The 110261-nt window shown below is 64.3% G+C and carries 110 protein-coding genes, 3 tRNA genes and 1 riboswitch (2 of these 114 cut by a window edge); of the genes, 58 read left to right on the top strand and 55 right to left on the bottom strand.

The annotated features are described in order from the left end of the window. Positions 1 to 548: the 5' portion of an alpha/beta hydrolase family protein gene (locus AC0L27_RS15170; RefSeq protein WP_473319566.1), read on the bottom strand. It extends 340 nt beyond the left edge of the window; the window shows 548 of its 888 coding nt (coding positions 1–548); the start codon lies at positions 546 to 548; its stop codon lies off the left edge, out of view. A gap of 262 nt (positions 549 to 810) precedes the next feature. Here AC0L27_RS15170 and AC0L27_RS15165 point away from each other — a divergent pair, with 262 nt between their 5' ends. Beyond that, positions 811 to 1320 (top strand): GNAT family N-acetyltransferase, encoded by a 510-nt coding sequence (locus AC0L27_RS15165; protein WP_007598725.1) that lies wholly within the window; start codon positions 811 to 813, stop codon positions 1318 to 1320. A gap of 177 nt (positions 1321 to 1497) precedes the next feature. Next, positions 1498 to 2040, top strand: coding sequence for an inorganic diphosphatase (ppa, locus tag AC0L27_RS15160; protein WP_354209719.1), 543 nt, complete (start codon positions 1498 to 1500; stop codon positions 2038 to 2040). Between the two features lie 37 nt (positions 2041 to 2077). Here the strand turns inward: ppa and folD are convergent, their stop codons facing one another. Genes folD through AC0L27_RS15145 form a run of 3 tightly spaced genes read right to left on the bottom strand, consistent with a single transcriptional unit; the run spans position 2078 to position 3628 of the window. Then, positions 2078 to 2962: a bifunctional methylenetetrahydrofolate dehydrogenase/methenyltetrahydrofolate cyclohydrolase FolD gene (gene folD, locus AC0L27_RS15155; RefSeq protein WP_354209720.1), complete on the bottom strand. Its 885-nt coding sequence runs from the start codon at positions 2960 to 2962 to the stop codon at positions 2078 to 2080. 10 nt (positions 2963 to 2972) lie between these two features. Next, positions 2973 to 3317: a DUF167 domain-containing protein gene (locus AC0L27_RS15150; protein WP_027566322.1), complete on the bottom strand. Its 345-nt coding sequence runs from the start codon at positions 3315 to 3317 to the stop codon at positions 2973 to 2975. Between the two features lie 20 nt (positions 3318 to 3337). Beyond that, positions 3338 to 3628, bottom strand: coding sequence for a YggT family protein (locus AC0L27_RS15145; RefSeq protein ID WP_007598721.1), 291 nt, complete (start codon positions 3626 to 3628; stop codon positions 3338 to 3340). 188 nt (positions 3629 to 3816) lie between these two features. Here AC0L27_RS15145 and AC0L27_RS15140 point away from each other — a divergent pair. Next, a tRNA-Ala gene (locus tag AC0L27_RS15140) sits at positions 3817 to 3892 on the top strand. A gap of 122 nt (positions 3893 to 4014) precedes the next feature. On the opposite strand, the gene AC0L27_RS15135 is transcribed toward AC0L27_RS15140, so the two are convergent. The 7 genes from AC0L27_RS15135 to AC0L27_RS15105 form a co-directional block, all read right to left on the bottom strand. Then, positions 4015 to 4827, bottom strand: coding sequence for an enoyl-CoA hydratase (locus tag AC0L27_RS15135; RefSeq protein WP_354209722.1), 813 nt, complete (start codon positions 4825 to 4827; stop codon positions 4015 to 4017). 123 nt (positions 4828 to 4950) lie between these two features. After that, complete coding sequence (locus AC0L27_RS15130; RefSeq protein WP_354209724.1) at positions 4951 to 5745, bottom strand: glutamine amidotransferase; 795 nt, start codon at positions 5743 to 5745, stop codon at positions 4951 to 4953. A 127-nt stretch (positions 5746 to 5872) separates the two neighbouring features. Next, positions 5873 to 6652, bottom strand: a complete 780-nt coding sequence (locus tag AC0L27_RS15125) for an SDR family NAD(P)-dependent oxidoreductase (protein ID WP_354209725.1) — start codon at positions 6650 to 6652, stop codon at positions 5873 to 5875. 228 nt (positions 6653 to 6880) lie between these two features. Then, positions 6881 to 7369: a tellurite resistance TerB family protein gene (locus AC0L27_RS15120; protein ID WP_275169090.1), complete on the bottom strand. Its 489-nt coding sequence runs from the start codon at positions 7367 to 7369 to the stop codon at positions 6881 to 6883. Positions 7370 to 7563: 194 nt separating this feature from the next. After that, complete coding sequence (locus tag AC0L27_RS15115; RefSeq protein ID WP_354209727.1) at positions 7564 to 8973, bottom strand: adenylate/guanylate cyclase domain-containing protein; 1410 nt, start codon at positions 8971 to 8973, stop codon at positions 7564 to 7566. A 50-nt stretch (positions 8974 to 9023) separates the two neighbouring features. Next, positions 9024 to 10391, bottom strand: a complete 1368-nt coding sequence (locus AC0L27_RS15110) for a cytochrome P450 (protein ID WP_354209728.1) — start codon at positions 10389 to 10391, stop codon at positions 9024 to 9026. A gap of 34 nt (positions 10392 to 10425) precedes the next feature. Continuing rightward, positions 10426 to 11793, bottom strand: coding sequence for a hydrolase (locus AC0L27_RS15105; RefSeq protein WP_275169085.1), 1368 nt, complete (start codon positions 11791 to 11793; stop codon positions 10426 to 10428). 162 nt (positions 11794 to 11955) lie between these two features. Between AC0L27_RS15105 and AC0L27_RS15100 the strand changes: the two genes are divergently transcribed. After that, positions 11956 to 13644 (top strand): MFS transporter, encoded by a 1689-nt coding sequence (locus AC0L27_RS15100; RefSeq protein WP_275169083.1) that lies wholly within the window; start codon positions 11956 to 11958, stop codon positions 13642 to 13644. Between the two features lie 71 nt (positions 13645 to 13715). Here AC0L27_RS15100 and AC0L27_RS15095 read toward each other — a convergent pair whose 3' ends face one another. Together AC0L27_RS15095 and AC0L27_RS15090 are read right to left on the bottom strand one after the other, a co-directional pair. Next, the gene (locus AC0L27_RS15095) at positions 13716 to 13928 is read right to left on the bottom strand and encodes a hypothetical protein (protein WP_275169082.1); all 213 of its coding nucleotides are present in this window, start codon (positions 13926 to 13928) and stop codon (positions 13716 to 13718) included. A gap of 196 nt (positions 13929 to 14124) precedes the next feature. Next, positions 14125 to 14436 carry a hypothetical protein gene (locus tag AC0L27_RS15090; protein ID WP_354209787.1) on the bottom strand — a complete coding sequence of 104 codons (312 nt, stop codon included), beginning with the start codon at positions 14434 to 14436 and terminating at the stop codon, positions 14125 to 14127. A gap of 253 nt (positions 14437 to 14689) precedes the next feature. On the opposite strand from AC0L27_RS15090, the gene AC0L27_RS15085 reads away from it, so the two are divergent. Then, positions 14690 to 15736 (top strand): polysaccharide deacetylase family protein, encoded by a 1047-nt coding sequence (locus AC0L27_RS15085; protein ID WP_354209729.1) that lies wholly within the window; start codon positions 14690 to 14692, stop codon positions 15734 to 15736. Positions 15737 to 15812: 76 nt separating this feature from the next. On the opposite strand, the gene AC0L27_RS15080 is transcribed toward AC0L27_RS15085, so the two are convergent. From AC0L27_RS15080 to AC0L27_RS15060, 5 genes are all read right to left on the bottom strand, one after another. Continuing rightward, positions 15813 to 16208, bottom strand: a complete 396-nt coding sequence (locus AC0L27_RS15080; protein WP_354209730.1) for a hypothetical protein — start codon at positions 16206 to 16208, stop codon at positions 15813 to 15815. 218 nt (positions 16209 to 16426) lie between these two features. Further along, a tRNA-Thr gene (locus AC0L27_RS15075) sits at positions 16427 to 16502 on the bottom strand. Positions 16503 to 16602: 100 nt separating this feature from the next. After that, positions 16603 to 18402, bottom strand: coding sequence for a heme biosynthesis HemY N-terminal domain-containing protein (locus tag AC0L27_RS15070; protein ID WP_354209731.1), 1800 nt, complete (start codon positions 18400 to 18402; stop codon positions 16603 to 16605). Between the two features lie 36 nt (positions 18403 to 18438). Continuing rightward, a complete protein-coding gene (locus AC0L27_RS15065) occupies positions 18439 to 19686 on the bottom strand; it encodes a COG4223 family protein (RefSeq protein ID WP_354209732.1) in 1248 nt (415 codons plus the stop codon). Positions 19687 to 19755: 69 nt separating this feature from the next. Further along, positions 19756 to 20502: a uroporphyrinogen-III synthase gene (locus tag AC0L27_RS15060; protein ID WP_354209733.1), complete on the bottom strand. Its 747-nt coding sequence runs from the start codon at positions 20500 to 20502 to the stop codon at positions 19756 to 19758. Between the two features lie 164 nt (positions 20503 to 20666). Between AC0L27_RS15060 and tsaD the strand changes: the two genes are divergently transcribed. From tsaD to AC0L27_RS15045, 3 genes are read left to right on the top strand one after another with little or no spacing between them, the layout of a single operon-like run. Beyond that, on the top strand, positions 20667 to 21740 hold the full coding sequence (gene tsaD, locus AC0L27_RS15055) for a tRNA (adenosine(37)-N6)-threonylcarbamoyltransferase complex transferase subunit TsaD (RefSeq protein ID WP_275169071.1): 1074 nt from the start codon (positions 20667 to 20669) through the stop codon (positions 21738 to 21740). A 2-nt stretch (positions 21741 to 21742) separates the two neighbouring features. Then, positions 21743 to 22723 carry an NAD(P)H-dependent glycerol-3-phosphate dehydrogenase gene (locus AC0L27_RS15050; RefSeq protein ID WP_354209734.1) on the top strand — a complete coding sequence of 327 codons (981 nt, stop codon included), beginning with the start codon at positions 21743 to 21745 and terminating at the stop codon, positions 22721 to 22723. A gap of 2 nt (positions 22724 to 22725) precedes the next feature. Then, positions 22726 to 23139 carry an EVE domain-containing protein gene (locus AC0L27_RS15045; RefSeq protein ID WP_354209735.1) on the top strand — a complete coding sequence of 138 codons (414 nt, stop codon included), beginning with the start codon at positions 22726 to 22728 and terminating at the stop codon, positions 23137 to 23139. Between the two features lie 88 nt (positions 23140 to 23227). On the opposite strand, the gene AC0L27_RS15040 is transcribed toward AC0L27_RS15045, so the two are convergent. Next, positions 23228 to 24322 carry an adenylate/guanylate cyclase domain-containing protein gene (locus tag AC0L27_RS15040; RefSeq protein ID WP_473319607.1) on the bottom strand — a complete coding sequence of 365 codons (1095 nt, stop codon included), beginning with the start codon at positions 24320 to 24322 and terminating at the stop codon, positions 23228 to 23230. Between the two features lie 101 nt (positions 24323 to 24423). Between AC0L27_RS15040 and AC0L27_RS15035 the strand changes: the two genes are divergently transcribed. Next, on the top strand, positions 24424 to 24879 hold the full coding sequence (locus AC0L27_RS15035; RefSeq protein WP_354209736.1) for an SRPBCC family protein: 456 nt from the start codon (positions 24424 to 24426) through the stop codon (positions 24877 to 24879). Positions 24880 to 24892: 13 nt separating this feature from the next. On the opposite strand, the gene AC0L27_RS15030 is transcribed toward AC0L27_RS15035, so the two are convergent. Further along, positions 24893 to 26062, bottom strand: coding sequence for a DNA topoisomerase IB (locus AC0L27_RS15030; protein WP_354209737.1), 1170 nt, complete (start codon positions 26060 to 26062; stop codon positions 24893 to 24895). Between the two features lie 400 nt (positions 26063 to 26462). Here AC0L27_RS15030 and acs point away from each other — a divergent pair, with 400 nt between their 5' ends. Further along, positions 26463 to 28409 (top strand): acetate--CoA ligase, encoded by a 1947-nt coding sequence (gene acs, locus AC0L27_RS15025; RefSeq protein ID WP_354254703.1) that lies wholly within the window; start codon positions 26463 to 26465, stop codon positions 28407 to 28409. 437 nt (positions 28410 to 28846) lie between these two features. Then, entirely contained in the window at positions 28847 to 29362 is a 516-nt protein-coding gene (locus tag AC0L27_RS15020; protein WP_275169062.1) for a L,D-transpeptidase, read from the top strand. Between the two features lie 55 nt (positions 29363 to 29417). On the opposite strand, the gene AC0L27_RS15015 is transcribed toward AC0L27_RS15020, so the two are convergent. Further along, positions 29418 to 30005, bottom strand: a complete 588-nt coding sequence (locus tag AC0L27_RS15015) for a thermonuclease family protein (RefSeq protein ID WP_275169060.1) — start codon at positions 30003 to 30005, stop codon at positions 29418 to 29420. 57 nt (positions 30006 to 30062) lie between these two features. Next, on the bottom strand, positions 30063 to 30272 hold the full coding sequence (locus AC0L27_RS15010; protein ID WP_275169058.1) for a DUF1674 domain-containing protein: 210 nt from the start codon (positions 30270 to 30272) through the stop codon (positions 30063 to 30065). A 188-nt stretch (positions 30273 to 30460) separates the two neighbouring features. Between AC0L27_RS15010 and AC0L27_RS15005 the strand changes: the two genes are divergently transcribed. The 3 genes from AC0L27_RS15005 (at position 30461) to purH (ending at position 35441) form a co-directional block, all read left to right on the top strand. After that, positions 30461 to 31807 (top strand): RsmB/NOP family class I SAM-dependent RNA methyltransferase, encoded by a 1347-nt coding sequence (locus tag AC0L27_RS15005; RefSeq protein WP_354209739.1) that lies wholly within the window; start codon positions 30461 to 30463, stop codon positions 31805 to 31807. Between the two features lie 156 nt (positions 31808 to 31963). Next, entirely contained in the window at positions 31964 to 33682 is a 1719-nt protein-coding gene (locus tag AC0L27_RS15000; RefSeq protein WP_275169155.1) for a heparinase II/III family protein, read from the top strand. Positions 33683 to 33741: 59 nt separating this feature from the next. Beyond that, a riboswitch (ZMP/ZTP riboswitch) is annotated at positions 33742 to 33823 on the top strand. A 25-nt stretch (positions 33824 to 33848) separates the two neighbouring features. Next, complete coding sequence (gene purH / locus AC0L27_RS14995) at positions 33849 to 35441, top strand: bifunctional phosphoribosylaminoimidazolecarboxamide formyltransferase/IMP cyclohydrolase (RefSeq protein WP_354209740.1); 1593 nt, start codon at positions 33849 to 33851, stop codon at positions 35439 to 35441. A 164-nt stretch (positions 35442 to 35605) separates the two neighbouring features. Here purH and AC0L27_RS14990 read toward each other — a convergent pair whose 3' ends face one another. Then, positions 35606 to 36994 (bottom strand): MFS transporter, encoded by a 1389-nt coding sequence (locus tag AC0L27_RS14990; protein ID WP_275169052.1) that lies wholly within the window; start codon positions 36992 to 36994, stop codon positions 35606 to 35608. Positions 36995 to 37093: 99 nt separating this feature from the next. On the opposite strand from AC0L27_RS14990, the gene ggt reads away from it, so the two are divergent. Beyond that, a complete protein-coding gene (gene ggt, locus AC0L27_RS14985; RefSeq protein WP_354209742.1) occupies positions 37094 to 38845 on the top strand; it encodes a gamma-glutamyltransferase in 1752 nt (583 codons plus the stop codon). A 150-nt stretch (positions 38846 to 38995) separates the two neighbouring features. Here the strand turns inward: ggt and AC0L27_RS14980 are convergent, their stop codons facing one another. Then, positions 38996 to 39661, bottom strand: a complete 666-nt coding sequence (locus AC0L27_RS14980) for a glutathione S-transferase family protein (protein WP_473305868.1) — start codon at positions 39659 to 39661, stop codon at positions 38996 to 38998. 151 nt (positions 39662 to 39812) lie between these two features. Between AC0L27_RS14980 and AC0L27_RS14975 the strand changes: the two genes are divergently transcribed. From AC0L27_RS14975 to panE, 4 genes are all read left to right on the top strand, one after another. Then, entirely contained in the window at positions 39813 to 40409 is a 597-nt protein-coding gene (locus AC0L27_RS14975; RefSeq protein ID WP_354209744.1) for a DUF2239 family protein, read from the top strand. Positions 40410 to 40498: 89 nt separating this feature from the next. Then, positions 40499 to 41848, top strand: a complete 1350-nt coding sequence (locus AC0L27_RS14970) for an MATE family efflux transporter (protein ID WP_354209745.1) — start codon at positions 40499 to 40501, stop codon at positions 41846 to 41848. Between the two features lie 88 nt (positions 41849 to 41936). Then, the gene (locus AC0L27_RS14965) at positions 41937 to 42551 is read left to right on the top strand and encodes a 2-hydroxychromene-2-carboxylate isomerase (RefSeq protein WP_473305872.1); all 615 of its coding nucleotides are present in this window, start codon (positions 41937 to 41939) and stop codon (positions 42549 to 42551) included. A gap of 214 nt (positions 42552 to 42765) precedes the next feature. Beyond that, the gene (gene panE, locus AC0L27_RS14960; protein ID WP_354209747.1) at positions 42766 to 43689 is read left to right on the top strand and encodes a 2-dehydropantoate 2-reductase; all 924 of its coding nucleotides are present in this window, start codon (positions 42766 to 42768) and stop codon (positions 43687 to 43689) included. A 186-nt stretch (positions 43690 to 43875) separates the two neighbouring features. On the opposite strand, the gene AC0L27_RS14955 is transcribed toward panE, so the two are convergent. The 4 genes from AC0L27_RS14955 to AC0L27_RS14940 all read right to left on the bottom strand — a co-directional run bounded on the left by AC0L27_RS14955 (position 43876) and on the right by AC0L27_RS14940 (position 47484). Further along, complete coding sequence (locus tag AC0L27_RS14955; protein WP_354209748.1) at positions 43876 to 44469, bottom strand: c-type cytochrome; 594 nt, start codon at positions 44467 to 44469, stop codon at positions 43876 to 43878. 216 nt (positions 44470 to 44685) lie between these two features. After that, on the bottom strand, positions 44686 to 45966 hold the full coding sequence (locus AC0L27_RS14950; protein ID WP_275169042.1) for a PQQ-dependent sugar dehydrogenase: 1281 nt from the start codon (positions 45964 to 45966) through the stop codon (positions 44686 to 44688). Between the two features lie 378 nt (positions 45967 to 46344). Next, on the bottom strand, positions 46345 to 47331 hold the full coding sequence (locus tag AC0L27_RS14945; protein ID WP_354209749.1) for an NAD-dependent epimerase/dehydratase family protein: 987 nt from the start codon (positions 47329 to 47331) through the stop codon (positions 46345 to 46347). 78 nt (positions 47332 to 47409) lie between these two features. Beyond that, positions 47410 to 47484: transfer RNA gene (locus tag AC0L27_RS14940), tRNA-Gly, on the bottom strand. 275 nt (positions 47485 to 47759) lie between these two features. Here AC0L27_RS14940 and trxA point away from each other — a divergent pair. Continuing rightward, positions 47760 to 48683 carry a thioredoxin gene (gene trxA / locus AC0L27_RS14935; protein ID WP_354064914.1) on the top strand — a complete coding sequence of 308 codons (924 nt, stop codon included), beginning with the start codon at positions 47760 to 47762 and terminating at the stop codon, positions 48681 to 48683. Between the two features lie 31 nt (positions 48684 to 48714). Further along, positions 48715 to 49392 carry an LON peptidase substrate-binding domain-containing protein gene (locus tag AC0L27_RS14930; RefSeq protein WP_354209750.1) on the top strand — a complete coding sequence of 226 codons (678 nt, stop codon included), beginning with the start codon at positions 48715 to 48717 and terminating at the stop codon, positions 49390 to 49392. Between the two features lie 15 nt (positions 49393 to 49407). On the opposite strand, the gene AC0L27_RS14925 is transcribed toward AC0L27_RS14930, so the two are convergent. The 3 genes from AC0L27_RS14925 to AC0L27_RS14915 all read right to left on the bottom strand — a co-directional run bounded on the left by AC0L27_RS14925 (position 49408) and on the right by AC0L27_RS14915 (position 50907). Further along, complete coding sequence (locus tag AC0L27_RS14925; protein WP_354209751.1) at positions 49408 to 50001, bottom strand: cytochrome b/b6 domain-containing protein; 594 nt, start codon at positions 49999 to 50001, stop codon at positions 49408 to 49410. A gap of 62 nt (positions 50002 to 50063) precedes the next feature. Further along, complete coding sequence (locus tag AC0L27_RS14920) at positions 50064 to 50342, bottom strand: PepSY domain-containing protein (protein WP_247357338.1); 279 nt, start codon at positions 50340 to 50342, stop codon at positions 50064 to 50066. Positions 50343 to 50556: 214 nt separating this feature from the next. Further along, positions 50557 to 50907, bottom strand: coding sequence for a hypothetical protein (locus AC0L27_RS14915; protein WP_354209752.1), 351 nt, complete (start codon positions 50905 to 50907; stop codon positions 50557 to 50559). 105 nt (positions 50908 to 51012) lie between these two features. Between AC0L27_RS14915 and AC0L27_RS14910 the strand changes: the two genes are divergently transcribed. Further along, the gene (locus AC0L27_RS14910; protein WP_354209753.1) at positions 51013 to 51543 is read left to right on the top strand and encodes a TetR/AcrR family transcriptional regulator; all 531 of its coding nucleotides are present in this window, start codon (positions 51013 to 51015) and stop codon (positions 51541 to 51543) included. A gap of 61 nt (positions 51544 to 51604) precedes the next feature. Then, positions 51605 to 51802 (top strand): Trm112 family protein, encoded by a 198-nt coding sequence (locus AC0L27_RS14905; protein ID WP_007598651.1) that lies wholly within the window; start codon positions 51605 to 51607, stop codon positions 51800 to 51802. A 241-nt stretch (positions 51803 to 52043) separates the two neighbouring features. Here the strand turns inward: AC0L27_RS14905 and AC0L27_RS14900 are convergent, their stop codons facing one another. Then, positions 52044 to 53264 (bottom strand): ubiquinone biosynthesis hydroxylase, encoded by a 1221-nt coding sequence (locus AC0L27_RS14900; protein ID WP_354209754.1) that lies wholly within the window; start codon positions 53262 to 53264, stop codon positions 52044 to 52046. Between the two features lie 212 nt (positions 53265 to 53476). Here AC0L27_RS14900 and tesB point away from each other — a divergent pair, with 212 nt between their 5' ends. Beyond that, positions 53477 to 54340: an acyl-CoA thioesterase II gene (tesB, locus tag AC0L27_RS14895; RefSeq protein ID WP_211394983.1), complete on the top strand. Its 864-nt coding sequence runs from the start codon at positions 53477 to 53479 to the stop codon at positions 54338 to 54340. 40 nt (positions 54341 to 54380) lie between these two features. On the opposite strand, the gene AC0L27_RS14890 is transcribed toward tesB, so the two are convergent. Then, a complete protein-coding gene (locus AC0L27_RS14890) occupies positions 54381 to 55271 on the bottom strand; it encodes a DUF4339 domain-containing protein (RefSeq protein WP_354209755.1) in 891 nt (296 codons plus the stop codon). A 240-nt stretch (positions 55272 to 55511) separates the two neighbouring features. On the opposite strand from AC0L27_RS14890, the gene AC0L27_RS14885 reads away from it, so the two are divergent. The 13 genes from AC0L27_RS14885 to xth all read left to right on the top strand — a co-directional run bounded on the left by AC0L27_RS14885 (position 55512) and on the right by xth (position 69131). Next, positions 55512 to 55850, top strand: a complete 339-nt coding sequence (locus AC0L27_RS14885; RefSeq protein ID WP_007598647.1) for a P-II family nitrogen regulator — start codon at positions 55512 to 55514, stop codon at positions 55848 to 55850. A 127-nt stretch (positions 55851 to 55977) separates the two neighbouring features. Continuing rightward, the gene (locus AC0L27_RS14880) at positions 55978 to 57279 is read left to right on the top strand and encodes an ammonium transporter (RefSeq protein WP_354209756.1); all 1302 of its coding nucleotides are present in this window, start codon (positions 55978 to 55980) and stop codon (positions 57277 to 57279) included. A 43-nt stretch (positions 57280 to 57322) separates the two neighbouring features. Next, positions 57323 to 57637, top strand: a complete 315-nt coding sequence (locus AC0L27_RS14875; protein WP_275169024.1) for an ArsR/SmtB family transcription factor — start codon at positions 57323 to 57325, stop codon at positions 57635 to 57637. After that, positions 57634 to 58008, top strand: coding sequence for an SRPBCC family protein (locus AC0L27_RS14870; protein ID WP_354209757.1), 375 nt, complete (start codon positions 57634 to 57636; stop codon positions 58006 to 58008). The genes AC0L27_RS14875 and AC0L27_RS14870 overlap by 4 nt, the downstream gene beginning before the upstream one ends. Positions 58009 to 58049: 41 nt before the next feature. Further along, positions 58050 to 58652, top strand: coding sequence for an ATP-dependent Clp protease proteolytic subunit (locus tag AC0L27_RS14865; RefSeq protein ID WP_027514844.1), 603 nt, complete (start codon positions 58050 to 58052; stop codon positions 58650 to 58652). Positions 58653 to 59088: 436 nt separating this feature from the next. Continuing rightward, on the top strand, positions 59089 to 59427 hold the full coding sequence (locus AC0L27_RS14860; protein ID WP_008142813.1) for a P-II family nitrogen regulator: 339 nt from the start codon (positions 59089 to 59091) through the stop codon (positions 59425 to 59427). A 38-nt stretch (positions 59428 to 59465) separates the two neighbouring features. Beyond that, positions 59466 to 60914: an ammonium transporter gene (locus AC0L27_RS14855; RefSeq protein ID WP_275169018.1), complete on the top strand. Its 1449-nt coding sequence runs from the start codon at positions 59466 to 59468 to the stop codon at positions 60912 to 60914. Between the two features lie 205 nt (positions 60915 to 61119). After that, positions 61120 to 62718, top strand: a complete 1599-nt coding sequence (locus tag AC0L27_RS14850; RefSeq protein WP_354209758.1) for a caspase family protein — start codon at positions 61120 to 61122, stop codon at positions 62716 to 62718. Between the two features lie 116 nt (positions 62719 to 62834). After that, positions 62835 to 63239, top strand: coding sequence for a GFA family protein (locus tag AC0L27_RS14845; RefSeq protein ID WP_354209759.1), 405 nt, complete (start codon positions 62835 to 62837; stop codon positions 63237 to 63239). Positions 63240 to 63579: 340 nt separating this feature from the next. Beyond that, the gene (locus tag AC0L27_RS14840) at positions 63580 to 64794 is read left to right on the top strand and encodes an aminotransferase class I/II-fold pyridoxal phosphate-dependent enzyme (RefSeq protein ID WP_354209760.1); all 1215 of its coding nucleotides are present in this window, start codon (positions 63580 to 63582) and stop codon (positions 64792 to 64794) included. A gap of 9 nt (positions 64795 to 64803) precedes the next feature. Continuing rightward, positions 64804 to 67281 (top strand): DNA translocase FtsK, encoded by a 2478-nt coding sequence (locus AC0L27_RS14835; protein WP_354254690.1) that lies wholly within the window; start codon positions 64804 to 64806, stop codon positions 67279 to 67281. A gap of 152 nt (positions 67282 to 67433) precedes the next feature. Then, positions 67434 to 68189, top strand: a complete 756-nt coding sequence (locus AC0L27_RS14830) for an outer membrane lipoprotein carrier protein LolA (protein WP_275169010.1) — start codon at positions 67434 to 67436, stop codon at positions 68187 to 68189. 126 nt (positions 68190 to 68315) lie between these two features. Then, the gene (gene xth, locus AC0L27_RS14825) at positions 68316 to 69131 is read left to right on the top strand and encodes an exodeoxyribonuclease III (protein WP_473319560.1); all 816 of its coding nucleotides are present in this window, start codon (positions 68316 to 68318) and stop codon (positions 69129 to 69131) included. A 111-nt stretch (positions 69132 to 69242) separates the two neighbouring features. Here the strand turns inward: xth and AC0L27_RS14820 are convergent, their stop codons facing one another. Together AC0L27_RS14820 and AC0L27_RS14815 are read right to left on the bottom strand one after the other, a co-directional pair. Then, entirely contained in the window at positions 69243 to 69686 is a 444-nt protein-coding gene (locus AC0L27_RS14820) for a cyclic nucleotide-binding domain-containing protein (protein ID WP_007598631.1), read from the bottom strand. A gap of 58 nt (positions 69687 to 69744) precedes the next feature. Beyond that, positions 69745 to 70431 carry a response regulator transcription factor gene (locus AC0L27_RS14815; protein WP_007598630.1) on the bottom strand — a complete coding sequence of 229 codons (687 nt, stop codon included), beginning with the start codon at positions 70429 to 70431 and terminating at the stop codon, positions 69745 to 69747. A 202-nt stretch (positions 70432 to 70633) separates the two neighbouring features. Here AC0L27_RS14815 and AC0L27_RS14810 point away from each other — a divergent pair, with 202 nt between their 5' ends. After that, entirely contained in the window at positions 70634 to 71203 is a 570-nt protein-coding gene (locus tag AC0L27_RS14810) for a L,D-transpeptidase family protein (RefSeq protein WP_354209762.1), read from the top strand. Positions 71204 to 71209: 6 nt separating this feature from the next. Then, entirely contained in the window at positions 71210 to 71983 is a 774-nt protein-coding gene (locus AC0L27_RS14805; protein ID WP_354209763.1) for a 2-keto-4-pentenoate hydratase, read from the top strand. A 138-nt stretch (positions 71984 to 72121) separates the two neighbouring features. Here AC0L27_RS14805 and AC0L27_RS14800 read toward each other — a convergent pair whose 3' ends face one another. After that, positions 72122 to 72811 (bottom strand): YggS family pyridoxal phosphate-dependent enzyme, encoded by a 690-nt coding sequence (locus tag AC0L27_RS14800; RefSeq protein WP_354064948.1) that lies wholly within the window; start codon positions 72809 to 72811, stop codon positions 72122 to 72124. A gap of 107 nt (positions 72812 to 72918) precedes the next feature. On the opposite strand from AC0L27_RS14800, the gene AC0L27_RS14795 reads away from it, so the two are divergent. Further along, positions 72919 to 74616: a diguanylate cyclase domain-containing protein gene (locus tag AC0L27_RS14795; protein ID WP_275169001.1), complete on the top strand. Its 1698-nt coding sequence runs from the start codon at positions 72919 to 72921 to the stop codon at positions 74614 to 74616. 3 nt (positions 74617 to 74619) lie between these two features. Here AC0L27_RS14795 and AC0L27_RS14790 read toward each other — a convergent pair whose 3' ends face one another. Further along, positions 74620 to 75666, bottom strand: coding sequence for a GGDEF domain-containing protein (locus AC0L27_RS14790; protein WP_354209764.1), 1047 nt, complete (start codon positions 75664 to 75666; stop codon positions 74620 to 74622). Positions 75667 to 75858: 192 nt separating this feature from the next. Here AC0L27_RS14790 and leuS point away from each other — a divergent pair, with 192 nt between their 5' ends. From leuS to holA, 3 genes are read left to right on the top strand one after another with little or no spacing between them, the layout of a single operon-like run. Continuing rightward, on the top strand, positions 75859 to 78483 hold the full coding sequence (gene leuS / locus AC0L27_RS14785; protein WP_473319557.1) for a leucine--tRNA ligase: 2625 nt from the start codon (positions 75859 to 75861) through the stop codon (positions 78481 to 78483). Continuing rightward, positions 78470 to 79021: an LPS assembly lipoprotein LptE gene (gene lptE / locus AC0L27_RS14780; protein WP_275168995.1), complete on the top strand. Its 552-nt coding sequence runs from the start codon at positions 78470 to 78472 to the stop codon at positions 79019 to 79021. The genes leuS and lptE overlap by 14 nt, the downstream gene beginning before the upstream one ends. A 47-nt stretch (positions 79022 to 79068) precedes the next feature. Further along, positions 79069 to 80097: a DNA polymerase III subunit delta gene (holA, locus tag AC0L27_RS14775; RefSeq protein WP_354209766.1), complete on the top strand. Its 1029-nt coding sequence runs from the start codon at positions 79069 to 79071 to the stop codon at positions 80095 to 80097. A 161-nt stretch (positions 80098 to 80258) separates the two neighbouring features. On the opposite strand, the gene AC0L27_RS14770 is transcribed toward holA, so the two are convergent. The 8 genes from AC0L27_RS14770 to AC0L27_RS14735 all read right to left on the bottom strand — a co-directional run bounded on the left by AC0L27_RS14770 (position 80259) and on the right by AC0L27_RS14735 (position 89305). Beyond that, entirely contained in the window at positions 80259 to 81143 is an 885-nt protein-coding gene (locus AC0L27_RS14770; RefSeq protein ID WP_275168991.1) for a ParB/RepB/Spo0J family partition protein, read from the bottom strand. Positions 81144 to 81317: 174 nt separating this feature from the next. Further along, a complete protein-coding gene (locus AC0L27_RS14765) occupies positions 81318 to 82172 on the bottom strand; it encodes a ParA family protein (protein ID WP_007598621.1) in 855 nt (284 codons plus the stop codon). 29 nt (positions 82173 to 82201) lie between these two features. Further along, a complete protein-coding gene (rsmG, locus tag AC0L27_RS14760) occupies positions 82202 to 82843 on the bottom strand; it encodes a 16S rRNA (guanine(527)-N(7))-methyltransferase RsmG (RefSeq protein ID WP_275168989.1) in 642 nt (213 codons plus the stop codon). Positions 82844 to 82982: 139 nt separating this feature from the next. Then, positions 82983 to 84863 carry a tRNA uridine-5-carboxymethylaminomethyl(34) synthesis enzyme MnmG gene (gene mnmG, locus AC0L27_RS14755; protein ID WP_354209768.1) on the bottom strand — a complete coding sequence of 627 codons (1881 nt, stop codon included), beginning with the start codon at positions 84861 to 84863 and terminating at the stop codon, positions 82983 to 82985. Between the two features lie 432 nt (positions 84864 to 85295). Further along, on the bottom strand, positions 85296 to 86654 hold the full coding sequence (gene mnmE / locus AC0L27_RS14750; protein WP_354209769.1) for a tRNA uridine-5-carboxymethylaminomethyl(34) synthesis GTPase MnmE: 1359 nt from the start codon (positions 86652 to 86654) through the stop codon (positions 85296 to 85298). Positions 86655 to 86966: 312 nt separating this feature from the next. Then, complete coding sequence (rho, locus tag AC0L27_RS14745; protein ID WP_007598612.1) at positions 86967 to 88232, bottom strand: transcription termination factor Rho; 1266 nt, start codon at positions 88230 to 88232, stop codon at positions 86967 to 86969. A 246-nt stretch (positions 88233 to 88478) separates the two neighbouring features. After that, on the bottom strand, positions 88479 to 88913 hold the full coding sequence (hemJ, locus tag AC0L27_RS14740; protein ID WP_027514824.1) for a protoporphyrinogen oxidase HemJ: 435 nt from the start codon (positions 88911 to 88913) through the stop codon (positions 88479 to 88481). Positions 88914 to 89089: 176 nt separating this feature from the next. Then, positions 89090 to 89305, bottom strand: coding sequence for a hypothetical protein (locus AC0L27_RS14735; RefSeq protein WP_275168984.1), 216 nt, complete (start codon positions 89303 to 89305; stop codon positions 89090 to 89092). A gap of 66 nt (positions 89306 to 89371) precedes the next feature. On the opposite strand from AC0L27_RS14735, the gene AC0L27_RS14730 reads away from it, so the two are divergent. The 4 genes from AC0L27_RS14730 to dnaQ are packed head-to-tail and all read left to right on the top strand — an operon-like array spanning position 89372 to position 92206. Further along, positions 89372 to 90211: a pyruvate, water dikinase regulatory protein gene (locus AC0L27_RS14730; protein WP_018459640.1), complete on the top strand. Its 840-nt coding sequence runs from the start codon at positions 89372 to 89374 to the stop codon at positions 90209 to 90211. A gap of 18 nt (positions 90212 to 90229) precedes the next feature. Beyond that, positions 90230 to 90838 (top strand): Maf family nucleotide pyrophosphatase, encoded by a 609-nt coding sequence (locus AC0L27_RS14725; RefSeq protein WP_275168983.1) that lies wholly within the window; start codon positions 90230 to 90232, stop codon positions 90836 to 90838. A 23-nt stretch (positions 90839 to 90861) separates the two neighbouring features. After that, positions 90862 to 91461 (top strand): dephospho-CoA kinase, encoded by a 600-nt coding sequence (gene coaE, locus AC0L27_RS14720; RefSeq protein WP_354209790.1) that lies wholly within the window; start codon positions 90862 to 90864, stop codon positions 91459 to 91461. A gap of 28 nt (positions 91462 to 91489) precedes the next feature. After that, a complete protein-coding gene (dnaQ, locus tag AC0L27_RS14715) occupies positions 91490 to 92206 on the top strand; it encodes a DNA polymerase III subunit epsilon (RefSeq protein WP_354209771.1) in 717 nt (238 codons plus the stop codon). Here the strand turns inward: dnaQ and secB are convergent. Further along, positions 92203 to 92685: a protein-export chaperone SecB gene (gene secB, locus AC0L27_RS14710; RefSeq protein ID WP_007598595.1), complete on the bottom strand. Its 483-nt coding sequence runs from the start codon at positions 92683 to 92685 to the stop codon at positions 92203 to 92205. The two genes, dnaQ and secB, sit on opposite strands and share 4 nt — an antisense overlap. Positions 92686 to 93100: 415 nt before the next feature. Between secB and AC0L27_RS14705 the strand changes: the two genes are divergently transcribed. Genes AC0L27_RS14705 through AC0L27_RS14695 form a run of 3 tightly spaced genes read left to right on the top strand, consistent with a single transcriptional unit; the run spans position 93101 to position 95887 of the window. Then, positions 93101 to 93796, top strand: coding sequence for a Tim44/TimA family putative adaptor protein (locus tag AC0L27_RS14705; RefSeq protein WP_354209772.1), 696 nt, complete (start codon positions 93101 to 93103; stop codon positions 93794 to 93796). Then, positions 93774 to 95300: a murein transglycosylase A gene (gene mltA, locus AC0L27_RS14700; RefSeq protein ID WP_354209773.1), complete on the top strand. Its 1527-nt coding sequence runs from the start codon at positions 93774 to 93776 to the stop codon at positions 95298 to 95300. Before AC0L27_RS14705 ends, mltA begins: the two co-directional genes overlap by 23 nt. Beyond that, positions 95297 to 95887, top strand: a complete 591-nt coding sequence (locus AC0L27_RS14695) for a Smr/MutS family protein (RefSeq protein ID WP_354209774.1) — start codon at positions 95297 to 95299, stop codon at positions 95885 to 95887. The genes mltA and AC0L27_RS14695 overlap by 4 nt, the downstream gene beginning before the upstream one ends. Before the next feature lie 147 nt (positions 95888 to 96034). On the opposite strand, the gene AC0L27_RS14690 is transcribed toward AC0L27_RS14695, so the two are convergent. The 5 genes from AC0L27_RS14690 to hslV form a co-directional block, all read right to left on the bottom strand. Next, positions 96035 to 97156: a hypothetical protein gene (locus tag AC0L27_RS14690; protein ID WP_473319556.1), complete on the bottom strand. Its 1122-nt coding sequence runs from the start codon at positions 97154 to 97156 to the stop codon at positions 96035 to 96037. Positions 97157 to 97336: 180 nt separating this feature from the next. Beyond that, complete coding sequence (hslU, locus tag AC0L27_RS14685) at positions 97337 to 98641, bottom strand: ATP-dependent protease ATPase subunit HslU (RefSeq protein WP_275168975.1); 1305 nt, start codon at positions 98639 to 98641, stop codon at positions 97337 to 97339. Between the two features lie 52 nt (positions 98642 to 98693). Beyond that, complete coding sequence (locus AC0L27_RS14680; protein WP_275168973.1) at positions 98694 to 99311, bottom strand: DUF2585 domain-containing protein; 618 nt, start codon at positions 99309 to 99311, stop codon at positions 98694 to 98696. Next, complete coding sequence (locus tag AC0L27_RS14675; RefSeq protein WP_275168971.1) at positions 99308 to 99793, bottom strand: GNAT family N-acetyltransferase; 486 nt, start codon at positions 99791 to 99793, stop codon at positions 99308 to 99310. Before AC0L27_RS14675 ends, AC0L27_RS14680 begins: the two co-directional genes overlap by 4 nt. Before the next feature lie 183 nt (positions 99794 to 99976). Next, positions 99977 to 100537, bottom strand: coding sequence for an ATP-dependent protease subunit HslV (hslV, locus tag AC0L27_RS14670; protein ID WP_027566238.1), 561 nt, complete (start codon positions 100535 to 100537; stop codon positions 99977 to 99979). 202 nt (positions 100538 to 100739) lie between these two features. On the opposite strand from hslV, the gene hisB reads away from it, so the two are divergent. The 8 genes from hisB (at position 100740) to AC0L27_RS14630 (ending at position 105845) form a co-directional block, all read left to right on the top strand. Beyond that, positions 100740 to 101333 carry an imidazoleglycerol-phosphate dehydratase HisB gene (hisB, locus tag AC0L27_RS14665; RefSeq protein WP_275168969.1) on the top strand — a complete coding sequence of 198 codons (594 nt, stop codon included), beginning with the start codon at positions 100740 to 100742 and terminating at the stop codon, positions 101331 to 101333. 66 nt (positions 101334 to 101399) lie between these two features. Further along, the gene (locus AC0L27_RS14660) at positions 101400 to 101930 is read left to right on the top strand and encodes a DUF2628 domain-containing protein (RefSeq protein WP_275168967.1); all 531 of its coding nucleotides are present in this window, start codon (positions 101400 to 101402) and stop codon (positions 101928 to 101930) included. After that, the gene (gene hisH / locus AC0L27_RS14655; RefSeq protein WP_027514809.1) at positions 101927 to 102577 is read left to right on the top strand and encodes an imidazole glycerol phosphate synthase subunit HisH; all 651 of its coding nucleotides are present in this window, start codon (positions 101927 to 101929) and stop codon (positions 102575 to 102577) included. The genes AC0L27_RS14660 and hisH overlap by 4 nt, the downstream gene beginning before the upstream one ends. Next, complete coding sequence (gene hisA / locus AC0L27_RS14650; RefSeq protein WP_275168965.1) at positions 102565 to 103311, top strand: 1-(5-phosphoribosyl)-5-[(5-phosphoribosylamino)methylideneamino]imidazole-4-carboxamide isomerase; 747 nt, start codon at positions 102565 to 102567, stop codon at positions 103309 to 103311. The genes hisH and hisA overlap by 13 nt, the downstream gene beginning before the upstream one ends. Before the next feature lie 10 nt (positions 103312 to 103321). Beyond that, a complete protein-coding gene (hisF, locus tag AC0L27_RS14645; RefSeq protein WP_007604055.1) occupies positions 103322 to 104098 on the top strand; it encodes an imidazole glycerol phosphate synthase subunit HisF in 777 nt (258 codons plus the stop codon). A 100-nt stretch (positions 104099 to 104198) separates the two neighbouring features. After that, complete coding sequence (locus tag AC0L27_RS14640; RefSeq protein WP_007598445.1) at positions 104199 to 104525, top strand: phosphoribosyl-ATP diphosphatase; 327 nt, start codon at positions 104199 to 104201, stop codon at positions 104523 to 104525. A 20-nt stretch (positions 104526 to 104545) separates the two neighbouring features. Next, on the top strand, positions 104546 to 105502 hold the full coding sequence (coaA, locus tag AC0L27_RS14635; protein ID WP_027514807.1) for a type I pantothenate kinase: 957 nt from the start codon (positions 104546 to 104548) through the stop codon (positions 105500 to 105502). A gap of 103 nt (positions 105503 to 105605) precedes the next feature. Next, on the top strand, positions 105606 to 105845 hold the full coding sequence (locus AC0L27_RS14630; RefSeq protein WP_275168963.1) for a hypothetical protein: 240 nt from the start codon (positions 105606 to 105608) through the stop codon (positions 105843 to 105845). Positions 105846 to 105906: 61 nt separating this feature from the next. On the opposite strand, the gene AC0L27_RS14625 is transcribed toward AC0L27_RS14630, so the two are convergent. The 4 genes from AC0L27_RS14625 to AC0L27_RS14610 all read right to left on the bottom strand — a co-directional run. Further along, positions 105907 to 106965, bottom strand: coding sequence for an AI-2E family transporter (locus AC0L27_RS14625; RefSeq protein WP_275168961.1), 1059 nt, complete (start codon positions 106963 to 106965; stop codon positions 105907 to 105909). Positions 106966 to 107019: 54 nt separating this feature from the next. Further along, on the bottom strand, positions 107020 to 107649 hold the full coding sequence (locus tag AC0L27_RS14620) for a histidine phosphatase family protein (RefSeq protein WP_354209776.1): 630 nt from the start codon (positions 107647 to 107649) through the stop codon (positions 107020 to 107022). A gap of 102 nt (positions 107650 to 107751) precedes the next feature. Further along, on the bottom strand, positions 107752 to 109977 hold the full coding sequence (locus tag AC0L27_RS14615) for an ATP-binding protein (RefSeq protein ID WP_354209791.1): 2226 nt from the start codon (positions 109975 to 109977) through the stop codon (positions 107752 to 107754). Between the two features lie 140 nt (positions 109978 to 110117). After that, positions 110118 to 110261 carry the 3' portion of a hypothetical protein gene (locus tag AC0L27_RS14610; RefSeq protein ID WP_354209777.1) on the bottom strand. It continues 324 nt past the right edge of the window, so 144 of the gene's 468 nt are visible here — the last part of the coding sequence; the start codon falls outside the window, past its right edge — the gene reads right to left on this strand; it ends in the stop codon at positions 110118 to 110120.

Raw genomic sequence — 110261 nt, 5'->3', positions numbered from 1 at the left:
ATCGCCTTCGGATCGGCATTCGCGAGCGCCAGCGCGCCCCAACCACCGGCGGAATGTCCGATCACGATCGCGGCGTCCTTGCGGATAAAATCCTGCTTTCGCAAATCCTCCAGCGCAAGCGAGATTTCGTCGGCCGTTGCGCGGCCCGAGCGCACATAGTCCGCTTCGTCACAGCCACCCTGGTCCTCGACATAGCGGCCCCCGGTCGCGCCATGGCCGAGCCGTTCCGGCACCAGCACGGCGAAACCGCGCGCAATGAGGAACGCAGTGAGTGCGCGGTATTCCAGCTGCGGCGTTTGCGCGCGCCGCAAGCCATTTTGCGTCGAAGCATGCGCGATCACCGCAAGCCGGAACGGGCCGGCACCCGGCGGGCGAAACAGCAGGGCATAGGCGGCGATGTCGGTATCTGGCGACGGCACGCGCCATTGCTGCCGGCGAAACGGATCGCCCTCCGCTCCGGACGAACCAAACGTGACCTGAGCGCACACGGGCGGCGCAGTCAGCAAGGCCAACAGAGGCAGAAGCACGAGGAGTTTGAGGAGCCGCATGAATTGCCGGAGGCGAGAACAGCAACGGCCAGACTAGTAGGAACGAATCAATATCGGCAGACTTTCTGCGTTGCGATTGCCGTTCATTCGTTGCCGCAAAGCAGTTTTGCACCGACGCATGGCACTCCGGTGCCACTCGAATCGGCGTCTTGTCTTTTTTCGGTACAACATGGTTCAAATACTGATGCAGAAAGTCCACACGTTAACCGATAATTAACGATAGGTCTTGCCGCCGGCGCGGCGACTTGGTTTGATCACGTCCATGAGCACAACCCTGATCGAGGTCCGGCCGGCCAAAGCCGCAGATGCAACTGCGGTGGCGTCCACCCATGACGAAGCCTGGCGCTCCGCCTATCAGGGCATCATTCCCGGCGCCGAACTGGAAAAGCTGATCAACCGCCGCGGTCCGCAATGGTGGGACAGCGCGATCCGCAAGGGCAGCCGCGTCAGTGTGCTGGTGTTCGGCGACAAGATCGCAGGCTACGCCAATTACGGCCGCAACCGCGCCCGCAGCCTGCATTTCGACGGCGAGGTCTACGAGCTCTATCTGCGTCCCGAATTCCAGGGCCTGGGCTTTGGCCGCCGCCTGTTCACCGCGGCCCGCCGCGACCTGATGCAGAGCGGCCTGAAGAGCATGGTGGTGTGGGCGCTCTCGGACAATGATCCGGCCACGGAGTTCTACCGTGCCTTGGGCGGCCGCATGGTGGCACGTTCCTCGGAGCGTTTCGGGCCCAAATCGCTCGACAAGGTTGCCTTCGCTTGGACCAATTGAGCTGCTGAAGTCCAGCCGGCAGTGTTTCCCTTCCGTCGATACCGTTGCCTTTTGAGCCGGTGATCGCCGGATTCATTATTTCACAAAAACGCGATGGATCAGCGGGCCAAGCCCGCGTATGACAGCGCCAAAATCGCTGCCGGGTGCGATTTAACCTCGGCAACAACGGAGCCTTGAATGCGTATCGATGCGGTCTCGATCGGGAAAAACGTACCCAACGACGTCAACGTCATCATCGAAGTCCCCGTGGGCGGCGAACCGATCAAATACGAGATGGACAAGGAAGCCGGCACGCTGGTGGTCGACCGCTTCCTCTACACGCCGATGCGTTACCCCGGTAACTACGGCTTCATCCCGCACACGCTGTCCGACGACGGCGACCCCTGCGACGTCCTCATCATCAACACCCGCGCCATCATCCCAGGCGCGGTCATGAGCGTGCGCCCGGTCGGCGTTCTGTTCATGGAAGACGAAGCCGGCGGCGACGAGAAGATTCTGGCGGTGCCGTCGTCCAAGCTCACCCAGCGTTACGACAAGGTGAAGTCGTATTCCGACCTGCCGGACATCACGCTCCAGCAGATCCAGCACTTCTTCGAGCACTACAAGGATCTCGAACCCGGCAAGTGGGTGAAGATCCTGCGCTGGGGCGGCCCCGAGGATGCGCACAAGCTGATCCTCGAAGGCATCGATCGCGAGAAGAAGAAGAAGAAGAAGGCCTGAGCTCTGCTCCCTCGCTCCGCAAGCGGGGCGAGGTGAACTACACCGCCGGTTTCGGCAGCCCTGCAATCGCGCAGGCCGCGCGCAACGTGTTCACCAGCAGGCACGCGACCGTCATCTGACCGACGCCGCCCGGCACCGGCGTGATCGCGCCGGCCACGGCGAGCGCTTCCTGATAGGCAACGTCGCCGACGAGACGCGTCTTGCCGTCGTCCTTCGGGATCCGGTTGATGCCGACGTCGATCACGGTCGCCCCCGGCTTCAGCCAGTCGCCGCGCACCATCTCGGACTTTCCAACCGCGGCGTAGACGAGGTCTGCGCGCTTGACGAGCCCGGGCAGGTCGCGCGAGCGCGAATGCGCGATGGTCACCGTGGCGTTCTCGTTCAGCAACAGCTGCACCAGCGGGCGGCCGACGAGATTGGAGCGGCCGATGACGATGGCGTTCATGCCTTCGAGCGACGCATGCACGCTCTTGGTCAAAATGATGCAACCGAGAGGCGTGCAGGGCGACAGCGCCTCGAAACCGCCGGCGAGGCGGCCGGCATTGTTCGGATGCAGCCCGTCGACATCCTTGGCGGGGTCGATGGCATTGACGACGGCCTCGGTGTCGAGGCCCTTGGGCAGCGGCAATTGCACCAGAATACCGTGCACAGCGGGATCGCGGTTGAGTCTAGCAACCAGCGCCAGGAGATCTGCCTGCGAGACGTCGGCCGGCAGCTTGTGCTCGAACGAGGCCATGCCGGCGGCCTGGGTCTGGGTGTGTTTGGAGCGGACATAGACCTCGCTCGCCGGGTCGCTTCCGACCAGGACCACCGCGAGGCCCGGCACGAGATTGTGCTCGCGCTTGACGCGTGCGACCTCGTCGGCGACGCGGGCGCGAAGTTCCGCGGCGATGACTTTTCCGTCGATGATCCTGGCGGTCATGTCAGTTCCCTCAGTCTGTCGATTTGGCTGATGCGAGCTGGCGCAGGGCTTCGCCGAGCCGCGCCGGATCGCCGTCGACCGCGATCTGCTTCAGCCGCGAGGTCGCTCCCGACAGGAGTTTTACGCTGGCCTTGGGCACGCCCAGCGATTTCGCCAGCAGCACCAGAACGGCCTTGTTGGCCTCGCCGCCATCGGCGATAGCGCGCACACGCACCTTGAGCACGCTGCGGCCATCGGAGAGCTGCTCGATCCCGTCGATGTCGTCGCGGCCGCCGCGGGGCGTTACCCGCAGCGCGATGCTGATTCCTGCGGCCCCGTAACGCCAAGGTTCCTTGATGACAAGGTTCTTTGGCAACCCAGGGCGCTCCAGCCTGCCTAGATCACGTTCGGGTAGATGTAATACAGGATCACCCGCTCGATGAACATGATGAGCAGGATCAGGATGATCGGCGAGATGTCGAGGCCGCCGAGGCTGGGCAGGAAATTGCGAATCGGCGCCAGGACCGGCTCCGTGATTCGGTACAGGAACTCCGCCACCGCCGAGACGAACTGGTTGCGGGTGTTCACGACGTTGAAGGCGATCAGCCAGGACAGGATCGCGGACGCGATCAGCAGCCAGACGTAGAGGTCGAGCACGATGATGACGATGTCGAGAACGGCACGCATGGCTTTTAAAAACTCTGGCTTCGGTCGGGATTGACGTCTTTTGCTAGATATCGGTTCCCCCCGGTCCAAACAAGGGAAGTCGGTGCCGGGATGGCTAAAACCGGGTTACACCCGTCCTTGACTTGACCTTGGCGGGGACTTAAATGGCGCCCGGTTGTCGGCCGCATTGACCAGAGCGGCCTACAAAAGGGGCCATAGCTCAGCTGGGAGAGCGCGTCGTTCGCAATGACGAGGTCGGCGGTTCGATCCCGCCTGGCTCCACCAGCCTTCGCTCGCTTCGCGAGCTTCGGCTCGGCAAGCCCGGACAGTCCCTCGTAGCGAAACGAGCGAAGGCTGCCGCGGCGTAGCCCGAAGGGCGAAGCCGGGCTCCATCCGAAATCTCCCCCCTACTTCCCCGTAAACCTTGGCGGCCGCTTCTCCATGAAGCTCGCGACCCCCTCCCTGAAATCGCTGCCGTTCAGCGCCACCATCATGTCGCGGTTGGCCGCGATCGTCGCCTCCGCCAACGTCTGGAACGGCACCTCGTAAAGCTGCCGCTTGATCACGGCCATCGCGCTCGGCGAGACGAAATCGGCAAGGTCGCGCGCATAGGCATAGGTCTCCTCGCGCAGCTTCTCTGGCGAGCAGAGCCGGTTGACCAGCCCGATCCGCAATGCCTCGTCGCTCGAAACGCGGCGCGCCGAGAGCAACAGATCCATCGCGTTGGCATGGCCGACGATTCGCGGCAGCATCCAGCTGATGCCGTGCTCGGCGATCAATCCGCGCCGCGCGAAGGCGGTGGTGAACACGGTGTTGTCGGCGGCAAAGCGCAGGTCGCAATAGAGCGCGTGGACGAGGCCGATGCCGGCGGTTGCGCCGTTGAGCATGGCGATGACAGGCTTTCCGATCGACGGATAGAAGCCATAGCGCGTCTGCCAGTCGGGCCGCCGGTTCATGTCGAAGGGCGGAAGGTTCGACGCGCGCCTGACATCATCGGGGTCGAGCCCCTTCAATGCGTCCATGTCGGCACCGGCGCAGAAAGCGCGGCCCGCGCCGGTGATGACGATGACGCGGACATTGTCATCAGCGCTCGATGCTTCCATCGCATGGCGCACGTCGCGCTCCATGATGGGGGTCCACGCATTCATGCGGTCGGGACGGTTGAGCGTGATGGTCGCGACCTTGTCGCTGACGTCATAGAGAATGTGTTCATAGCCCATGGCGCTCTCCCTTTGTTTGCCGGCACGCGTTCGCGCGCGCTCGTTGGCAGCGAGCTTAGCATATCAAGGGATGAGACAAGGGCTTGCGCCAAGGACCTGCGTTAAGGACCTGAGAAGGCGCGATTACTCGGCGGCTTGCGCCAGCACCGGCCGGCGCACCAGCCAGCCGTCGATGAAATGATCGAGCCAGGCGCGTTCCGCGGCATCGTAGACGGCACGGTCCGCGAAATGGTGATGCCGCTGCCGCGCGCCGGGCGCGCTGAGGCCGTCATAGCCGCGCGTGGTCCAGCGATGCATCATCGCGTAGGTCACGTCAGGATGAAACTGCACGCCGAAAGCGTTGCCGGTGCGGAACGCCTGCACGGGAAAATCATCACCTTCCGCAATCAGTTCAGCGCCAACCGGCAACTCGAAGCCTTCGCGATGCCAGTGATAGACCCGCGCCGGCCAGTGCGGGCACAGCCCGTGGCCCGCGGGTGTCGGGCGGATCGGGTAGTAGCCGATCTGGGTCAGTGCATCCGCATGCGGCGCGACGCGAGCCCCTAACCGCTTCGCCAGCATCTGCGCGCCGAGGCAGATGCCGAGGAACGGCCGCTGTTCGCGGAGCGGAATTTCGATCCAGTCGATCTCGCGGCGGATGTAGTCGTCGGGATCGTTGGCGCTCATGGGACCGCCGAAGACCACAGCGCCGGCATGCCGGTCGAGGGTCTCGGGCAGCGGATCGCCGAAGCGGGGACGGCGGATGTCGAGGCGATGGCCGAGCGCGCGCAGCGCATTGCCGACGCGGCCGGGCGTCGATGATTCCTGATGCAGGATGATCAGAACCGGCAACCGAGTTTCGGAGGCAGCGACGTTCGGCGTCCTTCTGGGGAAGGGCACCACTTCTGCGCCACCAAACCTGTTCGTCCGGAACGACATGGTCTCTGCGAGTGCTATCGGTTCAGACCGCCAGCATAACTAAGCGATCGTTAATTTCGTGTGAGTTTGCGCACACACACGCCCGATAGAAAGCAAGCTCCGGGCCACTACGGACCGAGAGCTCTCTTCAGTATCTTTGCCTCTGAAACCGGCTGGTGGCGGACAGGATGAAGCCACGGGGGAAGAAGCGCAGGGCGAATGGCACAATCTTGATGCCCAGACCGGGGAGCACTGCCCGCTTGTTGGCCATCAGGCCGCGATAGGCCTGCCGTGCGACCTCGGCGGCAGGAACATTGAGAAGGGCCGTATCATGCCCCGACCCCACGCCGGCGCGCGCCTGGAATTCGGTGGGCACCGGGCCCGGGCAAAGTACGGTGACGCGAACGCCGTGCGGTGCAAGCTCCGCCCGCAAGGCCTCGGTGAAGGAAATCACATAGGCCTTGGACGCGTAGTAGACGGCCATGCCGGGGCCGGGCAGAAAGCCGGCGACCGATCCGACATTGAGAAGACCGCCCTTGTTCCTGATCAACTGATCGGCAAAGCGCAGCGACAGATCCGTCAGAGCCCGGACGTTGACATCCACGATGCCGAGCTGCTCGACCCGGTCACGCTCGATTGCGTCACCGAATACGCCGAAGCCGGCATTGTTGACGAGATGATCGAGCTCGACGCCTTCGGCAGCGAGCGCGGCGGCGATCTTCTCGCCGACATCCGCATCCTCAAGATCGCAGGCGATCACGATCGGCTTCTTGCCGCCCTTGGCGGCGATCTCGTTCGCGAGCGCCTCGAGCCGGTCTGCGCGTCGCGCCGTCAGCGCAAGACGGTGTCCGTTCGCGGCGAACACACGCGCCAGCTCCGTGCCGATGCCCGCCGAGGCACCGGTGATCAGTGTTACCCGCTCAGTCACGATCGAGATCTCTTGATGTAAGTTTTTTGGCCCCGCAATGCTGGAACGAGAGCATAGGCCGAGCGCGACAGGCAAGCGGCGTCCGCCGCATAGCCACTTGAACGGGAAACGGGGAAGCAGGAAACCCGCGGATTTACAGCGGAAATCCGGAACCCGGGCAGCCCAGAGGCTACATTAAAGTTTCGTCATGTGATCTGCACAACCGTCAATTGGCGGAGTCGGCAGGGATCACCCACCGACCGCGTCGTCCTTGACCTGGCCGCCGGCGCGGTCTGCGACCGCGTGCTTCAGGTCGATCCGGTCGCGCTGGGCGATCCCGAGCAGGTCGGAGGCGCGCCAGACGACATTGTCCTCGAACTCCGTGACCTGGCCATCGGCGTAGACCAGCTCCCACATCATCTGGACGACCCGCTTGCGGCCCTCTTCGTCGAGCGAGCGCATCATGACGCTAGTGAAGTGATAAAGGTCGACCGCTTCGCCCTCGACTTCTGTCGCATCCGCGATCAGACGATCGGCAGTGCCGCGATCGAGCCCGAAGTGGCTTTCGATCAGGCTGTGCAATTTGCGCTGCTCGGCAGCCGTCGGCTGGCCGTCCAGCGAGATCACGTGAACCAGCAGCGCCGTCGCCGCCAGCCGGTAGTCGCTGTCATCAAATGCGCGGTCCTGGGCATGGGGAGCAACAATGTCGGCGATGAATTGGCGCAGGCCGTCGAGCATAAGGTCCTACCGAAATCGATGAAGCCGCGGAAGCGCGGCCGCTACCAGCATTATATGAGCAGGAAACTCAACCGGCGCAACGTGTGTCAGTTCCGCGCACTGCATTACGTTTCGGCAATCCAAAGTCCGTGATTTTGGAGTAGGACAAGCCAAGTGCGCACATGTCGTCCCGGCGAAGGCCGGGACGACACCAATTACGGTATCTCGTACACCACCATCTTGTCGGCGATGCCGCGCAGTGCGGCCTGCTTCTGGATCGGCATGATTTCGCGCTGCTTGAGGACTTCGGCGACCGCCGGCGCATCCAGCACTGGGCCGGTGATGTGGATCTCCTGCGCGGTCGAGAGGCTCTGCACGCGGGCGGCGATGTTGACGGTCTGGCCGAAATAATCCTGCCGCTCGTTAAGCATCACCGCGAGGCACGGACCTTCATGGATGCCGATCTTGACGACGAGGTCGGCGGTGCCGCGCTTTTTGTTGAGCTCGTCCATCGCCGCGCGCATCCGCAAACCCGCCGCGATCGCATGCTCGGGACGGATGAAGGTCGCCATCACGGCGTCGCCGATGGTCTTCACCACCGCGCCCTTCTCCGACGAGATGATCTCGAGCAGCGCGTGGAAATGCGCGCGCACGAGGTCGAAGGCGGCGAGATCGCCGACGCGCTCATAGAGCGCGGTCGACCCCTTCAAATCGGTGAACAGGAAGGTCAGCGATGTGATCTGGAGCCGCTGGTCGAGACTGAGATTGTCCGCTTTGAACACATCGCGAAACGTCTGGTTCGACAGCATCCGCTTGGCGGTGAGAAACGGCTTGCGCTTGCCTATGAGGTGATGGAGCGCCTCGGCCGCGATGAAGACCGACGGCAGCACGCGTACGCCGGCCTGGTTCTCCAGCGACAGCCGCAGCGGGCCCGGCCGCATGGTCGTGGTTCCCGTCGGCGCCTGCACCCTGTTGTACATGATGGCGAGCTGCTGACGGTCCTTGGTCGGCTCGCCCTGCACGTCGATGAAATGGGCCGCGTGCGTCACCGGTTCGAAGATGATGATGAAATCGTTCGGCAGTTGCAGCGACATGGTCGCCTTCTCGCCGGCCGGCAGCTCCATCGTATCCAGCGTCACCTCGTTGGCGAGCGTCGCAAACGATTCCTTGTTGAAGTCGACGCCGGAACTCCAGAACACCTGCTTGAAGTACTCCCACACCGGAAGCGTATCAGGATCATGCGCCGCAATGCGCCGGACGCGTGAATTGACGGTGAAGGAGACTTCGACCTGATCATCGACGGAGGCCTTGTAGCCGCATGCGCACAGCGCACAATGATAATCGTCGGGCTTGAGCGCCTTCAGGGTCGAGTGCGCCCCTAACACGCCGCCGCAGCCCGGGCACAGCACATTCCAGCCCAGATCGAACAGGCCGAGCCGCGCCGAATGCAGGAATGCCGAGATCGCGTGCTCTTCATCGAGGCCGTGCTGTTTCGCGAAATCGAGGACATTGACGCGGTTGAGCTCGTGATCCTCGCCGTCCTCGATCAGCCGCGAGATCGCGTCGACCACTTTCGCATCGGCGGTCTGCTTCAGAACAGACAACTGGGCCTGGATATCGCTCATGGCGTAACTCTATCTGGTGTGGATCACGCCGTCGGCCAGGCGAACGCCCGTCACCGACGCGTGATGCGGAACAGGGGCGAACGGTCCGGCTGGGTCGTGACGACGCCGAGGGGAATGACAGGGCTGGTATCGGCAAGCTCGACACGGAACGCGCCGATCAGCCGGGCCAGCGCCAGCACGGATTCGGCTTGCGCAAACGGGGCGCCGATACAGACGCGCGGACCCGCGCCAAAGGGCAGATAGGCAAACCGATCGGGCGCTTCCGTCGACATGAAGCGTTTCGGGATGAACGCGTTCGGCTGATCCCACAGCTTCTCGTGCCGGTGCAGCAGCCACGGTGCGATCATGATGATGTCGCCCTTGCCGATGGCGACGCCGGCCGCGTTGTCCTTCTCGCGCGCGGCCCGGGCGATCAGGAAGGCCGGCGGATAAAGCCGCATGGTCTCCTCGATCGCGGCACGGGTGAACTTCTGGCGATCGATGTCAGCCATGCTGTCGAGATGTTCGCCACGCGTCTCGGAGGCGATCTCCTCCTGCGTATCGGGATCGAGCGCGAGCAGATAGAGCGCCCAGAACAGCGCGGTCGCCGTGGTCTCGTGACCAGCGAGGATCATGGTCGCGACTTCGTCCACGAGTTGCTCGTCCGAAAAGCCCTTTCCGGTTTCGGGGTCGCGCGCCTCGTCCATGAGGTCGAACAGGTCGCGTGGCGGCGCGCCGTCTTTCTTGCCCATCTCCCGCCGCTCGGCGATCAGCATCGCGACGAATTCGGTCCAGCGCTTGCGGAAACGGGCACGGGCAAAATCCATCGGACTCGGCCAGGACAGGGGCAGCACCATGTCGAGCAAGTACGGTCGCCCAAGCCGGGCTCCATACTCCATGACGAAGTTGCGCAAGGCCGGACCATGCCGGTCCATGCCGAACGAGAACATGGTGCGTCCGGCGATCTCCAGCGTCATCCGCTGCATGACCTCGCGCAGGTCGACTGGCTCGCTCGTTCGCGCGTCGAGTTTCGCGATGGTCTCGTCGAGCACCGCCGTCATGTGCGGAACGAGATTTGCCGTCGCCCGCGGCGTGAACGCCGGCGCGAGGGTGCGCCGCTGAAACGTCCACGAATGGCCCTCCGCAATCAGAAGACCGTCGCCAAGCACGGGACGAAGCATGCGGATGCCCGCCGGGGTGCGCGAATAATTCTCGTAATTGCTGAGCAGCACATGCCGGATCGCATCCGGCCGGTTCAGGATAAAACTGTTGCGGAAGAAGAAGCGGCCCTCGATGACGTCTTCCTCATAGGCGCGCTGCCCCCAGGTCGCGATCATGTTCCGCTTGAGCACGGCAAGCCGGCCGAGGAACGACATGTCGTCGGGCGCACGCGGCGGGGTCGGAGGGACGATGGGCCGACGCACGCTGGCGATGTTCATGGCTCGCTCCCGCAGAGGTGACGCAGGCAATTAGCTAGTAAGTCAGCTCGGCAATCGCAATCCTGTTCTCTTGGGCAGGCCAGGCGCGTGCCACAATTCGTTCTTCGCCAAATTGGGCCACGATGTTACGCCCGATCTCGCCGGCCGGAAGGCGCAATGTTGCTGTCGAATCAGTGGGCACACCCGATTTGACGTCCGCCGGCTCCTTGCCGTCGAGCAGCACCACGTCCCGCGGCAGGCCGAAATAGCCGCGCGGACGCGACATGATCACGACAACCCCGGCGTCCTTGTCCGCGGGCCCGAGCGGACGCGCGGCGCGCAGATGCACCACGTCCGACGAGCGCGGGAAGGGCGAGCGGTAGATATGCGTCGTCGGCGCATCCGGCGCTGCGAGGGCGAATTCGAGCGACCAGGAAGGCTCGACCTGCGCCGGTCCCCAGCGGCCGTCGGCGCCGGTCTTCGCACTGTACACGGCGCTGCCCTTGCGCTCACCGGTTTCAGGATCGACGCGAAAGACATCGACGGTTGCACCGGCCACCGGCCGGTTGGTCGGCGTGCCGCCCGGTGTGCCCGTCACGAGGCCGCTCAGCCTGACGCTCTGCTCCGGCACGATCGCGACGCGCGCGGGCTCGCGGGCGGCGATGAACTTATAGATCTCGCGGAAAGCTCGGGGGTGGAATGCCACTTCGCGATGATCGAGTGCGCCGAGCACGAGGTTGGTGGCCCCCTTCAACTCCGGACCTTCGACGTTGACGCCGGTCGGCGTACCGGGCTTGCCGATGAAGCGGCCATCGGCCTGCGCGTATTTGTCCATGCCGTCGCTGCGCAAGGTGAGAAAGGCGACACCCGGCGTCACCTCGCTCTCGCCATCGTTCAGGCCGCGCAGGAACGCGCCGCGGCCGTTGAACTCGCTGTTCGGCTGGTCGTCGGTCGCGAACACGCCGTGATTGGGCGTGCCGCAGAGCACGGCGTGGCTGACATCGGCGGCGCCGCCGCTCTTGATGACGTTTCGGATCGCGTAGCCGCCGCGCGAACTGCCGACCAGCGCCACGCGGGATGCACCGGTCCGGCGCTTCAATTGAACGATGGCAGCGGCAAGCTCGCGGCGCTGGTCCTCGGTCGAGGAGCGGCCCGCCTGCTCGACCTTGTCGTCGCTTCGTGCATTGGGATCGGTGAAATTGATCGCGGCCATGCGGTCTCGCGCGATGCCGTTGGATTCCATCCGCCACAAGGTCGTCATCCAGAGCGCATCGTAATCGCCATTGCCGTGGACGAACAGGATCGGAGGCACCTCGCTCGGCGCAGCGGGTGCGGGTTGAGCCGATGCACCCGTCCGCAAGCTCGCAATTGCGAAGGGCAAGCTGCCGGCCCCTTGCAAGATCATCCGTCGCGACAGCTTCATATGTTCCTCCCCCGCCAAACCATCTCTTTGCACCGCTTATACCGGCCTAACCACTGGACAGCGAAGGACTTTCGCGGGCATCACTGAACTTGCCGGAATCGCCCAAAGACCACTCCAAGACAACCGTCAAGACAACTTCTGCCAGCCCAATTGGAAGGGGATATGACCGAGCAGACGAACCGTCAGAAAGTTGACGCCGACGGCATCATGGCGCCGCTGCGGTACACCGTGTTCAGGCGCATCTGGCTCGCCAGCCTGCTCTCCAATCTCGGCCTGCTGATCCAGGGCGTGGGCGCCGCCTGGGCAATGACGCAGATGGCGGCCTCGGCGGACAAGGTGGCGCTGGTGCAGACCGCCCTGATGCTGCCGATCATGCTGATCTCGATGCCGGCGGGCGCCATCGCCGACATGTATGACCGCCGTATCGTGACCCTGATCGCGCTCATGATCGCGCTGACTGGCGCGACCGCACTCACGGTCCTGGCCTGGCTCAACTACATTTCCCCAGAGACGCTGCTCATCTTCTGCTTCGTGGTCGGCAGCGGCAACGCACTGTTCGGTCCGGCCTGGCAGTCCTCGGTCAGCGAGCAGGTGCCGCCCGATGCACTGCCGTCGGCCGTCGCCTTGAACGGCATCAGCTACAACATCGCGCGCAGCTTCGGCCCGGCAGTCGGCGGCGTCATCGTCGCCGCGCTCGGCGCCGTCGCGGCATTTGCGTGTAACGCGATCCTCTATTTGCCGTTGCTGGTGGTGCTGCTGCTCTGGCGGCGCAACACCGAGCCCTCGCGCCTGCCGCGGGAGAAGCTCAACCGCGCCATGGTGTCGGGCTTCCGCTACATCACCAATTCGCCGCCGATCAAGATCGTGCTGTTGCGCACGCTGGTGATGGGCCTGATTGGCGGTGCCATCATGGCGCTGATGCCGCTGGTCGCGCGCGATCTGCTGCATGGCGGCGCGCAGACCTACGGCATCATGCTCGGCGCCTTCGGCATGGGCGCCGTAGTCGGTGCACTCAACATCCACGAATTGCGCAAGCGCATGAGCGGCGAAGCCGCGATCCGCGCCTGCACCATCTCAATGGCGTTCGCGATGGCTGCTCTCGCCGTGAGCACAGAGCCGGTGCTGACCGCGGCTGCGCTGGTGCTCGCAGGCGCGGTCTGGATGGCCGCCATCGCGCTGTTCAATATCGGCGTGCAGCTCTCGGCGCCGCGCTGGGTCGCCGGCCGCTCGCTTGCGGCGTTCCAGGCCTCGATTTCCGGCGGCATCGCGATCGGCGCCTGGGGCTGGGGCCATCTCACCGACTATGCCGGCGTCGAGGTCGCACTGCTGACGGCTGCAGGCCTGATGCTGATCTCGCCGGTGCTGGGGATCTGGCTCACGATGCCGCGCGTCGGCGCCCGCAACGAAGACGCCGACTTGCTGGCGGATCCGGAAGTCAAATTGTCGCTCACGGCGCGCAGCGGGCCGCTGGTGGTCGAGATCGAATACCGCGTCGCCCAAGAGAACGCGCGCGCCTTTCACAACGTGATGCAGGACGTGCAGCTCTCTCGGCAGCGCAACGGTGCCTATGGCTGGTCGATCGCGCGCGACATCGCCGATCCCGAATTGTGGACCGAGCGCTACCACTGTCCGACCTGGCTCGACTATTTGCGCCAGCGCAACCGCTCGACACAGTCCGAACGCGCGCTGCATCAGGAGGCGATCGATTTCCACATCGGCCCCGATCCGGTGCGGATCCGCCGCATGCTCGAGCGTCCGTTCGGCTCGGTGCGCTGGAAAGAGGAGACGCCGGACCAGGCAGCAAGTGAGGTGCTGCCCGTGGTCGCCACCGCGGCGGGAAGCAGCACGTAGGCCTCTGGCAGACTCCGCCGTCGTCCCGGCCTAGTGCGCAATTGCGCACTAGGCCGGGACGACAAATACAGTTACTGCCCGTGATCCGTCAGCACCTTGTCGCAGCCTTTGGTGAGCCGCGTACGGTTCTGCTTGAGGCAGGCGAGCACAGCCTGATCGCCATTGTTCATCACCGGGCGGCAGAAGCGCGTCACATCGCGCGCACAGGCGTCGTGACCGGGCTGCTGCGCTGACGCAGCCGATGCAAGCAGGATCAATGGAATGATGAAAAGAAATCTGGTCATCGCGTAATGCCTCTTACCCGGAAGATGTGCGGGCGAAGCTAGAGCGACGATCCCGAAGCCGCAACGGCTTTATTGAAAGGCGGGCTTGCGCCGCCGCGTGGCTCCGGCATTCACGCCGGGGCACATCGCGAGGGGAGCTAACTGACGCAACGACGCCATCGTTGCTGTTAGTGGCTGTCTCTTACTGACTGTCTCTTTACTGGCTGTCCTGGGCGTCAGCGACCTTGCGTGACGCGCCGCCTTTGGCGAGTTCCTTGTCCATCACGGTGCGGCAACCGGCGCTCAGATCCGAACGATGCTTCATCATGCACGCCGTGATCTTCGGAATGTTCGGGATTTCCGACGAGCACAGACGGAAGGCGTCGCCGGTGCACTGCTGCTGCGCTTCGGACGAGAAGGCGAAGCTCGAGCTGGTCGAGGCGATCGAGAGGATGGCGGCAAAGCCCAGAGCCAGGCTGGTGTCGCGGATCTTGCTACTCAAGGACTTGGTGTTCAGCGAGTTGGTCATTTGAAGCTCCCATTGGCACCGCTGGAAGCGGGCCCGTTGTTGATGGGATCGACAATGCTCCAGCAAAACAGTTTCCACTGTGATGACGGTCACGGGAGGCCCACCCTCTGTGACTTCGGTCACTTTGGCGCACCTCGCTGAAATTCCTCCCGATCGGCGGTCGTGTTGGTGTCACGTTAACCGATCCTTCGCATTAATGGCTCGTCGAGCGGGAAATTCCGCCGGTTTGGTTGCGTAATTGGAAAGAATGGCGATGCGTAATGCGTTGGGCCTGATGCTGGCCAGTGTAGTTGCGGCGGTCGTGATTGCCGCCGGCGGTTGGTTTTATTATTCCTCGCGCGCCGACCAGGCCGCTCCCAAGACGATTGCCGCCCGTGCCGCCGATCCATTGCCGGCACAGGCGAAGCTCGCCGCCAAGGACGACGTCGCGACCACGGCGGCGATTGCGGCGAAGCCGGCGGCACCTGCTCCGGCGCCCGCACCCGCGCCGGTGCCGGTGCAGCAGAAATCGACCTGCGCCAATCCCAACGCGCTCGGCGTCTCCCGCGTGGTCGAGATCGACACCACCGGCGGTCCGGGCTTCGGCTTCGATCATTTCAAGCAGTTCGACTTCCTCACCGACAAGGAGGTCGTGCTGACCTTCGATGACGGTCCCTGGCCGGTCAACACGCCCGCGGTGCTGAAGGCGCTCGCGGATGAATGCACCAAGGGCCTGTTCTTCTCGGTCGGCAAGCATGCGACCTATCATCCCGAAATCCTGCGCCAGGTGCTGGCCCAGGGCCACACGGTCGGCACTCACACCTGGTCGCACGTGAATTTGAACGGCAAGAAGATGACGGAGCAAATGGCCAAGGACGAGGTCGAGAAGGGCTTTAGCGCAGTGAGATTCGCGCTCGGCACCAACCCCGCACCGTTCTTCCGCTTCCCGCAGCTTCAGCACAATCCGGCGATCGTGAGCTATTTCGGCACCCGCAACGTCGCAATGTTCTCGACCGACATCGACTCCTTCGACTTCAGGAAGGGCGCGACGCCGGAGAAGATCATCGAGACCGTGATGACCAGGCTCGACAAGCTCGGCAAGGGCATCATCCTGATGCACGACTTCCAGAAGCACACGGGCGAAGCCATGCCGGCGCTGCTCGCGCGGTTGAAGGCCGGCGGCTACAAGATCGTGCAGATGAAAGCCAAGACGACCTTCCAGACGCTGCCGGAATATGACGAGGCGCTGCTGAAGGACCTGAAGGTGCCGACCTCGAGCGCGCGTCCGATCGGGAGCGTGGTGCAGACGGTTTCGCAATAACGCGTCCAGTCCGATCCAAAACTCTTGCGTCATGGCCGGGCTTGTCCCGGCCATATGCTTTTTGAGAGCAGGCGCCTTACCAGTAGATGCCGTGACGATGCAGCTCGCTGATGATGCGGCCTTCGGTCCAGCTGCGCTTGTGCTTCGGCTTGTCTGCCTTGGCCGTCGTCTTCGCAGCGGGTTGGGCCGTCGCCGCGGGCGCTGAGGCCATCGTGGTTGTGGGTGTGGTCGTTGGTTGAGCGGCCGCCGCAGGCGCCGTAAGCGAAACCGCCGGCGGGCGATCGAGATATTTCGGAGCTTCGACGGCTGGCGCTGCTTCGCTCACCTGCGTCGGCGCGGCAGCAAGCATCGGCGCCGTTTGCTGAACCGAAGCCGGCTCGCTCACCGCGGACAACGACAGGCTGCGCGGGCCTCCAGCCTGGGCAGATGCAGAGACCAGCACCATGGCGGCCACCAGAATGATCTTGCGCATATGAAATCTCCCCGTGTTTTGGCGTGAGCCGGACACTACGGAAGCCGATCGCGGGCTTATGTGATCGCGATCACTCAGGTTGGCGTGCGATATTGAATCCTTCTCCATCGCGGTGATGCAATGCTGCGCTCACCGGACTCATCTGTGCAGTGCGCTCATGGTGACCGAATGCGCCGGTCAGAACGCCTGGCTTGCGAGGATCAAATGAGCTTGGGCGCTGGTGCCGCAAGAGGGATTCGAACCCCCGACCCCGTCATTACGAATGACGTGCTCTACCAACTGAGCTATTGCGGCGAACCTTGCCGGGGCCCGCGCGAGGCCGGTCCCGTTACGCGCGCTCCTGATATCGGGCATGGCCCGAATTGGCAAGGTGGAGCCGGCTCCCAAATGCCGCTCACCCGCCCCAGCGAGACCAGAATCCGCGCCAGCCGCCGGCCTGGGCCTTTGCGTGGTCCCTGGGCGTGCCGATTTGTTCCGTAAATTCGTCGCTCGGACCCTCGTCGTCGATCCCTGGATCATCAGGGGCGCGAACGATCGGGATGACGGCGGGAATAGGCGCTGGTGTGGGCTTGCCGAGGTCGGCGCGGGTCCGGAACACCGGCGTTGCCGCCGCGGGCGATGATTCGGCGATCTCGGGGGCCGGTTGGACCGGCTCGGCGGGCGTGACGACCGGCTCTTCCTTGACGGTTTCTTTGGCGGTCTCCTTGGCGGCTTCCTCTAAGATCTCCTTGGCCTCGAGGGGCGGCGAATTGTCCTGTGGGGCAGGCACCGGATCCGGCGCCGTTACGGCCGGTTCCGCCGGGCTTTCGCTCGGGACCGCCGTCACCCGCTTCGGCGGCGGGGCCGCCAGCATGGCTTCCTCGAAGGCTGAGGATTCGATCATGGCGCCCTTGTCGGAAGGAAGATTCGCGACCGGTGTTTGCCACTGGAACGCGTCGAGGCGGCCGGTGACCGGGGAGACCGGACGCCAGCGGTCGCTGACATAACCGTCCGCGGTCCAGGCCGGATCATGGCGGGCGCGCACCGCGCGCAAGGTCCAGGCGCGGGCCCGGCCGCCGTCACCATGCTCGGTACGTTCGATCTCGGCCATCAGCAGCGCCACGCGCTGGGTCGGATCGTTGACATAAGGCGACAGCACCGCGCGCGCACGGGCGAACTCGGACGCATCGATCGCGGCGCGCGCGATCGCCAGCTGGCCCTCGACATAACCAGCCTTGTCGGCAGGAATCTTGGCCGCAAGCGTCTCGACCCGCTGCAAGCGCTGCCGCGCGGAATCGCCGAGCTTCACATGCGCATAGGCATCGGCGAGATCAGGATGCGGATTGGCGAGCCAGGCGGTTTCCACCAGCTTCATGGCGCGGCGCACCTGATGCGCCTCGCTCTCGAATTTTGCAGCGAGCACTGCGGCGGGAACCAGGGTCGGCGCGAGCTTGACCGCCTGCATCACGCTCTCGCGCGCGACGTCGCGGTCCATCGTTTCCAATTCCAGCGCGCGGGCGGCGAGCAGCACGCCGCGCTGGCGGCGATAGGCCTGCTTGTCGATCAGGCCCGCGGACAGATTCGAATCGAGGATCGCGAGCGCGCCACTCCAGTCACCGCGCGCGCAACGGAAGCCGAGCACCGCATGCGAAGCCCAGGTCGAGGACGGCGACAGCTTGATCGCTTCCTCGGCGATCATCACCGCGCCGACCGCATCGTCGGCGCGCTGCGCCTCGATGAACAGGCCGCGCAGGCCGAGCAGGCGCGTGTCCTCGCGCTCGGCCATGACACGGAAGACGCGCTGGGCCTCGTCGCGATTGCCGTCGAGCTGCGCCGATTGCGCATGCAAGAGAAGCGCGAGCGGATCGTTTGCGGCCAGCCGCCGCGCGGTATCGGCGTGGCGACGGGCAAGCGCGGTGTCGCCATGGCCGATCGCAAGCAGGCCGTGGGTGATGGCGTGGCGGCCGCGCGCATGACGCTTTTCGTGACGACGGCGGCGCAGACGCCCCGGAGCGCGCCAAGCCATCGTCAGCAGGCTCCAGACCAGCACGACCGCCGCGGCAAACAGGCCAAGCAAGAGCACGAATCTGGGAAGCGTCGTTGTGGCGCGGAAGGCGCCCGCGGTTAGGACGAGGTCGCCGGGCTGATCGGCAACCCAGGCCGCGCCGGCCGCCGCCAGCGCGATCAGGACGAGGAAGAGGACGATGCGAAGCATGACGATCCCTATACGCGCTGATTGTTGCGCGAACCTTTATTGACCAGGCTTGACGAGATCCGCCATGGCGCCGTCGGCGAATTTGCGTGAGGCGGCGAGCGCCGCGTCACGGGCATCGGCCTTGTCGAGCCAGGCTTGTGCCGGTGCACGATCGGCCTCGGGCAGCGTCTTCAACTCGCGCCGTGCCTCGACGAAATCGTTGCGCAACGCAGCCGACGTCACACGCGCGACGATGGCGCCGCGATCGTTGCCGACCCCGTCGGTACGCTCGATGCGGACGAGTTTTGACGCCCCCGCCTGAAGACGCTCGACGATTCCGGTGCCGCTGGCCGGGGCTTCCGCCGGCGGCGACAATTTTGGCACGATGTTGAGGAGCTCGCGACTCAACGCGACCGGCGTCGGAATGCCTGACGATGCAAAGGTGTCGAGCGGCTTCAGCATATCCGGCTTTGTTGCCAGCGACCGCGCTGCGGCGAGCTGAGATTCGTAAGCGTCGCCGTGGCGAACAGCGACGTCGAGCAGGGCCGCCGCCACCACGTGGCGCAGCGGCTTGTCGTCCATCGCCTTGGCGTCGGCGATCTTCTCGCTCTGCTGCGCAAGTTCGGCACGTTCGGTCTTGCTGGCGCGCTCGAGCTGCGCGAGGCGGTCGTTGAGAGCGGCGAGATCGGGCGCGGCGGCACTCGGCGCGGATTTTGCGTCGTTCATGGCACTCGCGGTCTTGTCGGACTGTGCGCGCAAATTGGCGATGTCGCCGCGCAGGCTCGTTGCGGATTTCTCCAGCGCGTCGATCCGCGCCACCATGGCCGGATCGGCGGCAGGCTTGCCCGCCTTGGCTTCGACTGCGGCCACGCGCCCGCTCAGCGCCTCGACGGTTGCGCCCGTCACTTGCGGAGCAGCCGGCGGCGCCTGCACCGCAGGCCAGCCCAGCATCCAGCCGACGGCGATCACAATGGCGGCTGCAACGGCGCCAGAGAACGGAGCGATAACCCAGGGTGAAATCGACGGCGATACCGACGCGGCCGCAACGGAAGATTCTTCCTCGGCAGGCTCGGGCTGCGGCTCGGCATCGGCCTGTTCGGAGTTGCCCTCTTCAGACTTGCCCTCTTCAGATTTGGCTTGCTCATGCACGGCCTGTTCGGTCGCTGCCTCAGTCTCAGGCGCGCCCGCCACCTCCTGCGGCTGGGTCGAGACTTCGGTTGCCTCGAGGTCGATGGTGGGCGGGGTGCGCCTGGCACGGCTAGACTCGGGAGCCGATCCTGCGTCTTCAGGCTTGTCGTCGGCCATCGTGACGGTTCCTCACACTTACCTGCCCTGAACGAACGGATCCGATTACCTCGGATTCGGCCCGACCTCTTACGCCAAACGGGTGCGCAAAGCACGCTCCAAGGTGTCGAATAAGGCATTTTCGTCCGGCGTCGCGGCCACCAGAACCTGCGCGGCACCGGCCTCGCGCAGAACGCCGGCGACGGTCTCGGACAGGCAGCATTGCGGGATCGCCAGGGCCGAGATTTCGACACCTTCGTCCCGCGCGGCTTCCAGGAAAGCCCGCGCGCTGCGCCGGGAGTAATGCAGCACCGCCTCGATCCCATGGGCGGCAAAGCCCTCACAGACATCACGCGGCAACAGCTTGACCGGCGCCATGCGATAGGTCGTCTGCGTGACGACGTTGAAGCCTTCGGCGCCCAGCTCACCGCCGAGGTCGCGCGACAGATCCGCGCCCGCGAGATAGAGCAACGTGCTCTTCTTGTTGAGCCGCTTGTCGCGCGCGCTCTGCATCACCTTGTCGCGCAAGGCCGCGGCATCGCCGCCGGCGACGACCACCTCGGCAAAGCCGGCATCGCGCGCGGCGGCGGCCGTGTGCTCGCCGACCGCGAACAGCGGCAGTTCCAGGAGACCAAGCTCCTGCAATTGCGGCGCGACACCACGAATCGCATTGGCCGACGTGACAATGACGGCGCTGTAGCTCGTTTCACTCTCGTCATGGAAGGCGACCGGCTCGCACTTGAGCACCGGCGCGAGCAGCACCACATGACCCCGTGCACGCAGATTTTCCGACGTCGCTTCATTGTCGGGATGCGGCCGTGTGACAAGAATGGACATCGCTTGTGTTCCCGAACCACGTGGCAGTGGCGCTTTGACGAGGGACGGCCGCGCGTGACGATTGCGTTGGCCGACCCCGGAATGCTACCGGACGTACCAGAACTCTGCTTTGCGGATGAGCGCAAGGGGGGCGAGAAGGGCGCAAATTGGATAACAATTCGCCAATGCTGGTACTGGGCATCGAAACCACCTGCGACGAGACCGCCGCGGCGGTGATCGAGCGTGCTCCTGACGGCAGCGGCAAGATCCTGTCCAATATCGTGTGGTCGCAGGTCGAGGAGCATGCCCGTTTCGGCGGCGTCGTACCGGAGATCGCGGCCCGCGCCCATGTCGACCTGCTCGACGGCATCATCGACCGCGCCATGACTGAGGCCGGCATCGACTTCGCCCAGCTCGACGGTGTCGCGGCCGCCGCGGGCCCGGGACTGATCGGCGGCGTCATCGTCGGGCTCACCACCGCGAAGGCGATCGCGATGGTGCACGACACACCGCTGGTCGCCGTGAACCATCTGGAAGCGCATGCGCTGACGCCGCGCCTGACCGACGCACTCGAATTTCCCTATTGCCTGTTTCTCGCCTCGGGCGGCCATACCCAGATCGTCGCCGTCACCGGCGTTGGTCAGTATGTGCGCCTCGGCACCACCGTCGACGATGCGATCGGCGAGGCCTTCGACAAGGTCGCGAAAATGCTGGGACTTCCCTATCCGGGCGGGCCGCAGGTCGAGCGCGCGGCAGCCAGCGGCGATCCCGCGCGATTTGCGTTTCCGCGGCCGCTGCAGGGACGCCCCGACGCCAACTTCTCGCTGTCGGGATTGAAGACGGCGGTGCGCAACGAAGCGAGCCGGTTGGCCGAGATCACGCCGCAGGACGTCAGCGATCTCTGCGCGAGCTTTCAGGCGGCCGTGCTCGACTCCACCGCCGACCGGTTGAGCGTCGGTCTGAAACTTTTCCGCGAGCAGTTCGGTGCGCCGCGTGCGCTGGTGGCGGCCGGCGGCGTCGCCGCCAATCAGGCGATCCGCGGGGCGCTGCATGACGTTGCGAGAAAGGCCGGAACACAATTGATCATGCCGCCGCCGGCGCTCTGCACCGACAACGGTGCGATGATCGCCTGGGCCGGCGCCGAACGTCTCGCACTCGGCATGACCGACACGATGGAAGCACAGCCCCGTGCGCGCTGGCTGCTCGATGCGAACGCGACGGCACCGGCCGGATACGGCAAGACGCGCGCGGGATTCTAGCAATGGCCGCATTCCACTCCGTGGCGGTGATCGGCGCGGGCGCCTGGGGCACGGCGCTGGCGATGGTGGCGGCGCGGGCCGGACGGAACGTGACGCTGTGGGCGCGCAATCCCGAGCACGCGACGCGAATCGCATCGACCCGCGACAATCCGCGGCTGCCCGGCGTGCGGCTTGCGCCGGAGATCATCGTCACGAGCGACCTGGCCCTCGCCGCGCGCGCGGACATGCTGCTGATCGCAGTGCCCGCGCAGCATCTGCGCGGTGCTGTCAACATGCTCGCCTCGCACCTGGAAAAGCCGGTGCCGATCATTGCCTGCGCCAAGGGCATCGAGCACGGCACCCATAAATTCATGACCGACGTGATCGCCGAGGCCGCGCCTCACGTCCAGCCGGCGATCCTGTCGGGGCCGAGCTTTGCCGACGATGTCGCGCGCGGCCTGCCGACGGCAGTGACGCTGGCGTCAAAGGACGACGCCTTGGCGAGCCACCTGGTGCAGGCGCTGGGCTCGCCGACCTTCCGGCCCTATCATTCCACCGATGTCCGCGGCGTCGAGATCGGCGGCGCCGCCAAGAACGTGCTGGCGATCGCGGTCGGCATCGCGGTCGGCCGCAAGCTCGGCGCTTCCGCCCAGGCCGCACTCACCACCCGCGCCTTTGCCGAGCTGACACGCCTCGGGCGCGCGCTCGGCGCACGCAGTGAAACACTCACGGGCTTGTCTGGACTCGGCGACCTGATCCTGACCTGCTCGAGCCCACAATCGCGCAATTTCGCGCTCGGCCTGGCGCTTGGCCGCAGCGAGCAGCCGCCCGCCGGCAAGCTTGCCGAAGGCGAATTCACCGCGCCGGTCCTGATCGAGCTCGCGGCTTCGCAAAACATCGAAATGCCAGTATCGGAAGCCGTCGCATCGATCCTGACCGGCAGAAGCACGATCGACGCCGCGATCTCGGGGCTCATGACGCGACCTTTCAAGGCAGAGGAATGAACATGGCGTACTGGCTGGTGAAATCCGAACCATCGGTGTGGTCCTGGGACCAGCAGGTGGCGAAAGGCGCCAAGGGCGAAGCCTGGACCGGCGTGCGCAATTACACCGCGCGCCAGAATCTCGTCGCCATAAAGAAGGGCGACAAGGCGTTCTTCTATCATTCCAACGAGGGCAAGGAGATCGTCGGCATCGCGGAAGTTATCAAGGAAGCCTACCCCGATCCGACCGACAAGACCGAAAGATTCGTCTGCGTCGACATCAAGGCCGACAAGCCGTTGAAGACACCGGTGACGATGGCGGCGATCAAGGCCGAGAAGAAGCTCGCCGACATGGCGCTGGTGAAATATTCCCGCCTGTCGGTGCAGCCGGTGACGGCCGAGGAATGGAAGCTCGTCTGCAAGATGGGTGGGATGTAGGCTTGCTGCCGTAGCCCGGATGGAGCGCAGCGCAATCCGGGAAAATCCCATGTGGCACGATCCCGGATTACGCTCCGCTCCATCCGGGCTACGATATCCGAGCTTGCGTCTCCGGCAGCGCAAACACCTCGCATGGCACGGCGATGCCGCGCAGCGAATGCGATCCAAGCGCGATCAGAGGCATGTCCGTCTCGGCGGCGAGCGCGCCCGACACCAGCACGGTTCTGCCGAGCGGCTTGCACAATCCTTCGAGCCGGCTGGCGAGATTGACGGCGGGACCGATCGCCGTGAAATCGAGCCGGTTGGCGGCACCGATATTACCCCACAGCATCTCGCCGAGATGCAGCGCCGCGCCGAACGCGAGCGGCGGCAGACCTTGTGCACGGCGCTCCGCGTTGAGATACGCCATCCCCGCTTCAGCCGCGCTCGCGGCACGCAGAGCCGCATCGCACGCGTGGCGCGGCGACGCCCCAAGCACCGGAAAGATCGCGAGCACGCCGTCGCCGATGAATTTCAGCACCTCGCCGCCGAACGCGTGAACCGCGCCGGCGATGCGATCGAACCAGGCATCGAGCGCCGCGATGACGTCGGCAGGCGGATTGGTTTCCGACAGGAGCGTGAAATTGCGCAGATCGGCATAGAGCAGCGCGGCCTGAATGGTCTCGCCGAGATCGCGCCGCAGGGGTGCGGCCAGCACCCGCTCCGCGCTGCGCTTGCCGAGATAAGCATCCAACGTCGCGCGCAACGTTGCACGCGCGGCAAGCACCGCAAGGGGTGTCGCGGCAAAGCGCGCGGCCTGGCGCATTTGCTCGGTCTCGTCCGCGGTGAACGGACGCGGCCCGATCCAGCCGAGCAACGGCCCGTCGGGGCGTCCGACCACGTCCTCGTGCACCCCACCGTCCGCGATGTCGCGCAGCCAGCGGCGGCCGGCATCGTTGGGCGGGTCGGGCGCGAGGCCGCCTGGTGCGAAGCCGAGCGCTTCGATCACCCGGCCGTTGTTCGCGCGCCACAACCAGGTCCGTTTCGCGATCAGCGGATGTGGCACCTCCAACGTCAGGCTGCCTGCCGCAAGCGGCACGCCGTCAGCGACCAGATGCGCGCCGAGGTCCGCGAGCAGACGGTCGGCCCCGGCGCTATCGGCGGCGGCATCGACAAGCCAGGCGAGCGTCGGCGAGAGGTACATGGCCCGATCATGACGATGCCAGGACCTCTTTGTCACGGGCAATCCTTGACGGGCCGCTCGCGCACCGCCATGTCCCACAGTCAGCCCAGGGATGATCGCCGATGACCGAACCGTTCATAGTGCGACGCGAGACCCAGATCGCCGCCCCGCGTGCCACCGTTTTCGCTTACCTGACCGACCCCGAGAAGATTTTGAGCTGGATGGGTTCCGACGCGTCCACGGAGCCGCATCCCGGCGGGCTATATCTGCTCAAAGGCATCGGCCCCCGCGGCGGCGTTGCCCGCGGCGCGTTCCGCGAGGTCGTGCCGGTGCATCGGCTCGCCTACACGTTTGGATGGGAGGGCGGCCAGGAAGTGCCGCCCGGCTCGAGCCTGATCGAGATCGACCTGATCGAACGCGACGGCGGCACATTGCTGCGCATGACCCATAGCGGGCTGCCGACCGAGGAACAGGCTGCCGCGCACGCGACGGGATGGGCGCACTATCTGGGACGGCTCACGGCGGCAGCCGCGGGCGGCGATCCTGGTCCCGACAACGGCGTTTCCAACAAGGCGTAGCGACGGGAGAGGATCAGACCGCCGCGGTCGCCACCACCTGCTGCAAAAGCTGCTCGCGCCTGGCCTGCGAGCGCTGGCCCTTCATGGTCGCGGCGAAGCGTTCGAGGATGCCGTCCTCGAACGCGGTGACGATGGTGTCGTGAACATAGCTCTTGCGGCAGATCGCCGGCGTGTTGGACAACTGATCGGCAGCGCCGCGGATGGCCTCCAGCACCTGCTTCTTGCGGCCACGCTGGCTGGTCGCCGGCGTGATCCGCGACAGCGATTCCACGACGACGGCAGAGGCCATCAGCGTGCGGAAATCCTTCAGCGAGATCTTGATGCCGGCGATCTCGCGCAGAAACGCGTTCACCTGCGTGGTGCTGACCGCGCGCACGATGCCATAGGGATCGCGATACTGGAACATGCGCTTGCCGGGAACGCCCTGCAAAATGCCGATGGCGCGCACGAGCTTGGCCGCGTCGCACTCCTTGCGCACCGCCTTGCCGCCCTTCGCCTTGAAGGTCAGCACGAAGCTGTCGTCTTCCAGCGAGACGTTGGACTTCAGCAGCGTGGTGGCTCCGCGTGTGCCGTTGAGACGGGCATAGGATTCGTTGCCGGGACGGATCGCGGTGCGCGCAATCAGTTCGATGACGGCCGAGAGCGCGAACTCGCGGGTCGGCTCGTCGCCCGACAGGAACGCCGAGACCTTGCGTCGGATCTTGGGCAGCGCGCCGACGAGCTTTTCCAGGCGATGCGCCTTGCGTTGCTCGCGGACCTTCTCCCAATCGGCGTGATAGCGATATTGCAGCCGGCCCGCGGCATCACGTCCCACAGCCTGGAGATGCGTGCTCGGATCCGCCGAGTAGCGCACCTCGCGATAGGCCGGCGGCACCGCCATAGAATGCAGCCGCCGAATAGTGCGGGCATCGCGGATGTGGACACCGTTGGGCCGCACGAACGAATAGCCCTTGCCGCGCCTGACGCGGCGGATGGTCAACTCATTCTGGTCGCCGAGCCGCAGGCCCAGCTCCTTGGCGAGGGCCTCGACCGTCGCCGCGGGCGCCGCGTCGAACACTTTTTTCGGGCTGGGACGGCCGGAACCGGCTGGTTTCGGCCATTGTCCGAGGGCTTTGGCCAGCGCAATGGCTGCAGGATCGGCTGAAGCGGGCCGCAAAGTCCCGAGATTCTGCTGATCCATCATAGTCTTATGCCTTAGCCTTGTTTGTTATCGGTCAATGCCGCTGTTCTGATTTTTGTTCCAAGGGGCCTCGTTGGACCCGGGTTGGCCATTTAGGGTGTTCCGAACCGCATTGCGAGTCCCGAATCAGTGAGAGACGGTTTCTAAATACCTCTGCGGGGTGCATGGCGCTCTGCGCGGGCCCATTCCGAAGATCTGGGTAAAGACCCGAAAGCCGCCCGTCGCCCTGTTTCAAAACTGCGACAGTCGCACGGAGCGGCTTGATCCTCCGCATGGCAGGCTGCTCGCCGAAGGTCCAGCTTGTGCACCTTGTCGGGTCCGGTTAGCCCGACGCATAATCGGTTCAACGATCAAGTCGGCTCGCCAGCGGTCTGTGCTCGGCTTGCCGTATGTGGAGGGAAGCATGTCCGAGAAGATCTACGACGTCCCCGCGGAATGGGCGAAGCGCGCCTGGGTCGACCAGGCCAAATACAAGGACATGTACGTCCGCTCGATCTCGGACCCGAACGCCTTCTGGGCGGAGCAGGCCAAGCGCATCGACTGGATGCACGCTCCGACGAAGATCGAGAACGTCTCCTTCGCGCCCGGCAACATCTCCATCAAATGGTTCGAGGACGGCATCCTCAACGTCGCCCATAATTGCATCGACCGGCATCTCCACAGCCGCGCCAACCAGACAGCGATCATCTGGGAAGGCGACGATCCCTCGCAATCCCGGCACATCACCTACAAGGAGCTGCACGACGAGGTCTGCCGGATGGCCAACATCCTGCGCACCCGGAACGTCAAAAAGGGCGACCGCGTCACCATCTACCTGCCGATGATCCCGGAGGCGGCCTACGCGATGCTGGCCTGCGCGCGGATCGGCGCGATTCACTCCGTGGTGTTCGCCGGCTTCTCGCCCGACAGCCTCGCCCAGCGCATCAGCGACTGCCAGTCCAAGGTGATCATCACCGCGGATGAGGGCCTGCGCGGCGGCAAGAAGGTGCCGCTGAAGGCCAATGTCGACGCGGCGCTCGCCAAGGCAGACGGCGTCGACTGGGTCGTCGTGGTCAAGCGCACCGGCGGCAAGATCGACATGAACCCGACGCGCGACCTCTGGTATCACGAGGCTGCCGCGATGGTGACGACGGAATGCCCGGTCGAGCACATGCACGCCGAGGATCCGCTGTTCATCCTCTACACTTCGGGCTCGACCGGCCAACCCAAGGGCGTGCTGCACACCTCCGCCGGCTATCTCGTGTTCGCCGCGATGACGCATCAATACGTCTTCGACTATCACGACGGCGACATCTATTGGTGCACCGCCGACGTCGGCTGGGTCACCGGACACAGCTACATTCTGTACGGACCGCTCGCCAACGGCGCGACCACGCTGATGTTCGAAGGCGTGCCGAATTACCCGGATAATTCGCGATTCTGGAACGTCATCGACAAGCACAAGGTCAACATCTTCTACACCGCGCCGACCGCGATCCGCGCGCTGATGCAGAGCGGCGACGCGCCCGTGAAGAAGACCTCGCGCGCCAGCCTGCGCCTGCTCGGCTCGGTCGGCGAGCCGATCAACCCGGAAGCCTGGGAGTGGTATCACCGCGTCGTCGGCGACGAACGCTGCCCGATCGTCGACACCTGGTGGCAGACCGAGACCGGCGGGATTTTGATCACGCCGCTGCCCGGCGCCACGAAGCTCAAGCCGGGCTCGGCAACTCAACCGTTCTTCGGCGTGGTGCCTGAGATCGTCGACGCCGACGGCAAGGTGCTGGACGGCGAGACATCCGGCAATCTGTGCCTGACGCGGTCATGGCCGGGCCAGATGCGCACGGTCTATGGCGACCACGCCCGCTTCGAACAGACCTATTTCTCGACCTACAAGGGCAAGTATTTCACGGGCGACGGCTGCCGGCGCGATGCCGACGGTTATTACTGGATCACCGGCCGTGTCGACGACGTCATCAACGTCTCCGGTCACCGCATGGGCACGGCGGAAGTCGAGAGTGCGCTGGTCGCACACGAGAAGGTCTCGGAAGCCGCCGTGGTCGGTTACCCGCACGACATCAAGGGCCAGGGCATCTACGCCTATGTGACCCTAATGGCCGGCGTCGAGCCGAGCGACGAACTGCGCAAGGAGCTCGTCACCTGGGTGCGCAAGGAGATCGGCCCGATCGCTGCGCCCGACCAGATCCAGTTCTCGCCAGGCCTGCCCAAGACCCGCTCCGGCAAGATCATGCGCCGCATCCTGCGCAAGATCGCCGAGGACGAGCCGGGCAGCCTGGGCGACACCTCGACCCTGGCCGATCCCGGCGTGGTCGACGACCTCGTCAAGAACCGGCAGAACAAGAAGTCCGCGTAAGGCAGTCCCGTGCCCCGGACGCAGTGCAGCGCTCCTTCGCGGTGCGCTGCTGAGCCGGGGCCCATGCAACGGCAGACTCTGTGGCTTTCTATGCCCCGGCTCTGCGTCGCACCGCTTCGCGCTGCGCCGCGTCCGGGACACGAGACCGCATCTCCGCGTTAGCGCCTCCCGGACAACGGCCGTTCACATCCTCACGCACTGGTCAGGCCGCGCCCCGGCGCCCGGGCATCTTTCCGGGCGAGTGTTGTTTTCAGGTCATTTACTTTGTTTCGAACATTTCCTTTGTTCCCCCTGCTGGCTGGCCCTTGGCGGCCGTGCGTGGAAACCATCCGGTTAACAGGCGCGGTTAAGAATGTCCCCTAACGAGGACTTGGTGAGCCGGAGATTGCCGGTTTTGCGTAATTTTGGACGGTCCGTTCGGGGCAAGGGGAAAATCGATGTCGATGAGGATTGCTGTGGCGCTGGCCGCCACCATTGGGGCTGGGGTGATGATGTCGACGGCGGCGCAGGCGCGGCCGGAAATGGTGGGGACGCACCTGGCCGACTATTCGCCGGGCACCATCGTGGTCAAAACCAACGAGCGTCGGCTCTATCTCGTCCTCGATAATGGCCACGCCGTGCGCTACCCGGTCGGCGTCGGCAAGTCCGGCAAGCAGTGGGCCGGCACCACCCGCATCGACGGCAAGTACCGCAATCCGGCCTGGTCGCCGCCTGCCGAGGTGAAGCGCGACAAGCCGAGCATCCCGGACGTCATCCCGGGCGGCTCGCCGCGCAACCCGATGGGCGTCGCGGCGATGACGCTGTCCGGCGGTGAGTATGCCATCCACGGCACCAACGTGCCGGGCTCGATCGGCGGCTTCGTCTCGTATGGCTGCATCCGCATGCTCAACGACGACATCACGGATCTCTACAGCCGCGTCTCGGTCGGCACGACGGTGGTCGTGACGCGCTGATCGCCGGCATCAGGGCGAGACGGCAAGAGCCGCGTCTTTCGACGCGGCTTTTTTGTTACCAGAAGCGCCAGCTCCGCGCGCACCAGCCGTCGCGATGGCCGCCATTGTAGTTCCGCGCGTAGCCGCCGGCGAGCAACGCCGCCGAGACATTGGCCGTGCGTTTGGTCGCGACGTCAGCGAGAACGCGTCCGTATTTATCGGAGCCGAGATTGGTGATCACCACGCCACCCTGGCCGAGCAGATCGCGCAATGCGCGGGCCGCGGCTTCGGCCTTGTCCAGTTCCTCCTGGCAGGAGGCTTTCATCTCGGGTGCATCGATGCCGCGCAGGCGAACGCGCACCACGAGATCGCGGCCGTTGCGCTGACGAACGCGTGCGAGAAAGGTGTCGCCGTCAATGGTGCGAACGACGTCGACCGGCTCACGGACGTCAGGATTGGCCTGCTGTAAGATGATTTCGGCGTCCCGCGACTGACCGTCAGTCGCATGAGGGAAGGGCCAGTTCATCCCGTGCCGGAACGTGAACACCACGGCCACCACGATTCCGACCACGAACATCCACGGCAACAGGCCTGAGAAGCGGCGGCCAAACGGCGAGCCGCTGTATGAAGGCCGATACGGATGGCTTGGATCGAAACGCGACATCCGCGCACGCTAGGGCTGAGTCGGGCAGTACGGCAAGCGAGCCTCAAAAGGCAAGCTTCAGAAGTCGGAAGCGATGCCCTTGCGCTCCCAATCGCCATAGCGGGTCGGTTCGGGTCCTTTTGGGCCCTGCAACTCCTTTGGCGCCGCCTGGCCGTTGTTTTTGGCTCGGACTGCCGCAGCCTGCCGGCGCGCGTCGGCCTCGGCCAGCGCACGCTGGGCGGCCGGCGTAAGCTGCTTGCGGTCGGGAACAGGAGGCTGGTCACTCATCGTAGGCTTTCTAGCGCGGGACGGCGCACGGCGCGACGCCCAATAACGCATTCCTGAAATGGCGCCGAAAGGGCTGAAAAAACCCGGAAGCGATTCTTACATTTGGCATATTCGCGTGCCAGAGATCGCCTTCTCAAGGCATGCGCCCATTACGGCGAACTGCCGCTCGCTCAGAACCTTGTTTCCGCATGCCTTCTCAACGTTTCGCTCCTCCATCCGAAGTGCCCGGTCTCGCGGCGCGGCGGATTGCCGCCGACATCGTCGACGGCGTGCTGCAAAAGCACCGCACGCTTGACGAGCAGCTCGATGGCAGCGGCGCCCATCCCGGACTGAAGACGCTCCCCGACCGCGACCGCGCGCTGATGCGCCGCCTGGTCGCCACCGTGCTGCGCCGGCTCGGCACGCTCGGCCATGTGCTGTCTCGGTTGCTCGACAAGGGCATTCCCTCCGACGCGCCGCGCGCGCAGAGCGCGCTGTTGATCGGCGCCGCCCAGATCCTCTGGATGGACGTGCCCGATCACGCGGCCGTCGATCTTTCCGTTCGCCTCGTGCAATCCGACCGGCGCGCCGCGCGCTATGCCGGCCTCGTCAACGCCGTGCTGCGCCGCTGCGCCCGCGAGGGCAAGGCGCTGGTGGACGAGGTTGCGGCACAGTCGCTGGATCTGCCGCCCTGGATGGTCGCGCGCTGGCGCGCGCATTACGGAGAGACGGTCGCAAGAGACATGGCGCTCGCGCTCAGCCACGACCCTTCGCTGGATCTGACCGTGAAGTCGGACGCCGCGCAATGGGCGAGCCGCTTACATGGCGAGGTGCTGCCGACCGGATCGGTGCGTACGGTGCTGCATGGCGCGGTGACCATGCTTCCCGGCTTCGCCGAAGGACAATGGTGGGTGCAGGACGCCGCCGCTGCGCTGCCAGCTCGGCTGTTCGGCGACATCAAGGGCAAATCCATCGCCGATCTCTGCGCCGCTCCCGGCGGCAAGACCGCGCAACTGGCGCAGGCCGGCGCGCACGTCACGGCCATCGACCGCTCGCCCGCCCGGGTGGCGCGGCTGCGCGAGAATCTGATGCGGTTGTCGCTCCAGGCCGAGACGGTCGTCGCCGACGCCGTGGAATGGGCGGGTCCGGCCGATGGCTTCGACGGCATCCTGATCGATGCGCCCTGCACCTCGACCGGGACGATCCGCCGCCACCCCGATGTCTCCTGGCTCCGGCAGGAATCCGACATCGCGGCAATGACCGTGCTCCAGCGGCGGCTGCTGCAAAAATCGATCTCGCTGCTCAAGCCCGGCGGGACGCTGGTCTACTGTACCTGCTCGCTGGAACCCGAAGAGGGCGAGCATGCGGTCGCCGCGCTGCTGGCCACAGAGCCTGGGCTTCGCCGGGTTCCTATCGATGCGTCCGAGGTGTCGGGACTCAGCGAGATCGTCACCGCCGAGGGCGATTTGCGCACTCTGCCCAGCCATCTGCCGAACGCCGATCCCAAGCTCGGCGGGCTTGACGGATTTTTCGCGGCCCGGCTCGTTAAATCCTGATTTTGCACTGGATTTTGCAACCACGCCGCTGATTCGCGTCGTTCAAGGTGGTGTCGGCCGTCCGATTTTGGGATTAATAAGGATTCGTCGGAATCCTCTCCCCCATCAAGGCAAGGCGTGTCGGTCGCTCAACGCAGACGTATCTCGACGCTGGTGATGAACCGCTTCGCGCGGAACATGCTCGCGCGCGCGAGCGGCGGTTCCGTCGCCCTGTCGCGGGTCTGGCCCGGCCGCGCCGACCGGCTGATCATCGCGCCGCATGATCTGCGCACCGCGGATGCGACCCGCGCCGCCGAGATCTATGCCGGCCGCTTCGTCTTCGCCGGCAAGATCGTCAATTGCCACGGCCGTTCGATCTTCGATCTCGAGCCGCCGTCGGAGGATTGGGAGGTTGCGCTGCTCGGCTTCGGCTGGCTGCGCCATTTGCGCGCCGCGGACACCGCGCTGACGCGCGCGAATGCGCGCTCGCTGATCGAGGACTGGATCGGCAACCCTGCCAGCAAGCGCCGTCCCGTCGCGCGACGCGCCGACGTGCTGGCGCGACGCGTGATCTCCCTGCTGTCGCAGGCACCGCTGGTACTGAACGATACCGACAACAAATTCTACCGTCGCTATCTGCGCGCGCTGGCGCGCGAAATCCGCTTGCTGCGCTACACCATGGTCAACATTCCCGACGGAGTGCCGAAGCTCCAGGTGCTGATCGCGCTATGCTATGCGGCGCTGTGCCTCGCCAACCAGGCAAGTCACATCCGCAGCGCCTCAAAAAAGCTCTCCGATGAATTGCAGCGGCAGATCCTGCCCGACGGCGGGCATGTCTCGCGCAACCCGGGCGCGCTGATCGAGCTGTTGATCGACCTGTTGCCGTTGCGGCAGACCTTTGCCGCGCGCAACATCGCGCCGCCGCCCGCGCTGCTCAACGCGATCGACCGCATGATGCCGATGCTGCGCTTCTTCCGCCACGGCGACGGCAATTTCGCGCTGTTCAACGGCATGAGCGCGACGCCCTCGGACCTGCTTGCCACGCTGCTTGCCTATGACGACACCCACGGCGCGCCGATGTCGAACATGCCGCATACCGGTTTCCAGCGCCTCGATGCCGGCCAGACCACGCTGATCATCGACACCGGCCCGCCGCCGGCGGCCAGCGTCAGCCACGACGCCCATGCCGGCTGCCTGTCGTTCGAACTGTCCTCCGGCATCAGCCGCATCGTCACCAATTGCGGCATGCCGACCACGGGCCGCGACAATTGGCGACCGTTCGCGCGCGGCACCGCGGCGCATTCGACGCTGACCTATCACGACACCTCGTCATGCCAGTTCGTGGAGATGTCGGCGATGAAGCGGCTCTTGCACGGCGCTCCGGTCACCAGCGGCCCCGTCGAGGTCGAGAGCTATCGCGAAATCGTGCAGAACGGCACGCTGCTCACGACGTCGCATGACGGTTACCTGACAAAATTCGGCGCGATCCACCGTCGCGTGCTAATGATCGCCAATGACGGCGCGCGCATCGACGGCGAGGACACGCTGTCGCCGCCGCAAGGCGGACGCTTCAAGGGTGCGGATGCCGATTTCGCGCTGCGATTTCATCTGCACCCGGCGGTGAAGGCGAGCCGGCTGTCCGATGCCCGCGGCGTCATGCTGGTGCTGCCGAACCGCGACGTCTGGACCTTCGAGGCGCTCGACGACAAGGTGGAGCTGGAGGACAGCGTGTCCCTGGCCGGCAATGACGGCCCGCGCCGCACCGCGCAGATCGTGATCCGCCAGGATGCGCGGCAGGCGCCCTCGATCCGCTGGAGTTTTGTCCGCTCCACCGCCTCGCCGGCGATCACGAATGCCCGCAGAAATGCGCGGCGAGAGCCGGAACTTCCGCTGTAGACGCCCGCGATTCGGCCCCATCTGATCGTTGTGAAAGCGACCGAAAACTGCTATCGAGCCCTCGCTCGCGCGACTGGCGACCTTGGATGGAGCACCATCGGGAAGCGCGGGACTGAGCAGCCGCGCGCCTGGGCATAGACACTCCTTCAGACAGAGGATCTTGCTCATGACTGACCATCCCCGCCGCGTCACCCGCGCACTTCTCTCCGTTTCCGACAAGACTGGCCTGATCGACTTCGCAAAGGCGCTTGCCGCGCATGATGTGGAGCTGATCTCGACCGGCGGCACCGCAAAGGCGATCGCCGCGGCCGGCCTCAAGGTGAAGGACGTCTCCGAGCTGACCGGCTTCCCCGAGATGATGGATGGCCGCGTCAAGACGCTGCATCCGAAGGTGCATGGCGGCCTGCTCGCGATCCGCGACAACAAGGACCATGCGGAAGCGATGACCGCGCATGGCATCGCGCCGATCGATCTCCTCGTCGTCAATCTCTATCCGTTCGAAGCAACCGTCGACAAAGGCGCGGGCTTCGAGGATTGCATCGAGAACATCGATATCGGCGGCCCCGCGATGATCCGCGCCGCCGCGAAGAACCATGACGATGTCGCCGTCGTGGTCGAGGCGCAGGACTATCAGGCCGTGCTCGACGAGCTAGCCGCCAACAAAGGCGCAACCACGCTGAAGCTGCGCCGGCGCCTTGCCGCCAAGGCTTACGCGCGCACTGGCGCCTATGACGCCGCGATCTCGAACTGGTTCAACCGCCAGCTCGAGATCGACGCGCCCGATTTCCGCGCCTTCGGTGGCAGGCTGATCCAGTCGCTGCGCTATGGCGAGAATCCGCACCAGACCGCGGCGTTCTATGCAACGCCCGACAAGCGGCCGGGCGTCTCGACTGCACGGCAGCTCCAGGGCAAGGAGCTCTCCTACAACAATATCAACGACACCGATGCGGCCTATGAATGCATCGGCGAGTTCGACGCCAAGCGCACCGCAGCCTGCGTCATCGTCAAGCATGCCAATCCCTGCGGCGTCGCGGAGGGCTCCGACCTCGTCAGCGCGTATCGCAAGGCGCTGGCCTGCGATTCCACCTCGGCGTTCGGCGGCATCATCGCGATGAACCGCGCACTCGATGCCGACACCGCGCGCGAGATCACGAAGATCTTCACCGAGGTGATCATCGCGCCCGACGCAAGCGAGGAAGCGATCGCCATCATCGGCGCGCGCAAGAACCTTCGGCTTCTGCTCGCCGGCAGCCTGCCCGATCCGCGCACGCCCGGCCTCACCGCCAAGACGGTGGCGGGCGGTCTCCTCGTGCAGAGCCGCGACAACGCCGTGGTCGACGACATGACCTTCAAGGTTGTCACGAAGCGCGCGCCCACTGATGCCGAGATGCGCGACCTGAAGTTTGCTTTCCGTGTCGCAAAACACGTCAAGTCCAACACCATCATCTATGCCAAGGATCTCGCCACGGTCGGCATCGGTGCCGGCCAGATGAGCCGGGTCGATTCAGCGCGGATCGCGGCACGCAAGGCTCAGGATGCGGCCGCCGAGCTGAAGCTCGCCGAACCGCTCACCAAGGGCTCGGTGGTGGCGTCGGATGCGTTCTTCCCGTTCGCCGACGGCATGCTCGCCTGCATCGAGGCCGGCGCCACCGCCGTGGTGCAGCCCGGCGGCTCCATGCGCGACGACGAAGTGATCAAGGCCGCCGACGAGCACGGCATCGCCATGGTGTTCACGGGCACGCGGCACTTCAGGCATTAGGTCTGTCGTGCACTAAACTCTCAACGGGTCGTCCCGGCGAAGGCCGGGACCCATAGCCCCAGGAAGTAGTTTGGTGTGCGGTACTAGCCGCGTCGCGGCAACGAGAAATCACGCGGTATGGGTCCCGGCCCCCGTGCGCAATTGCGCACTAGGCCGGGACGACACTAATTTTCCCGCACCCGCATCAACAGCGCCAGCCCCGCGACGAAGAACACCACCAGCACGGCCATGCCGGCCTTTTGGCTCGCCGTCACCGCGGTGATCACGCCGATCAGGAGCGGGCCGATGAAGGACGTCACTTTCCCCGTCAGTGCGAACAGACCGAAATACTGCGCGATGCGGTCCTTCGGTGCGAGACGGATCAGGAGCGTGCGTGAGGCCGCTTGCAGCGGACCGCCGGCTGCACCGATCAGGCAGCCAAGCACCAGATAAGCGCGCTCCGACGCAGCGGCAAACAATGCACCGCCGGGCGCGGGCGGCGCGACCTTGATGAAGAAGATCGAATCCTTGTCGACCAGCAGGATCGCCGCCAGCGCCAGCAGCAGGACCAGCATGCTGCCGGCGATCACGCGCTTCGGCCCGAAGCGATCGTCCAGCTTACCGCCAAACCACGCGCCAAACGCGCCGGCGATCGCGAGCATGATGCCAAAGGTGCCGATCTGGATCGTGTGCCAGCCGAACGTGCCAGCCGCATAGATGCCGCCGAAGGCAAACAGCGACACCAGACCGTCGGTGTAGATCATGTTGGCGAGTAGAAACGCGGCAAGCGATTTCTGCTGCGGCAGCCCCTTGATCGATTGCTTCAGCTCCGACAGGCCTTCGTGCAGTGCCTCGCGCACCGGACGCTTCGCCGGATAGTCCGGAGTGAACAGGAACATCGGCGTCACGAAAATGATGAACCAAAGCCCGGTCAACGGTCCCGCGGCGCGGTCGCCTTGACGGCTGACGGGATCGAGCCCGAACAGCGGCGTAAAGCCGAGCAGCGTGCGGCCGGTCTCGGGATTCGCGGCGAGCAGGCCGAGCACGATGATCAGGCTGACGATGCCGCCGACATATCCCGTCGCCCAGCCGGTGCCGGACAGCCGTCCGATACGCTCCGGCGGCACCAGCGTGGGCATCATCGCATTGTTGAAGAGAGTGGCGAATTCCGCGCCGACGCTGGCGAGCGCGACCGCGGTGAGCAGCGGCGGAATGATCGAGGGATCGCCCGGCTTGCCGATCCACAGCGTGCAGGATGCCAGCACCAGCACGGCACCGAATCCGGCGATCCACGGCTTCCTGCGACCCGAAGCATCGGCAATAGCCCCCAGCACCGGCGACATCAGCGCGATTGCGAGGCCCGCGGCAGCCATCGCAAAGCCCCACAGCGATTGCCCGGTGGCGGGATTCGGCGCAATGCCGGTGGCAAAATACGGCGCGAACACGAAGGTCGTGATCAGCGTGAAATAAGGCTGCGCCGCCCAGTCGAAGAAGATCCAGCTGACGACGGCCCTGCGCTGCGGATAGGTCCGCTGCGCGCCGGCGATGCGCGCATCCGGGGCGATCGTCGTCACTCCACAATCCTCATCACGAACAGTTTTGCCTCTGTCGAAACAAACCGTATAGCATTGCAACGCTGCATGTGAACTGCCCATGGCCATTGCGGAAGTTTGATGATGTCGTCTTTTTCGACACGGCGGACATTTTTCGCCTTCCTTGCCACTCTGGCGTTCGGACTTCCGACCGCGACCGCGCAGGATGCGCGGCGGGCCTATGTGCCGCCGGTGCTCGACACGGTACGTGCCGTTCCCGCCGAGCACGGCATGGTGGTCGCGCAGGAGAAAATCTCTGCGCAGGTCGGCGCCGACATCCTGCGACGCGGCGGCAATGCCGTCGACGCCGCGGTCGCGACCGGCTTTGCGATGGCCGTGACCTATCCGCGCGCCGGCAATATCGGCGGCGGCGGCTTCATGGTGATTCATTCCACTGAGCGCAACGAAGACATCACAATCGATTATCGCGAGACCGCGCCGGCTGCGACCACGCCACAGATTTTCCTCGGCGCCGACGGCAAGCCCGATGCGGCGAAGTCGCGGGATTCCGCGCTCGGCGTCGGCGTGCCCGGCACCATCGCGGGTCTTGCGCTGGCCCTGGAAAAATATGGCTCGGGCCGGTTCACGCTGGCGCAACTGCTCGAGCCCGCGATCGCGCTCGCCCGCGACGGCTTCCTCGTCGGCGACGACATTGCCGACACTCTGCCGGGGTGGCACAAGCGGCTGGTGCGCTGGCCCTCCTCGGCCAGGATCTTCTCGCGGCCTGATGGTACACCGCTCGGCGAAGGCGACCGACTGGTGCAGAGCGATCTCGCCGAAACGCTGTCGGCTGTCGCCGCACAGGGCCCGCGCGGTTTCTATGAGGGGCCGGTCGCGGAAAAACTCGCCAAGGCCGTGACTGACGCGGGCGGCATCATGACGCCGGCCGATTTGAAATCCTATCAGGCGGTGATCCGTGCACCGGTGCGCGGCACCTATCGCGGCTATGACATCGTGTCGATGCCGTTGCCGTCGTCGGGCGGCGTGGTGCTGGTGGAGACGCTCAATATCCTCGAAGGTTTTCAGCTCGCGAATCTGAAGCAAGGATCGCCGGCCTCGCTGCATCTGCTGATCGAGGCCATGAAGCGTGCCTATGCGGACCGTGCGCGCTATCTCGGCGATCCCGCCTTCGTCAACGCACCGATCGGGACGCTCACCGCCAAAGACTACGCCGCCAAGCTGCGGGCAACCATCTCCGCCGATCGCGCCACGCCGTCGAAACAGCTCGTTTCCACCGCGGCCTCACCGCATGAGGGCAGCAACACCACGCATTTTTCCGTCGTCGACGCTAGCGGCAACGCGGTCAGCAACACCTATACGCTGAACTTCAGTTACGGCGTCGGTCTTGTCGCCGACGGCACCGGCGTGCTGCTCAATAACGAGCTCGACGATTTCACAGCGGCGGTCGGCGCTTCCAATGCCTACGGCCTCGTCGGCTTCGAGGCCAATTTGCCCGGGCCGGGCAAGCGGCCGCTGTCCTCGATGTCGCCGACCATCGTGCTGAAGGACGGCAAGCCGGTACTGGTGACGGGCTCGCCGGGCGGCAGCCGCATCATCTCGACCGTGCTCCAGGTGATCGTCAACGTCCTCGATTACAAGATGGACGTCGCGGCTGCCGTGGCCGCACCGCGGCTGCATCACCAATGGCTCCCCGACGAGGTCCGGGTCGAGAGCGGCTTTCCCGATAATGTGCTGGTCGAGCTGAAGGCGATGGATCATCTCATCGTCACGCCGATGGGGCAGACATCGGCGAATTCGATCGCGGTGACCGCCAACGGTCCGCTCGGCGCGCCCGATCCGCGTACCCGAGGTGCGGAAGCAGCGGGGCAGTAACTCTGTCCTTGCATGGCGCGAAGGCCGTCGGCCGGCTTGCGCGCGGGCCGCGCGTGCTACCATCGCGAGGCCAGAGAAACTGTCAGAGACGCGCGGACGCGTATTACATGCGAACTGGCGGGCACTGTCGCGCAGGGCGCACTGAGGAAGTTAGCGCCCCACCTGATACGGACCGCCCTTCTCGAGCGCTCTCGCGTAGGCCGGCCGCGCGTGAATGCGCTCCAGAAACGCCATCGCCTTGGGATGGCCAAGCTCGAGCCCGCCGCGCGCCTGGGCCGCTTCGAGCGGAAAGCTCATCTGGATGTCGGCAGCGGTGAACTCGTTGCCGGCGAACCACTCGCTCTTGCCGAGCTCACCTTCCCAGTAGTCCATGTGCTGCTTGAGCTGCGGATTGACCAGCGCGGTGAGCGCCTGGTTCGAGACCTTGCGCACCAGCGGGCGGAGCAACGCCGGCGCACGCTTCGGCATCAGCGTGAACAGCAGCTTGAGCAGCAGCGGCTGCATCGCCGAGCCTTCCGCATAGTGCAGCCAATAGGTGAAGCGCAGCCGCTCGGGCGTGTTCGGCGGCGGGACTAGCCGGCCGTTGCCGTAGGTGGCGATGAGATATTCGATGATCGCGCCGGATTCGGCGATGGTGTTGCCGTTGTCGGTGATCACGGGCGACTTGCCAAGCGGATGGATCGCACGCAACTCCTTCGGCGCGCGCATGTCCGGCTGGCGCTGATAGCGCACGATCTCGTAGGGCACGCCCAACTCCTCGAGCAGCCACAGCACGCGCTGCGAGCGCGAATTGTTGAGGTGATGAACGGTCAGCATCGCGTGGTCCCCGGGGCTAGGCATGGTTCGATCAGCCGCGCGTTCGTGCCAGCCCGGGAACGCAATGTCGAGCCATCCGGTCGGTTATTTTAACCCGGGTATATTGACCTCAGCAATTTACCCGGGTATTAAAGTCGCCATCTCGACGAATATGGCAATGATTCCAATGCAGAAGACTTTCACCGCTTTCCAAGGGCATCGCCGTCTGGTCTCCGGGCCGGCGGGAGAGGTCGCGCTGGTCATCAAGCGGATGGCGGAGCGGCCCGACGAACCCATCATCATCTTCGAGGACGCCACCGGCCGATCGATCGACTTCGATCTGCGCGGCGGAGACCGCGAGGTGCTGGCGCGGCTGGCGAAGCTTGTCCCGCCCCCGGTTGAGGACACTCCATCGCCGAGCGAACCGCGCGGCCGCGGCCGGCCGAAGCTCGGCGTGGTCGCGCGTGAGGTGACGCTGCTGCCGCGGCACTGGGAGTGGCTCAGCGCGCAAGCAGGCGGCGCTTCGGTGGCGCTGCGGAAACTTGTCGAAGAAGCGCGGCGCGCAAGCGGCGACAAGGACCGCGAGCGGCAGGCGCGCGATGCGGCTTATCACTTCATGTCGACCATGGCCGGCAATCTGCCGCAGTTCGAGGAAGCATCGCGCGCGTTGTTTGCGGACGACCGGCGGCGTTTCACCGGACTGATCGCAGATTGGCCCGTCGACATCCGCGACCACATCGTCAAGCTCGCCTATAGCGACCGCGCTTAGGCGCGCGCCTTCTCACAACCCCATCGACGACCGCGCCGCGCGCACTTCGCGTGGCGACGGTTCCGCACGCCCTGACGAAAGGCCAATCCATGTCCGCCGCCAAGCCGCCCTGGAAAAGTTTTCTGCGCTTCGTCGCGCCGTTGATGCTGAGCAATGCGCTGCAATCGCTGTTCGGCACCCTCAGTAACGTCTATCTCGGCCAGATGGTCGGGGTCGACGCGCTCGCGTCGGTCTCGGCGTTCTTTCCGGTGTTCTTCTTCCTCTTCGCCTTCGTCATCGGGCTAAGCACCGGCGCCACGGTGCTGATCGGCCAAGCCTATGGTGCAGGCGAGCAGGGCCGGATCAAGCTCATTGTGGGCACGACGCTCGCGATCGGCCTGCTGCTCTCGATTGCGATTGCACTGATCGGCGGGATCTTCAGCCGCCAATTGATGACCATGCTCGCAACGCCTGCGGATATTCTCGACCAGGCCAGCGCCTATGCCCGAATCATGCTGCTCACCATGCCGCTCGGCTTCATCTTCCTGCTGATGACGGCGATGATCCGCGGCGTCGGCGACGCGCTGACGCCGCTGCTGGCGCTAGCCTTGTCGACCGCGATCGGCTTGATCCTGACGCCGATGCTGATCCGCGGGTCGTTCGGATTTCCGGCGGCCGGCATCACCAGCCCGGCCTGGGCGGCGGCGATCGCGAACGCGCTGACGCTGGTCGCGCTGGCGGCCTATCTGCTCCGAAGAAAACATGCGTTGGCACCGGACGCTGCACTGCTGCGCCATCTGCGGCTCAATCGTGCGGTGCTGAGACAAATCCTTGGCATTGGACTGCCGAGCGCGATCGGCATGGTGGTGATGGCGATCGCCGAGCTGGTGCTGCTCGGCCTCGTCAACGGGTTCGGCTCGAACGCAACCGCAGCCTATGGCGCGGTCAACCAGGTGATGGGCTACACGCAGTTCACGGCGATGTCGATTTCAATAGCGGTCTCGATCCTCGGCGCCCAAGCGGTCGGCCGCGGCGATAGAGCGGGGCTCGACGGCATCGTGCGCACCGGACTTGCGTTCAACATCGTCCTGACCGGCGGGCTGGTGGCACTGATCTATCTCGCGCCGCGCGCCGTGCTCGGCATGTTCATCACTGATGATATCGTGCTCGATCTGGCGAAGGGCTTGCTCAACATCGCGCTGTGGAGCTCGGTGCCGTTCGGCCTGGCGACGGTGTTTTCGGGTGCGATGCGCGCCGCCGGCGTGGCGCTGACGCCAATGCTGCTCGCGATCTTCGCCATTGGAGCAATCGAACTGCCGTCCGCGGTGATCCTGAGCCGCACGATCGGCCTTGAGGGTGTGTGGGCCGCCTATCCGATCGTGTTCTGCTCCATGTTCCTTTTGCAGATGGGCTATTACCTTCTGGTGTGGCGCAAGCGAACGATCCGGCGTCTGATCTGACGACATCATCAAGAGATTATGACCGTCATTAAATGGTGGACCCGCGGCGCGCGCTGCGCCACAATGCGAAAAAGCGACGTCAGGGAGGATGATTTTGACCCGCACAGCCCCGCAATTCCTGTTCGATTTCGGCAGCCCGAACGCCTATCTCAGTCATCTCGCGATCCCCGCCATCGAGCAGCGCATCGGCGTCAAGTTCGAGTACGTGCCAATCCTGCTCGGCGGCATCTTCAAGTCGACCAACAACAAGTCGCCGGCCGAGACGTTCGCCGGTATCAAGAACAAGCGCGAATTCCACGCGGTCGAGACGGAGCGCTTCGTCAAGCGCTTCCAGGTTCAGCCCTACGTCATGAATCCGTTCTTCCCGGTCAACACGCTGAACCTGATGCGCGCGGCGATCGCGGCGCAGCTCGAGGGCGTGTTCGAAGCATATGTCGAGGCCGCCTTCCACCACATGTGGCGCGAGCCGAAGAAGATGGACGATCCGGAAATCGCGGCGAAGGCGCTGGCGTCCTCCGGCCTCGACGCGCAAAAACTGTTCACCCGCGCCGGGGAACCCGAGGTGAAGGGCAGACTGATCAAGAACACCGAAGAGGCAGTCGCGCGCGGCGCGTTCGGCTCGCCGACCTTCTTCGTCGGAAACGAGATGTTCTTCGGCAAGGAGCAGTTGCGCGAGGTAGAGGAGATGGTGTCGGGGAAGTGATTTTCGTATGATGGACAGATCGAGCCATCATCTCCGATGTCGTCCTGGCAAAAGCCAGGACCCATAACCACCGAAGGCTATGGCTGGGACGAGCTGGGGCTTCAACTTGCCCGACAACATGCAGTCGGGGTAATGGGTCCTGGCTTTCGCCAGGACGACGGCAAGAAACAACGACGACGGCAAGAAGCAATCAAGAAACAACAAGGACAATCCCATGCGTATCCTCGTGGTCGGCGCTGGCGCCATCGGCGGCTATTTTGGTGGCAGGCTGTTGCAGGCCGGCCGCGACGTCACCTTCCTGGTCCGGCCACGGCGCGCCAGCGAGCTCGCGAGCGCTGGCTTAGTTATCAAGAGCCCGAACGGCGACGTGACGCTGAAAAATCCGCCAACCGTTCAGGCCGACGCGCTCAAGGAAAAGTTCGAGGTCGTGCTGCTCAGCTGCAAGGCCTTCGACCTCGCTGACGCCATCAAGTCGTTCGCGGCAGCAGTCGGGCCGAATACCGCGATCATCCCGATGCTCAACGGCATGAAGCATCTCGACATCCTCGACGGCAAGTTCGGCAAGGAGCGCGTGCTCGGTGGCCTCTGCGCCATCGCCGCGACGCTCAACGAGAAGCGTGAGGTGGTGCAGCTGCAGCCGATGCAGTCGATCAATTACGGGGAGCGCGACGGCAAGCTGTCGGATCGCGTCAAGGCGATCGACGAGGCCTTCAAGAGCGGCATCGTTGGGGCCAGCGCCAGCCAGAACATCATGCAGGACATGTGGGAGAAATGGGTGTTCCTGTCCTCGCTGGCGGCGTCCACCAGCCTGATGCGCAGCTCTGTCGGCAATATTCTCGCCGCTCCCGGCGGCAGGGATTTCCTGCTCGGCATGCTGGACGAGACCAGCGCGATCGCCGCCGCGTCGGGCTACTCGCCGGGCGGGCCGTTCTTCGAGCGCGTGAAGGGTAACCTCACAACCGAGGGCTCGCCGATGACGGCCTCGATGTTCCGTGACGTCAAGGCGGGCCTGCCGGTCGAGGCCGATCACGTCATCGGCGATCTCATCGCCCGCGCCGACGCCGCCAAGGTGCCGGTACCGAAGCTGCGCATCGCGTACACGCATTTGAAGGCGTATGAGAAGCAGCGGGCGGGGTAAGGCCCCTCGCTCGATCGTCATCCCGGGGCGCGCATGGCGCGAGCCCGGGATCCATAACCACAGGCCGTGGTTATGAACCGAGCTGGTCACGACGAGTCTTCGCCAAACCACTCCCTGTGGTTATGGGTCCCGGATCTGCGCTTCGCTTGTCCGGGACGACGGTGGAGTTTTGCAGCACATCGCGCGCTATTTGAAATACGCAAGATAGTGCGAGACGGCGGTGATTTCCTCATCGCTCATGTGATAGGCGACATCGGCCATCGCCGCGCCTCCGCCGCCGACGCGCTGGCTGCTCTTGTAGTCGTGCAGCGCCTTGACCAGGTATTCCTCGCGCTGTCCCGCCAGCCGCGCGACGGCCTTGGTGCCGGCAAAGCTATCCGTATGGCATGATGCGCAACGGCGGCCGGCGGCAACCTGGGCGCCCTTTTTCGACAGGTCCGGATCCTTGTCCTCCGCCGCTGTCGGCGGCGTCAGCGCTGCGAAATAAGCGCCGAGATTGCGGACGTCCTCGTTGGTAATTTCCTCGGCGATGGGCTGCATCTGGTCGTTCTTGCGCGAGCCGGCGCGGAAAAACACGAGCTGCCATTGCAGGAATTGATCGGGCTGCCCGGCGAGCGAAGGAATGTTCTCGGTCTGCGAGATGCCGTTCTCGCCGTGACAGCCGGCGCAGACGGCGGCCTTCTCCTTGATCGCGGCATTGTCGGCGGCGCTTGTGGGGAGAGAACCGAGCGCTGCGAGCGCAACCGCGCTGATTGCGTGCGAGATGAACTGCCGGCGCATGATTGGAATTTCCGATCTATCGAACGCGTCATTCCGGGGCGAAGAAGCGCGAGCTATGATGCGCAATTGCGCATCTGAGAATTCCATAACCCGCGTTCGTGGCTATGGGTTCCGCACCTGTGCGCAAGCGGCGCCCAACTCCGGGCGACGACGTGCGAAAATGAAATGAGAAAGGCTGCGGTGCCCCTCGGCACCGCAGCCTCGTGTCATCTTACGCTACTTCTTGCTGTAGCTGATGCGGTAGATCGCGCCGGCCCAATCGTCGGCGACGAGGATCGAGCCATCCTTGGCGAGGATGATGTCGTCGGGACGGCCGAGATAGCCCTGGTCGCCCTCGATCCAGCCGGAGGCGAACACCTCCTGCTTGGCGTTCTTGCCGTCGGGCCCGACGATCACGCGCATGATGCGACCGCCCTGGTACTTGTGACGATTCCAGGAGCCGTGCTCGGCGATCAGGATGTTGTTCTTGTACTCGGCCGGGAATTGGTCGCCGGTATAGAACTTCATGCCGAGCGGAGCGACGTGGGCACCGAGGTTCAGCACGGGCGGCGTGAACTCGGAGCACTTGTGGCCCATCGCGAACTTGGTATCCGGCAGGTCACCCTGGTGGCAGTAGGGATAGCCGAAGTGCTCGCCGATCCTGCTGATCATGTTCAGCTTGTCCGAGGGCAGATCGTCGCTGATCCAGTCGCGGGCGTTCTCGGTGAACCAGAACTTGCCGGTGCGCGGATCGACGTCGCCGCCGACCGAGTTGCGAACGCCCAGCGCATAGATTTCCGCATTGCCGGTCTTGGGATCGACACGGCGGATCTGCGACACGCTGGTCGGGGGCACGCCGATGTTGAAGGGCGGTCCGAACGGAATGTAGAACCAGCCTTCCTTGTCGACCGCGATGTACTTCCAGCCATGCGCGGCATAGGACGGCATGTCGTCATAGACGACCTTGCCTTCGCCGGGACTGTCGAGCTTGTTCTCGATGTCGTCGTAGCGGATCAGCTTGTCGACCGCGATGACGTAGAGCGCACCGTCCTTGACAGCCAGACCCGTGGGCATGTTCAGTCCCTTCAGGATCGTCTTGACTTCCTTCTTTCCGTTGTTGTCCTTGATGGCATAGACGTTGCCGAGGCCGAAGGATCCGACGAACAGCGTGCCCTTGTCACCCCAGGCCATCTGCCGCGCGGCCAGCACACCGGACGCGTAGACCTCCATCTTGAAGCCCGGCGGCAGCTTGACCTTCTTGACGATGTTGGCGAGCTCGGCGTCGGACGCGCCGGTCGGCGGACCCGACGGCGGCGCCAGGCCCTTCTGCGCCTCGGTCTCGTCGCCGAGGAACCAGTCGTCCGGCGGATGGGTCCAGAACTCCTTGGTGCCGGATTCGTATTTCTTCAGCGGCTTGTTCTTGTCCTGCTGCTGCGCGTGACCGGCGCTTGTCCCCGCGAGAAGGGCAACCGCTGCAAGCGCCAGGACGGATTGAAAGACGGATCGATGGAATTTCATCGCGTCACTCCCCTAAGGCAGCCATCAGGGCTGCACGTTATTTTGTTTTGCTAGTCGAGAGGCGAAGTTTGGACTCTGTCGAGAGGACAGACGAAAAAGGTTAGCACATCTGCCCGCGGAGAGAAGCGCGCCGCGTGCGCTGCGATAGCGCTCAATAAAAATTGAGACGGAAAGTCAACGATGGCGAATGCCGCGACGACAACGCTCTCGCTGCAGCGCGGAATCAAAATCGCGCGCGGCTAAATTGCGGGCAGCAGGAGCTCCGGAACAAAAAAACGCGAAAACAACCCCATGCACAGTAGAAATGCTCTGGCCATCTTGCTGCCGGTGACCCCGGCTAGACATCTGACGCGTCGAGCGAATTAGCAAAGGTGGCGACTACGTGGCGACGGGGTAGGGACCATCGTCGAAAATCGTCTCATGATAGCCCTTCGACCCGATATCGCGCGCCAGCGTGCTGCGAAAATCGCGGCCCTCGCGAAGGCAGTTCAAGACATGCGCGAAGTGGAATTCGGGCCGCCAGCCCAGCTCGCGCCGTGCGCGCTCATTGACATAAACACGGTCGATCGCTGGGAACAGTCGCCAGCCGCGCGCCGCAAAGAGCTCCGCACAATCCGGATAGAGCTCACGCACCACAGCGGCCGCGTCACGTGCAAGTGCTGTTAGATGGCGCTGCTCGAACGGGCTCGTCGCTGACACAATGTAGCGGGCAAAACCGATGTTCGGCGCACGCTCGGCGGCGAGCAGATGGGCGCTCACCGCATCCGCGATATCCAGCCGGCGATAGAGCAGCTCGTTGGCCCGCGCATTCTCCGGAGCGTAAGCCGATCGCATCGCCGGATCGTCATCGTCTTCCGGGAAGAAGCGCGAGGTCCTCAAGACCACGACAGGCAGGCCGCGCTCGCGACAGAACAGCTCGCAGAGAGTCTCAGCCATCAGTTTGGTCGTGCCGTAGATGTTCTTCGGGATCGGCGGCAGGTCCTCGGTGACCCACACCGCGGCCTGTCCCGCCTCGGAGCGAAGCTGCGAGCCAAACGCGCTGGTCGTGCTGGTGAAGACAAAGCTACGCACGCCAGCGGCCACAGCCGCTTCGAGCAGGTTGAGCGTGCCGATGACATTGGTGTCGATGAAATCTTGCTTGCTGTGGGTCACCACATGCGGCTTGTGCAGCGTCGCGGTGTGGATCACCGCGGAGACGCCGTCCATCTGGCCCCGCACGAAATCGGGATCGACGATCGAGCCGACGGCATCGGTGAAGGATGACGCCTTCAGGTCGATCCCACGCGCAGGCGAACCGCGCCCGTGGAGCGTGCGGAGAAGGGCTTCCCCGAGATGGCCTGCACTGCCGGTGACCAGAATTGTCATTCGTGACCCAATACAGCCGCCAGCGGCGTGGAAGAACACGTGCCCGTCCGGTTCGGCTGGATGCTTTGGGAGAAAAATTGGAGCGGGCGAAGGGGCTCGAACCCTCGACCCCGACCTTGGCAAGGTCGTGCTCTACCACTGAGCTACACCCGCATCCTGTGTCGGTCGCATGACTGCGCCGGCAACGGCTGTCGTATGCCAAAAGCGGGAGGGGAATGCAACAGCTACCGGCGGCATAGATGCGCAATCGGAGGCCCAATATGAACCCGAACGCGGCCAAATGACCCAAAAATGCCCCGGAACCGTCGAATCGGCACGCATGGATTGAAATTCGGCCGTCCCGGCCCAATTTAGGGCCAACAGCGAAGCATATGAATTGGCGACGTGCTAAAGACCCGCCAATTCCAGACATCAGACGAGGGGATCCCGTGACGATCATCGACCAGGGTAACGGAGCAGCGGGCCCGGCTGCCGCCGATCTGATCAAGGACACGACCACCCAGACCTTCGTGAAGGACGTCATCGAGGAATCGAAGCGCCAGCCGGTGCTGATCGACTTCTGGGCGGAGTGGTGCGGGCCCTGCAAGCAACTCACGCCCTTGCTGGAAAAAGCGGTCAAGGCCGCCAAGGGCAAGGTCAAGCTGGTCAAGATGAATATCGACCAGCACCCGGCGATCCCGGGCCAGATGGGCATCCAGTCGATCCCGGCAGTGATCGCCTTCGTCAACGGCCAGCCGGCCGACGGCTTCATGGGTGCGGTCCCAGAGAGTCAGCTCAACGCCTTCATCGAAAAGCTAACCAAGGGCGTGACCGCGCCGGGTGAGCCGAATATCGCGGAAATCCTCCAGGAAGCCGAGGCCGTGCTCGCCGAGGGCGATGCCGCCGCGGCCGCCCAGATCTACGCGGAAGTGCTGCAGCTCGAATCGACCAACATCGCAGCCCTTGCCGGGCTCGCGAAATGCTACGCCGTCTCCGGCGCGATGGAGCAGGCCAAGCAGACGCTCGCTATGGTGCCGGAATCCAAGCGCAACGACCCCGCTGTGAAAGCCGTGCAGACCGCGATCGATCTCGCCGAGCAGGCGGAGCAGCTCGGGCCCGTCGCCGAGCTGGAACAGAAAGTCGCCGCAAACCCGCTCGATCATCAGGCCCGATTCGACCTCGCGATCGCGCTGAACGCGCAAGGCAACCGGGCAGCGGCCACAGAGCAGCTGCTCGCGATCATCAAGCGCGACCGCAAATGGAACGACGACGGCGCCCGCAAGCAGCTGGTGCAGTTCTTCGAGGCCTGGGGCGGCACGGACGATGCAACCGTCGAGGGACGCAAGCGCTTGTCGATCATCCTGTTTTCCTGACGCGCGCTGGCAAGGCCAGGGAACCCTGCAGATGCCGATCAACATCGAATATCGCGGGCCCGCCGACCTTCCGGAGATCCTTCCGGTGTTTCCGCTGCCGGGCGCGCTGCTGCTGCCGCGCGGGCAGATGCCGCTCAACATCTTCGAGCCGCGCTACCTCGCGATGGTCGACGATGCCTTCCGCGATGGCCATCGCCTGATCGGCATGATCCAGCCCGACATCGCGCACTCGCCCAAGAATTCCGACAAGCCGGCGCTGTTCCGTGTCGGCTGTGTCGGCCGCATCACCCAGCTCGCCGAATCCGGCGACGGCCGCTACATCCTCGAGCTCACCGGCGTCTCGCGCTTTAGAGTGCTCGAGGAGCTCGAAGTGCTCACCGCCTACCGGCAGTGCAAGGTGGATTTCTTTGCCTTCGTCGACGACTTCACGCCGCGCATGGGCGAGGAGGAGGTCGATCGCGAAGCACTGCTGACGGTGCTGGCGGACTTTCTGAAGGCCAACGACCTCAAGGTCGACTGGGAGGGCGTCGAGACCGCCCCGAACGAAGCGCTCGTCAACGCACTGGCGATGATGTCGCCCTATGGCGTGGCCGAGAAGCAAGCGATGCTTGAAGCGCCCGACCTGAAGACCCGCGCCGAAATCCTGGTCGCGGTCACCGAGATGGATCTCGCGAAGAAGCGCACCAGCGGCGATCCGCCGCTGCAGTGATCGGTGCGTGCGCGCTCAGGAATGACCGCGGATGCGCTTACGTCCGGTGATCATCGCGCTGATCAGGTTCTCGCGTTGAAGGCGCCCCATCATCAGCACGCCCAAGACGTGCAGCACGACCAGGACGATGACCGCGTCGGATGAATAGTGGTGGGTGTCCTCGACCCACCAGACGCCGAAAAATGTCACGGTCACCGACATCGCGCCTGATATCGTCGAGACCGCGAGCGAGACCAGCAGCGCCACCAGCATCAACGTGCCGGCGGGATTGAGACCGATATAGCGGCCGGTGATGCCGCGGCGCAGATTCCAGAGATAACCCGGTGCGGCCCGAAGCCTGACGCCGACCATGCGGAAGCGCGAATAGCGGCTTCCCCAAAGACCCCAGACCAGACGGAACGCAACAAGCCCGAGTACGGTATAACCGACGATGCGGTGAAGTCCGTCATAGACGGTCGGCGTGAACCACGCGGCCAGAACGCAAGCCGCGAGCGCCCAGTGCCAGAGCCGCAGCGGGAGGTCCCAGACCGCGACTGTCCGCGCAACGGCTCGATCCGCGGGGGTCCGGTTGGACTCCCCGCGTGCGTGCGGCACCGTTTCTTCGATCAAGCGAGGACCACCCTCAGGCATGACTTTGCGCAGACATTTGCGCGCAGACCATCTCGCGCGGTCTACTTCGCAATCGTGTGCTTCAGGCTGAGATCTTCGGGGCTGTAGAACAGCTCGTAAAGCTTGCCTTCCTTGACGCCGTAGACCTCGTAGCACGAGCCTTCGATCTTGGAGCGCCGCACCTCGTAGCCGAGCGCCTTGGCCTTGGCTTCGGCTTCGCTCGCCGGCTTCCACGACGCCTTGTCGAGCTTGGTGCAGTCCTTGAAACCATCGGCCAAGGCGGCCGATCCCATGCCAATCCCGATCGTCAATGCAACGGCAACAACACGAATAACCTTCACGAACGTCTCCTCTTCTGTCGTGGGCGCTACGCCCTGAGGCGAAGCGGGACCGAAGGAAGCAAAGCACATGATGAAGTCAATCCGCAGCTACGGCGGAAGCCTTTAGAGATATTCTAACGATCCGAAAAAGCTCAGCGCCCTCCGTGCGCAACGTGCATTTGGCGCGTCGATGCGGCCTTTCGCCTCACAACAGCATGACTGCGATATACCGCGCCTAGTAGCCGGCAGCCGCCATCGCGACGACAGCACTGAGCGCCATCCAGCCGAAGTGGCGACCGCGCGTTGCCCATGCGTTGGCGAGAGCGGCGAAGCCGAACACGCCGGCCATGGTGACGACGATCCAGTGGCGCGCCGGCTCCGATTCCATCCAGGGCGCCGCGATCAGAAGCACACCACTGCCGATCCAGGCGACGGTCGAGGCCTGCCAGACCAGGCGGATCAGGGTGCGGAGCCGTTCCGGCTCGATGCGGGCGCGCGCAAAGACCTTGGTCTCGCCGAGAATGCCATGAATGAGGGCCACGATAATGGTTACGACCCCGGCGCACTGGAGCAAGAGATCACGCATCGTCAAAACTCCTGAAAACTTTTTCCATACAGCTCTGTATGGCGAGATAAGCGCTGGCCTGCCGGCTGTCAATACACTAGTGTATGGTCGAATCCGGAACCCGACATGGCCGAACAGCTCACCGCCGACGACTGGATCAAACAGGGCCTGAAGGCGCTCGCGAGAGACGGCTTCACCGCGCTGAAGGCCGATCCGCTGGCGAAAGCCATGGGGGTGTCGCGCGGCAGCTTCTATTGGCATTTCGCCGATCTCGGCGCGTTCCATGCTGCTCTCTTGAAGCGCTGGCGCGAGATCGCGGCCGAGCAGATCATCGCCGATGTCGAGGCGGACAGCGACGAGCCGCTGAAAGCGCTACTGCTCAGGACTTTTAGCGCGCGGCTCGACCTCGAGCGCGCGGTGCGGAATTGGGCGGCCTTCGATGCGGCGGCACAAACGGCGGTGCGTGCCATCGACCGGCGCAGGCTCGACTATATCGAGGAGCTGCTGAGGAAGCGCGGGTTCGAAGCGGCGACGGCGCGAGCCCGCGCGCAAATCCTGTACTGGACGTTTCTCGGCTTCGCCCTGTCGGGCCCGCCATTACCCGCCGCGCGGCTCGAGGGTCTGCTCGACGAGATCCTGCGCATGGTCTCCGCTTGAGGCGATGCGATGGGCTGCTACGATTTTTTATGCTAGAGGCAACCGACCGCCGGAGACCCCCATGAATGCGCCCACCGAACGCCCCGAAGCCAGCGTCGATCCCAAATTGCTGGAGATTTTGGTCTGCCCGCTGACCAAGGGTCCGCTGGAGTTCGATTCCGCAAAGCAGGAGCTGATCTCGCGCAGCGCCAAGCTCGCCTATCCGATCCGCGACGGCATCCCGATCATGCTGCCGGAAGAGGCCCGTAAGATCGATTGAGAGACTTGTGGCCCGGTGGTCGTTTGGCGCGATGACCGCGCCGCACCCCAGGTGTCGTCTAGGCCTAGTGCGCAATTGCGCACGGGGGCCAGGACCCATAACCACCGAATTGGGTTGTTGCGCGAGCTGGTCACTCCGAGTCTTCGCAAAACTATTGCTGCGGCGTGTGGGTCCCGGATCTGCGCGCGCTTGAGGCGTGCTTGTCCGGGACGACGGCGGAGAGTGAGGCGTCAGCGCGGCGCTACAGCGCCTCGCCCTTCAGCAGCCGCGGTATCTCACCGGTCAAACCCGCGGCTTGGCGGATGAACAGGTTCTTCAGCGGCGGGGCGCGGTCGACGAGGCCGAGGCCGATGTCGCGCACGGTACGCAGCAAGGTCGACTGATTGGAGAACAGGAAGTTCAGCGAGTTGGTGGCAACGCCCATGGCCATGGTGTCGAAGCGGCGCCAGCGCTGGTAACGTTCGAGCACGTCGGCGGCGCCGATATCCATGCCGAGCCGGGCGGCATCGACCACGACTTCGGCCAGCGCGGCGACGTCCTTCAGCCCCATGTTGAGACCCTGGCCCGCGATCGGGTGGATGACGTGGGCGGAATCGCCGACCAGCGCGAGGCGCTGGGCAATAAAGGAGCGTGCGACGAAATAGGACAGCGGAAACGCGCGCGGCTTGTCGAGCGCCTTCACCTCACCGAGATGCAGGCCGAAGCGTTGCTCGAGCTCGCCGTGAAATTCCTCATCGCTCAACGCAACGATACGCGCGGCTTCGCTGCGGCGCTCGGTCCAAACCAGCGAGGAGCGCTTGCCTGAAAGCGGCAGGATCGCGAACGGACCCGCCGGCAGAAAATGCTCTTCGGCGCGGCCCTCGTGATCGCGCTCATGCCCGACAGTGACGACGATGCCGGACTGATCGTATTCCCAGCCATGGGTGGCGATGCCGGCGCGCTCGCGCAGTTTCGACTTCGCACCGTCGGCCGCGACCAGGAGGCTCGCGGCAATCACGCTGCCATCACCGAGCGTCACGTCGATGCCTTCGGCCCGCGCGTTGTAAGACGACACTGTGGTCGCGCGGAGATCGATGCCCTCGGCCTCGGCGCGCACCACCAGCGCATCGATCAGGCGGCGGTTCTCGACCATATGCGCGAAGGGCTCGCCCGGCGCGACATCGCCGGCAAAGTTGAGGAACGCCGGACGGGTGGCGTCTTCCAGCTTGGAATCGGTGACGATCATGTCGAGGATGGGCTGCGCCTCGCCCCTGACGTCGTCCCAGGCGCCGATCGCCTCGAACAGGCGGCGGCAGGCTGCCACGATCGCGGTGGCGCGCGGGTCCCGGCTCGTCCGGGTGCCGAGCGCGGGGTCGGCGACGATGACGGGGATCTCGGGGCCGAGCCCCTGGCGCAGCGCCAGAGCCAGCGCCAGGCCCGCAAACGCGCCGCCACCGATGACAATGCTACCCTGTACCGACATACCCAATTCCCGGCTAAGTCTTCGCGTTTTCTTGGTCTTGCTACCAGACTTGAGGTGGGCGAAACAGTGCGGTGAAACAAGGGCGGAACGGCCTCATTCCGTCGTTCCGGGGCTCGCGCGAGCGCGAACCCGGAATCCAGAGGTCGTCAGCTCAAGATTTCAGGTTCGCACTCCGTGCGCCCGGAATGACGAGGCATTTTGAAAGCACCAGCATGTCCAAGAGCCTGATCGACCTCATCTCGATCCTCGACCTCGAACAGCTCGAGGTGAATCTGTTTCGCGGCAACAGTCCGAAGACCAGCTGGCAACGGGTGTTCGGCGGCCAGGTGATCGGGCAGGCGATGGTTGCAGCGTGCCGCACCGTCGAGGGCCGGCTGCCGCATTCGCTGCATTGCTATTTCATCTTGCCGGGCGATCCGCAGATCCCCATCATCTACCAGGTCGAGCGCCTGCGCGACGGCAAGAGCTACTCGACGCGCCGCGTCACCGCGATTCAGCACGGCAACGCGATCTTCTCGATCATGGTGTCGTTCCATGCCGAGGAGGAGAGCGCGTTCGATCACCAGGACAAGATGCCCGACGTGCCGCCGCCGGAAAAGCTCACGGCCGAGGAAGTGGCGAAGCAGCCGATGTTCAAGGAGATGCCGGAGTTCATCCGCCGCTACTATGAATCCGACCGTCCGATCGAGCTGCGCCCGGTCGAGCTCGGCCGCTATTTCGGCCAAAAGATCGAGGACGGCCGCATCCATGTCTGGATCAAGACCGCAGCGACGCTGCCGGACGATCCGGCGCTGCACATGTGCGCGCTGGCTTATGCGTCCGACTTCTCGCTGCTCGATGCCATCATGGCGCGCTACGGCCGCACGCTGTTCGACAAGCGCATGATGCCGGCGAGCCTCGACCACGCGATGTGGTTTCACCGGCCGTTCCGCGCCGACGAATGGCTGCTCTACGCACAGGATTCGCCGAGCGCCCGAAGCGGCCGTGGCTTGACCCGCGGCTCGATCTTCAAGCCTGACGGCACGCTGGTGGCCTCCGTCGCGCAGGAAGGCTCGGTGCGCGAACGGAAAGCCTAGGACGCATAAGCACGATCGATCGCGCTTATGCCTCTCGAGGTCATGCCCGGAGCGATCCTCGCGGAGCCAGGACGGTCTCCGACGCGAACCAGTTCATGATCCAGCGATACACCCACGGGATCGGGATGATGAAGCCGCACAGGAATGCGGCCACGATGCCCCTCCAGAGAATCCCGAGACCGCTGCCGTTGAAGACAATCTCGCGCCGCGTGCCTTCGATGCTGCGGCAGAACCAGCGCATCTGGGCCGCGGCGACCCAGGCCCAGCCGATGATGGTAATGATGGAGATCGCAAACAGCAGGCTCCAGCCGACATAGGCCCAGACCGTGCCGGTGAAGCTCAGGCCGAGCGGCTGCCCGTTGGAGGCGAGGTTCGCGACCATCCATTTGATCAGGAGCCAGTACAGAACGATCTGGGCGATGAACAGCAAATTGCTCAGCAACGGGGCGCCGATCAACCCGATCACGATCGCCAGAACGATGAAGCCGAAATACCAGGGCACCAGCGCCATCGCATTGCCGGTGAAGCTGAGATTGGGCCGCCCGGGGACCTTCACACAGGACACGATCCATTTCGTGTACCAGACGAACACCCACGGCACCGGGATGATGAAGCACATCCCGATCAGCATCACGATGCTGCGCCAGGTGAACTCGAGGATGCCGAAATCGACCGCCAGCGATCCTCCGCCGCCACCGCCGCCGTAACCGCCGGAGCCCATCATCGGCGGGCCGCCAGCCGGCATCATCGGGGGCGCACCGCCGTGGCCGATCAGGCCGGGGATTTCGGCGGCCTTCTGCCAGCCGGCCATGCCCTCCGACCACACCAGCGTATCCGGGCGCACGACTCCCTGGGCGACGAGGTCGCGGAATTGACCTTCCTGATAGGGCCCCTGCTGCTTGCCCTCGGATGCGTAGAACCAACTCGCCATAAAGCGTCCCCCTCAAACATAGTTTTGTACCGGCCGCGACGCTTGGGTTCATCGCATCCATGCCAAAAACGCATTGTGGAGGATGAACGGCTGCCCTGTACAGAGGCGGCCGTTCACATGGTCCAACGATTTTTCCGCTTCAATCTGCAACATTTTTATGCCATTTGCCCGGAAAGATGCCAGATTGACGCTGCGCCGGGGACATACGGCGCGGCGCATCCCCGGGGAACAGGCCTGACCATGAAACTCGTCGTCGCGATCATCAAACCCTTCAAGCTCGATGAAGTCCGCCAGGCGCTGACGGCGATCGGCGTCCACGGCATGACCGTGACTGAAGTGAAGGGCTATGGCCGCCAAAAGGGCCATACCGAGATCTATCGCGGCGCCGAATATGTCGTGAATTTCCTGCCGAAGCTGCGGATCGAGATCGCGGTTGCCTCCGATATCGCGGAGAAGGCCGTCGCCGTGATCACTGCGACCGCGCGCACTGGCCAGATCGGCGACGGCAAGATCTTCGTCACGCCGATCGATCACGCGACCCGCATTCGCACCGGCGAGACCGACAGCGACGCGCTCTAGATATTTGTTCTGACGCGTTTTCCTTACGCGAATCGGTATCCACTTCGCTCGAAAACGCTCTCCTTCTTCGATCGCACCCGGCAACGGCGCCACAGCGTGCGACGCAATCAATAGCTGGGGGAACGACATGGCGGGATTGTTGCGCCGCGCGGCCGCTATGGCCGCGCCGATCGGGTTTGCGTCGATCCTGGCTTCGCCGGCGCAGGCTGCAGGCTCCGAGATCAACACCGCCGACACCGCCTGGATGATCGTCGCCACCGCATTGGTGCTGATGATGACGATCCCGGGGCTCGCGCTGCTCTATTCCGGCATGGTGCGCAAGAAGAACGTGCTCGCCACCATGGCGCAAAGCCTCGCCGCGGTGACGATCATCTCCATTCTCTGGGTCGCGTTCGGTTATTCGCTGTGCTTCGTCGGCGACGGCCCGTGGATCGGCACGCTCGACCGCTGGTTTCTCGCCGGCATGACCATGGACAGCGTCAATCCGGCGGCGAAGACGATCCCGGAAGCGCTGTTCATGCTGTACCAGATGACGTTTGCGATCATCACGGTGGCGCTGGTCGCGGGCGCGGTGGCCGACCGGATGCGGTTCTCGGCCTATCTGTTGTTCTCGGTCGCCTGGTTCATCTTCGTCTACATACCGCTGGCGCATTGGGTGTGGGGCGGCGGCTTCCTCGCCAGCATGGGCGTGCTGGATTTCGCCGGGGGGCTCGTGGTGCATCTGTCGGCCGGCACCGCCGGCCTGGTCGCGGCGAAGGTGATGGGACGCCGTCATGGCTACGGCACTGAAAATCTCTCCCCGTTCGATCTGTCGCTCGCGGTGATGGGCACCGGGCTGTTGTGGGTCGGCTGGTTCGGCTTCAACGGCGGCTCGGCGGGCGCAGCCAATTCGCGCGCGGTGCTGGCGATCATCGCCACCCATCTCGCCGCCTGCTCCGGCGCGCTGACCTGGGGCGCGATCGAATGGTCGACGCGGCGCAAGCCGTCCGTGCTCGGCATGATCTCCGGCGCGGTGGCCGGCCTCGGCACCATCACGCCGGCCTCCGGGTTCGTTGCGCCCTGGCACGGTATCGTCATCGGCGTGATCGCAGGCCTCGTCTGCTACTGGGCCTGCACCTGGCTGAAGCACCGCTTCGACTATGACGATTCGCTCGACGTGTTCGGCGTCCACGGCATCGGCGGGCTGACCGGCACCCTGCTGGCCGGCGTGTTCGCAGCCAGCGCAATCGGCGGCACCGCCGGCCTGCTCGAAGGCCATCCGCAGCAGCTTCTGATCCAGCTCTCAGGGGTCGCCGTCACCTTCGTCTGGTCGGCCGGCGTGAGCTTCGTCCTGCTGAAGCTGGTCGGCCTGTTCGTGCCGTTGCGCGTCTCCCGCGAGCACGAACTCGAAGGCCTGGATATTTCGCAGCACGGCGAGGCGCTGCAGTGATCGGGGGCTTGCGCAACACATAAGCGTATGCTTATGTTTTGCCATGATCGAAGCCGACATCTTCAAGGCGCTGGCCGACCCGACCCGCCGCAAGGTCTTTGAGAAGCTGGCCGGCGGAAGCCTGAATGCCAGCGCTTTGCGCGACGGATTGGAGATCAGCCAGCCGGCGATGTCGCAGCATCTCGCGGTGCTGCGCGGGGCAGGCCTGGTGCGCGAACAGCGGCAGGGCCGCTTTGTGAATTACGAAGTCGATCCCGAAGGAATCGTTGCCATCGGGACGTGGCTTGCGCGCTACCGCGCCTATTGGCCGAAACGTATGGATGCCCTCGCCGATCTCTTGAAGGAGATGGATCAATGAGCGACGCCGTGAAGCCTGATCCCTCCGACGCAGACTTGGTGCTCAAAACAGACTTGGTGCTCGAATATGAATTCGATGCGCCGCCGGCCAAGGTCTGGCGCGCGGTGATCATTCCGGCTTTGCGCGAGCGCTGGCTGCCGGATTGCGATCTTGCGGGCGCCGAGCCTGAGACATCGATCCCAGGTCAAGAGGTGCGGTACCGGCTTCGCGATTCCGAACCGCCGTTTCGCGAAAGCCATGTCATCTTCCGGATCGAACCGAACGAGCACGGCGGCACCCGCTTCCGCATCATCCAGCAAGCCTGCGATATCCGTATGAAGCTGCCGCAGCCGGCCAACAGCAATGGCTGCCTGATGCGCGCGGCCGCCTGACACCGACACCACTTCATCACCCGCAGACATGGAGGTCGCCGATGCGCGACATGCTTCAGCTCGTCCCTATGGTCGTCGAACAATCCGCTCGCGGCGAGCGATCCTTCGACATCTATTCGCGCCTGCTGCGCGAGCGCATCATCTTCCTCAACGGCGAGGTCAACGATGCGATGTCCGGACTGGTCTGCGCGCAGCTCTTGTTCCTGGAGGCGGAGAATCCGAACAAGCCGATCAATCTCTACATCAATTCCTATGGCGGCGTGGTCACCGCTGGCCTTGCGATGTACGACACCATGCAGTTCATCAAGGCGCCGGTGCATACGCTGTGCATGGGCACCGCGCGCTCCATGGGCTCATTCCTGCTGATGGCGGGCGAGCCCGGTCACCGCGCCGCCCTGCCCAATGCGAGTCTTCACGTGCATCAGCCGCTCGGCGGCTTTCAGGGCCAGGCGTCCGACATCCTGATCCATGCCACCGAGATGCAGGAAACCAAGCGGCGCATCATCCGGCTTTATGCCCGGCATTGCGGGCGCCCTGAACCGGACGTGGAACGGACCTTGGACCGCGACCACTTCATGACCGCGCAGCAGGCGGTCGACTGGGGGCTGATCGACCGGGTATTCGCGGAACGCAGCGCCGCCTGACGGTCTCTGGCGGCGGCCGTCCGGCAAACCTCGCCACGCTCCAGCTGGTTGGCCCGGTTGAGCGTATTCCGTGAGCATTTGTGCGAGGGGCCCGATATTCCGCAGCACGGCGAGCCCTGCAATAGGCGCCCGCCTTACAGAAATACCTTTCTGCTGCCCGACGCGTGAGCACCAATGTGTCGGCAGCTTGTCATGCCTTTATTTTAATCAGACGTGGTCAGGTATTGAGCGCGGCGTAATGGCGCACTGCACCGCAATACGCGTCAAACGCGAAAACACCCGTTTTCATAGTCCGTTAGGCAACACGCCCGATCTGGCACGGCATTTGATTCTATGGGTCCTGGCTGTGCCCGCGTAGTGAACTTTCTCCCTCGTGGCGAACCAGTCGAGAAACGCCCGGCCACGTCCGGACCGGGCCCAAGCGGGGATAGGACCCATGAAAATTGTTATGGCGATTATTAAGCCATTCAAGCTGGAAGAAGTCCGTGACGCCCTGACCGCCATCGGCGTTCACGGTCTCACGGTGACGGAAGTCAAGGGATATGGCCGCCAGAAGGGCCATACGGAAATCTATCGCGGCGCCGAATATGCCGTGAGCTTCCTGCCCAAGATCAAGATCGAGGTCGCTGTCGCCTCCGACCAGGTCGACAAGACCATCGACGCCATCACGTCTGCCGCGAAAACCGGACAGATCGGCGACGGCAAGATCTTCGTCATCAATCTCGACCATGCGGTTCGCATCCGCACCGGCGAGGCCGATGCTGCGGCCCTTTGATTTCGCGCTCTATCAAAATTCAATCAGGAGTAAATGAAATGACGTTTAAGCGTCCCTATGGCGCGGGATTGGCGGCTCTCGCAGTCGGCCTGTTCGCTGCGACCGCAGCCTACGCCGAGCCAACGGTCAACAAGGGAGACAACGCCTGGATGCTGACATCGACAGTGCTCGTGCTGTTGATGACGATCCCCGGCCTCGCGCTTTTCTACGGCGGCCTCGTCCGCTCCAAGAACATGCTCTCGGTCCTGATGCAGGTGTTCTACACCGTATGCGTCGTCACCGTGATCTGGGCCGTCTACGGCTACAGCCTCGCCTTCACCGGCGGCTCGGACTTCATCGGCGGCTTCTCCAAGGCCTTCATGATGGGCGTCACCACCGATTCGAAGGCCGCGACCTTCTCGGTCGACGCCAACATCTCGGAGCTCATCTATATGTGCTTCCAGATGACCTTCGCGGCGATCACGCCCGCCCTCATCGTCGGCGCCTTCGCCGAGCGCATGAAGTTCGCGGCGCTCGCGCTCTTCGTTCCGCTCTGGGTCACGCTGATCTACTTCCCGATCGCGCACATGGTCTGGTATTGGCCCGGCCCGGACATGATCCAGGATGCTGCCAAGGCTCTGGCTGCTGCGACTGACGCGGCGGCGAAGACCGCGGCGCAGGCCAAGCTCGACGAGATCAACGCCGACGCAGGCTGGATCTTCAAGAAGGGCGCGATCGACTTCGCGGGCGGCACCGTGGTGCACATCAACGCCGGCATCGCAGGTCTCGTCGGTGCTCTCCTGATCGGCAAGCGCGTCGGTTACGGCAAGGAGCTGATGGCTCCGCACTCGCTGACGATGTCGATGATCGGCGCCTCGCTGCTCTGGGTCGGCTGGTTCGGCTTCAATGCTGGCTCCAACCTCGAAGCCAACGGCGGCGCAGCCCTCGCCATGACCAACTCCTTCGTCGCCACCGCAGCCGCCGCGCTGTCGTGGATGTTCGCGGAGTGGATCATCAAGGGTCACCCGTCGGTGCTCGGCGTCATCTCCGGCGCTGTCGCGGGCCTCGTGGCCGTCACGCCTGCCGCCGGCTTCTCCGGCGTGATGGGTGCGATCGTCCTCGGCCTCGTGGTCGGCGTGGTCTGCCTGTTCTTCTGCACCGTCGTGAAGAACGCGCTCGGCTACGATGACAGCCTCGATGTGTTCGGCGTGCACTGCGTCGGCGGCATCATCGGCGCCCTCGGCACCGGCATTCTCGTCAATCCGGCGCTGGGTGGTGCGGGCATCATCGACTACACCGCGATCCCGCCGAAGGTTGCCGATTACGACTTCGCGGCGCAGATGATCTCCCAGATCTGGGGCGTCGGCACCACGCTGGTGTGGTCGGGCATCGGTTCGGCGATCCTCTACAAGGTCGTCGATGTGATCGTTGGCCTCCGCGCCAATGTCGAGAGCGAGCGTGAAGGCCTCGACATCACCGAGCACACCGAGCGCGCCTACAACATGTAAGTCTCCTCCCGGGCGCGGCCTCCTCGGAGGTCGCGCTCACAACTACGGTTTGGGGCACATACCCGGCAATGTCCCGACCGTTGAGGGGCTCCAGCGCAAGTTGGAGCCCCTTTCTTTTTGGTCCCGTGCCGCTGGGCCGTCATAAGTTAAATTGCATTGCTGCGAGCTTGCTGAATATCATGCTCCCCGTTTGGAGCAGGATTTCATGCGTCTGCCCTATTGCCTGGTCTGGTGTTTCCTGTTGCTCGCTTCGTCGAGCCTCGAGGCCCGCGCGGACAAGCGCGTCGCGCTGGTGATTGGCAACGGCGCCTACCGAAACGTTCCCTCGCTCGCCAACCCGACCAATGATGCGGCCGATGTCGGCGCGGCCCTCAAGCGATCGGGGTTCGATCCTGTGGTCGCGACCGACCTCGACCAGCCCGCCATGCAGGACACCATTCTTCGCTTCGCGCGTGAGGCCCGCGGCGCCGATGTCGCCCTGTTCTACTACAGCGGGCACGCGCTCCAGTTCGCCGGCGTCAACTATCTGGTGCCTGTCGATGCCGTCGTTCGCGACGAGGTCGATCTGCGCCGCCTGGTACGTGCCGACGAGATCCTGGCGGATCTGCAGCAGGCCAAGAACCTGCGAATCCTCGTGCTCGACGCCTGCCGCGACAATCCATTTGCCGACGAGTTGCGGCGAAACGTCGGACAGGGCCGCGGCGTCACCGTCTCACGCGGCCTCGCCAAGATGGAAAGTCCCGAGGGCACCATCATTTCCTATGCGACACAGGCCGGCCGGACCGCCGACGACGGCAGCGGCCGCAACAGCCCCTATACCAGCGCGTTCCTGGAGCACATCGGCGACAAGGGCAACGTCAACACGGTATTTCAGACGATCAGCGCCGGCGTCTACCAGCGCTCGAAAGGCTCGCAAGTGCCGGAGCTGTCGCTGTCGTTCTTCGGCGAGTTCTACCTGAACGGCAAGCCCGAGACGGCGGCGTTGTCGCCTGCGACGCCTCAGGTGGATCCCTGCGCGGAGGCCGGAGACCATTGGCGCAGCGCGGAAGCGCTGGGAACGCTCGCGGCATTCAAGGATCACCTCGTACGCTTCCCGGCCTGCGCCTTCGCAGATCTGGCGAAATCACGCATCGAGAGCTTGGCGAAACCAGCGGACGCCGCCAAGCGCGTAACCGCGTTCGATGGAACCTGGATCGCGAAGGAGACTTGCGAGAACAAGCCTCCATTTTCCGAGGCCTATTTCCAGTATGCCCTGCGCGTCAAAGATGGCGTCCTGCACACTCTCTCCGGGGAAGAGGGCAAGCCCGGTGCGACAATCTATGACGGGAAGATTGAAGCGGATGGCAGCGCGACTGTCACCGTCAGCGGGCTGGTTGGTGAGAATGATCCGCTGCGCCGCACCGCCGGCGCGCCCTATCGGTACAAGCTCGCACTCGAGCTGAAAGGAACCACCGGCGCCGGCGTCCGCACCGAGACCAGCCGACCGTGTCGGATGGAACTCTCCAAGCTGGCGACACAGAGCCCCGCCGCAAGTCCGGGCCAACCTGATTCGAAGCGGGCGCCCACGCGCGACGACAAGAGGGCGGTGCTGCCGCCAGATCAGGCCGGAGCAGGGCAACCGCGGCAGACCGGAAGCGGCATGAGCTGTTCGTTCATGCGAAGCAGGTGCGCCACGGCATGCGTCAGTATGGGCGGCCGCGCGGATTGCGCTTCAACCGCTTGTCCACGGCTGGAGGCCGAGTGCATGAGCAGCGGGTGCTGGCGCGGCCGGGGATTCAACGGCTGCGGACTTGCCAAGAAATAGATGCACGAACCGGCTGCGGATGGTCTGCCTTTGTCCGCTCGCAAAGAAAAAGATTGCCATTCCATGCCGCCGGGGCAGAAATATCGACCTCAAGAATAACAAACCGGGAGGTCGTCATGCGTTTGGAAGGCGGATGCTATTGCGGCGGAGTGCGCTATGTCGCCGAGGGCGACCCGATGATGCAGGCGCAGTGTCATTGCCGCGAGTGCCAGTACATCTCGGGCGGCGCGCCCAACACCTTCATCGCGATGCCGGCGGCCGGCTTCAGCTACATCACCGGGCAACCCAAGCAGTTCACACGCAAGGACCTCGCACGCGCCGTGACGCGCGAATTCTGCGCCGAATGCGGCACGCATCTGGTGACCAAGGTCCCCGGATTGCCGGCCGCGATCCTGAAGGTCGGCACGCTGGACGAGCCTGCGCAGTTCCATCCGCAGATGGCAATCTACACCTGCGACAAGCAGGACTTCCACGCGATCCCCGCGGGCATGGCGACCTTCGAGAAGCTTCCGGCGCGCTAGGCGCGCCTGGTCACGGGGCCCGTCATTCCCGGGCCTGTCCCGGGCATCCACGTTCTTGGGCACAGCAGGAAGTTCTTGGGCACAGCAGGAAAGGCCGTGGATGGCCGGGCCCTCGCCTCGCCGAAGCGGCTTCGGCCGCGCAGGCGGGACAAGCCCGGCCATGACGAGCTTGCGGTTCGCCGCGCATCCCGTTGTTATCCGGCCTCATTATTCCTGCTCTGGACGGAGGCGGCGGCCGATGGTTAATCGCGTCTTAACCTCGCCCTATCTATGGTGAACTGAACCGCTTCCCGCCGGCGCCGTGCTGCGACCGGCTGTTCCAAGAGTGCTGGCGTCCAGAATGGCTATGACCGCTTCATCCCGTGCGCCGCAGGACAGTGGAAGCTCCGATAGCGAACGCTCTCCCTTCGTCCGGCTGAACGAGCTGCTGGCACCCCATCAGCCGGGCAAGCCTTTGATTTCCCTTGCCGTCGGCGAGCCGCAGCATCCCGTGCCCGACTTCGTCGGCCCGGTGCTGGCCAAGCACATCGCCGATTTCGGCCGCTACCCCGCGAATAAGGGCACCGATCCATTCCGCAAGGCTGCGGGCGCCTGGCTGTCGTCGCGCTTCAAGCTGCCGCGCGCCCTCGATCCCGAGAGCGAGATTCTCGTCCTCAATGGCAGCCGCGAGGGGCTGTTCCTCGCCGCGATCGCGGCGGCGCGCTATGTCGGCCCGCGTCCCGGCAAGCCCGCGATCCTGATGCCGAACCCGTTCTATCCGGTCTATGGCGCCGGCGCCGGCGCCGCGGGCTGCGAGCCGGTGTTTCTGCCGACCACCGCCGAAAATGGTTTCCTGCCCGATCTCGACGCCATCGACGAGGCGACGCTGGCGTGCACGGTGGCGTTCTATCTGGCTTCGCCCGCCAACCCGCAGGGCTCGGTGGCCTCGCGCGATTATTTCACGCGCCTGAAGCAGCTCGCCGATCGCTACGGCTTCGTGATCCTCAGCGACGAATGCTATTCTGAGATCTACACCCGCGAAGCGCCCGGCAGCGCGCTCGAATGTGCCGGCCCTGATTTCACCCGCGTGGTTGCGTTCCAGTCGCTGTCGAAGCGCTCCAACCTGCCGGGCATGCGTGTCGGCTTCGCCGCCGGCGACAAAAAGTTCATCGGCATGTTCCTCGAGCTGCGCAACATTGCGGCGCCGCAGGTGCCGGTCCCGCTGCAGCATGTCGCGACCGTCGCTTACGGCGACGAGGCGCATGTCGAGGAGAATCGCAGGCTGTACCGGATCAAGTTCGATCTCGCCGACCAGATCATCGGCGATCGTTACGGCTATCGCCGGCCTGACGCCGGCTTCTGCGTCTGGCTCAACACGTCCAAAATAGGCGACGACGTGTCTGTGTGCCTAAAACTCTTCACGGAAGCAGGCGTGCGCGTGGTGCCCGGCAGCTATCTGGCGCGGCTCCAGCCCGACGGCTTCAATCCCGGCGCGGGCTACATTCGCCTTGCGCTGGTGCAGGATGGCGAGACCACGGCGCAGGCGCTGCACCGCCTGGTCGAGACTCTGGGTTAGGCGGGGCCCGTGAGCATGTCGACGATCGAACGTGTCATTCCCCTGGTCGGCCATCTGCCGCCCTCGATCCGCGAGGGGCTGGCGCGGCGCGTGCGCGAGCTCAGCGGCCTCGGCCTGATCGCATTGTCGGGCGTCGCCTCGGCGGCGTTGATGACCTGGTCAGTGCAGGATCCCAGCCTCAGCCACGCAACGTCGCGGCCGATCCGCAACATTCTCGGCTATGCCGGCGCGATCGGCGCCGACCTTGCGATGCAGATCCTCGGGCTCGGCGCGATCATGCTGGTCCTGACGGTCGCGGTCTGGGGCTGGCGCATGCTGACCCACCGCCCGTTCGACCGCGAGGCGCTGCGGCTCGGCTCCTGGATTCTCTGCACGGTGATCGCGGCGGGCTTCGTCAGCTGCTGGCCGCATGGCGGCGCCTGGCCGCTGCCGACAGGCCTCGGCGGCGTGGTCGGCGATGCCCTGGTTCGCGCGCCCGCGGTGATCTTCGGACCGGCGGGCATGATCTATCGCATCGTGCTCGGCACGATCCTGTTCGCGGCGATGTCGGCGACCTTCCTGATCGCCTGCGGCCTTGGCGCACGCGAGCATGACGACGAACTCGCGGAAATCGAGGATGACGACAAGCCGCTCGACCAGGACGAGGAGGGCGATCGCGGTTCGGTATCGCTGGGCTGGCTGTTCCACGCCTTGATGAGCACGAAGGCACGGCTGACCTGGTTGCTTGGCGCTGCCTACCGCTCGCTGGTCTCGAGCGGACCGAAGACCAAGGCCGTTGCATTCAGCCGCCAGGAGCCGAAGATCGGTGGCGGCCGCTCCGCGCCGCCGATCTCACCGCAGTCGCAAGACGAGGACTACGAGGACGAGCACGAAGAGGTCGAGGAAGACGAGGAGGAAGAGGAGGAGCCGGTTGCGCGCGCCCCACGCAAGAAGGCAGCGCCGAAAGCCACTTCCAAGAAATCCTCCGACAAGTTCGAGCTTCCCTCCGTATCGGTGCTGGCCGCGCCCAAGGCCGGCGATCGCCAGCCGCTCAGCAAGGCCGAGCTGGAAGCCAATTCGCGCGCGCTCGAAGGCGTGCTGCAGGATTTCGGCGTTCGCGGCGAGATCGTCAAGGCCCATCCAGGTCCCGTGGTCACGCTGTACGAGCTGGAGCCGGCGCCGGGAATCAAGTCGTCGCGCGTGATCGGACTGTCCGACGACATCGCGCGTTCGATGAGCGCGCTGTCGGCGCGCGTCGCCGTCGTGCCCGGCCGCAACGCGATCGGCATCGAGCTGCCCAACGCCCATCGCGAAAAGGTCTATCTGCGCGAGCTGCTGGTCGCCAAGGAGACCGTCGATTCGGTTGCGAAACTGCCGCTTTGCCTCGGCAAGACCATCGGCGGTGATCCCGTCATCATCGACCTCGCACGCACGCCGCACATGCTGATCGCCGGTACCACCGGCTCGGGCAAGTCGGTCGCCATCAACACCATGATCCTCAGCCTGGTCTACCGGCTGCGCCCCGACCAGTGCCGCCTGATCATGGTCGACCCGAAGATGCTCGAACTCTCAGTCTATGACGGCATTCCCCATCTGCTCACGCCCGTCGTGACCGACCCGAAGAAGGCCGTGGTCGCGCTGAAATGGGCCGTGCGCGAGATGGAAGAGCGCTACAAGAACATGGCCAAGCTCGGTGTGCGCAACATCGACGGCTATAACACGCGCTTGCTCGAATTGAAGGCCAAGGGCGAAGAGCCGACGCGCACGGTGCACACCGGTTTCGACAAGGAAACCGGCAAGGCGATCTACGAGGAAGAGAAGCTCTCGCTCGACCCGCTGCCCTACATCGTCATCATCGTCGACGAAATGGCCGACCTGATGATGGTCGCCGGCAAGGACATCGAAGGCGCGGTGCAGCGCCTCGCGCAGATGGCGCGCGCCGCCGGCCTGCACGTGATCCTCGCAACGCAGCGTCCCTCGGTCGACGTCATCACCGGCACCATCAAGGCGAACTTCCCGACCCGCATCGCCTTCCAGGTGACGTCCAAGATCGACAGCCGCACGATTCTCGGCGAGATGGGCGCAGAGCAGCTGCTCGGCCAAGGCGACATGCTCTACATGGCGGGCGGCGGTCGCATCAGCCGCGTGCACGGTCCTTTCGCGTCGGACGACGAAGTCGAGAAGGTGGTGCGCCACCTCAAGACGCAGGGACAGCCGGAATATCTCGAAGCCGTCACGGCCGAAGAACCCAGCGAGGACGAGGACGGCGCGGTGTTCGACGCGTCCGCCATGGGCGCGGACGGCGGCGGCGATTTGTTCTCGCAGGCCGTTGCGATCGTCAAACGCGACCGCAAGGCCTCTACCAGCTACATCCAGCGTCGCCTGCAGATCGGCTATAACCGCGCCGCATCGCTGATGGAGCGCATGGAACTGGAGGGCATCGTCGGACCCGCCAACCACGCCGGCAAACGCGAGATTCTCGTCGAGGAAGAAGACAGCCATATGTGAGGCGAGCCGCCTCAGACCACCATTTCACGCAAAAACGTTATCTGCTTTTGGCCGAAATCAGGCTAAAAGGGCGCCCAGCCACACAGGACGACGCGTTGATCAGACATCCGGACATTCGATTCGCTGCCATCGTCGCTGCGCGAAGCGCGCGCATGGCCGGCGTGATTCTCGTCATCGCCGCGATGGTGAGTGCGGCGTCGTTCGCGCAGACCGTTCCCGTGCCGAAGCCCGCACCGAAGGGCCGCGATGGCGGTCCGGCCGGCGGCGGGCCCACTGTCACCGGCGCGACCCAGGCGCCGCCGAATCCGGTGATCCCGGACCCGCGCCGTAACGTGCCGAGCAGCATCTTCCAGACCTTCGATGCGAACCAGAAGGCGCAGGCCGCCAAGGTCAGTGCCTACCTATCGTCATTGTCGACGCTGGTCGGGAATTTCGTCCAGGTCGGTCCCGACGGCAGCAAGACGCAAGGCGACTTCTACATCCAGAAGCCGGGCAAGGTGCGCTTCGAATATGACGCGCCGAGCCCGATCGACATCGTCGCCGACGGATCGTCACTGGTGGTGCGCGACCGCAAGCTCGCGACGCAGGACGTCTATCCGCTGTCGCAGACACCCTTGCGTTTCCTGCTGTCCGACCGCATCGATCTGATGAAGGACACCAACGTCGTCAACGTCTCGGCCGACGACGTCTTCGTCAGCGTCACCATCGAGGAGAAGCAGGCGCTGGTCGGCACCAGCCGCCTCTTGCTGATGTTCGGCGCCAAGGACGGCCAGTTGAAGCAGTGGACCGTCACCGATCCGCAGGGCTACGACACCACGATCGCGGTCTATAATCTGGATACGAGCAAGAAGCTCGATCCCGGCATGTTCAAGATCGACTTCACGAATTACGGCGCGTCGCCGGGCTAAGGACTGTTTACTGCTCTATCGTCATGCCCGGGCCTGTCCCGGGCATCCACGTTCTGGACCTACAAAAAGGCGTGGATGGCCGGGTCAAGCCCGGCCATGACGGATGGAGTTTGTTAGATCAATCTCATGCGTTTTTCCCTGACAACCTGGAACATCAACTCGGTGCGGCTACGCATCGATCTGGTCGCAAAATTTCTCAAGAGCGCGCGACCGGACCTGCTGTGTCTCCAGGAAACCAAGTGCATCGACGACGCCTTTCCCCTGAAGCGCTTCAAGCGGCTCGGTTACGAGCATGTCGCGTTGAACGGGCAGAAGGGCTATCACGGCGTCGCCATCGTCTCCAAGATTCCGTTCGAGTCGAAGGACATCCGCACCTTCTGCGACAAGGTGGATTCACGCCACATCTCAGTATCGTTCGGTGAGAAGGCTGGGATCGCGAAGCCCCTGGTGGTGCATAATTTCTACGTGCCGGCCGGCGGCGACATTCCCGATCCCGCGTTGAACGAGAAATTCGATCACAAGCTCCGCTTCCTCGACGAGATGAAGGCGTGCGAGCCGTTGCATCCGCGCGGCGAGGATCGCCACATCCTGGTCGGCGATCTCAACGTTGCCCCGCATGAGAACGACGTCTGGTCGCACAAGCAGCTCCTGAAAGTGGTGTCGCACACGCCTGTCGAAACCGAGAAGCTGCAAGCCGCGCTCGCCGCCGGCGAGTGGGTCGACGTCGCCCGCGAGCGCATTCCGCTGTCGGAAAAGGTCTACACCTGGTGGAGCTACCGCTCCGCCGATTGGACCGTCGGCGACCGCGGCCGCCGGCTCGACCACATCTGGGTCTCGCGCGCGCTGAAAGATGCGGTCAGTGATTTCAGGATTTTGCGCGACGCGCGGAGCTGGGAGCGGCCGTCGGACCATGTGCCTGTTACGGTGACGCTCGATCTGTGATTACCGGAGATCCGTAGCCCGGATGGAGCGAGGCGCAATCCGGGACGGACTTTCCGTAGGCGAGAATCCTGGATTACGCTTCGCTCCATCCGGGCTACGAAGCTAAGACACTCAGCTCGTCAGCTTCGCACCCGCCATCAATATATCGCTGGCGATCTGGCTGGAGCGCACTGCGAATTCATCGCGCAGGCGAACGGCGGCGGCGGGGTCGCTTTCGAGCACGCGCTGAAACAGGCTGCGCGCGACGCGGATGACGGAGGCGTGCTCGATCGCGATCGCGCTCGACGGCCGCTTCATCGGTACGATCAGCGCGAGCTCGCCGATCAGCGCACCGGGACTTGCGATCATCTCCGCGCCGGCGCCGTCGTCGACCCGGAAGGCGCCGCGCTGGACCACGAAGCCGGCATCGGCATCGTCGCCGAGATTGAACAAGACGTCGCCGCGGACGAAGTCACGCTGCTCGGAGCCGATCGCCAGCATGCGCAACGAAGCGTCTCCCAACAGGCGCAGTGTCGGGACACGCTCGAGAAGCGCTACATCGTCGTCGATTGACATTCAGGTCCGGAGCTCAAGGGCATGCAATCTAAAACGATTCGCACGCCCCAGAAGCGTATCACGGCACCAGCTTGTAGCCACCGGCTTCCGTGACCAGGATTTCCGGGTTGGCGGCGTCCTTCTCGATCTTCTGGCGAAGGCGGTAGATGTGGGTTTCCAGCGTGTGGGTGGTGACGCCAGAATTGTAGCCCCAGACTTCCTGGAGCAGGGTCTCGCGCGAGACCGGCATCTGGCCGGCCCGGTAGAGGAAGCGGAGGATGGCGGTTTCCTTCTCCGTCAGCCGGACCTTGCGCGCATTGGCGGCGGTCAGCATCTTGGAGCCGGGCCGGAAAGAGTAGGGGCCGACCGAGAACACCGCGTCCTCGCTGGCTTCGTGCTGCCGGAGCTGGGCGCGGATGCGCGCCAGCAGCACGGCGAAGCGGAAGGGTTTTGCGACATAGTCGTTGGCGCCGGATTCCAGCCCCAAAATCGTGTCGGAATCGGTGTCATGCCCGGTGAGCATGATGATCGGAGCCTTGAACCCGCCCTTGCGTAACGAACGGACCACTTCGCGGCCATCCGTGTCGGGCAGGCCAACATCCATCAGGACGAGATCGGGGGCATTGGCCTTCGCGGCGCTCGCGCCCTTGGCGCCGGTATCGACCGCGGAGGCTTCGAATTCTTCGTGCAGCGACAATTGCTCCACCAACGTATCGCGCAGATCGGTATCGTCATCCACGATCAGGATCTTGCGGGCATTGGCCATAGGGGGTCATCCTTTTGGGGTCCGGCGCGGCGCGCATCCATGCTGCACCCAGCCGAGAGGGAAGTTTAGGGGTCGCCGTTATTATTGTTGTTCGTCTTGAAGTAGTGGGCTGTTACCGATTCACAAGCCAGAACCACTCTAACCCAGAATAGCAGGCCGTTTTGATGAATGTCCTGTAATGAATTCGACATCGCACGTTCACATGAAAAATAAAGCTGCGTCAGCTAGTTACACCATAAACCGAAGCGCCGGGCCGCTCTCGGCGATCCGCGTTAAGCCTGCCGCCGGGAATCCGCGCCGGGGTTGGCTGACTGCCGGAGCGCTGACGATTCCGGTGGCGCTCGGACGCGGCGGCATTCTGGCGAACAAGCGCGAGGGCGATGGCGGCACCCCGAGGGGCAGCTTCCGTCCCAGGCGATTGTGGTGGCGGGGCGACCGGCACAGCCGCCCGCAGACCTTCCTGCCGGCCCGGATCATCACCGGCGAGGACGCCTGGTGCGAGGATCCCAAGGACCGCCACTACAATCAGGGAATCCGGCTCGGCGAGGGGCAGGGCGGTGACCGGCTCAAACGAGCCGACCATCTCTATGACTTCATCGTCGAAATCGACCACAACACGAGGCCGCGGATCGCCGGCCGCGGCAGCGCGGTGTTTTTGCATCTGGCGCGCGACAATTTCGGCCCGACCGCAGGCTGCGTCTCGATGACCGAAGCAGCGATGCGACACTTGCTGCGGCGGCTGGGACCAAAAACAAAAATCATCATCGGGTGAGGACACATGCTCGACAGGGATCAGATCGCCGCCGCCTCGCAGGTTCTGGTCAAACATTGGCGCGACGGCACCAAGTTAGACGCACTGGAGCCACGGTTGCGGCCTCAGAACCGCACCGAGGGTTACGCCGTGCAGGCTGCGCCCAGCGGGACATTATTCGGCTGGAAGATCGCGGCGACGAGCGAGTCCGGACAGAAGCACATCAATGTCGCGGGACCGCTGGCCGGTCGGATCATGAGCGACACCGTGATCGCCGATGGCGGCACCGCCTCGATGAAGGGCAACGCGATGCGCGTCGGCGAACCCGAGTTCGCTTTCCGCATGGCGCGCGATCTGCCGCCGCGCGCGGCGCCGTATCCTGTCGACGAGGTGCTCGCCGCCGTGGACAGCTTGCATCCCGCGATCGAGATTCCCGATTCGCGCTTTGCTGATTTTGTCAGCGCCGGCGAGGCGCAGCTGATCGCCGACAACGCCTGTGCGCATCTGTTCGTGCTGGGCGCAGCGACGAATGCGAACTGGCGCGCCATGGATCTCGTCGAGCAGCGGCCGCAGATCACGCTGCGCGGCCAGCGCTATCTCGGTTACGGCAAGAACGTGCTCGGCGATCCCCGCATTGCCCTGGTCTGGCTGGCGAACGAGCTGCGTGGCCTCGGCATCACCTTGCGGGCAGGGGAGGTGGTGACCACGGGCACGTGCCATCCGCCGCTGCCGATCCAGGCGGGCGATCATTTCGCGGCGGATTTCGGCGTGCTGGGGATGGTGTCGGTGAGGTTCGAATAGGCCCCGCATACACCACCGTCATTGCGAGCGCAGCGAAGCAATCCAGAGTCCCTCCGTGGAAAGATTCTGGATTGCTTCGCTGCGCTCGCAATGACGAAATCGATAGCCGTTGCCGGGCGCGACCCAGGCTTACAGCTCTCACCGGTGCCCGAAGATCGCACTTCCCACGCGCACATGGGTGGCGCCGAGCATGATCGCGGTCGCATAATCCGCGCTCATTCCCATCGAGAGCTTCTTCAATCCATTGCGCGCGGCGATCTTGGCGGTCAGCGCGAAATGCGCCGCCGGCGGCTCGTCTACCGGCGGGATGCACATCAACCCCGATATCGTCAGCCCATAGCTGTCGCGGCAGCTCGCGATGAAAGCATCGGCCTCGCCGGGGGCGATGCCCGCCTTCTGCGGCTCCTCACCGATATTGATCTGGACAAACAATTCCGGGTGCTTGTTCTGGGATTCGATTTCCTTGGCTAACGCCTGGCAAATGCTCGGACGGTCGACCGAATGGATGGCATCGAACAGCGCGACCGCCTCTTTCGCCTTGTTGGATTGCAGCGGCCCGATCAGATGCAGCGCGATATCGGAGTAACCAGAAGTTAACGCGGGCCACTTGCCTTTGGCCTCCTGCACGCGATTCTCCCCGAATACGCGCTGTCCGGCGTCGATGACTGGGGTAATTGCATCCGCGGCGAAAGTTTTCGATACCGCGATCAGCGTCACGGAGCCACGTTCGCGGCGCGCATCCTTGCAGGCGCGCGCGATTTCGGCTTCGACCGCGGCGAGCGCGTTTGGTGAATGGCCGGTTAGCGGCGCGGCGTTGGCTTCAGTCATGATGTCGCATCGGAGTTGTTGTTGCGGAGCTAGTTCTAATTTTACCGAGTTCAAGAAAGAGTTTTTGAACCCTTTGCTTTACCTTGGCTGCGGGGTGGGCAGCGAAGATGGCAAACGTCAGTTTCAACCGCAAACGAGCGAAACTCAAGCAGGTTCTCGGAATCCGGGCGCGGCTTGCGTTGCTCGCGGTGATTCTGGTGACGCCTCTGATGTTCGAGCGCATCCGTTCGCTTGAAGACACGCGCACGAGGCAGATCGCGCAGGCCACGGCCGAATTCACCACCGTTGCAAGGCACAGCGCCGATGCGCAGCGCGAGGTGATCTCGTCGGTCGAGACCATCCTGAAATCGGAAGCTTTCATCCGCGCCTCCGCCGGCGGCATCAGCAAGAGCTGTGACGTGCTGCGCGCGAGCCTGCCGTCAAATCTCCCCTGGATCCGCACGCTTCTGATTGCCGGCCAGGACGGACGCATCCAGTGCGCCACCAACAACATGTATGTCGGTCTCGACCTCAGCGACCGGCCCTACTTCCAGCAGGCGCAGGAAACCGGCCGTTTCGTGCTGAGCGACTTCATCCTGTCGCGCCCGGTGCTAACACCGACCGTCATGGCGGTCTACCCGGTGTCCGCCTTTAGCGGCGTAGCGGATGCCGTCGTGCTCGCCACCGTCAACCTCGACTGGATGTCGAAGGTCATGAGCAATCTGGGTGGCCGCGCCGGCATCACGGCCGTGCTGGTCGACAGCGCCGGCATCGTGCTGGCGGCACCGGCCGACCAGCATAGCGCGATCGGCCGTCCGCTCGACAACATGCCGCTGATGTCCGCGATCGCCGACAAGGCGCTGAGGTCGGACCAGGACGAAGGCTCACTCTCTTTCCTCGCTGCCGACGGCTCCCGCCGCGCGGTCAGCTATATCCGCATCGCCGGGACCAATGCCCGCCTGATCGCCAGCATCGACGAGGACAAGGTGTCCGCGGCCGTGAGCCGCGACATCCGCACCGCCTATCTCCAGCTCGCTTTCGTCGTGCTATTCGTGCTGCTCGGCGCGCTGATCGCAGCCGAGAAACTGGTGATCAAGCCGATCAGGATGCTCGCCGACATGGCCAAGCGTCTGGGCGAGGGCGATCTGTCGGCGCGCGCCGCGCGCAATCGCCTGCCGGCCGAGTTCGTGCCGCTGGCCCGCGCGTTCAACGCGATGGCCGCGCAGCTCAGCCAGCGCGAACGCGAGCTGATGGCGAGCAATGACCGGCTCACGGTGATGGCCTCGATCGACATGTTGTCGGGGCTCGCCAACCGCCGCGGCTTCCAGAGCCGCCTCGACTTCGAATGGATGCGCGCGCAGCAATATGGCAGCGACCTCGCGCTTCTGATGATCGACGTCGACCATTTCAAGCTGTTCAACGACACCTATGGCCATCTCGAAGGCGATTCCTGCCTGACCAGGCTCGGCGAATCACTGTCCGGCATCGCCGCCGACACGATGGGCTTCGCGGCCCGCTACGGCGGCGAGGAATTCTGCCTGTTGCTGCCGAACACCGACGTGGCGCGTGCCGTCGAAATCGGCGAACAGGCGCGCGCGGCCGTGCTGAAGCTGTGCCTGCCGCACATCACCTCCGACCACATGATCGTCACCGTCTCGATCGGCGTTGCCGCGACAAAGCCCAACGAGAGCTTGCGTCCGGGCGATTTGATCGAAGCCGCCGACGCCGCGCTCTACGCCGCCAAGCACCGCGGTCGCAACAACGTCGTCGAGCACGGCATCACGGTGATCGACAACGGCGCGGCGGAAATGATGATGGCGGGTTGAGGGCTAACCCGCAGCCCCAGCCTGATCGAGCTCGATCTCAGTGACAACGCGATTGCGGCCGCTGTTCTTGGCGAGATAGAGCGCACGATCGCAGCGCTCGATGAGATCGGTGATCGCTTCGCCGCTCCGGTACTGCGCAACACCAATCGACACGCTAATATGGGGAAGGACCTCGCCGGTCGACCGGCGCGTGATCCTGCATTCCGCGATCGCGTGCCTGATGCGCTCGGCAATCTGGGCGCAGACGGCGAGATCGGCATCCGGCAACACCGCGATCAACTCCTCGCCGCCATAGCGGGCCGACAGGTCCTGCTCGCGGACCTTTTCGCGCAGCACCTTGGCCATCAGGCGCAGGACCTGGTCGCCGACGCCGTGGCCGAAACTGTCGTTGAAGGTCTTGAAGTGGTCGATGTCGAGCATCAGCACGCTGAGCGACTCGCCCCAGTCCGCAGTCGCCTGCGCCTTGCGCAGGAATTCATCGAGCGCCCGGCGGTTGGCGAGGCCTGTGAGCGTATCGGTGCGGGCACGCTCCTCGGATCTGGAGAGAGAGGCGCGGATCACGTCGAGCTCGCGGGTCTTTTCTGCAAAGCCCGCCTCTAGCCGCGTCGCGCGGGTGGCCGCGCGGCCCAGCTCGTTCATGAGCTGGGCAACCAGCGCTTTGGGATCGACGCCGGCCTTGCCCTGGTCCGCGACCTCGTTGATCGCCTGCATCTGGGAGTGATTGTCGGCAATCGCAGTCGCAAGAAAATCCTTCGCCGCCCCCATGAGAGCATGCAGCCGCTCCGAGGTCTCCGAGACGATAGCGCCCCCCTTGGGCGCGACATAGGTCTCGAACAGATCCTGATTGGTCCTGACGTCGAAGGGACGGTTATGATCGATCAGGAGGTCGATGGCGTTGCGCAGATCATCATGGCTGCCCGCGAAATAGCGAAACCAGACGGCGAAATTGGCCGGCGTGGCAGGGATCCGCTGTTCGGCCATGCTCCGCATCGCCCGTTCGGCAACGGACGCGGCATAGTCGTAATCGAGATCGTCGAAGCTGGCGTCCATCGCGAATCTTGAGAGTTCTGGTCAGTCGCAAACTCGCATCGACCCCTAATCACGCCCCAACGCGGCCTCAGTAGTTATGCGGTGCAGCGCCGAAGGTTCCCAAATTGCGGCAACCCATTGACCCCTTGAGGACTTCTATGGCCTAGTCCGCCGTCTTTAGACGGCCCAGATCCACGAAAACCCAACGATTCCATGACCTCCGAACGCTATAACGCCCGCGACGCCGAACCGCGCTGGCAAGCCGCTTGGGACCAACAGGCGATCTTCGTCTCCAAGAACGACGATCCGCGGCCTAAATATTATGTGCTGGAGATGTTCCCCTACCCGTCGGGGCGCATCCATATCGGCCATGTCCGCAATTACACGCTCGGCGACGTGCTGGCCCGCTTCATGCGCGCCCAGGGTTTCAACGTGCTGCATCCGATGGGCTGGGACGCTTTCGGCCTGCCGGCCGAGAACGCCGCGATCGAGCGCAAGGTGGCGCCGAAGGCCTGGACCTACGACAACATCGCCGCGATGAAGAAGCAGCTCCGCTCGATCGGGCTGTCGCTGGACTGGAGCCGCGAGATCGCGACCTGCGATCCCAGCTACTACAAGCACCAGCAGAAGTTGTTTCTGGACTTCCTGCGCGAAGGCCTCGCCGAGCGCGAAAAGCGCAAGGTGAACTGGGACCCTGTCGACATGACCGTGCTCGCCAACGAGCAGGTGATCGACGGCAAAGGCTGGCGTTCGGGTGCCGTTGTCGAACAACGGGAAATGAACCAGTGGGTCTTCAAGATCACGAGGTACTCGCAGGAGCTGCTGTCGGCCCTGGATACGCTGGATCGCTGGCCCGACAAGGTGCGGCTGATGCAGCGCAACTGGATCGGCCGGTCCGAGGGCCTGTTGATCCGCTTCGCGCTTGATGCGGCGACGACGCCGGCCGGCGAGAGCGAACTGAAGATTTTCACGACGCGCCCCGACACGCTGTTCGGCGCGAAGTTCATGGCGATCTCGGCCGATCATCCGCTGGCGCAGGCCGCCGCGGCGAAGAATCCGAAGCTCGCCGAGTTCATCGGCGAGATCAAGCGGATGGGCACGGCGCAGGAGATCATCGACACCGCCGAGAAGCAGGGTTTTGACACAGGCATCCGCGCGGCTCACCCGTTCGACCCGAGTTGGAAGCTGCCGGTCTATGTCGCCAACTTCGTGCTGATGGAATACGGCACCGGCGCCATCTTCGGCTGCCCCGCCCACGACCAGCGCGATCTCGACTTCGTCAACAAATATGCTCTCGGCAACACGCCGGTGGTGTGCCCCGAAGGCCAAGATCCCAAGAGCTTTGTCATCATCGATACCGCCTATGACGGTGACGGCCGCATGATCAATTCGCGCTTCCTCGACGGCATGACCATCGATCAGGCCAAGGACGAGGTAGCGAAGCGTCTCGAGACCAAGCTGCGCGGCAACGCGCCGGTCGGCGAGCGCCAGGTGAACTTCCGCCTGCGCGACTGGGGCATTTCGCGCCAGCGCTATTGGGGTTGCCCGATCCCCGTCATCCATTGCCCGAAATGCGATGTGGTGCCGGTGCCGGATGCCGACCTCCCGGTGGTGCTGCCGGAGGATGTGAGCTTCGACAAGCCGGGCAACGCGCTCGATCATCATCCGACCTGGAAGCACGTCACCTGTCCGCATTGCGGCGGCAAGGCTAGCCGCGAAACCGACACCATGGACACCTTCGTGGATTCGTCCTGGTACTTTGCGCGCTTCACCGATCCCTGGAACGAGAACGCGCCGACGACGCCTGCGGTCGCCAACCGCATGCTGCCGGTCGACCAGTATATCGGCGGCGTCGAACACGCGATCCTGCATCTGCTCTACAGCCGCTTCTTCACCCGCGCGATGAAGGCGACCGGGCACATCGCACTGGACGAGCCGTTCGCCGGCATGTTCACGCAGGGCATGGTGGTGCACGAGACCTACCAGAAGGCCGACGGCACCTATGTCCAGCCGGTCGAGGTGAAGGTCGAGACCGGCGCGAACGGCCGACGCGCCACGCTGCTGACGTCAGGCGAAGACATCCAGATCGGCCCGATCGAGAAGATGTCGAAATCGAAGAAGAACACGGTCGACCCCGACGACATCATCGAGACCTACGGCGCCGACGTCGCCCGCTGGTTCATGCTGTCGGACTCCCCGCCCGAGCGCGACGTGATCTGGAGCGATGAGCGCGTCCAGGGTGCCTCGCGGTTCGTGCAGCGGCTGTGGCGGCTGGTGAACGACTCAATTGAGCCCGGCAAGACCGCGCCGGCGGCCCGGCCGGCCAGCTTCGGCCCGGACGCCACCGCCTTGCGCAAGGCCGCCCATGGCGCGCTGGACAAGGTCACCACCGGGATCGAGCGGCTGCACTTCAACGTCTGCCTCGCCCATATCCGCGAATTCACCAATTCGTTTGCGGAGGTCTTGCAGCGTCCCGGCCAGCCGGCTCCAGACTTGGCCTGGGCGATCCGGGAGGCCAGCCAGATCCTGGTCCAGCTGTTCTCCCCGATGATGCCGCATCTGGCCGAGGAGTGTTGGCAGGTTCTGGGCCACAGCGGGCTGGTTTCCGAGGCCAATTGGCCCCAAATCGAACGCGATTTGCTGGTTGAAGACAGTGTGACCCTGGTGGTCCAGGTCAACGGCAAGAAGCGGGGCGAGGTCACAGTTGCAACAGCGGCCGAGAATCCGGAAATCGAGGCTGCCGTTTTGGCCCTCGATGCGGTAACACTGGCCCTGGACGGCAAGCCCGTCCGCAAGGTGATTATCGTCCCCAAGAGGATCGTGAATGTTGTCGGCTAGGATCCGCATCGCAGCCCGCTTGCTGGCGGTCGCCGCACTGGCGGCCATGACGGCCGGCTGCTTCCACCCGATGTATGCCGAGCACACCGACGGCACCCCCGGCCTGCGCGAGAAGCTGATGGGGGTCGATCTGCCCCCGATCGCCAAGGCCAATGCGTCGCGCGAGGCCCGCGTCGGCGTCGAGGTCCGCAACGCGCTGGCCTTCAAGCTCTATGGCACCGCCACCGGCATGCCGCCGACCCACCGCCTCGAGATCCGCTTCGCAAGCAGCAAGACGTCGCTGATCGTCAATCCCAATACCGGCCTGCCGAGCAGCGAAAACTACGGCCTCGACGCCCAGTACAATCTGATCGAGGTGGTCAGCGGCAGGTCGGTGATGACCGGCACGACGTTCTCCCGCGTGTCCTACGACATGCCCGGCTCCTATCAGCGCTTCAGCCGCAACCGCGCGATACGTGATGCCGAGGATCGTGCCGCCAACGAGATCGCAGAGAACATCACGACTCGCCTCGCCTCGTTCTTCACCGCGGGCACTTAATTCATCCCGTCATCCCGGTTCGCCCGGAATGACGACCCCCAGGCAACATGGTCGCGCTGCGCGGAAAAGAGATCGACGCCTTTCTCGCCCGCCCCGATGCGGGCCGTCCGATCATCCTGCTCTACGGTCCTGACGCCGGCCTGGTCCGCGAACGCGCGGATGCGCTGATCGCCTCGGCTGTCGACGATCTCAACGATCCCTTTTCACTGGTCAAGGTCGATGGTGACGAGCTCTCCGCCGAGCCGTCGCGCCTCGTCGACGAGGCCATGACGGTGCCGCTGTTCGGCGGCCGCCGCGCCATCCGCGTGCGCGCCGGCTCGCGCAGCTTTGCCAGCGCTATCGACACGCTGGCGGAGATGGGCGTCAAGGATTGCCGCATCGTGATCGAGGCCGGCGAGCTGCGCCCGGAATCGCCACTGCGCAAGGCCTGCGAACGCGCCAAGACGGCCGTCGCGATCGCCTGCTATCCCGATACCGAGCGCGACCTCGCCAAGCTGATGGAAGACGAGCTTCGCATCGCCAATTTGCGCATCGCGCAGGATGCCCGCGCGGTGCTGATGTCGTTCCTCGGCGGCGACCGCCAGGCCTCCCGCAACGAGCTGCGCAAGCTCACGCTCTATGCCCACGGCAAGGGCGAGATCACGCTGGATGACGTGATGGCTGTCGTCGCCGATGCGTCGGAGCTGAAACTCGATCCGATCGTCGATGGTGCCTTCGCCGGCCGGCCCGAGATCGTCGAGAACGAATTTGCCAAAGCCATGATCGCCGGCACCTACCCCGGCGTGATCATCTCTGCGGCGCAGCGTCAGGCGGCGTGGCTGCACAAATCCGCGCTCGCGATCGCCGACGGCACGCCCGCTTCCGCCGTGCTCGACAGCGGCTATCCGCGCCTGCATTTTTCGCGGAAGCCCGCGGTCGAAACCGCACTGCGTAATTTCAGCATGGCGCGGCTCGCCGCCATCATCGAGCAGCTCGCGACCGCCGCGCTCGACACCCGCAAGCAATCCACCCTCGCCGCCGCCATCGCCCAGCGCACGCTGATGGCGATCGCCGCGAACGCGAAGCGGCGGGGCTGAGCACCCGCTCTGTCTGTCCCCTCGTCATTGCGACGAGCCCTTGCGACGAAGCAATCCAGAATCTCTCCCCGGAAAGATTCTGGATTGTTTCGCTACGCTCGCAATGACGTGTCGAATCGGCATGTCGTCCTGGCTTTCGCCAGGACGGCACCGAGAGCGGCCTACACCGCGCCCTTTGCCAGCCGCCGCATGACCTCGTCGAGCTGATCGAGGTTGCGGTAGTTGATCTGGACCGAGCCGCCGGGGTCGCGGTGGCTCACCGTGACCTTGAGCCCGAGCGCGTCGCTGACGCGCTTCTCCAGGTCGACCGTATCAGGGTCCTTTTCCTTTGCTCCCGTGCGGGCCTTCTGCGGCTTGCGCTCCGGCACGCCCTCTTCATGCGCCAGCGCCTCGGTCTGGCGGACGTTGAGGCCTTCTTCGACGATGCGCTTGGCGGCTGCGAGCGGATCAGGCACGCCGATCAGCGCGCGGGCATGACCCGCGGTCAGCTCACCGCTCGTGATCAACGCTTGTACCTCCGCAGGAAGCTTCGTCAGCCGCATCATGTTGGCGATGTGGCTGCGGCTCTTGCCGACGACTTTGGCGATGTCGTCCTGGCTGCGTTTGAACTCGTTGGCGAGCGCGTGATAGCCGAGCGCCTCTTCCATCGGGTTGAGGTCTTCGCGCTGCACATTCTCGACGATCGCGAACTCCAGCGCATCGCTGTCGCTGATGTCGACGGGAACGATCGGCACTTCGTGCAGGCCGGCCATTTGCGAGGCGCGCCAGCGCCGCTCGCCGGCGATGATCTCGAAGCGGTCCTGCGCCCCCTTCACCGGGCGCACCACGATCGGCTGGATCACGCCGTGCTGCCTGATCGAATCGCTAAGCTCCCTGAGCTCGCTTTCCGAAAAGGTGCGGCGCGGGTTGCGCGGATTGGGCTTGATGAACTCGATCGGCACCTTGCGCTGCGCGCGCGGCCGATCGACATGCTGAGCCTCGCCCCCGACGTCACCGATCAGACTCGCAAGACCCCGGCCCAATCGCGAACGCGCTTCGTCGGCCATCGCCAGCTCCCTTGGATTCACGCTGCAGCACTCCAGAACTGAATTTCGAATCGTAGGGTGGGTTAGCCCTGCAGATGCGCGAAGCGTATCTGCTCGGCGTAACCCACCTCTTCTGTTTCCGCGGAGATCGACAGTGGTGGGTTACGCCTTCGGCTAACCCACCCTACGGCAACATCAATGCGTCGTCCGCAGCTCGCGCTCGCGCTGGATTACTTCGGTGGCGAGCCGCAGATAAGCTTCGCTGCCGACGCATTTGAGGTCGTAGACCAGCACCGGCTTGCCGTAGGACGGCGCCTCCGAGATGCGCACGTTGCGCGGGATCATGGTCTTGTAGACCTTCTCGCCCATGAACTGCCGGACGTCGGCAACGACCTGGTTCGAGAGATTGTTGCGCGAGTCGAACATGGTCAGCACGATGCCGTGGATCGACAGGTTCGGATTGAGCGTCGAGCGTACCTGCTCCACCGTCTGCAGCAATTGCGACAAACCTTCGAGCGCGAAGAACTCGCACTGGAGCGGCACCAGGATCGCGTCGGAAGCCGCCATCGCGTTCACGGTGATCAAGTTGAGCGAGGGCGGACAGTCGATCAGCACGTAGGTGTAATCGGCGTCGGGAGAGACGTTGTTGTTGAGCGCGCTGATCGCGTCACGGAGCTTGTACGCACGACCGGGCGTGGTGCCGAGCTCGAGCTCGAGGCCGGAGAGATCCATGGTCGACGGCGCAATATGCAGCCGTGGCACAGCCGTCGAGACCACCGCTTCCCGCAGGCTCGCCTCGCCTACCAGAACGTCATAGGTCGAGCAGGAGCGGTTGCGGCGATCGATGCCGAGGCCGGTCGAGGCGTTGCCCTGCGGATCGAGATCGACGATCAGGACACGTTCGCCGATCGCAGCGAGCGCCGTGCCGAGATTGATCGCCGTGGTTGTTTTTCCCACGCCGCCCTTCTGGTTCGCCAGCGCCAGGATGCGCGGATGGCCCTGCGGGACGGCGGCGGTCTGTTCTTGCTGCGGCTCGTCAATCACGCTCATCGCAAATTCCCCACTCGGCCCCTGACGCCTCACCCGCGCCGTTCGACGGAAGCCAGCTCGACGATCCAACCGTCGCCTGTCCGGCTTTGGTGAAGCTGCGGCTGAATATTCCAATATTTAGTGGCTTCGGTCAATTCAGACTCTACATCTTGACCCTTAAGAAACAACGCTTTTGCGCCCTGGCGCATCAGCGGCTCCGCAAAGCCGATAAGTTGATGTAGCGGAGCCAGCGCACGCGCGGTGACGCAATCGACAGGGCCGGTGATTCTATCCACATTATCCCCGATCTCAGCGAGATGTACGACTCCCGGAGATGTCGTGACGCGAATGGCTTCGCGGAGGAAGGCCGCCTTCTTGGCGATTCGCTCGACCAGATGGACGCTCGCCCCGACGGTCCCCGCCATGGCGCAGGCCAGGACGATTCCCGGAAAGCCGCCGCCGCTGCCGAGGTCGGCCCAGCGTTGGGCGGACGGGGCGAGAGCGACGAGCTGAAGCGAATCGGCGATGTGCCGGGTCCAGAGATGCGGCAATGTCGAAGGCGCGACCAGGTTGGTCTTGGCCTGCCACTCCCGGAGCAGTGCGATGTAGCGATCGAGCCGGGCCTCGGTTTCATGTGAAACGGGCGCGAGCTTGAGCGCCGCAACCTTGTCGGCCGCGATCACGGCGTCCAGGGATCGATCGTTGGCGCTGGCCTTGTCGATCTTCGGCCGGGTCGGCGCCGGGTCGGAGCGACGACCGGCACCCTCACCCGCCGAGGGTTTTCCTGATGACGATCTGCCGCCGCCCGGCCCGCGCTGTTTCACGTGAAACCTATGCGATTGCTTTGGAAGTCTTCCGCGCTTCGCGGCGAAGATAGGCCCCAAGGATGCCGAGGGCCGCCGGCGTCATGCCGTCGATCCGGCCGGCTTGGCCAACGGTGAACGGCCGAGCCTTCTCCAGCTTGGCCCTCACCTCGTTGGAGAGACCGGGGACCTGCTGGTAATCGACGTCCGACAGCACCATCCCCTCGTCCCGCCTGAAGGCTTCGACGTCGGCGCTCTGGCGCTCCAGATAGACATCGTACTTCGCGTCGATCTCAAGATGGGTGGCAATGACGGGATCAATGGCGGCGAGCTCCGGCCAGATCGCGCGGACTTGGCTCCAGCCGATATCGGGATACGCCATCAGCTCGAAGGCCGACCGCCGCTGGCCGTCCCGATTCAGGGACAGACCATGCTTGATGGCCTCGTTCGGGGTGATCGCCAGCGACTTCGAGAGCGATCGAGCCGCATTCAGGGCGTCCATCTTGGCGCGATGATGCACCGTCCGGGCGCTGCCAACGCATCCCTGGGCGATGCCCTTCTCGGTCAAACGCTGATCGGCATTGTCCGCACGCAATGTCAGCCGGTACTCGGCCCTGGAGGTGAACATCCGATAGGGTTCGCTGATGCCGCGGGTGACGAGGTCGTCGATCATGACGCCGAGATAGCCGTCCGCCCGGTCGAACACCGTCAGCGCGGCGCCGCTCGCCGCCAACGCCGCGTTCAGTCCGGCCACGATGCCCTGGCCGGCGGCTTCCTCGTATCCGGTCGTGCCGTTGATCTGCCCGGCCAGGAACAAGCCACGCAGACGCTTGGTCTGGAGGGTCGGATCGAGCTCACGGGGATCGACGTGGTCGTATTCGATGGCATAGCCCGGCCGGACCATCTTCACCCGCTTCAGGCCCGGAATGGTTGCGAGGATGGCGAGCTGGACCTCCTCCGGCAGCGAAGTCGAGATGCCGTTGGGATAGACAGTGCTGTCGTCGAGCCCTTCCGGCTCCAGGAAGATCTGGTGACCGTCGCGATCGCCGAAGCGAACGATCTTGTCTTCGATCGAGGGGCAATAGCGCGGTCCGGAGCTCTTGATCTGGCCGGAGTACATCGGAGAGCGATGGACATTGGCCCGGATCACCTCGTGGGTCGCGGAATTGGTCCGCGTGATCCCGCACTGGATCTGCGGCGTCGTGATCCGCTGGGTCATCACCGAAAACGGCTCCGGAGGCTCGTCCCCCGGCTGCATTTCGACCGCCGACCAGTCGATGGTCGTGCCATCCAGACGCGGCGGGGTCCCTGTCTTGAGCCGTCCGAGGGTGAACCCGGCGCGCTCGAACGAGGTCGAAAGGCCCATCGCCGGCGCCTCGCCAACCCTGCCGGCCGGCCAGTTCTTCTCGCCCAGATGGATCAGACCGCGGAGGAAGGTGCCGGTGGTGACGACGACAGCCCCTGCCCGAAGTTCGCGGCCATCTGCCAGGCGCAGGCCGGTCACCCGCCCCTCGACCACGATCAGCTCTTCCGCCTCGCCTTCGACAACGGAAAGACCCTCGGTCTCCCGGATCGCCGCCTGCATTGCGGCGGCATAGAGCTTCCGGTCGGCCTGCGCGCGCGGACCACGGACCGCCGGGCCCTTACGACGATTGAGGACGCGAAATTGGATGCCCCCGGCGTCGCCGACCCGTCCCATCAGACCATCGAGCGCATCGACCTCGCGAACCAGATGGCCCTTGCCGAGACCGCCAATGGCGGGATTGCAGGACATCGCACCGACCGTGGAGAAACGGTGCGTCACCAAAGCGGTCGCTGCACCCGTCCGGGCTGATGCCGCCGCGGCCTCACAGCCGGCGTGGCCGCCGCCAATCACGATGACGTCGAAGCTCTCTCGCTCTGTTCGCATGGCGGACTTCTAACTCACAGGCGGGGAAGCCGGAAGTGGAAACTGGAGGGGGCGGTTGTTTCACGTGAAACTAGGCAAAGGGGAGCCCAAGTGTTTTTCGCGAAAACAACCCATGCACAGTAGAATGGCCCTTGGAAAGATTACCATTTTAGTGAGGGGAAAATGGGGATTATGAAGGGAAACGCGTGGTCCGTAGGTCGCAACCAGTGAGGGGGACGATTGGAAAGGCCAACGGCAGAGCCGTACTCCCGACATTGCGCCCCTTCCGCACACCAGCTCCTTAAAGGCGCCATCGCACGCAGAGCAGTCACTCCCGCGGGCGGCCGAGTGAACCTCAATGTTTCACGTGAAACATCTTGGAACAGCGCCGGCCGCGTTTCACGTGAAACGAAGAATTGGAACAACGGCTAGTTCTACAATGAAGAACTAGCCCTACTTTCCAACACAGAACTTCTGAAAAATCGCCCCAAGGACGTCCTCGACATCCACCCGACCCAGTAGCCGGCCCAAGGCATAGGCGGCCGCGCGCAGCTCTTCGGCGGCAAGCTCCTCACCCTCTTCTACGAGCTCAAGACTCCGGCGCAAGCTGTCCGCTGCCCGGCGCAGCAGATCCCGCTGGCGGGCCCGGGTCACCAACGCGCCCTCCGTCGTTCCGAAGAACTCGGCAGCGAATTTCACCAGGGCATCGACCAGCTCGGGAATGCCGTCCCCCCGGCTCGCCGCAATTCCGAACTCACCGCGCGGCCCGACGTCCTCGACCCCGCCTAGATCGATCTTGTTGCGCACGATCCAGACCGAGCCGCCGGAGGGACTGCTTGCGTTGCCAGACTTCCCTAGCAACGGCATCGCGGCCGGATCGACGGCGCGCCCAGCCTCCACCAGCCATAACACCAGGTCGGCGTCTTCGGCTCGCGCTCGCGCCCGGCGGACACCCTCCTGCTCCACGGGATCGTCGGTCTCGCGAATGCCGGCGGTGTCGATCACCGTGACGGGGTAGCCATCGAGATCGAGCTGCACCTCGATCACATCGCGTGTCGTGCCGGCATGCGGCGAGACGATCGCGACGTCGCGGCGCGCGAGCTGGTTGATGAGCGTCGACTTGCCGACATTCGGCTCGCCGGCGATCGCGACCACCAAGCCGTCGCGCAAACGTTCAGCTTGTCCCTGTGCCGCAAGGACTTCTGCGATTTCGTCGTGAAGCGCAACGATCGCCTTTACGGCAGGCGCCATCAACTCGGCGGGTACATCGCCCTCGTCGGAGAAATCGATGCCGGCCTCGATCAGAGCCGAGGCCTCGATGATGCGCTCGCGCCAGTCGCGCGCGCGATTGCCGAGGAGGCCCTGCAATTGCCGTAACGCCTGGCGGCGCTGGCGGTCGGTGTCGGCATGAATGAGATCGTCGAGGCCCTCCGCCTCGGTCAGGTCGAGCTTGCCGTTCTCGAAGGCGCGCCGGGTGAATTCGCCGGGCTCAGCGGCGCGCATATTCGGAATTAAAGAAATAGCGGTGAAGAGTGCGGCCAGCACCGCGCGACCGCCATGGACGTGAAATTCGGCGACGTCCTCGCCGGTCGCGCTGCCAGGCCCCGGAAACCACAGCACCACCGAATCGTCGATCGGCTGACCCGCGCCGTCATGAAGCAGCCGGCGGCTGGCCTGTCTCGGCGCCGGCAGCTTGCCCGCCAGCGTCGTCAGCCCCAGGCTGGCGCCTGGCCCGGAGACGCGCACCACCGCAAGCGCGCTCGGCGGACGGCCGGACGACAGTGCAAAGATCGTGTGGTCTCGCGGATGCATGGCCTATTTGTCCGGCTGACAGGAAAAAGGCAAACGTCCGTTTTGGCCGACAAATCACGCGATTTTGCTGCACCAATTCCCGCAGCAAAATCTATATTGCGATGCACCAAATTCGCGAGCGTCTGCTGCAAAAGCCACTCCCAACGGAATGGGCAGCGCTCCGATATCACATTATTCAACAACAATATCAATAACTTATATAAAATGTAGTCCAAGCGACGAACACCCCGCCATGCTGCACCTTCGCTGCAGCAAAGCCGCACAACGAAAAAAGGGCGCCCGGAGGCGCCCTTTGATCATATTGCACTGCAATCAGGTGTTCATCGAGTCGAAGAACTCGGAATTGCTCTTGGTCGAGCGCAGCTTGTCGAGCAGGAAGTCGATTCCGTCCATCGTCCCCATCGGGTTCAGGATGCGGCGGAGCACGTACATCTTCTTCAGGACCACCGGATCGGTGATCAGCTCTTCCTTGCGGGTGCCGGAGCGCGAAATGTCGATCGCCGGGAAAGTCCGCTTGTCCGAAACCTTGCGGTCGAGGATCAGCTCCGAGTTGCCGGTGCCCTTGAACTCTTCGAAGATGACTTCGTCCATGCGGCTGCCGGTATCGACCAGCGCGGTCGCGATGATCGTCAGCGAGCCGCCCTCTTCGATGTTGCGGGCGGCGCCGAAGAACCGCTTCGGCCGCTGCAGCGCATTGGCATCGACACCGCCGGTCAGCACCTTGCCCGATGACGGCACCACGGTGTTGTAGGCGCGGCCGAGACGCGTGATGGAGTCGAGCAGGATCACGACGTCGCGGCCATGCTCGACCAGGCGTTTGGCCTTCTCGATCACCATCTCGGCGACCTGGACGTGGCGCACCGCCGGCTCGTCGAAGGTCGAGGACACCACCTCGCCCTTCACCGAGCGCTGCATGTCCGTCACTTCTTCGGGACGTTCGTCGATCAGGAGCACGATCAGATAGCACTCGGGATGATTATGCGCGATCGAATGCGCGATGTTCTGCATCAGCACGGTCTTGCCTGTGCGCGGCGGCGCGACGATCAGCGCGCGCTGGCCCTTGCCGATTGGCGCGACGATGTCGATCACCCTTGCAGACAGGTCTTTCCGCGTCGGGTCGTCGATTTCCATACGGAAGCGCTGATTCGGAAACAGCGGCGTGAGGTTGTCGAAATTGACCTTGTGCTTGGCCTTTTCCGGGTCCTCGAAATTGAGCGTGTTGACCTTCAGCAACGCGAAATAGCGCTCGCCCTCTTTCGGGCTACGGATGTGGCCTTCGATGGTATCGCCGGTGCGCAGGCCAAAACGGCGGATCTGCGAGGGCGAAACGTAAATGTCGTCCGGGCCCGGCAGATAATTCGCATCGGGCGAGCGGAGGAAGCCGAAGCCATCGGAGAGAACCTCGACGACGCCTTCGCCGACGATGTCGGTCTCAGCGAGCGCAAGCTGCTTGAGGATGGCGAACAGCAGCTCCTGCTTGCGCATGGTGCTGGCATTCTCGACCCCGTTCTCTTCCGCGAACGAGACGAGCTCGGCCGGCGTCTTCGACTTGAGGTCCTGGAGTTTGATTTCCCGCATTGGGGTGGTCCTGTGGGGTAACCTGGGGAGGGGGTGCGAGGAGGCTCTGAAATGCGGACGCGAAAAGGCAAGGTCCGCAGGTCTGGCAAGGAGAGTGCCGGTGAGGCTTCAAACCTGATGGGGTGTCCGGCCTCTGGAAAGCTCAGACACAACCACATCCGCCTGCGTTGGGTGGGATATTGCTAATATAGAAAATCGCCTCACACTCCGCAAGCAGAAGCACTGAGCGATTGTTCACGACCCTGCCTAGAACGGCTTCACGATCACCATGATGACGATAAGAATCATCAAGGCAGTCGGTACTTCGTTGATAATCCGATAGAATTTCTGACTCCGGGGGCGTCGGTCCGCTGCGAAATCCTTCAGCCAGCGCGAAAAAAAGCCGTGGACCGCGGACATCGCCAGGACCAGTGCCAGTTTTACGTGCAGCCAGCCGAAAGTGAACCAGTGTCCGGCCCAGGCGAGATAGAGCCCGGCGAGCCAGGTCACGATCATGGCGGGGTTGATGATCGCCTTGAACAGCCGCCGTTCCATGACCTTGAATGTTTCCGACTGCTTCGAGCCGATTTCGGCCTCGCAATGATAAACGAACAGCCGTGGCAAATAGAGCATGCCCGCCATCCAGGAGATGACGGCGATCACATGCAGCGCCTTGATCCAGAGGTAGACGTCTTCAAACATGTCTGGGGTCCGGATTCCTGCCCAGCCGAAGGGAACGCTGGGGATAGTAAGGAGTCGTTAAGGTCTTGCCTGCACACATATCCGTCCGTAGCGCCCTTCTCCAATAAGAATCTTAGATTCTTAAGGTTTGAGTCTATGTGACGGTGAATTGGACTCACACATTTCCGTCCGCCCGTTCACACGCGCTTGTTCACATCCATCAACATATCCCTGATCGCTCTGGCCACTCTCGATAAGTCGGTCAGCTTCAAAGGCTTGCGCGTTTCTGTCGGCAGCTTATCAAGAGGGTTATCGACGCAATCCCGTTTCCCTTTCGGCAGGGCGTCGAAGTTGTTCTCAGGGGCAGTGGTGTGAAGAAAATCGGCACTTGTCCCGCCCCCGGTGTCGCACATCCCTTTCCGAGCGGTTAAGGTCCACAGAAATCCACAAACCACACCGACTTCATACAAAGGGCTTTTGTGCCGACCTCGAACAATTATTTCCATCTGCACCTCGTGTCCGATTCCACCGGTGAGACGCTGATCACGGTCGCGCGCGCCGTTGCCGCCCAGTACGCCAACGTCACGCCGGTCGAACACGTCTATCCGCTGGTGCGCAGCCAGAAACAGCTCGATCGCGTGCTCGACGAGATCGAGGAAGCACCGGGAATCGTATTGTTCACGCTGCTCGAGAAGGATCTGGTCTCCAGGCTCGAGGACAAGTGCAAAGGAATCAATGTTCCGAGCTTGTCGATCATCGGCCCGGTGATGCAGTTGTTCGAGGCCTATCTCGGAGCTGCCACGACCGGCCGGGTCGGCGCCCAGCACGTGCTCAACGCCGAATACTTCAAGCGCATCGACGCGTTGAACTACACGATGATCCACGATGACGGCCAGCATGTCGAAGGGCTCGACGATGCGGACGTGGTGCTCGTCGGTGTCTCCCGCACCTCCAAGACTCCGACGTCGATCTATCTTGCCAACCGAGGCATCCGCACTGCCAACGTGCCGCTGGTTCCCGGCATTCCGGTGCCGTCGCAATTGGAAACGTTGACGCGACCGCTGGTGGTGAGCTTGCATGCGACGCCGGAACGCTTGATCCAGGTGCGCACGAACCGCTTGCTCTCCATGGGCGCCGATTCCAGCAGCGACACCTATACCGACAAGCAGTCGGTCGCCGAGGAGGTCGCATTTGCCCGCAAGCTGAGCGCCAAGCACGATTGGCCGCTGCTCGACGTCACGCGGCGCTCGATCGAGGAAACCGCCGCGGCGATCATGAAACTCTACAGCGATCGCCAGCGTAACCGGCCTTCTGAATAGTTTTGGGATAGTTTCGCGATGGGTCTGTGGCTCGGCAAATCTTCGTTGATCCTGGCCTCGCAGAGCAGCGCGCGAAAGATGCTGCTGGCGAATGCCGGGCTCGAGTTCAAGGCGATCACGGCTGATATCGACGAGCGCGAGATCCAGGCCGCCTCCGGGCTTTCTGATCCGCGCGAGATTGCCCTGCTGCTGGCGCGCGAAAAGGCCAAGGCAGTCTCGACCCATCACGCCGGAAGCACCGTCATCGGTGCGGATCAAACGCTGGCGCTTGGCGATCGCCTCTTCAACAAGCCTGCGGGCCGCGCCCAGGCGCTGGCGCAACTGCGCGATCTCTCCGGCCATAGCCATGAGCTGAATTCCGCCGTGGCGATAGCACGCGACGGCGAGATCATCTTCGAGGACATCTCGGTCGCGCGCCTCACCATGCGGCAGATGACGGAGGCCGAGCTTTCGGCCTATCTCGACATCGCCGGCGATGCCGTCACCACCAGCGTCGGAGGCTATCAGCTCGAAAGCCTGGGTATCCATTTGTTCGAGCGCATCGAGGGCGACCACTTCACCATTCTCGGTTTGCCGCTGCTGTCGCTGCTTGCGTTCCTGCGGCGCGAGCGGCTAGTTGCGGTGTGAATGGCAGATATGGCTGGGTGCTGATGCGGATCCTGGGACTGACCGGCTCGATCGGGATGGGCAAATCGACCACCGCGAAATTATTCGCGGAGGCTGGCGTCCCTGTCTACGATGCCGATGCGGCCGTCCATCAGCTTTACGAGGGTGAGGCTGCGCCCGCGATCGAGGCCGCCTTCCCCGGCACCACCGCGAACGGCAAGGTCGATCGGGCAAAACTGTCGGCGCGTGTGGTGCACGATCCTGCCGCCATCAAGCAGCTGGAGCAGATCGTCCATCCGATGCTCGGCGCTTCCCGAAAGAAATTCTTCGCTGACGCCGAAGCCGCCAACGCGCCGGTGGTGGTGCTGGACATTCCACTGCTGTTCGAGACGGGCGGCGAGACGCGGGTCGACGCGGTGGTCGTCGTGACGACGTCTCCGGAACTGCAGCGCGAGCGGGTGCTGGCGCGCGGCACCATGGACGAGGCCAAGCTCGACGCCATCATCGCCAAGCAGACTCCCGACGCGGAAAAGCGCAAGCGTGCCGATTTCGTGGTGGATACGTCGCATGGACTCGAGCCGGTGCGCGCTCAAATCGCGCACATCCTGGCCGAGGTCGTTAAGATGCCGCAGCGGCGAGCCTGATTCGCCGCCTTACACGGCTTGCTGGACTATGCGCGAAATCGTTCTCGACACCGAAACCACCGGCCTCGATCCGCTGCGGGGAGACCGCCTGGTCGAAATCGGTTGCGTCGAGATGCTCAATCGCATGCCGACGGGGCAGAGTTTCCACGTCTACATCAATCCCGAAAGGGACATGCCGGCAGAAGCTTTTGCGGTGCACGGGCTGTCGGCCGAGTTTCTGGCGACGAAGCAGCTGTTTCACGAAGTCGTCGACGATTTTCTGGAGTTCATCGGCGACGCGCCGCTGGTGATCCACAATGCCTCGTTCGACATCAGCTTCATCAATGCCGAGCTCGACCGGATCAAGCGCCCGGGTATCCCGCGTGAGCGGCTGGTCGATACGCTGCTGCTGGCACGGCGCAAGCATCCCGGCGTGTCGAACCGGCTCGACGATCTCTGCTCGCGCTATGCGATCGACAATTCACGCCGCACCAAGCACGGCGCCTTGCTCGACGCCGAGTTGCTTGCGGAAGTCTATGTGGATCTGGTCGGGGCGCGGCAATCGCAGCTGCTGCTGGCTTCCGAATCCGAGGAAACTCGCGCCAATGGGGCTGCCGATGCGCCACGGCGGCAGCGGCCGGCGCCGCTTCCACCGCGGATTTCAGACGCCGAGCGCGAGGCCCACCGGGCCTTCATCGCAACGCTCGGCGACAAGGCGATCTGGAACGAGTTCTTGCCCGCTCCAGCGGTCGCTTCGGCTGGTTAAGCCTGGCCGCTCGGCTGAGCGGCCATTTGCCGCTCCATGTTCTGACGATAGAGGCCGACGAAGTCGACCGGATCCAGCATCAAAGGCGGGAACCCGCCGTCGCGCACGGCAGTGGCGATGATCTCACGGGCGAACGGGAACAGCAGGCGCGGGCATTCGATCATGACCAGCGGATGCAAATTGTCCTTCGGCACGTTGGAGATGCGGAACACGCCGGCATAAGCGAGCTCGAACGAGAACATGATCTTGCCGGCGGTCTCGGCCTTGCCCTCGACCGACAACGTCACCTCGAACTCCTGTTCGCTGAGGTTGTTGGCGCTGACATTGATCTGGATGTTGATCTGGGGTGGCTGGCTCTGCTGCTGGAGCGAGCTGGGCGCATTCGGATTTTCGAAGGAGAGGTCCTTGGTATATTGCGCCAGGACGTTGAGCTGGGGAGCCTGGGCCGCCTCGGGAGGGGTGCCGTTACCGTTGGTCATAAGAGTGTCTCCTTACCCGATTGGGCTGAATTTCGCGGCGGTTGGCTAACATAGGGCTACCTCGTTCCACAAGGACGAACGGTCCCGGATGGGGAATTCCGGCCACGCCCACAACTGTGGCGTCCATCCCGCCGATCCAGCGAAACCGCGCCTTAAACGATTGAAGATGCGCGATTTCCCGGCAGGATCGGGTTTCCCCTTAAGCATAAAACGCGCTACACTCGGTGCTGTGCCAAAAGGCGCCATTGGCCGGGCAAGATTTCGTGCCTACATCCCACGGACCGGACGCGCGGACCCGAAATGGTGATGTAGACTTGCCGTTCCGGTATGGAACGGTCTACTGGCCGGATCGATTTTCCCGGCACGATCCTTTCGAGACGGCCCCTTCTACAGACGACCAGAAAGCGAATACGACGTGGACATCTACACCATCATCTTCCTGGCGCTGGCGGTCTTCATCTTTTTGAGGCTGCGTAGCGTGCTGGGGCAGCGCACCGGCAACGAGCGGCCGCCGTTCGACCGCAACGCGCTCCAGGGTGCCCAGGACAAGAACGTCGTCACCATGCCGGGCAAGGTCATCGACCAGGCCCCCTTGGCGCCGACGGCCGAACCGACCCCGCCCTCCGACCGCTGGAAGGGCCTGACCGAGCCGGGCACCGTGCTCGCCCAGGGTCTCGACTCCATCGTCGAAAAGGATTCCACCTTCGATCCGCGCCATTTCATCTCCGGCGCCCGCGGCGCCTATGAGATGATCGTGCTGGCCTTTGCCAATGGCGACCGCCGCGCGCTGCGCGACCTGCTGTCGTCGGAGGTCTATGAAAGCTTCGACGCCGCGATCAAGGAGCGCGAGAAGAACGAGCAGAAGACCGAGACGCGCTTTGTCTCGATCGACAAGGCCGAGCTCGTCGGCGCCGAGCTGCGCGACCGCACCGCCCAGCTCACGATCCGCTTCGTCTCGCAGATGATCTCAGCCACCCGAGACAAGACCGGCAACATCGTCGACGGCAGCGCCGACACGGTCGCCGACATCACCGACATCTGGACTTTCGCCCGCGACATCACCTCTCGCGATCCGAACTGGAAGCTGGTTGGCACCGGAAGCGCGAATTAAGGTTTTCCTGAAGACCAGCGCGACGGCGCTTTGCGCAGGTGCCGTCGCGCTGTCGTCGTTTTCACTCGGCGCCGAGGCGGCGCGGCGCCACTATCGCAGCCATCACCATCATCTCCCGGAATTGCCTGCCGCGCCGCCGCGCGCCTTGCCGTATCCGCAGCTTCCCCTGCCGTTCGAGATTCCCGGCGCGCAATATCTGCCGCTGGCCTGGGCCGACGTGAAGGGCTGGAGCGACGACAATCATCTCGCCGCCTACAAGACCTTTCGCGCGAGCTGCCGTCCGATCAGCGCGCAGACCGGCGCTCCCGAACCCAAGGCTTTAGGCGCCTCGCTGGGCGAACCCTGCCGGGTCGCCAAGTCGCTCGAGCTTGCCGACGACGCCAAAGCCAAAACCTTCTTCGAAGAGAATTTTGCACCGCTGCGGATCTCGCGCCTCGGCGAGCCCGACGGTTTCGTCACCGGCTATTACGAGCCGGTGCTGGAGGGATCGCGCACGCAGACCGAGGTCTACAACGTCCCGGTCTATCGCCGCCCCTCGAACCTGTTCGTGCGCGGCTACAAGCAGGATTCGGTCAGCCTGCCCAACAAGGGCCCGGTCTATCGCAAGATCGGCCGCCGCAAGCTCGTACCCTATTATGACCGCGCCGAGATCGAGGACGGCAAGATCGCCGGCCGCGGACTCGAGATCGCTTGGCTGAAGGACCCGACCGATCTGCTGTTCGCCCAGATCCAGGGCTCAGCGCGGATCAAGTTCGACGACGGCGGCACGGTCCGGCTCAACTACGACGCCTATAACGGCTATCCCTATACGGCGGTCGGTCGCATCCTGATCGAGCGCGGCATCATTCCGAAGGAAGAGATGTCGATGCAGAAGATCAGGGAGTGGATGGCGCAGACCCCTGACGGCGCCAGGGAGCTGCGCCGCCAGAACCGCTCCTACATCTTCTTCCGCGAGGTCAATCTGTCCGACAAGGAAGAGGCGGTCGGCGCGCAGGGCATTCCGCTGACGGCCGGACGTTCGATCGCGGTCGACAAGTCGCTCCACGTCTACGGCACTCCGTTTTTTATCGAAGGCGAGCTCCCGATCGATTCCGAACGCGCGAAGACGCCGTTCCATCGGTTGATGATCGCGCAGGACACCGGCTCGGCCATCATCGGTCCGGCGCGCGCCGATCTCTATTTCGGCGCGGGTCAGGAGGCCGGCCGCGTCTCCGGGCGGCTGCGCCATGCCATGCATTTCGTGATGCTGGTGCCGAAGGGCCTCGATCCCACAGCGCGCGCCGCGCGGCTGCCTGTGCCGGATCCGCGGCCCTCGGAGAAAATTGCAAAACTGTTTCCGCAAACCGATCCTGCGAAGGACAAGCCGGCGGCAGCCGTGGCGCAAAGCAAGAGCGAGACGGTCGCTGTCGCCGGTCCAGTCCCGCTGCCGGTGCCGCGTCCCGTGATCGAGCCAGTTCAGGAGCCGCGGCGGCCGGTGAAAAGTCGTTCCCATCGGCAGCAATGAAGCGATCGTCCCGTCCGCCCGTGCTGGAGCCTCGTCCCTCGCCGCGCCGTCGCGCGCTGAGCGAGGAAGAGCGCGCGCTGTGGGATACGATCGCAAAGCAGGTCAAGCCGCTCAGGAAGCCTCGTGTCGCCAAGGCACAGGCTTCACCGCGCACCGAGCCTTCTCCTGCAGCGCCCGCCACGCGGCTCGCGCCATCGCCACGTCCGATTGCCGCTGCCCCGGCACCGCGTGCGGCGAAGCCGGCGGTGCCGCCGCTCGCGCCGCTCGGCAAGCGCGAGCGCACAAAGCTGTCGCGCGGGCGCAGCGAGATCGAGGCGCGCCTCGATCTGCACGGCATGACCCAGATGCGGGCCCATCGCGCTCTGAGCGGCTTCCTGCACCGCGCCCATCATGATGGTCTGACCTTCGTGCTCGTCATCACCGGCAAGGGCCGCAGCGGCGGCGAAAGCGGTGTGCTCCGCCGTCAGGTGCCGGAATGGCTGAGCCTGCCGGAATTCCGGGCCTTCGTCGTGGGGTTCGAGGAAGCCGGCATCGGCCATGGCGGCGAGGGCGCGCTTTACGTGCGGATCAGGCGGGCGAGATATTAACCGCAGGCTCGCTGCAACCTCTCCCGCTTGCGGGAGAGGTCGTCGCGCGAAGCGCGGCGGGTGAGGGCTCTCTCCTCTTGGGGAATCCCTCTGCGGAGACACCCTCTCCCCAACCCTCTCCCGCAAGCGGGAGAGGGAGCGCACCGTCTAAAACGGCCGCACGATTCCGACGCGCGGGATCAGCGTGACGATCAGGCCCATGATATTTGTCTTCTGATCTTCCGCCGGAATCAGCGGCGTCTCGCGAACTGCGGGCAGCATCTTCACCGCGTGCAGGATCAGGAACATGCAGACCGCCCAGTTCGAGATCCAGCGCGAATAGTCGAACACCATCGCGAACATCACGAGACAGGCGAGGCTGACACCGGCGAGCGCCGCGACCACGAGACGGCGATGCGTGTCGTTGAGCGCGCCGATCAGGTTGGCAAAATAGCGCCACAGCGGTGTGTGCAGCCAGATCAGCAGCGCGAACACGGGCACGCCGAGGACGTTGTGCGGCAGGCGACCCCAGGTGTCGGAAATCTCCTTCGCCAGCGGCTGATACCAGATGTAGGCAAACTGCAGCAGGTCGGTCCGCGACGGATCGGCCATCCGGCTCTTCAGGTAGGCAACGAAATCCGCCTCCGGGATCGGCATCGTTCCCCAAAACTGCGCGGCGAAGAACAGCGCGGAGACGGCAAGCAGGGCGATGATGCCGAACGCGACATTGGTGCGATCGCAGCCGTGCGTCAGATAGTGCCTGATCACGACGATGGTGATGATGGTCGGCACATACATCAGGAGATGGATGTGGTGGATCAGCACGAGCACGATCGAGAACAGCGCAGCGGTTGCAACGAACAGCAGCGATCCCGCCGGCACCAGCAGCAGGAAGATCGCCAGCGCGCAGCCATAGATGTCGAAATGGCCGAGCGTGTGCATGAAGTTCTTGAGAAAGAACGGCGAACCCGCGATGAAGACGAACAGCGGCAATGTCTTCGTGGTGAAGCCGAAAGTCTTCTGGAACAGTCTCGCGTAAAGCCCCAGCGTCACCAGCCATGTCGCGCCGCCGAGCGCGAACACCAGCCACAGCGGCACCTTGTCGGTGAACAGCGCGACGATCGCCCCGATCAGCGCGCGCTTGATGAAGCCAAAATGATAGTCGACGAGGAGGTGGATGTAGGGGACGTAAGGCGGCAGCTGGATCTTGTGAACGAAGACGCCGCCGATGATCGCGGCGTTGACCGCGAGCAGGATGCGCCAGCGGTTTTTCTGAAAGTCAGCGAGCATATGGCACTCGACGCGCGGCACCTTCCGTTGTCGTCCCGGCGAAGGCCGGGACCCATAGCCACGAATGTTTGCTTTGAGCCAAGGCTGGAGTCGCTATCTCTTCCAACAATAACCGCTGGTGCTTATGGGTCCCGGCCTTCGCCGGGACGACGGCGGAATAAATAGCGCGGCCCGGTCAAATTACAAAATGAACCGGCTCAAATCGGCGTTCTTGGCGAGGTCGCCGACGTGCTTCTGCACGAAATCGGCGTCGACCCTGACGGTCTCACCGCTGCGGTCGGGGGCGGTGAAGGAGATCTCGTCCAGCACCCGCTCCATCACGGTCTGCAGCCGCCGCGCGCCGATGTTCTCGACGGTGGAATTGACGGCGACCGCGACGTCCGCAAGCGCGTCGATGGCGTTGTCGGTGATGTCGAGCGTGACGCCCTCGGTCTGCATCAGCGCGACATACTGCTTGATCAGCGAGGCCTCGGGCTCGGTCAGGATGCGGCGCATGTCGTCGCGGGTCAGCGCCTGCAGCTCGACGCGGATCGGCAGGCGGCCCTGCAATTCCGGCAACAAATCGGACGGCTTGGCGACATGGAAGGCGCCGGAGGCAATGAACAGGATGTGGTCGGTCTTCACCGCGCCATGCTTGGTCGAGACCGTGGTGCCCTCGATCAGCGGCAGCAGGTCGCGCTGCACGCCCTCGCGCGAGACGTCGCCGCCGGCGCGGCCTTCGCGGGCGCAGATCTTGTCGATCTCGTCCAGGAACACGATGCCGTTGTTCTCGACCGCGCTGATTGCCTCCAGCGTCAACTGATCGCTGTCGAGCAGCTTGTCGGATTCCTCGTTGACGAGGATCTCGTGCGAGCTCTCCACCGTCAGCCGCCGCGTCTTGCTGCGCCCGCCGAGCTTGCCGAAGATGTCGCCGATCGAGACCGCGCCCATCTGCGCGCCGGGCATGCCCGGGATCTCGAACATCGGAAAGCCGCTGCCGCCCCCTTGCGTCTCGATCTCGATTTCCTTGTCGTTGAGCTCGCCCGCGCGCAGCTTCTTGCGGAAGGAGTCCCGCGTCGCGGCGCTGGAATTGGCACCGACCAGCGCGTCGAGCACGCGCTCCTCGGCGGCGAGCTGTGCGCGTGCCTGCACGTCCTTGCGCTTGCGCTCGCGGACCTGAGAGATCGCGACCTCGACGAGATCGCGCACGATCTGCTCGACGTCGCGGCCGACATAGCCGACCTCGGTGAATTTCGTTGCTTCCACCTTCAGGAACGGCGCGTTGGCAAGCTTGGCGAGCCGCCGCGCGATCTCGGTCTTGCCGACGCCGGTCGGGCCGATCATCAAAATGTTCTTCGGCAGCACCTCCTCGCGCAAGGAACCTTCGAGTTGCTGCCGCCGCCAGCGGTTGCGCAGCGCGATCGAGACGGCGCGCTTGGCATCGGCCTGGCCGACGATGAAACGGTCGAGTTCGGAAACAATTTCGCGGGGGGAGAAGTCTGTCATGGGACCTTAGCTAGGATCAGATGCGGGGCGGGACAAGCCGCTTTTTTTGCCGTCAGATGATCGGCGGACCCGATTGCCATTGTTTCACCGCCTCGATCGGATGGATCAGCATCAGGATATTGAGCGTCAGATTGTCGCGAATATGGAGCGCCAGCATGATTTCGAAGGCGAGCCCGAGCAGGACGGTCACCGATACAGGCAGCAAGCGCGCGGCGAGGAAGCCCAGCATCATGGACAGATTGTCAGAAACCGAATTGACGATGCTGTCGCCGAAATAATCCAGCGAGATCGTGCCGGCGCGGTAGCGTTCGATGATGAAAGGCGAGTTCTCGACGATCTCCCAGGCGCCTTCGATCAGCATGGCGACGATCAGGCGCGCGGGCCAGGACAGAGACACGAATGGCAGCCGCGCGAACAGCAGCCAGGTCAAGCCATAGAACAGGAACCCGTGCAGGATGTGCGAGAAGGTGTACCAGTCGGCGATGTGCTGCGAATTCTCGGAGCTGTTCACCACGCCATGCCACAGCTTGACATAGCCGCAGGTGCAGATCGGCACCCGGCCCATCGCGAGCAGGATCGAGGCCTGCATCGCCAGCAGCAGCAGCGCGATGCCGACCCAGGCGAGCGGCGGAAACGCGGCCCTGCTCTCATGCGTGGTTGCCAGCGTCATGGCGCGCGCACCATCAGCAGCGCCGGCCCGTCGGGCGTCTCGACGATGCGGTCGCGGACAAAGCCGGCCTTCTCATAGGCACGCACGGCGCGCGCGTTGAGCGGATCAGGATCAGTGACGATGCGCGGCAGGCCCTGCCGCAACTGCGCGTCGGCGAATTGGCGGATGAATGCCGAACCGTGCCCGCGCCCGATCATGTCGCTTTCGCCGATGAATTGATCGATGCCACGCGTGCCCTCCGGTTGCGGCCCAAGACCCGTATTCCAGGCGGTCAGGCGGTAGCATTGAAGATAGCCGAACGGCTTGTCGCCGGCCAACACGATGAACTGGTCCATGTCCGGCTCATCAAGATCGCCGCTCACGAGCGCGAACTGCTCGTCCGGATCGCCCCACCAGTCCCGCACATGTGCCTCGCCCAGCCATCGCCGGATCAGCGGCAGGTCGTCCGCGGTCATCGGGCGGAAGGTGTAGGCGGGGGTCATGGCCTAGCGGCCAACGGGTGGTGCACTCCCTCTCCCGCCTGCGGGAGAGGGTCGGGGAGAGGGTGCTTCCGCAATGGGACAGCCCCCAAGAGGACAGAACCCTCACCCGCGCCTTCGGCGCGACCTCTCCCGCAAGCGGGAGAGGTTACAGCCAGTTCTGAGCCCCGCTGTTCAATCACAGCCCTACCCGGCCGACAGCGCTTCGACGGTTACATTGCGGTTGGTGTAGACGCAGATGTCGGCGGCGATGTCGAGGGAGCGGCGGACGATGGTCTCGGCGTCCTTGTCGGTGTCGAGCAGGGCGCGGGCGGCTGCCAGCGCGTAATTCCCGCCGGAGCCGATCGCCATCACGCCGGCTTCGGGCTCCAGCACGTCGCCGGTGCCTGTCAGCACCAGGGAGACGTCCTTATCGGCCACGATCATCATGGCCTCCAGCCGGCGCAAATAACGGTCGGTGCGCCAGTCCTTGGCGAGTTCGACGGCGGCTCGGGTCAATTGCCCCGGATATTGCTCGAGTTTGGCTTCCAAACGCTCGAACAGCGTGAAGGCGTCGGCCGTTGCGCCGGCAAAGCCGCCGATGACGTCGCCCTTGCCGAGTTTCCGGACCTTCCTGGCGTTGTGCTTGATCACGGTCTGGCCGATCGAGACCTGGCCGTCGCCGCCGACCACCACCGTGCCGCCCTTGCGGACCGTCAAAATCGTGGTGCCGTGCCAGACCGGCGAGCTGTTTGGGGAGTCCTGCATGAATGATCCTCGTTGTCCGGCCTGATTTAGGCGGTCGGGGCCAAGGGGACAACTGGCGCACAACGGGCCGCTCCGGGACCAATTTCGCTCACCATAGGCAGAAGTAGAGGCCCGGCCAGCCGTTCCCGCAGTAGCGAAGGCGTCATTTGGCTGTTAAAAGACCGGCGTTTTCGGCCCCGAACGAGGATGAAAGCTAGTTTTGATGCGCACCGCGACGATCAAGCGCAAGACCAAGGAAACCGACATCGAGGTCACCGTGAACCTCGATGGCTCCGGCGTGTCCAATATCGCGACCGGCATCGGCTTTTTCGACCATATGCTCGATCTCCTCGCCCGCCATTCCCGCATCGACCTCACGGTCAAGGCGGTCGGCGATCTGCACATTGATCATCACCATACCACCGAAGACACCGGCATCGCGCTCGGCCAGGCCGTCAAGCAGGCGCTCGGCAACATGGCGGGTATCACCCGCTATGCCGGCGTGCACATGCCCATGGACGAGACGCTGTCGCGCGTGGTCATCGACATCTCGGGCCGCCCGGTCCTGGTGTTCAAGGTCGACTTCCCCCGCGACAAGATCGGCGAGTTCGACACCGAGCTGGTGCGCGAGTGGTTCCAGGCCTTTGCCATGAACGCCGGCGTGACTCTTCACGTCGAGACCCTATATGGCGATAACAGCCACCATATCGCCGAGTCCTGCTTCAAAGGTCTGGCACGGGCGCTGCGGACTGCCGTTGCGATCGACCCGAAGACGGTGGGCGAAATCCCTTCCACCAAGGGCTCGCTCGGCGGCTGACGTCTTTCGGCCGGCGGCGCGCGCCGCTTGCGGTATCACTGAATTCCTAGGGAACGGGGCATCGCCATGTCCGTCTACACAGTTCATGCTCCCTCACCTGCCGGAGCCGATCTGCGCGCGACCGACAAGTTCGTCTTCGTGCGCGACGGCTTCCATTTCTGGGCGATGATCTTCGGACCGTTCTGGCTGCTGTGGAATCGGCTGTGGCTGGCGCTGATCGGCTGGCTGATCTTCGTGGCCGCCTTCAATGTCGGGCTGTCCAGCCTCGGCGTCGGCCGGTCGTCGATCTTCTTCGCCGACGTCATCGTCGCGCTCCTGATGGGATTCGAGGCCTCCAGCCTGCGCCGCTGGACGCTGTCGCGCGGTAAATGGCGGCAGCTCGACGTGGTCATTTCCGACGATGAGGATACCGCCGAGCACCGCTTCTTCGAGCGCTGGAGCCAGAAGCAGCGCGGCATCGTCAACGATCAATGGGCCGTCGATCGCGGCGGCCCACCGCCGACCCGCAACGTGCCGGGTCAGCAATTCTCCAATCCGCCGCCGATGCCGGCGGGTGGCATCATTGGTTTGTTTCCAGAACCGGGAGGGTCAAGATGAGCGTCGCCATCATCGATTACGGTTCCGGCAATCTGCATTCGGCTGCCAAGGCGTTCGAGCGCGCCGCGCGCAGCATGGACAACCCGCAAAAGGTGTTCGTCACCAGCGATCCGGACCAGGCCTACAGCGCCGACCGCCTGGTGCTGCCGGGCGTCGGTGCGTTCGCCGATTGCCGGCGCGGGCTCGATGCCGTCAACGGCATGGTCGAGGCGATCACCGAAGCGGTGCGCGTCAAGGCGCGGCCGATGTTCGGCATCTGTGTCGGCATGCAGTTGTTCGCCACCCGCGGCAAGGAGCATGTCATCACGCAAGGCCTGAACTGGATCGGCGGCGACGTCGAGAAGATCACGCCGCGCGACGAGAGCCTGAAGATCCCGCACATGGGCTGGAACACGCTCGATGTGCTGCGCGAGCATCCGGTGCTGGACAAGCTGCCGCTCGGCCCCAAGGGCCAGCACGCTTATTTCGTGCACTCCTACCACCTCAATGCCGCCAACGAGGCGGACGTGCTCGCGCGCGCCGATTACGGCGGGCCTGTCACCGCGATCGTCGGCAAGGATACCGCCATCGGTACACAGTTTCACCCCGAGAAGAGCCAGCGCTTTGGTTTGGCCCTGATCTCGAATTTTTTGCGATGGAAACCGTGATCCTCTTTCCCGCGATCGACCTCAAGAACGGCCAATGCGTGCGCCTCGAACAGGGCGACATGGCGCGCGCGACCGTGTTCAACCTCAATCCCGCCGCGCAGGCGGCGAGCTTCGTCGCGCAGGGCTTTGAGTATCTCCACGTCGTCGATCTCGACGGCGCGTTTGCCGGCAAGCCGGTGAATGCGCAGGCCGTCGAGGCGATGCTGAAGACGATCACGATTCCGGTGCAGCTCGGCGGCGGCATTCGCGATCTCGCGACTGTCGAAGCCTGGCTCGACAAGGGCATCACCCGTGTCATCATCGGCACCGCCGCGGTGCGCGACCCCGAATTGGTGAAGGCGGCCGCCAGGAAATTCCCCGGCCGCGTCGCGGTCGGGCTCGATGCACGTGACGGCAAGGTCGCCGTCGAAGGCTGGGCTGAGACCTCGCAGGTGACGGTGCTGGAGATCGCACGGCGTTTCGAGGATGCCGGCGTCGCCGCCATCATCTTCACCGACATCGCGCGCGACGGGCTGCTCAAGGGCCTGAATCTCGATGCGACCATCGCGCTAGCGGATGCGATCTCGATTCCCGTGATTGCCTCCGGCGGCCTCGCCTCGATCGAGGACGTCAAGGCGATGCTGACGCCGCGCGCCAAGAAGCTCGCCGGCGCGATCGCCGGCCGCGCGCTCTATGACGGCCGGCTCGATCCCGCGTCCGCCCTCAACCTGATCCGCAACGCGCGCGCCGCCTAGGAGACATCCAATGTTCAAGGTGCGCGTGATCCCCTGCCTCGACGTCAAGGACGGCCGCGTCGTCAAGGGCGTCAACTTCGTCGATTTGCGCGATGCCGGTGACCCCGTTGAAGCGGCGATCGCTTATGACGCCGCCGGCGCCGACGAGCTCACCTTCCTCGACATCACCGCGACCCATGAGAATCGCGGCATCATGCTGGACGTAGTCCGGCGCACCGCTGAAGCCTGTTTCATGCCCGTGACCGTGGGCGGCGGCGTCCGTGAGGTCAACGACATCAAGACCCTCCTGCGCGCCGGCGCCGACAAGGTCTCGATCAACAGCGCCGCGGTGTCTCGGCGTGAGTTCGTCAAGGAAGCCGCCGAGAAATTCGGCGGGCAGTGCGTGGTGGTCGCGATCGACGCCAAGCGGGTCAAGCGCGCCGGTGGCGGAGAGCGCTGGGAGATCTTCACCCATGGCGGCCGCAACTCGACCGGCATCGACGCCATCGAATATGCCCAGGAGGTGGTCTCGCTCGGCGCCGGTGAAATCCTGCTCACCTCGATGGACCGTGACGGCACGCGGCAGGGTTTTGACATCCCGCTGACCCGGGCGATCGCCGACAGCATCCCCGTTCCCGTGATCGCCTCGGGCGGCGTCGGCAATCTCGACCACCTCGTCGACGGTATTCGCGACGGCCACGCCACCGCCGTGCTGGCCGCCTCGATCTTCCACTTCGGGGAATTCACCATCCGCGAAGCCAAGGAGCACATGTCCCGGCGCGGGCTGCCCATGCGCCTCGATGCCTGACGACTCCCGTCCATAAAAATGCTACATGATCGGCGGGGAGCGACTTATCCCGCCGGATAGACGGCCAATACCGGCCAAGGCGCGTTTTCCGAGTATTTGTATGCCGCGTTTCACGATCCACGATCTGGCCGAGACCATCGACGCCCGCGCGGCAGCGGGTGGCGAGGCGTCCTATACCCGCAAGCTCCTCGACAAGGGCGCCGAACATTGCGCCAAGAAGTTCGGTGAGGAAGCAGTCGAAACCGTAATCGCAGCAGTCGAAAACGATCGCGCGCATCTGATCGCCGAAGGCGCCGACCTGCTCTATCATTTCCTTGTGCTGCTCAAGGCCCGCGGCGTAAAGCTGGAAGAGGTTGAGGCCGCATTGGACAAGCGGACCAATATGTCAGGGTTGGAAGAAAAGGCGTCGCGCAAGGGCGGCAGCTAGCCGAGGTGGAGAGTCGCGTCATGGATATCCGCGCACCCGAGCAGCAGTATAATCCGTACCGCGTCTATACGCGCGAGGAGTGGTCGCGACTCCGCGACGACACGCCGATGACGCTGGAGCCGGGCGAGTTCGACCGGCTGCGCTCGCTGCACGACCGCCTCGACTTGCAGGAAGTCGAGGACATTTACCTGCCGCTGTCGCGCCTGCTGTCGATCTATGTCGATGCGATGCAGCGGCTTTATTACGCGGAGCGCCAGTTCCTCAACATCCGCGACCGCAAGATGCCCTACATCATCGGCGTCGCCGGTTCGGTCGCGGTTGGAAAATCCACCACGGCCCGCGTGCTTCAGGCGCTGCTGGCGCGCTGGTCGCCGCGCCCCAAAGTCGAGCTGATCACCACCGACGGATTTCTGTATCCCAACGCCGTGCTGGAGCGGCAGGGCATCATGCAGAAGAAGGGTTTTCCGGAGAGCTACGACCTGCCGTTGCTGCTCAGCTTCCTCTCCGACATCAAGGCCGGCCGCCGCCATGTGCGCGCGCCGGTCTATTCGCATTTGACCTACGACATCGTGCCGAACCAGTGGGCCGAGATCGACCAGCCCGACATCCTGATCGTCGAGGGCGTCAACGTGCTGCAGACCGGCAAGCTGCCGCGTGACGGCAAGGCCGTGCCCGTGGTGTCCGACTTCTTCGATTTCTCGGTCTATATCGACGCCGACGAGGCCGCGCTACGGCAGTGGTACATCCGGCGCTTCCTGTCGCTGCGCGACACCGCGTTCACGAATCCGAAATCCTACTTCAACCGCTACGCGCTGTTGTCGGACGAGGAGGCCACCGCCACCGCGATCGCGATCTGGGAACGCACCAACCTTGCCAATCTCGAGGACAATATCCTGCCGACCCGCCCCCGCGCGACCCTGATCCTGAAGAAGGGCGCCGACCACACGGTGTCGAGCGTGGCGCTGAGGCGGCTGTAACAGCCTTGATGAACGCGGCTCTTTAAATTTCGGGCTGAGTATCTTTTGTTGCAGACCGGCGAGGGGTAGTTGGTTATGGCTTTCGGAAACGCACACGGGCCCCATGGTTGATCGTCTCAGAAGCGCTGCCGAGCATCTCGAAGCACCGATATGCCCGGACTGCCATATCGAGATGAAGTGGTTCCGTTCCGAGCTGCTGGCGGACGAGCCGACCCCGATCATCGCGCATCTCTTCGTGTGTCCACATTGCAAGCGCGCGGTCCAGGCAGACACCAAATTCAAGGGCACGGCAGTGCCGCCGGCCAAGCTGTCCGCGCCGCGCTTTGCTGCTCACGCCGCATAGCATTCGGCGTCGGCCGAATTCGGCGCTCGGCTGACCGCCGGGTCGTCACTCGACATGACGGTCATTTCCGGGTCTCCTGTCGCGCTTTCGAGCCGATGAAGATGTGCCACGTCGTGAGAAACATCGCGGCGACGAGTGGGCCGATGACGAACCCGTTCGCTCCGAAAGCCGCAAGGCCGCCCAAGGTGGCGAGCAGCACGACATAGCTCGGCATTTGGATCGACTGGCCGACCAGGATCGGGCGGAGAAAATTGTCCGCAAGACCGATCACGAAGGTCCCGAATGCGAGCAGGATGATCCCTTTCGTGACTGAGCCTGCCACAAGCAGATAGAGCGCGACCGGAACCCAAACCAGGGCGGAGCCAAGCACGGGCAGGAGCGAGAGCAGCGCCATGAGGGCGCCCGCGAGCAGCGGCGCCGTCAAGCCGAGCAGCCAGAAAATCAGCCCGCCAAGCGCTCCCTGGATCAGGGCAACGAGAACGATCCCCTTGATCGTCCCGCGAACCGCGAGGGTGAACGCATTCAGAATCTCGGTGGTGTGGCTCGGCCGCAGCGGGAGCGCGTCGCGGATCCGTGCGTTGAGCTCGTCACCATCGCGGAGCAGGAAGAACAGCAGGTACAACATCACGAGCAAGCTTGCGACGAACTCCAGCGTCAACTGACCGATGTTGATGGCGTGCCCCGCCAGCTGTTGGCCGGCAGGGACGACCAGACTCGATAGACGTTCTTTCAGAGCCGAGAAATCGATGCCGGCCAAGCGATCCGCCAGGGAAGCGGCCCAAGCGGGCAGCGCGGATTTCAGCTGCTGCAGGGGATGAGCGAAACTGATCTCCCCAGTCTGAGCGCGCTGATACAGCTCCCCGCCCTGGTCGATCAGCGAGGCGATGACGACCGCCACGGGGATGAGGACCATGACGATCACGACGACGACAGCGAACGATGCCGCAAGGTTGCGGCGTCCCGGAAGCGTTTCCAGGGCGCGTCGATAGAGTGGTGCGAAGATGATCGCTAGAAGCGTGGCCCACAACAGCGCGCCGGAGAACGGCCAAAGCACCCACCCGAACGCAAGGGAGACCGCGGCAAGCAAGATGAGGAATGAGCGGTCTTCCGATGTTCTCACTGGTTCGCCAGCCCTTCTGTTGTCAAAGCATGATCCGGACTGATGTCGGGGCCGTCACTTGTCTGCTTTCGCAGTCCAGTCGGCAAGCTTGATCCGTCCTGCAAGGGTTGCGGGACCCGAGCTGCCCGCCTTGTAGACGAAAGCTTCGCCTTCCTGCACGTCCCCGGCATCCTTGCCGAAGGCATCGGCGATGTTGGTCTTATGGGTGACCAGGAAGGTGTTGGGGCCGGCTTTAGGCGGCGCGTCGACGAACTGCCGCACGGCTTGGCCCGCCTTTGCATTTGCACCCGTCGGATTTGCCATGCCCGACGCACTCGCGTTGCTGCTGTCCGTCAACGCATCGACCGGCTTGACCTCGCGGCCGGAGATCAGTCTCCCCGCCTCGATCGCGCGGTTCAGCCTGCTGGTGTAGACCTCGCCGATCGGGATCGCGAGTTCCTTGATGGCCGCCCCGATCTGGCGCGCCATGTCGCGGCCCTTTTCACTGAGCTGACGCTGGGCGCTCATGTCGTCGAATTTGAAAGGGTAGACATCCTTTTGGCTGTCGTCGGTGGCGGTGTGGCGAAACACCAGCACGTAACCGCCTTGCTTGAGCGAGGCGATCAGTTCCGGGCTAGCGGCCGCGGTGGCTTGAGTGGAACCACAGAGAAGGATCACGAAAGCGAGGCGGCACAGCACGTTCATGCGAAATCCTCTGTTCAAAATGCCCCAGAGGATGGTGACGCGCGACGCAGTCGATTTCAATTGTCGATTGCGGGCCGGGATCGGATTCCTATGAAATCCGGGTCAAACCGCCAGCTGCCGCGCCGCCGCCAGTCCGGCCAGCGCCCCTTCCAGCTTCTCGCGATCGAGCGGCTTGATCAGAAATCCGTTCATGCCCGCCTCAAAGCAGGCGTAGCGATCTTCCACCAGCGTATTGGCGGTGAGCGCGAGGATCGGCGTGTGGTGGCCGCCTGTGGCGGCCTCGTGCGCACGGATGCGTTTTGTCGCCTCGATGCCGTCGAGTTGCGGCATCTGGATGTCCATCAGCACGAGATCGTAGGGCGTGCCGGCCGATGACGCGCCGAGCCAGGATTCCAGTGCGGCCTCGCCATGGACGGCGATGACGACGCGGTGCCCGAGTTTCGTCAGCAGCGAGCGCATCAACAGCGCGTTGATTTCGTTGTCCTCGGCGACGAGAATTGATAGGCCCGTCGCCGGTACCGCGCCGGTGGATGGGGCCGATGGCTCCGGCGCGAGATCGGGCGAGGCGACCTCCGGGGGCAGCGCCAGGCGTGCGGCGAGTGAGGCCGCGCGTAGCGGCTTCACCAGGAAGCCGGTGAAGGCCGGCGAGAGCTTCTCGTGGCGCGAGCCCGACGTCAGCAGCACGAGGCGTTGCGTCGCATGGCTGCGTGCGGCCTCGCCGAGGCGGTCGGCGATGGCAGCGCCGAGCGCGCGATCGATCAGCACCGAATGCCATGAGCGCTCGGGCAGCAGCGCTTCCGCCACCGCGGCGTCCGTCACCATGCAGGTCTGGCCGCCCCAGCGCTCCAGCCGCCGCGCGATCAGCGAGGCCTCGATGCCGTCGGCAATCAGCAGGATTGACTTGCCCGCGAGATCGGGACTCGGGAATGCCGCCTGTTCCGTATCTACGGCGGATGACGCCAGCGGGACCGCGACCTCGAAGGTCGACCCCTTGCCCGGCTCGCTCGTGAGCGTGATGCGGCCGCCCATGCGCTTGACGATGCGTTCGCTGATGGAGAGACCGAGGCCGGTGCCGCCATGGGTGCGCGCGACGCGTTCGTCGGCCTGCTCGAACTCGCGGAAGATGCGCTGTTGCGCCTCCGGCGCAATGCCGATGCCGGTGTCGCGCACCAGAAAGCTGATCTCGTTCGGCCAGATGCCGGGTTCGACGATCAGCGCAACGCCGCCGCCCGCAGTGAACTTGATGGCGTTGCCGGCAAGGTTGAGCAGTACCTGGCGCAGCCGCGCGGCATCGCCGACCACTTCGAGCGGCAGCCGCTCGTCGACATAGGCGGCGATCTCGAGCTGCTTTGCCTGCGCGCGCGGCGCGAGCAGCTCGGTGATGTCCTCGATCAGGGTCGAGAGCGCGAAGGGTCGCTGCTCGAAATCGAGCTTGCCGGCTTCGATTTTGGAATAGTCGAGCAACTCCTCGATCAGCGCCATCAGCGCTTCGCCCGAGGTCTTCACGGCCTTGGCGTAGGTCGACTGCTCCGGCGTCAGCGTGGTGTCGAGCAGCAGCCCGCCCATGCCGATGATGCCGTTGAGCGGCGTGCGGATCTCGTGCGACGCCATCGCCAGGAAGCGCGATTTGGCGCGATTTGCGGCGTCAGCCTGGTCGCGGGCGTCGGACAGCGCACGCTCGGTCTCGGTGCGGTCGGTGACGTCGCGTCCGACGCTCTGCAATTCGGCGGGCTGGCCGGCGTCGAGGCGGACATAGCCTTCGCGCCAGGCAATCCAGCGCGCGCCGAGCGGGGTTGCGATCTTCTGGTCGTGAATGCGCGTGCCGTTGCTCTCGCGGGCGCTGTCGCCCTGCTCCAGCACGTCGAAATCGAAGCGCGTGCCGACCAGCGCGCCGCGCGCCGGTCCGGCAAGCGCGCAATAGGCGTCGTTGGCGAAGGTGATGCGGCCGCTTGTGTCGCGCAGCACGATCAGATCGCCCTGCTGTTCGAACAGGCTGCGAGCGCGTTCTTCCGCTTCCTTCAGCTCCCAATTGCGGTCGATCAGCGTTTCGTTGTGGGCGGCCAGCGCACGCATGCGCTTGTTGACGAAGCGCAGGCGCATGCTGAGTGTGGCGAGGCCGAGGCAGGCGAGCGCGAACAGGAAGCTGACGCCGATCGCAAACGCATTGGGATCGTAGCCGGAAGTCTCGGACCGGCTGCCGGAGACAAACCCATAGGCGCCGCCGAAGGTCGCCGAGAAGATCATGAAGGAGCGGATCGCGAAGGCGCTTCTGGGGTACTGTCGCCTGAAGCGGCGCATGCGCACCTTGATCCGGAACGTCCGATCCATCGCCACCGACCCGACTCTTTTCTTAAAACGCTGTGCTCGCTGTAAACGACGATGTGCCGCCGACCTTGCGAACAGTTTGATGCCCTGCGACCGCCTCCAAACAGGGTTGACGAGGCGTTAACGGCTCAAGGTGAGGCAGCTCAAAGCGAAGCGGCCTGGAGATGGCGGTGGCCGCCGCGGGCGCCGACGATCAGCGCCGCCGCCTCGCGCTGCGAGAACGTCTTCGAGCGTACATAGATGCGGTAATCCGCCGGCCCCTCGGTGGAGAGATAGACCACCTGACC

The organism is Bradyrhizobium sp. Ken51 (assembly GCF_055807435.1).
Note: the sequence above shows the minus strand (reverse complement) of the source record. Positions and strands in the feature narration are given on the sequence as shown.

Excerpts from the sequence above, each read along its gene's own strand:
- AC0L27_RS15165 (WP_007598725.1), top strand. The coding sequence starts at position 811 with ATGAGCACAACCCTGATCGAGGTCCGGCCGGCCAAAGCCGCAGATGCA.
- ppa (WP_354209719.1), top strand. The coding sequence starts at position 1,498 with ATGCGTATCGATGCGGTCTCGATCGGGAAAAACGTACCCAACGACGTC.
- folD (WP_354209720.1), bottom strand. The coding sequence starts at position 2,962 with ATGACCGCCAGGATCATCGACGGAAAAGTCATCGCCGCGGAACTTCGC.
- AC0L27_RS15145 (WP_007598721.1), bottom strand. The coding sequence starts at position 3,628 with ATGCGTGCCGTTCTCGACATCGTCATCATCGTGCTCGACCTCTACGTC.
- AC0L27_RS15135 (WP_354209722.1), bottom strand. The coding sequence starts at position 4,827 with ATGGGCTATGAACACATTCTCTATGACGTCAGCGACAAGGTCGCGACC.
- AC0L27_RS15130 (WP_354209724.1), bottom strand. The coding sequence starts at position 5,745 with ATGTCGTTCCGGACGAACAGGTTTGGTGGCGCAGAAGTGGTGCCCTTC.
- AC0L27_RS15120 (WP_275169090.1), bottom strand. The coding sequence starts at position 7,369 with ATGCTCGACGGCCTGCGCCAATTCATCGCCGACATTGTTGCTCCCCAT.
- AC0L27_RS15115 (WP_354209727.1), bottom strand. The coding sequence starts at position 8,973 with ATGAGCGATATCCAGGCCCAGTTGTCTGTTCTGAAGCAGACCGCCGAT.
- AC0L27_RS15110 (WP_354209728.1), bottom strand. The coding sequence starts at position 10,391 with ATGAACATCGCCAGCGTGCGTCGGCCCATCGTCCCTCCGACCCCGCCG.
- AC0L27_RS15105 (WP_275169085.1), bottom strand. The coding sequence starts at position 11,793 with ATGAAGCTGTCGCGACGGATGATCTTGCAAGGGGCCGGCAGCTTGCCC.
- AC0L27_RS15100 (WP_275169083.1), top strand. The coding sequence starts at position 11,956 with ATGACCGAGCAGACGAACCGTCAGAAAGTTGACGCCGACGGCATCATG.
- AC0L27_RS15095 (WP_275169082.1), bottom strand. The coding sequence starts at position 13,928 with ATGACCAGATTTCTTTTCATCATTCCATTGATCCTGCTTGCATCGGCT.
- AC0L27_RS15090 (WP_354209787.1), bottom strand. The coding sequence starts at position 14,436 with ATGACCAACTCGCTGAACACCAAGTCCTTGAGTAGCAAGATCCGCGAC.
- AC0L27_RS15085 (WP_354209729.1), top strand. The coding sequence starts at position 14,690 with ATGCGTAATGCGTTGGGCCTGATGCTGGCCAGTGTAGTTGCGGCGGTC.
- AC0L27_RS15080 (WP_354209730.1), bottom strand. The coding sequence starts at position 16,208 with ATGCGCAAGATCATTCTGGTGGCCGCCATGGTGCTGGTCTCTGCATCT.
- AC0L27_RS15070 (WP_354209731.1), bottom strand. The coding sequence starts at position 18,402 with ATGCTTCGCATCGTCCTCTTCCTCGTCCTGATCGCGCTGGCGGCGGCC.
- AC0L27_RS15065 (WP_354209732.1), bottom strand. The coding sequence starts at position 19,686 with ATGGCCGACGACAAGCCTGAAGACGCAGGATCGGCTCCCGAGTCTAGC.
- AC0L27_RS15060 (WP_354209733.1), bottom strand. The coding sequence starts at position 20,502 with ATGTCCATTCTTGTCACACGGCCGCATCCCGACAATGAAGCGACGTCG.
- tsaD (WP_275169071.1), top strand. The coding sequence starts at position 20,667 with ATGCTGGTACTGGGCATCGAAACCACCTGCGACGAGACCGCCGCGGCG.
- AC0L27_RS15050 (WP_354209734.1), top strand. The coding sequence starts at position 21,743 with ATGGCCGCATTCCACTCCGTGGCGGTGATCGGCGCGGGCGCCTGGGGC.
- AC0L27_RS15045 (WP_354209735.1), top strand. The coding sequence starts at position 22,726 with ATGGCGTACTGGCTGGTGAAATCCGAACCATCGGTGTGGTCCTGGGAC.
- AC0L27_RS15040 (WP_473319607.1), bottom strand. The coding sequence starts at position 24,322 with ATGTACCTCTCGCCGACGCTCGCCTGGCTTGTCGATGCCGCCGCCGAT.
- AC0L27_RS15035 (WP_354209736.1), top strand. The coding sequence starts at position 24,424 with ATGACCGAACCGTTCATAGTGCGACGCGAGACCCAGATCGCCGCCCCG.
- AC0L27_RS15030 (WP_354209737.1), bottom strand. The coding sequence starts at position 26,062 with ATGATGGATCAGCAGAATCTCGGGACTTTGCGGCCCGCTTCAGCCGAT.
- acs (WP_354254703.1), top strand. The coding sequence starts at position 26,463 with ATGTCCGAGAAGATCTACGACGTCCCCGCGGAATGGGCGAAGCGCGCC.
- AC0L27_RS15020 (WP_275169062.1), top strand. The coding sequence starts at position 28,847 with ATGTCGATGAGGATTGCTGTGGCGCTGGCCGCCACCATTGGGGCTGGG.
- AC0L27_RS15015 (WP_275169060.1), bottom strand. The coding sequence starts at position 30,005 with ATGTCGCGTTTCGATCCAAGCCATCCGTATCGGCCTTCATACAGCGGC.
- AC0L27_RS15010 (WP_275169058.1), bottom strand. The coding sequence starts at position 30,272 with ATGAGTGACCAGCCTCCTGTTCCCGACCGCAAGCAGCTTACGCCGGCC.
- AC0L27_RS15005 (WP_354209739.1), top strand. The coding sequence starts at position 30,461 with ATGCCTTCTCAACGTTTCGCTCCTCCATCCGAAGTGCCCGGTCTCGCG.
- AC0L27_RS15000 (WP_275169155.1), top strand. The coding sequence starts at position 31,964 with ATGAACCGCTTCGCGCGGAACATGCTCGCGCGCGCGAGCGGCGGTTCC.
- purH (WP_354209740.1), top strand. The coding sequence starts at position 33,849 with ATGACTGACCATCCCCGCCGCGTCACCCGCGCACTTCTCTCCGTTTCC.
- ggt (WP_354209742.1), top strand. The coding sequence starts at position 37,094 with ATGATGTCGTCTTTTTCGACACGGCGGACATTTTTCGCCTTCCTTGCC.
- AC0L27_RS14980 (WP_473305868.1), bottom strand. The coding sequence starts at position 39,661 with ATGCTGACCGTTCATCACCTCAACAATTCGCGCTCGCAGCGCGTGCTG.
- AC0L27_RS14975 (WP_354209744.1), top strand. The coding sequence starts at position 39,813 with ATGGCAATGATTCCAATGCAGAAGACTTTCACCGCTTTCCAAGGGCAT.
- AC0L27_RS14970 (WP_354209745.1), top strand. The coding sequence starts at position 40,499 with ATGTCCGCCGCCAAGCCGCCCTGGAAAAGTTTTCTGCGCTTCGTCGCG.
- AC0L27_RS14965 (WP_473305872.1), top strand. The coding sequence starts at position 41,937 with ATGATTTTGACCCGCACAGCCCCGCAATTCCTGTTCGATTTCGGCAGC.
- panE (WP_354209747.1), top strand. The coding sequence starts at position 42,766 with ATGCGTATCCTCGTGGTCGGCGCTGGCGCCATCGGCGGCTATTTTGGT.
- AC0L27_RS14955 (WP_354209748.1), bottom strand. The coding sequence starts at position 44,469 with ATGCGCCGGCAGTTCATCTCGCACGCAATCAGCGCGGTTGCGCTCGCA.
- AC0L27_RS14950 (WP_275169042.1), bottom strand. The coding sequence starts at position 45,966 with ATGAAATTCCATCGATCCGTCTTTCAATCCGTCCTGGCGCTTGCAGCG.
- AC0L27_RS14945 (WP_354209749.1), bottom strand. The coding sequence starts at position 47,331 with ATGACAATTCTGGTCACCGGCAGTGCAGGCCATCTCGGGGAAGCCCTT.
- AC0L27_RS14930 (WP_354209750.1), top strand. The coding sequence starts at position 48,715 with ATGCCGATCAACATCGAATATCGCGGGCCCGCCGACCTTCCGGAGATC.
- AC0L27_RS14915 (WP_354209752.1), bottom strand. The coding sequence starts at position 50,907 with ATGCGTGATCTCTTGCTCCAGTGCGCCGGGGTCGTAACCATTATCGTG.
- AC0L27_RS14910 (WP_354209753.1), top strand. The coding sequence starts at position 51,013 with ATGGCCGAACAGCTCACCGCCGACGACTGGATCAAACAGGGCCTGAAG.
- AC0L27_RS14905 (WP_007598651.1), top strand. The coding sequence starts at position 51,605 with ATGAATGCGCCCACCGAACGCCCCGAAGCCAGCGTCGATCCCAAATTG.
- AC0L27_RS14900 (WP_354209754.1), bottom strand. The coding sequence starts at position 53,264 with ATGTCGGTACAGGGTAGCATTGTCATCGGTGGCGGCGCGTTTGCGGGC.
- tesB (WP_211394983.1), top strand. The coding sequence starts at position 53,477 with ATGTCCAAGAGCCTGATCGACCTCATCTCGATCCTCGACCTCGAACAG.
- AC0L27_RS14890 (WP_354209755.1), bottom strand. The coding sequence starts at position 55,271 with ATGGCGAGTTGGTTCTACGCATCCGAGGGCAAGCAGCAGGGGCCCTAT.
- AC0L27_RS14885 (WP_007598647.1), top strand. The coding sequence starts at position 55,512 with ATGAAACTCGTCGTCGCGATCATCAAACCCTTCAAGCTCGATGAAGTC.
- AC0L27_RS14880 (WP_354209756.1), top strand. The coding sequence starts at position 55,978 with ATGGCGGGATTGTTGCGCCGCGCGGCCGCTATGGCCGCGCCGATCGGG.
- AC0L27_RS14875 (WP_275169024.1), top strand. The coding sequence starts at position 57,323 with ATGATCGAAGCCGACATCTTCAAGGCGCTGGCCGACCCGACCCGCCGC.
- AC0L27_RS14870 (WP_354209757.1), top strand. The coding sequence starts at position 57,634 with ATGAGCGACGCCGTGAAGCCTGATCCCTCCGACGCAGACTTGGTGCTC.
- AC0L27_RS14865 (WP_027514844.1), top strand. The coding sequence starts at position 58,050 with ATGCGCGACATGCTTCAGCTCGTCCCTATGGTCGTCGAACAATCCGCT.
- AC0L27_RS14860 (WP_008142813.1), top strand. The coding sequence starts at position 59,089 with ATGAAAATTGTTATGGCGATTATTAAGCCATTCAAGCTGGAAGAAGTC.
- AC0L27_RS14855 (WP_275169018.1), top strand. The coding sequence starts at position 59,466 with ATGACGTTTAAGCGTCCCTATGGCGCGGGATTGGCGGCTCTCGCAGTC.
- AC0L27_RS14850 (WP_354209758.1), top strand. The coding sequence starts at position 61,120 with ATGCGTCTGCCCTATTGCCTGGTCTGGTGTTTCCTGTTGCTCGCTTCG.
- AC0L27_RS14845 (WP_354209759.1), top strand. The coding sequence starts at position 62,835 with ATGCGTTTGGAAGGCGGATGCTATTGCGGCGGAGTGCGCTATGTCGCC.
- AC0L27_RS14840 (WP_354209760.1), top strand. The coding sequence starts at position 63,580 with ATGGCTATGACCGCTTCATCCCGTGCGCCGCAGGACAGTGGAAGCTCC.
- AC0L27_RS14830 (WP_275169010.1), top strand. The coding sequence starts at position 67,434 with ATGGCCGGCGTGATTCTCGTCATCGCCGCGATGGTGAGTGCGGCGTCG.
- xth (WP_473319560.1), top strand. The coding sequence starts at position 68,316 with ATGCGTTTTTCCCTGACAACCTGGAACATCAACTCGGTGCGGCTACGC.
- AC0L27_RS14820 (WP_007598631.1), bottom strand. The coding sequence starts at position 69,686 with ATGTCAATCGACGACGATGTAGCGCTTCTCGAGCGTGTCCCGACACTG.
- AC0L27_RS14815 (WP_007598630.1), bottom strand. The coding sequence starts at position 70,431 with ATGGCCAATGCCCGCAAGATCCTGATCGTGGATGACGATACCGATCTG.
- AC0L27_RS14810 (WP_354209762.1), top strand. The coding sequence starts at position 70,634 with ATGAAAAATAAAGCTGCGTCAGCTAGTTACACCATAAACCGAAGCGCC.
- AC0L27_RS14805 (WP_354209763.1), top strand. The coding sequence starts at position 71,210 with ATGCTCGACAGGGATCAGATCGCCGCCGCCTCGCAGGTTCTGGTCAAA.
- AC0L27_RS14800 (WP_354064948.1), bottom strand. The coding sequence starts at position 72,811 with ATGACTGAAGCCAACGCCGCGCCGCTAACCGGCCATTCACCAAACGCG.
- AC0L27_RS14795 (WP_275169001.1), top strand. The coding sequence starts at position 72,919 with ATGGCAAACGTCAGTTTCAACCGCAAACGAGCGAAACTCAAGCAGGTT.
- AC0L27_RS14790 (WP_354209764.1), bottom strand. The coding sequence starts at position 75,666 with ATGGACGCCAGCTTCGACGATCTCGATTACGACTATGCCGCGTCCGTT.
- leuS (WP_473319557.1), top strand. The coding sequence starts at position 75,859 with ATGACCTCCGAACGCTATAACGCCCGCGACGCCGAACCGCGCTGGCAA.
- lptE (WP_275168995.1), top strand. The coding sequence starts at position 78,470 with ATGTTGTCGGCTAGGATCCGCATCGCAGCCCGCTTGCTGGCGGTCGCC.
- holA (WP_354209766.1), top strand. The coding sequence starts at position 79,069 with ATGGTCGCGCTGCGCGGAAAAGAGATCGACGCCTTTCTCGCCCGCCCC.
- AC0L27_RS14770 (WP_275168991.1), bottom strand. The coding sequence starts at position 81,143 with ATGGCCGACGAAGCGCGTTCGCGATTGGGCCGGGGTCTTGCGAGTCTG.
- AC0L27_RS14765 (WP_007598621.1), bottom strand. The coding sequence starts at position 82,172 with ATGAGCGTGATTGACGAGCCGCAGCAAGAACAGACCGCCGCCGTCCCG.
- mnmG (WP_354209768.1), bottom strand. The coding sequence starts at position 84,863 with ATGCGAACAGAGCGAGAGAGCTTCGACGTCATCGTGATTGGCGGCGGC.
- mnmE (WP_354209769.1), bottom strand. The coding sequence starts at position 86,654 with ATGCATCCGCGAGACCACACGATCTTTGCACTGTCGTCCGGCCGTCCG.
- rho (WP_007598612.1), bottom strand. The coding sequence starts at position 88,232 with ATGCGGGAAATCAAACTCCAGGACCTCAAGTCGAAGACGCCGGCCGAG.
- hemJ (WP_027514824.1), bottom strand. The coding sequence starts at position 88,913 with ATGTTTGAAGACGTCTACCTCTGGATCAAGGCGCTGCATGTGATCGCC.
- AC0L27_RS14735 (WP_275168984.1), bottom strand. The coding sequence starts at position 89,305 with ATGTGCGACACCGGGGGCGGGACAAGTGCCGATTTTCTTCACACCACT.
- AC0L27_RS14725 (WP_275168983.1), top strand. The coding sequence starts at position 90,230 with ATGGGTCTGTGGCTCGGCAAATCTTCGTTGATCCTGGCCTCGCAGAGC.
- coaE (WP_354209790.1), top strand. The coding sequence starts at position 90,862 with ATGCGGATCCTGGGACTGACCGGCTCGATCGGGATGGGCAAATCGACC.
- dnaQ (WP_354209771.1), top strand. The coding sequence starts at position 91,490 with ATGCGCGAAATCGTTCTCGACACCGAAACCACCGGCCTCGATCCGCTG.
- secB (WP_007598595.1), bottom strand. The coding sequence starts at position 92,685 with ATGACCAACGGTAACGGCACCCCTCCCGAGGCGGCCCAGGCTCCCCAG.
- AC0L27_RS14695 (WP_354209774.1), top strand. The coding sequence starts at position 95,297 with ATGAAGCGATCGTCCCGTCCGCCCGTGCTGGAGCCTCGTCCCTCGCCG.
- AC0L27_RS14690 (WP_473319556.1), bottom strand. The coding sequence starts at position 97,156 with ATGCTCGCTGACTTTCAGAAAAACCGCTGGCGCATCCTGCTCGCGGTC.
- hslU (WP_275168975.1), bottom strand. The coding sequence starts at position 98,641 with ATGACAGACTTCTCCCCCCGCGAAATTGTTTCCGAACTCGACCGTTTC.
- AC0L27_RS14680 (WP_275168973.1), bottom strand. The coding sequence starts at position 99,311 with ATGACGCTGGCAACCACGCATGAGAGCAGGGCCGCGTTTCCGCCGCTC.
- AC0L27_RS14675 (WP_275168971.1), bottom strand. The coding sequence starts at position 99,793 with ATGACCCCCGCCTACACCTTCCGCCCGATGACCGCGGACGACCTGCCG.
- hslV (WP_027566238.1), bottom strand. The coding sequence starts at position 100,537 with ATGCAGGACTCCCCAAACAGCTCGCCGGTCTGGCACGGCACCACGATT.
- hisB (WP_275168969.1), top strand. The coding sequence starts at position 100,740 with ATGCGCACCGCGACGATCAAGCGCAAGACCAAGGAAACCGACATCGAG.
- AC0L27_RS14660 (WP_275168967.1), top strand. The coding sequence starts at position 101,400 with ATGTCCGTCTACACAGTTCATGCTCCCTCACCTGCCGGAGCCGATCTG.
- hisH (WP_027514809.1), top strand. The coding sequence starts at position 101,927 with ATGAGCGTCGCCATCATCGATTACGGTTCCGGCAATCTGCATTCGGCT.
- hisA (WP_275168965.1), top strand. The coding sequence starts at position 102,565 with ATGGAAACCGTGATCCTCTTTCCCGCGATCGACCTCAAGAACGGCCAA.
- hisF (WP_007604055.1), top strand. The coding sequence starts at position 103,322 with ATGTTCAAGGTGCGCGTGATCCCCTGCCTCGACGTCAAGGACGGCCGC.
- AC0L27_RS14640 (WP_007598445.1), top strand. The coding sequence starts at position 104,199 with ATGCCGCGTTTCACGATCCACGATCTGGCCGAGACCATCGACGCCCGC.
- coaA (WP_027514807.1), top strand. The coding sequence starts at position 104,546 with ATGGATATCCGCGCACCCGAGCAGCAGTATAATCCGTACCGCGTCTAT.
- AC0L27_RS14630 (WP_275168963.1), top strand. The coding sequence starts at position 105,606 with ATGGTTGATCGTCTCAGAAGCGCTGCCGAGCATCTCGAAGCACCGATA.
- AC0L27_RS14620 (WP_354209776.1), bottom strand. The coding sequence starts at position 107,649 with ATGAACGTGCTGTGCCGCCTCGCTTTCGTGATCCTTCTCTGTGGTTCC.
- AC0L27_RS14615 (WP_354209791.1), bottom strand. The coding sequence starts at position 109,977 with ATGGATCGGACGTTCCGGATCAAGGTGCGCATGCGCCGCTTCAGGCGA.